At 70.0% G+C, this 110,538-nt stretch carries 109 protein-coding genes (1 of these 109 only partly in view); 60 read left to right on the plus strand and 49 right to left on the minus strand.

Annotated elements, in window-relative coordinates; translation table 11 throughout:
- From GXW71_RS13700 to GXW71_RS13725, 6 genes are all read left to right on the plus strand, one after another.
- On the plus strand, positions 1–590 hold a 590-nt coding region (locus tag GXW71_RS13700), incomplete at its 5' end, for a serpin family protein (protein ID WP_211853089.1).
- Positions 591–797: 207 nt separating this feature from the next.
- Positions 798–1,430, plus strand: a complete 633-nt coding sequence (locus GXW71_RS13705) for a hypothetical protein (protein ID WP_211853090.1) — start codon at positions 798–800, stop codon at positions 1,428–1,430.
- A gap of 61 nt (positions 1,431–1,491) precedes the next feature.
- A complete protein-coding gene (locus GXW71_RS13710) occupies positions 1,492–2,130 on the plus strand; it encodes a class I SAM-dependent methyltransferase (RefSeq protein ID WP_211853091.1) in 639 nt (212 codons plus the stop codon).
- A gap of 7 nt (positions 2,131–2,137) precedes the next feature.
- Positions 2,138–2,602 carry a hypothetical protein gene (locus GXW71_RS13715; protein WP_211853092.1) on the plus strand — a complete coding sequence of 155 codons (465 nt, stop codon included), beginning with the start codon at positions 2,138–2,140 and terminating at the stop codon, positions 2,600–2,602.
- A 58-nt stretch (positions 2,603–2,660) separates the two neighbouring features.
- Positions 2,661–3,749 carry a mandelate racemase/muconate lactonizing enzyme family protein gene (locus tag GXW71_RS13720; RefSeq protein ID WP_211853093.1) on the plus strand — a complete coding sequence of 363 codons (1,089 nt, stop codon included), beginning with the start codon at positions 2,661–2,663 and terminating at the stop codon, positions 3,747–3,749.
- Between the two features lie 70 nt (positions 3,750–3,819).
- Positions 3,820–4,524 carry an SDR family oxidoreductase gene (locus tag GXW71_RS13725; RefSeq protein WP_211853094.1) on the plus strand — a complete coding sequence of 235 codons (705 nt, stop codon included), beginning with the start codon at positions 3,820–3,822 and terminating at the stop codon, positions 4,522–4,524.
- Positions 4,525–4,585: 61 nt separating this feature from the next.
- Here the strand turns inward: GXW71_RS13725 and GXW71_RS13730 are convergent, their stop codons facing one another.
- The 3 genes from GXW71_RS13730 to GXW71_RS13740 all read right to left on the minus strand — a co-directional run bounded on the left by GXW71_RS13730 (position 4,586) and on the right by GXW71_RS13740 (position 6,451).
- Positions 4,586–4,894, minus strand: coding sequence for a hypothetical protein (locus GXW71_RS13730; RefSeq protein WP_211853095.1), 309 nt, complete (start codon positions 4,892–4,894; stop codon positions 4,586–4,588).
- A gap of 167 nt (positions 4,895–5,061) precedes the next feature.
- Positions 5,062–5,535, minus strand: a complete 474-nt coding sequence (locus GXW71_RS13735; RefSeq protein WP_211853096.1) for an SRPBCC family protein — start codon at positions 5,533–5,535, stop codon at positions 5,062–5,064.
- 34 nt (positions 5,536–5,569) lie between these two features.
- Positions 5,570–6,451, minus strand: coding sequence for an SDR family oxidoreductase (locus GXW71_RS13740; protein WP_211853097.1), 882 nt, complete (start codon positions 6,449–6,451; stop codon positions 5,570–5,572).
- Positions 6,452–6,551: 100 nt separating this feature from the next.
- On the opposite strand from GXW71_RS13740, the gene GXW71_RS13745 reads away from it, so the two are divergent.
- Positions 6,552–7,445: a LysR family transcriptional regulator gene (locus GXW71_RS13745; RefSeq protein WP_211853098.1), complete on the plus strand. Its 894-nt coding sequence runs from the start codon at positions 6,552–6,554 to the stop codon at positions 7,443–7,445.
- A 42-nt stretch (positions 7,446–7,487) separates the two neighbouring features.
- Here the strand turns inward: GXW71_RS13745 and GXW71_RS13750 are convergent, their stop codons facing one another.
- Together GXW71_RS13750 and GXW71_RS13755 are read right to left on the minus strand one after the other, a co-directional pair.
- On the minus strand, positions 7,488–8,303 hold the full coding sequence (locus GXW71_RS13750; protein WP_211853099.1) for an SRPBCC family protein: 816 nt from the start codon (positions 8,301–8,303) through the stop codon (positions 7,488–7,490).
- A gap of 2 nt (positions 8,304–8,305) precedes the next feature.
- The gene (locus GXW71_RS13755; protein ID WP_211853100.1) at positions 8,306–8,902 is read right to left on the minus strand and encodes a helix-turn-helix domain-containing protein; all 597 of its coding nucleotides are present in this window, start codon (positions 8,900–8,902) and stop codon (positions 8,306–8,308) included.
- A 124-nt stretch (positions 8,903–9,026) separates the two neighbouring features.
- Here GXW71_RS13755 and GXW71_RS13760 point away from each other — a divergent pair, with 124 nt between their 5' ends.
- The 6 genes from GXW71_RS13760 to GXW71_RS13785 all read left to right on the plus strand — a co-directional run bounded on the left by GXW71_RS13760 (position 9,027) and on the right by GXW71_RS13785 (position 15,379).
- Positions 9,027–9,290 (plus strand): hypothetical protein, encoded by a 264-nt coding sequence (locus GXW71_RS13760; RefSeq protein ID WP_211853101.1) that lies wholly within the window; start codon positions 9,027–9,029, stop codon positions 9,288–9,290.
- Complete coding sequence (locus GXW71_RS35445) at positions 9,287–10,210, plus strand: DUF7146 domain-containing protein (RefSeq protein WP_211853102.1); 924 nt, start codon at positions 9,287–9,289, stop codon at positions 10,208–10,210. The genes GXW71_RS13760 and GXW71_RS35445 overlap by 4 nt, the downstream gene beginning before the upstream one ends.
- The gene (locus GXW71_RS13770) at positions 10,207–11,604 is read left to right on the plus strand and encodes a phage/plasmid primase, P4 family (protein WP_211853103.1); all 1,398 of its coding nucleotides are present in this window, start codon (positions 10,207–10,209) and stop codon (positions 11,602–11,604) included. The genes GXW71_RS35445 and GXW71_RS13770 overlap by 4 nt, the downstream gene beginning before the upstream one ends.
- Positions 11,605–11,965: 361 nt before the next feature.
- On the plus strand, positions 11,966–13,021 hold the full coding sequence (locus GXW71_RS13775) for an ABC-three component system protein (RefSeq protein ID WP_211853104.1): 1,056 nt from the start codon (positions 11,966–11,968) through the stop codon (positions 13,019–13,021).
- Positions 13,014–13,511, plus strand: coding sequence for an ABC-three component system middle component 2 (locus tag GXW71_RS13780; protein WP_211853105.1), 498 nt, complete (start codon positions 13,014–13,016; stop codon positions 13,509–13,511). The genes GXW71_RS13775 and GXW71_RS13780 overlap by 8 nt, the downstream gene beginning before the upstream one ends.
- Entirely contained in the window at positions 13,508–15,379 is a 1,872-nt protein-coding gene (locus GXW71_RS13785) for an AAA family ATPase (RefSeq protein WP_211853106.1), read from the plus strand. Before GXW71_RS13780 ends, GXW71_RS13785 begins: the two co-directional genes overlap by 4 nt.
- Positions 15,380–15,538: 159 nt before the next feature.
- Here GXW71_RS13785 and GXW71_RS13790 read toward each other — a convergent pair whose 3' ends face one another.
- The 3 genes from GXW71_RS13790 to GXW71_RS13800 are packed head-to-tail and all read right to left on the minus strand — an operon-like array spanning position 15,539 to position 18,710.
- Positions 15,539–16,018 carry a MaoC family dehydratase gene (locus GXW71_RS13790; protein ID WP_211853107.1) on the minus strand — a complete coding sequence of 160 codons (480 nt, stop codon included), beginning with the start codon at positions 16,016–16,018 and terminating at the stop codon, positions 15,539–15,541.
- A 53-nt stretch (positions 16,019–16,071) separates the two neighbouring features.
- The gene (locus tag GXW71_RS13795; RefSeq protein ID WP_211853108.1) at positions 16,072–17,148 is read right to left on the minus strand and encodes an HlyD family secretion protein; all 1,077 of its coding nucleotides are present in this window, start codon (positions 17,146–17,148) and stop codon (positions 16,072–16,074) included.
- On the minus strand, positions 17,145–18,710 hold the full coding sequence (locus tag GXW71_RS13800) for an MFS transporter (protein WP_211853109.1): 1,566 nt from the start codon (positions 18,708–18,710) through the stop codon (positions 17,145–17,147). The genes GXW71_RS13795 and GXW71_RS13800 overlap by 4 nt, the downstream gene beginning before the upstream one ends.
- A 169-nt stretch (positions 18,711–18,879) precedes the next feature.
- On the opposite strand from GXW71_RS13800, the gene GXW71_RS13805 reads away from it, so the two are divergent.
- Both GXW71_RS13805 and GXW71_RS13810 read left to right on the plus strand, forming a co-directional pair.
- Positions 18,880–19,461 (plus strand): TetR/AcrR family transcriptional regulator, encoded by a 582-nt coding sequence (locus GXW71_RS13805; RefSeq protein WP_211853110.1) that lies wholly within the window; start codon positions 18,880–18,882, stop codon positions 19,459–19,461.
- Positions 19,462–19,496: 35 nt separating this feature from the next.
- A complete protein-coding gene (locus GXW71_RS13810) occupies positions 19,497–19,712 on the plus strand; it encodes a hypothetical protein (RefSeq protein ID WP_211853111.1) in 216 nt (71 codons plus the stop codon).
- 155 nt (positions 19,713–19,867) lie between these two features.
- On the opposite strand, the gene GXW71_RS13815 is transcribed toward GXW71_RS13810, so the two are convergent.
- Positions 19,868–20,473: a PIN domain-containing protein gene (locus GXW71_RS13815; protein ID WP_367617304.1), complete on the minus strand. Its 606-nt coding sequence runs from the start codon at positions 20,471–20,473 to the stop codon at positions 19,868–19,870.
- A 3-nt stretch (positions 20,474–20,476) separates the two neighbouring features.
- Positions 20,477–20,932, minus strand: a complete 456-nt coding sequence (locus GXW71_RS13820) for a helix-turn-helix domain-containing protein (RefSeq protein ID WP_211853112.1) — start codon at positions 20,930–20,932, stop codon at positions 20,477–20,479.
- A 69-nt stretch (positions 20,933–21,001) separates the two neighbouring features.
- Between GXW71_RS13820 and GXW71_RS13825 the strand changes: the two genes are divergently transcribed.
- The gene (locus GXW71_RS13825; RefSeq protein ID WP_211853113.1) at positions 21,002–21,208 is read left to right on the plus strand and encodes a hypothetical protein; all 207 of its coding nucleotides are present in this window, start codon (positions 21,002–21,004) and stop codon (positions 21,206–21,208) included.
- Positions 21,209–21,336: 128 nt separating this feature from the next.
- On the opposite strand, the gene GXW71_RS13830 is transcribed toward GXW71_RS13825, so the two are convergent.
- On the minus strand, positions 21,337–22,077 hold the full coding sequence (locus GXW71_RS13830; protein ID WP_211853114.1) for an SDR family NAD(P)-dependent oxidoreductase: 741 nt from the start codon (positions 22,075–22,077) through the stop codon (positions 21,337–21,339).
- A 44-nt stretch (positions 22,078–22,121) separates the two neighbouring features.
- A complete protein-coding gene (locus GXW71_RS13835) occupies positions 22,122–22,511 on the minus strand; it encodes a DoxX family protein (protein ID WP_211853115.1) in 390 nt (129 codons plus the stop codon).
- Between the two features lie 156 nt (positions 22,512–22,667).
- On the opposite strand from GXW71_RS13835, the gene GXW71_RS13840 reads away from it, so the two are divergent.
- Positions 22,668–23,051 carry a winged helix-turn-helix transcriptional regulator gene (locus tag GXW71_RS13840; protein ID WP_211853116.1) on the plus strand — a complete coding sequence of 128 codons (384 nt, stop codon included), beginning with the start codon at positions 22,668–22,670 and terminating at the stop codon, positions 23,049–23,051.
- 210 nt (positions 23,052–23,261) lie between these two features.
- Here GXW71_RS13840 and GXW71_RS35175 read toward each other — a convergent pair whose 3' ends face one another.
- On the minus strand, positions 23,262–23,390 hold the full coding sequence (locus GXW71_RS35175; protein WP_281417365.1) for a hypothetical protein: 129 nt from the start codon (positions 23,388–23,390) through the stop codon (positions 23,262–23,264).
- Between the two features lie 110 nt (positions 23,391–23,500).
- Here GXW71_RS35175 and GXW71_RS35180 point away from each other — a divergent pair, with 110 nt between their 5' ends.
- The gene (locus GXW71_RS35180) at positions 23,501–23,626 is read left to right on the plus strand and encodes a hypothetical protein (RefSeq protein WP_281417366.1); all 126 of its coding nucleotides are present in this window, start codon (positions 23,501–23,503) and stop codon (positions 23,624–23,626) included.
- A 5-nt stretch (positions 23,627–23,631) separates the two neighbouring features.
- Here GXW71_RS35180 and GXW71_RS13845 read toward each other — a convergent pair whose 3' ends face one another.
- On the minus strand, positions 23,632–24,513 hold the full coding sequence (locus tag GXW71_RS13845; RefSeq protein WP_246526553.1) for an AraC family transcriptional regulator: 882 nt from the start codon (positions 24,511–24,513) through the stop codon (positions 23,632–23,634).
- A 250-nt stretch (positions 24,514–24,763) separates the two neighbouring features.
- Here GXW71_RS13845 and GXW71_RS13850 point away from each other — a divergent pair, with 250 nt between their 5' ends.
- Entirely contained in the window at positions 24,764–25,339 is a 576-nt protein-coding gene (locus tag GXW71_RS13850) for a hypothetical protein (RefSeq protein WP_211853117.1), read from the plus strand.
- A gap of 145 nt (positions 25,340–25,484) precedes the next feature.
- On the opposite strand, the gene GXW71_RS13855 is transcribed toward GXW71_RS13850, so the two are convergent.
- The 3 genes from GXW71_RS13855 to GXW71_RS13865 all read right to left on the minus strand — a co-directional run bounded on the left by GXW71_RS13855 (position 25,485) and on the right by GXW71_RS13865 (position 28,226).
- Positions 25,485–26,423, minus strand: coding sequence for a 2-hydroxyacid dehydrogenase (locus GXW71_RS13855; protein ID WP_211853118.1), 939 nt, complete (start codon positions 26,421–26,423; stop codon positions 25,485–25,487).
- Positions 26,424–26,878: 455 nt separating this feature from the next.
- Positions 26,879–27,664, minus strand: a complete 786-nt coding sequence (locus GXW71_RS13860) for an alpha/beta fold hydrolase (protein WP_211853119.1) — start codon at positions 27,662–27,664, stop codon at positions 26,879–26,881.
- 136 nt (positions 27,665–27,800) lie between these two features.
- Positions 27,801–28,226: an organic hydroperoxide resistance protein gene (locus tag GXW71_RS13865; RefSeq protein WP_211853120.1), complete on the minus strand. Its 426-nt coding sequence runs from the start codon at positions 28,224–28,226 to the stop codon at positions 27,801–27,803.
- A 147-nt stretch (positions 28,227–28,373) separates the two neighbouring features.
- Here GXW71_RS13865 and GXW71_RS13870 point away from each other — a divergent pair, with 147 nt between their 5' ends.
- Entirely contained in the window at positions 28,374–28,853 is a 480-nt protein-coding gene (locus GXW71_RS13870; RefSeq protein WP_211853121.1) for a MarR family winged helix-turn-helix transcriptional regulator, read from the plus strand.
- 33 nt (positions 28,854–28,886) lie between these two features.
- Here the strand turns inward: GXW71_RS13870 and GXW71_RS13875 are convergent, their stop codons facing one another.
- Complete coding sequence (locus GXW71_RS13875) at positions 28,887–29,927, minus strand: threonine aldolase family protein (RefSeq protein WP_211853122.1); 1,041 nt, start codon at positions 29,925–29,927, stop codon at positions 28,887–28,889.
- 9 nt (positions 29,928–29,936) lie between these two features.
- Positions 29,937–30,983 (minus strand): amino acid ABC transporter substrate-binding protein, encoded by a 1,047-nt coding sequence (locus tag GXW71_RS13880; protein WP_211853123.1) that lies wholly within the window; start codon positions 30,981–30,983, stop codon positions 29,937–29,939.
- 119 nt (positions 30,984–31,102) lie between these two features.
- Here GXW71_RS13880 and GXW71_RS13885 point away from each other — a divergent pair, with 119 nt between their 5' ends.
- Positions 31,103–31,870: a GntR family transcriptional regulator gene (locus tag GXW71_RS13885; protein WP_211853124.1), complete on the plus strand. Its 768-nt coding sequence runs from the start codon at positions 31,103–31,105 to the stop codon at positions 31,868–31,870.
- A gap of 54 nt (positions 31,871–31,924) precedes the next feature.
- On the opposite strand, the gene GXW71_RS35450 is transcribed toward GXW71_RS13885, so the two are convergent.
- The 3 genes from GXW71_RS35450 to GXW71_RS13900 form a co-directional block, all read right to left on the minus strand.
- Positions 31,925–34,288, minus strand: a complete 2,364-nt coding sequence (locus tag GXW71_RS35450; RefSeq protein ID WP_211853125.1) for a patatin-like phospholipase family protein — start codon at positions 34,286–34,288, stop codon at positions 31,925–31,927.
- A gap of 88 nt (positions 34,289–34,376) precedes the next feature.
- Positions 34,377–34,745, minus strand: coding sequence for a DsrE family protein (locus GXW71_RS13895; RefSeq protein WP_211853126.1), 369 nt, complete (start codon positions 34,743–34,745; stop codon positions 34,377–34,379).
- Positions 34,746–34,850: 105 nt separating this feature from the next.
- Positions 34,851–35,810: an AraC family transcriptional regulator gene (locus GXW71_RS13900; protein ID WP_211853127.1), complete on the minus strand. Its 960-nt coding sequence runs from the start codon at positions 35,808–35,810 to the stop codon at positions 34,851–34,853.
- A gap of 220 nt (positions 35,811–36,030) precedes the next feature.
- On the opposite strand from GXW71_RS13900, the gene GXW71_RS13905 reads away from it, so the two are divergent.
- From GXW71_RS13905 to GXW71_RS13920, 4 genes are all read left to right on the plus strand, one after another.
- Positions 36,031–36,408, plus strand: a complete 378-nt coding sequence (locus GXW71_RS13905) for a VOC family protein (protein ID WP_211853128.1) — start codon at positions 36,031–36,033, stop codon at positions 36,406–36,408.
- 91 nt (positions 36,409–36,499) lie between these two features.
- On the plus strand, positions 36,500–37,585 hold the full coding sequence (locus tag GXW71_RS13910; protein WP_211853129.1) for an acyl-CoA dehydrogenase family protein: 1,086 nt from the start codon (positions 36,500–36,502) through the stop codon (positions 37,583–37,585).
- Complete coding sequence (locus GXW71_RS13915) at positions 37,582–38,346, plus strand: PIG-L deacetylase family protein (RefSeq protein ID WP_211853130.1); 765 nt, start codon at positions 37,582–37,584, stop codon at positions 38,344–38,346. The genes GXW71_RS13910 and GXW71_RS13915 overlap by 4 nt, the downstream gene beginning before the upstream one ends.
- Positions 38,343–38,930, plus strand: a complete 588-nt coding sequence (locus tag GXW71_RS13920; RefSeq protein ID WP_211853131.1) for an SAM-dependent methyltransferase — start codon at positions 38,343–38,345, stop codon at positions 38,928–38,930. Before GXW71_RS13915 ends, GXW71_RS13920 begins: the two co-directional genes overlap by 4 nt.
- Here the strand turns inward: GXW71_RS13920 and GXW71_RS13925 are convergent.
- On the minus strand, positions 38,833–39,984 hold the full coding sequence (locus GXW71_RS13925) for a glycosyltransferase (protein ID WP_211853132.1): 1,152 nt from the start codon (positions 39,982–39,984) through the stop codon (positions 38,833–38,835). The two genes, GXW71_RS13920 and GXW71_RS13925, sit on opposite strands and share 98 nt — an antisense overlap.
- A 124-nt stretch (positions 39,985–40,108) precedes the next feature.
- Here GXW71_RS13925 and GXW71_RS13930 point away from each other — a divergent pair, with 124 nt between their 5' ends.
- Positions 40,109–40,549, plus strand: coding sequence for an ester cyclase (locus GXW71_RS13930; protein ID WP_211853133.1), 441 nt, complete (start codon positions 40,109–40,111; stop codon positions 40,547–40,549).
- On the opposite strand, the gene GXW71_RS13935 is transcribed toward GXW71_RS13930, so the two are convergent.
- Positions 40,515–41,168, minus strand: coding sequence for a YopT-type cysteine protease domain-containing protein (locus tag GXW71_RS13935; protein WP_211853134.1), 654 nt, complete (start codon positions 41,166–41,168; stop codon positions 40,515–40,517). The genes GXW71_RS13930 and GXW71_RS13935 overlap by 35 nt on opposite strands.
- A 183-nt stretch (positions 41,169–41,351) precedes the next feature.
- Between GXW71_RS13935 and GXW71_RS13940 the strand changes: the two genes are divergently transcribed.
- The 4 genes from GXW71_RS13940 (at position 41,352) to GXW71_RS13955 (ending at position 47,037) form a co-directional block, all read left to right on the plus strand.
- On the plus strand, positions 41,352–42,578 hold the full coding sequence (locus tag GXW71_RS13940; protein WP_211853135.1) for a type VI secretion system contractile sheath domain-containing protein: 1,227 nt from the start codon (positions 41,352–41,354) through the stop codon (positions 42,576–42,578).
- A gap of 134 nt (positions 42,579–42,712) precedes the next feature.
- Positions 42,713–43,630: a LysR substrate-binding domain-containing protein gene (locus GXW71_RS13945; protein ID WP_246526554.1), complete on the plus strand. Its 918-nt coding sequence runs from the start codon at positions 42,713–42,715 to the stop codon at positions 43,628–43,630.
- A 91-nt stretch (positions 43,631–43,721) separates the two neighbouring features.
- On the plus strand, positions 43,722–45,428 hold the full coding sequence (ggt, locus tag GXW71_RS13950) for a gamma-glutamyltransferase (protein WP_246526555.1): 1,707 nt from the start codon (positions 43,722–43,724) through the stop codon (positions 45,426–45,428).
- Positions 45,429–45,456: 28 nt separating this feature from the next.
- Entirely contained in the window at positions 45,457–47,037 is a 1,581-nt protein-coding gene (locus GXW71_RS13955; protein ID WP_246526556.1) for an ABC transporter substrate-binding protein, read from the plus strand.
- Positions 47,038–47,263: 226 nt separating this feature from the next.
- Here the strand turns inward: GXW71_RS13955 and GXW71_RS13960 are convergent, their stop codons facing one another.
- Entirely contained in the window at positions 47,264–48,727 is a 1,464-nt protein-coding gene (locus tag GXW71_RS13960; protein ID WP_211853136.1) for a lyase family protein, read from the minus strand.
- 285 nt (positions 48,728–49,012) lie between these two features.
- The gene (locus GXW71_RS13965) at positions 49,013–49,885 is read right to left on the minus strand and encodes a hypothetical protein (RefSeq protein WP_211853137.1); all 873 of its coding nucleotides are present in this window, start codon (positions 49,883–49,885) and stop codon (positions 49,013–49,015) included.
- A 257-nt stretch (positions 49,886–50,142) separates the two neighbouring features.
- On the opposite strand from GXW71_RS13965, the gene GXW71_RS13970 reads away from it, so the two are divergent.
- The 8 genes from GXW71_RS13970 (at position 50,143) to GXW71_RS14005 (ending at position 60,103) form a co-directional block, all read left to right on the plus strand.
- The gene (locus tag GXW71_RS13970; RefSeq protein ID WP_211853138.1) at positions 50,143–51,735 is read left to right on the plus strand and encodes an ABC transporter substrate-binding protein; all 1,593 of its coding nucleotides are present in this window, start codon (positions 50,143–50,145) and stop codon (positions 51,733–51,735) included.
- Positions 51,732–52,508 carry an enoyl-CoA hydratase/isomerase family protein gene (locus GXW71_RS13975; protein ID WP_211853139.1) on the plus strand — a complete coding sequence of 259 codons (777 nt, stop codon included), beginning with the start codon at positions 51,732–51,734 and terminating at the stop codon, positions 52,506–52,508. The genes GXW71_RS13970 and GXW71_RS13975 overlap by 4 nt, the downstream gene beginning before the upstream one ends.
- 166 nt (positions 52,509–52,674) lie before the next feature.
- Positions 52,675–54,213, plus strand: coding sequence for an AMP-binding protein (locus tag GXW71_RS13980; RefSeq protein ID WP_211853140.1), 1,539 nt, complete (start codon positions 52,675–52,677; stop codon positions 54,211–54,213).
- Positions 54,214–54,218: 5 nt separating this feature from the next.
- Complete coding sequence (locus GXW71_RS13985) at positions 54,219–55,010, plus strand: IclR family transcriptional regulator (RefSeq protein WP_211853141.1); 792 nt, start codon at positions 54,219–54,221, stop codon at positions 55,008–55,010.
- 149 nt (positions 55,011–55,159) lie between these two features.
- On the plus strand, positions 55,160–56,677 hold the full coding sequence (amaB, locus tag GXW71_RS13990) for an L-piperidine-6-carboxylate dehydrogenase (protein WP_211853142.1): 1,518 nt from the start codon (positions 55,160–55,162) through the stop codon (positions 56,675–56,677).
- Entirely contained in the window at positions 56,667–58,250 is a 1,584-nt protein-coding gene (locus GXW71_RS13995) for an AMP-binding protein (RefSeq protein WP_211853143.1), read from the plus strand. The genes amaB and GXW71_RS13995 overlap by 11 nt, the downstream gene beginning before the upstream one ends.
- Positions 58,251–58,266: 16 nt before the next feature.
- On the plus strand, positions 58,267–59,265 hold the full coding sequence (locus GXW71_RS14000; RefSeq protein WP_211853144.1) for a tripartite tricarboxylate transporter substrate binding protein: 999 nt from the start codon (positions 58,267–58,269) through the stop codon (positions 59,263–59,265).
- 43 nt (positions 59,266–59,308) lie between these two features.
- On the plus strand, positions 59,309–60,103 hold the full coding sequence (locus GXW71_RS14005; protein WP_211853145.1) for an enoyl-CoA hydratase/isomerase family protein: 795 nt from the start codon (positions 59,309–59,311) through the stop codon (positions 60,101–60,103).
- On the opposite strand, the gene GXW71_RS14010 is transcribed toward GXW71_RS14005, so the two are convergent.
- Positions 60,072–61,022 (minus strand): dihydrodipicolinate synthase family protein, encoded by a 951-nt coding sequence (locus GXW71_RS14010; protein ID WP_246526557.1) that lies wholly within the window; start codon positions 61,020–61,022, stop codon positions 60,072–60,074. The two genes, GXW71_RS14005 and GXW71_RS14010, sit on opposite strands and share 32 nt — an antisense overlap.
- 44 nt (positions 61,023–61,066) lie before the next feature.
- Positions 61,067–61,690 (minus strand): FMN-binding negative transcriptional regulator, encoded by a 624-nt coding sequence (locus tag GXW71_RS14015; protein ID WP_211853146.1) that lies wholly within the window; start codon positions 61,688–61,690, stop codon positions 61,067–61,069.
- A gap of 89 nt (positions 61,691–61,779) precedes the next feature.
- Here GXW71_RS14015 and pdxR point away from each other — a divergent pair, with 89 nt between their 5' ends.
- The 5 genes from pdxR to GXW71_RS14040 all read left to right on the plus strand — a co-directional run bounded on the left by pdxR (position 61,780) and on the right by GXW71_RS14040 (position 67,161).
- Positions 61,780–63,267: a MocR-like pyridoxine biosynthesis transcription factor PdxR gene (pdxR, locus tag GXW71_RS14020; protein WP_211853147.1), complete on the plus strand. Its 1,488-nt coding sequence runs from the start codon at positions 61,780–61,782 to the stop codon at positions 63,265–63,267.
- 454 nt (positions 63,268–63,721) lie between these two features.
- Complete coding sequence (locus tag GXW71_RS14025) at positions 63,722–64,603, plus strand: Bug family tripartite tricarboxylate transporter substrate binding protein (protein ID WP_211853148.1); 882 nt, start codon at positions 63,722–63,724, stop codon at positions 64,601–64,603.
- A gap of 18 nt (positions 64,604–64,621) precedes the next feature.
- Complete coding sequence (locus tag GXW71_RS14030) at positions 64,622–65,806, plus strand: acyl-CoA dehydrogenase family protein (RefSeq protein ID WP_211853149.1); 1,185 nt, start codon at positions 64,622–64,624, stop codon at positions 65,804–65,806.
- A gap of 6 nt (positions 65,807–65,812) precedes the next feature.
- Positions 65,813–66,475 (plus strand): 3-oxoacid CoA-transferase subunit A, encoded by a 663-nt coding sequence (locus tag GXW71_RS14035; RefSeq protein ID WP_211853150.1) that lies wholly within the window; start codon positions 65,813–65,815, stop codon positions 66,473–66,475.
- Positions 66,472–67,161 carry a 3-oxoacid CoA-transferase subunit B gene (locus GXW71_RS14040; protein ID WP_211853151.1) on the plus strand — a complete coding sequence of 230 codons (690 nt, stop codon included), beginning with the start codon at positions 66,472–66,474 and terminating at the stop codon, positions 67,159–67,161. The genes GXW71_RS14035 and GXW71_RS14040 overlap by 4 nt, the downstream gene beginning before the upstream one ends.
- A 128-nt stretch (positions 67,162–67,289) precedes the next feature.
- On the opposite strand, the gene acuI is transcribed toward GXW71_RS14040, so the two are convergent.
- The gene (gene acuI / locus GXW71_RS14045; RefSeq protein WP_211853152.1) at positions 67,290–68,288 is read right to left on the minus strand and encodes an acrylyl-CoA reductase (NADPH); all 999 of its coding nucleotides are present in this window, start codon (positions 68,286–68,288) and stop codon (positions 67,290–67,292) included.
- 60 nt (positions 68,289–68,348) lie between these two features.
- A complete protein-coding gene (locus tag GXW71_RS14050; RefSeq protein ID WP_246526559.1) occupies positions 68,349–69,695 on the minus strand; it encodes a trans-sulfuration enzyme family protein in 1,347 nt (448 codons plus the stop codon).
- A gap of 213 nt (positions 69,696–69,908) precedes the next feature.
- Between GXW71_RS14050 and GXW71_RS14055 the strand changes: the two genes are divergently transcribed.
- On the plus strand, positions 69,909–70,241 hold the full coding sequence (locus GXW71_RS14055; RefSeq protein WP_211853153.1) for a cupin domain-containing protein: 333 nt from the start codon (positions 69,909–69,911) through the stop codon (positions 70,239–70,241).
- Positions 70,238–71,203 (plus strand): tripartite tricarboxylate transporter substrate-binding protein, encoded by a 966-nt coding sequence (locus GXW71_RS14060; protein ID WP_211853154.1) that lies wholly within the window; start codon positions 70,238–70,240, stop codon positions 71,201–71,203. Before GXW71_RS14055 ends, GXW71_RS14060 begins: the two co-directional genes overlap by 4 nt.
- A gap of 108 nt (positions 71,204–71,311) precedes the next feature.
- On the opposite strand, the gene GXW71_RS14065 is transcribed toward GXW71_RS14060, so the two are convergent.
- From GXW71_RS14065 to GXW71_RS14075, 3 genes are all read right to left on the minus strand, one after another.
- Positions 71,312–72,661, minus strand: coding sequence for an SLC13 family permease (locus GXW71_RS14065; RefSeq protein ID WP_211853155.1), 1,350 nt, complete (start codon positions 72,659–72,661; stop codon positions 71,312–71,314).
- A gap of 189 nt (positions 72,662–72,850) precedes the next feature.
- Positions 72,851–74,059, minus strand: a complete 1,209-nt coding sequence (locus tag GXW71_RS14070) for a CaiB/BaiF CoA transferase family protein (RefSeq protein WP_211853156.1) — start codon at positions 74,057–74,059, stop codon at positions 72,851–72,853.
- Positions 74,060–74,205: 146 nt separating this feature from the next.
- Positions 74,206–75,690 (minus strand): malonyl-CoA decarboxylase, encoded by a 1,485-nt coding sequence (locus GXW71_RS14075; protein WP_367617305.1) that lies wholly within the window; start codon positions 75,688–75,690, stop codon positions 74,206–74,208.
- Between the two features lie 340 nt (positions 75,691–76,030).
- On the opposite strand from GXW71_RS14075, the gene GXW71_RS14080 reads away from it, so the two are divergent.
- Positions 76,031–76,738, plus strand: a complete 708-nt coding sequence (locus tag GXW71_RS14080; protein WP_211853157.1) for a GntR family transcriptional regulator — start codon at positions 76,031–76,033, stop codon at positions 76,736–76,738.
- Between the two features lie 177 nt (positions 76,739–76,915).
- Here the strand turns inward: GXW71_RS14080 and GXW71_RS35455 are convergent, their stop codons facing one another.
- The 3 genes from GXW71_RS35455 to GXW71_RS14095 all read right to left on the minus strand — a co-directional run bounded on the left by GXW71_RS35455 (position 76,916) and on the right by GXW71_RS14095 (position 81,697).
- Positions 76,916–78,862: a diguanylate cyclase gene (locus GXW71_RS35455; protein WP_211853158.1), complete on the minus strand. Its 1,947-nt coding sequence runs from the start codon at positions 78,860–78,862 to the stop codon at positions 76,916–76,918.
- 133 nt (positions 78,863–78,995) lie between these two features.
- Positions 78,996–80,828, minus strand: a complete 1,833-nt coding sequence (locus tag GXW71_RS14090; protein ID WP_211853159.1) for a putative bifunctional diguanylate cyclase/phosphodiesterase — start codon at positions 80,826–80,828, stop codon at positions 78,996–78,998.
- Entirely contained in the window at positions 80,825–81,697 is an 873-nt protein-coding gene (locus GXW71_RS14095) for a substrate-binding domain-containing protein (protein ID WP_211853160.1), read from the minus strand. Before GXW71_RS14095 ends, GXW71_RS14090 begins: the two co-directional genes overlap by 4 nt.
- A gap of 308 nt (positions 81,698–82,005) precedes the next feature.
- Between GXW71_RS14095 and GXW71_RS14100 the strand changes: the two genes are divergently transcribed.
- From GXW71_RS14100 to GXW71_RS14110, 3 genes are all read left to right on the plus strand, one after another.
- Positions 82,006–83,691, plus strand: a complete 1,686-nt coding sequence (locus GXW71_RS14100; RefSeq protein ID WP_211853161.1) for a methyl-accepting chemotaxis protein — start codon at positions 82,006–82,008, stop codon at positions 83,689–83,691.
- A 176-nt stretch (positions 83,692–83,867) separates the two neighbouring features.
- Positions 83,868–84,245: a SpoIIAA family protein gene (locus GXW71_RS14105; protein ID WP_211853162.1), complete on the plus strand. Its 378-nt coding sequence runs from the start codon at positions 83,868–83,870 to the stop codon at positions 84,243–84,245.
- A gap of 309 nt (positions 84,246–84,554) precedes the next feature.
- Positions 84,555–86,222 (plus strand): sigma-70 family RNA polymerase sigma factor, encoded by a 1,668-nt coding sequence (locus GXW71_RS14110; RefSeq protein ID WP_211853163.1) that lies wholly within the window; start codon positions 84,555–84,557, stop codon positions 86,220–86,222.
- 83 nt (positions 86,223–86,305) lie between these two features.
- On the opposite strand, the gene GXW71_RS14115 is transcribed toward GXW71_RS14110, so the two are convergent.
- The 3 genes from GXW71_RS14115 to GXW71_RS14125 all read right to left on the minus strand — a co-directional run bounded on the left by GXW71_RS14115 (position 86,306) and on the right by GXW71_RS14125 (position 89,875).
- Complete coding sequence (locus GXW71_RS14115) at positions 86,306–86,998, minus strand: dienelactone hydrolase family protein (protein ID WP_246526560.1); 693 nt, start codon at positions 86,996–86,998, stop codon at positions 86,306–86,308.
- Positions 86,999–87,025: 27 nt separating this feature from the next.
- The gene (locus GXW71_RS14120) at positions 87,026–88,987 is read right to left on the minus strand and encodes an erythromycin esterase family protein (RefSeq protein ID WP_211853164.1); all 1,962 of its coding nucleotides are present in this window, start codon (positions 88,985–88,987) and stop codon (positions 87,026–87,028) included.
- 141 nt (positions 88,988–89,128) lie between these two features.
- Positions 89,129–89,875, minus strand: coding sequence for an SDR family NAD(P)-dependent oxidoreductase (locus tag GXW71_RS14125; RefSeq protein WP_211853165.1), 747 nt, complete (start codon positions 89,873–89,875; stop codon positions 89,129–89,131).
- Positions 89,876–89,991: 116 nt separating this feature from the next.
- On the opposite strand from GXW71_RS14125, the gene GXW71_RS14130 reads away from it, so the two are divergent.
- Positions 89,992–91,053: a dienelactone hydrolase family protein gene (locus GXW71_RS14130; RefSeq protein ID WP_246526561.1), complete on the plus strand. Its 1,062-nt coding sequence runs from the start codon at positions 89,992–89,994 to the stop codon at positions 91,051–91,053.
- 90 nt (positions 91,054–91,143) lie between these two features.
- The gene (locus tag GXW71_RS14135; RefSeq protein WP_211853166.1) at positions 91,144–92,274 is read left to right on the plus strand and encodes a Kelch repeat-containing protein; all 1,131 of its coding nucleotides are present in this window, start codon (positions 91,144–91,146) and stop codon (positions 92,272–92,274) included.
- A gap of 19 nt (positions 92,275–92,293) precedes the next feature.
- Here GXW71_RS14135 and GXW71_RS35185 read toward each other — a convergent pair whose 3' ends face one another.
- Positions 92,294–93,856, minus strand: a complete 1,563-nt coding sequence (locus tag GXW71_RS35185) for a helix-turn-helix domain-containing protein (RefSeq protein ID WP_211853167.1) — start codon at positions 93,854–93,856, stop codon at positions 92,294–92,296.
- Positions 93,857–93,979: 123 nt separating this feature from the next.
- On the opposite strand from GXW71_RS35185, the gene GXW71_RS14145 reads away from it, so the two are divergent.
- On the plus strand, positions 93,980–95,377 hold the full coding sequence (locus GXW71_RS14145; protein WP_211853168.1) for a vanadium-dependent haloperoxidase: 1,398 nt from the start codon (positions 93,980–93,982) through the stop codon (positions 95,375–95,377).
- A gap of 29 nt (positions 95,378–95,406) precedes the next feature.
- Here the strand turns inward: GXW71_RS14145 and GXW71_RS14150 are convergent, their stop codons facing one another.
- Positions 95,407–96,309 carry a dienelactone hydrolase family protein gene (locus GXW71_RS14150; protein WP_211853169.1) on the minus strand — a complete coding sequence of 301 codons (903 nt, stop codon included), beginning with the start codon at positions 96,307–96,309 and terminating at the stop codon, positions 95,407–95,409.
- A 144-nt stretch (positions 96,310–96,453) separates the two neighbouring features.
- Between GXW71_RS14150 and GXW71_RS14155 the strand changes: the two genes are divergently transcribed.
- Positions 96,454–97,443, plus strand: a complete 990-nt coding sequence (locus GXW71_RS14155) for a tripartite tricarboxylate transporter substrate-binding protein (protein WP_211853170.1) — start codon at positions 96,454–96,456, stop codon at positions 97,441–97,443.
- A 130-nt stretch (positions 97,444–97,573) separates the two neighbouring features.
- Here the strand turns inward: GXW71_RS14155 and GXW71_RS14160 are convergent, their stop codons facing one another.
- The gene (locus GXW71_RS14160; protein WP_211853171.1) at positions 97,574–97,948 is read right to left on the minus strand and encodes a hypothetical protein; all 375 of its coding nucleotides are present in this window, start codon (positions 97,946–97,948) and stop codon (positions 97,574–97,576) included.
- Between the two features lie 230 nt (positions 97,949–98,178).
- Here GXW71_RS14160 and GXW71_RS14165 point away from each other — a divergent pair, with 230 nt between their 5' ends.
- A complete protein-coding gene (locus GXW71_RS14165) occupies positions 98,179–98,712 on the plus strand; it encodes a hypothetical protein (protein WP_211853172.1) in 534 nt (177 codons plus the stop codon).
- Positions 98,713–98,830: 118 nt separating this feature from the next.
- Positions 98,831–99,391, plus strand: a complete 561-nt coding sequence (locus tag GXW71_RS14170; RefSeq protein WP_211853173.1) for a hypothetical protein — start codon at positions 98,831–98,833, stop codon at positions 99,389–99,391.
- A 5-nt stretch (positions 99,392–99,396) separates the two neighbouring features.
- On the opposite strand, the gene GXW71_RS14175 is transcribed toward GXW71_RS14170, so the two are convergent.
- The 6 genes from GXW71_RS14175 to GXW71_RS14200 form a co-directional block, all read right to left on the minus strand.
- Positions 99,397–99,753, minus strand: coding sequence for a hypothetical protein (locus GXW71_RS14175; RefSeq protein ID WP_211853174.1), 357 nt, complete (start codon positions 99,751–99,753; stop codon positions 99,397–99,399).
- Entirely contained in the window at positions 99,750–102,284 is a 2,535-nt protein-coding gene (locus tag GXW71_RS14180) for a cbb3-type cytochrome c oxidase subunit I (RefSeq protein WP_211853175.1), read from the minus strand. Before GXW71_RS14180 ends, GXW71_RS14175 begins: the two co-directional genes overlap by 4 nt.
- A complete protein-coding gene (locus GXW71_RS14185) occupies positions 102,281–103,243 on the minus strand; it encodes a cytochrome c oxidase subunit II (protein WP_211853176.1) in 963 nt (320 codons plus the stop codon). Before GXW71_RS14185 ends, GXW71_RS14180 begins: the two co-directional genes overlap by 4 nt.
- Positions 103,243–103,974 carry a cytochrome c oxidase assembly protein gene (locus tag GXW71_RS14190; protein WP_211853177.1) on the minus strand — a complete coding sequence of 244 codons (732 nt, stop codon included), beginning with the start codon at positions 103,972–103,974 and terminating at the stop codon, positions 103,243–103,245. Before GXW71_RS14190 ends, GXW71_RS14185 begins: the two co-directional genes overlap by 1 nt.
- Before the next feature lie 57 nt (positions 103,975–104,031).
- On the minus strand, positions 104,032–105,180 hold the full coding sequence (locus tag GXW71_RS14195; RefSeq protein WP_211853178.1) for a c-type cytochrome: 1,149 nt from the start codon (positions 105,178–105,180) through the stop codon (positions 104,032–104,034).
- Between the two features lie 101 nt (positions 105,181–105,281).
- Positions 105,282–105,836 (minus strand): DUF6496 domain-containing protein, encoded by a 555-nt coding sequence (locus tag GXW71_RS14200; protein WP_211853179.1) that lies wholly within the window; start codon positions 105,834–105,836, stop codon positions 105,282–105,284.
- Between the two features lie 11 nt (positions 105,837–105,847).
- On the opposite strand from GXW71_RS14200, the gene GXW71_RS14205 reads away from it, so the two are divergent.
- The 5 genes from GXW71_RS14205 (at position 105,848) to GXW71_RS14225 (ending at position 109,512) form a co-directional block, all read left to right on the plus strand.
- Entirely contained in the window at positions 105,848–106,087 is a 240-nt protein-coding gene (locus tag GXW71_RS14205; RefSeq protein WP_211853180.1) for a hypothetical protein, read from the plus strand.
- A 225-nt stretch (positions 106,088–106,312) separates the two neighbouring features.
- Positions 106,313–106,750 carry a DUF2171 domain-containing protein gene (locus tag GXW71_RS14210; protein ID WP_211853181.1) on the plus strand — a complete coding sequence of 146 codons (438 nt, stop codon included), beginning with the start codon at positions 106,313–106,315 and terminating at the stop codon, positions 106,748–106,750.
- A 202-nt stretch (positions 106,751–106,952) separates the two neighbouring features.
- Positions 106,953–107,906 carry an MDR/zinc-dependent alcohol dehydrogenase-like family protein gene (locus tag GXW71_RS14215; RefSeq protein ID WP_246526562.1) on the plus strand — a complete coding sequence of 318 codons (954 nt, stop codon included), beginning with the start codon at positions 106,953–106,955 and terminating at the stop codon, positions 107,904–107,906.
- Positions 107,906–108,904 (plus strand): Gfo/Idh/MocA family protein, encoded by a 999-nt coding sequence (locus tag GXW71_RS14220; protein WP_246526563.1) that lies wholly within the window; start codon positions 107,906–107,908, stop codon positions 108,902–108,904. The genes GXW71_RS14215 and GXW71_RS14220 overlap by 1 nt, the downstream gene beginning before the upstream one ends.
- A 44-nt stretch (positions 108,905–108,948) precedes the next feature.
- Positions 108,949–109,512, plus strand: a complete 564-nt coding sequence (locus tag GXW71_RS14225; protein WP_211853183.1) for an NUDIX domain-containing protein — start codon at positions 108,949–108,951, stop codon at positions 109,510–109,512.
- Between the two features lie 64 nt (positions 109,513–109,576).
- Here the strand turns inward: GXW71_RS14225 and GXW71_RS14230 are convergent, their stop codons facing one another.
- On the minus strand, positions 109,577–110,538 hold the 3' portion of the coding sequence (locus GXW71_RS14230) for a UDP-glucuronic acid decarboxylase family protein (RefSeq protein ID WP_211853184.1). 67 nt of this gene lie beyond the right edge of the window; only the last 962 of its 1,029 coding nucleotides appear in the window; its start codon lies off the right edge, out of view — the gene reads right to left on this strand; its stop codon occupies positions 109,577–109,579.

Here is a 110,538-nt window from a genome sequence, read left to right on the forward strand (position 1 = left end):
CCTTCGATCCCGCCGCCACCCGGACGGGGCCGTTCCGCCGCGCCGGCGGCGGCACCGCCGAGGCGCGCTTCATGACCGGCGTGGTGACCGCGCGCTTCGCGCGAGGGGAGGACATCCACGCCGTGCGCCTGCGCTACACGACGCGGGATTTCGAGCTGCTCCTGCTGGCGCCGCGGCCCGACGGCAACCCGTCCGCCGCCAGAACCCTGGTCGGCCAGGGCAAGATCCTGGAGACGCTCTCCGCCCTGCGCTTCGCGGAGGATCAGGTCGGCGTGACGCTGCCGACATTCGAAGCCAGCCATGGCGGCGACCTGCTCCCCGCGCTCCGGCGCATCACGCCGGCCTTCGACGCCAGCTACACCGGCATCACCGGGCGCGGCGTCCTGGTCAGCCAGGTGCGCCAGAAGGCCGTGCTCAAGGTGGATGAGCGAGGCACCGAAGCGGCCGCGGCGACGGCGATCATCGCGCAGCGGGGCATCTCGATGCGGCCGGTCTTCCACGCCGACGCCCCCTTCCTTGCCGTCGTGCTGCATGTCCCGACCGGGCTGCACATCGTCTCCGCCCTGATCAACCTGCCGCGGTCGGCGTGATGCGCCTCGCGCGCCGGCGCGTTGTCCGGCCGTTGAGGGTCACGACGCACCGGTAGCGCGCACTGTCACGCGGCGGCGCCGGCGGCCGCATCCTTGCCGGGCCGGACCATCACAACCCTGCGTGCCCGATCGCCCCGCCCATTGCCGTGCTTGCGAACGCGGCCAGATGGACCGCGGCCGCTTGGCCGCAAGGGACAGATATCGACGATGATCATCGAAGTGGACGTCAGGAAGTTCAATGTGGAGAAGCAGGCCGAGCCCTGGCTCTGCTGGGCGGCATCGGCGCGCGCCATCGCGCTGTATCACGGGCTGGCCGCGCCCGATCAGCAGGGCCTGGGCGCGATGTTCCCCGACAAGACCCAGGGCGCTTCGCCGAAGATGGTCCTCGAATCGAAGTTCGGCATGAAGGAGCATGTCCTCTGGCAGGAGGACCGGCATGCGGTCGATGATGCGGTGAACCGCAGCCGGGAACAGGATCTGCGCGACAACCTGCGCTACCACCTCAGCGCCAAATCGGGCCCCTTCCTCTGCGGCATCACCGAGCAGCAGGACACCGCCTGGCCGCTGACCGGGCGCAGCAAGCCCTATACCTACCGGCATGCGACGCTGCTCCACCGCTTCAACACCGATACCGACGAGGTCGGCATCGCCGATCCCGCGCGTTCCGACGAGCGGGGGCGCACCATCACCGTCGGGATACCCGAGCTGATCCGTGGCTTCCGCTACATCGAGAAGGCCGATCTCGGGCCCAATGCCGCGTCGCTGCTGCCGGCCGCGATCGGCGACATCAGCGTGCGCGCCTATCGCCTGTCCTGGTTCGAGGTCCAGAAGACGCCATAGGCGACAACGCCCCGATCGCAGATCCCTGCGCCCGTGCTAAAGCACGGCGCAGGAGACCGCCATGATCCGCACCGCGAACGCCGCGCGTTTCTGGGACCGCACCGCGCGCAAATACGCGGCCAGCGGGATCAGCGACATGGCGGGCTATGAGCGCACGCTGGCGCGCACGCGGCATCATCTCCGCGGCGACGAGACGGCGATCGAATTCGGATGCGGCACGGGGACGACGGCGCTCAAGCTCGCGCCCTTCCTCCGGCACATCCTGGCGACCGACATCTCCGGCGGCATGATCGCGATCGCGCGGGAAAGGGCCGCGGCGGCAGGCCACGCCAATGCCGCCTTCGAGGTGGCAACGCCCGATGCGGCGCCCTGGCCGGATGCCAGCTTCGACGTCGTGCTCGGCTTCAACCTCCTGCACCTGGTGGCCAACAGGGAAGCGGCCCTGCGTGGCATCCATCGGCTGTTGCAGCCGGGCGGGCTGTTCATCTCCAAGACGCCGTGCCTGAAGGAGATGAACCCGCTGGTGCGGATCGCCGTGCCCGTCATGCAGGTGATCGGCAAGGCGCCCTATGTGGCGTCCTTCTCCGTGGCCGAGCTGGAGCGCGCGATGGCGGCAGTGGGATTCGACATCATCGAACGCGCCTATCATGCTTCGCGCGGCCGGGACGCACGGCCGTTCCTCGTGGCCAGAAAGCGGTGATGGCGACATGACGATACGCGGTTGGGCGAGCTTCGCCTGGCAGGCCGATTACGGGCAGTTCTATCTCATCGACTGCGAGGATGCCGCCTTCCGGCCGCCGACGGAGCTCACGCCCGACATGGAGCGGCGCAGCCTCTTCGTCCCGCCCACGGGGATCGTGATCTATACCAATGACTGCCTGCAGCAGCAGGTCCGCATCCGCATCCATGGATCCGAGCCGGACCATGCGCCGGTGGAGCCGATGAGCGGCAAGCCATGGACGCGGATCGAGACGGTCGAAGCGCGCTTCCCTTCGCAGAAGTTCACGCTGTCGAGCCCGTCGATGCCCGACCCCTTGCCGTGTGGGCCCTTCTTCCTTCTCGATGCCGCCACGGTGACGGCGCGCATCAGCTGGATGGAATTCCAGGGCAGCCGGGATGACAGCGTGCCCGTCGAGCCCGACGTGATCGAGGTCACCTTCTGGCCGCGTTAGAGCGTGATGACTTGAAGCGGAATCGCCGAAAAGTCTGGCAGGAAGAGGAGGAACGCCCATGCCCGCCATCGCCCGCATCGAGGCCGGCCATTACCGCATCCCGCTGCCGGAGGTGCTGAGCGACAGCACCCATGGCGCCATCCCCGCCTTCGAGCTCATCACCTGCCGCGTCTTCGATGCCGAGGGTGCGGAGGGCATGGGCTACACCTACACCGTCGGGCGCAATGGCGGCGCCATCCGCCACATCCTGGCCGAGGAGATCGCGGAGATCGCCGCCGGCGCAGATGCCGACCTGACCGAGGCGCTGTGGCGCCGCGTCTGGTGGGCGCTGCATTACGGCGGCCGCGGCGGGCCGGCGGTGCTGGCGCAATCCGCCTTCGACATCGCGCTCTGGGACCTCAAGGCGAAGCGCGCGGGATGCGCGCTGTGGCGGCTGCTCGGCGGGCATGATCCGCGCGTGCCCTGCTATGCCGGGGGCATCGACCTCGACCTCTCCGTCGATGCGCTGCTGCGCCAGACCGAGGGCAACCTGGCGCGCGGCTTCCGCGCCATCAAGATGAAGGTCGGCCGTCCCCGGCTCGCGGAGGATGTGGAGAAGCTGAAGGCGATGCGCGCGCATCTCGGTCCGGGCTTCCCGCTGATGGTCGACGCCAACATGCGCTGGACGGCGGATGAGGCGATCCGCGCCGCCCGCGCCTTCGCCCCCTTCGATCCCTATTGGCTGGAAGAGCCGGTGGTGCCGGAGGATGTCGCGGGGCATGCGCGCGTGCTGCGGGAGGGTGGCCTGCCCGTGGCCTCCGGGGAGAACCTGCGCTCGCTCTGGGAATTCCAGGCGCTGATCGCGGCGGGCGGCGTCTCCTTCCCGGAGCCGGACGTGACCAATTGCGGCGGCGTGACCAGCTTCATGAAGGTGGCGCGGCTGGCGGAGGCCTTCCAGCTTCCGGTCACCAGCCATGGCGCGCACGACATCACCGTGCAGCTCCTGGCCGCCTGCCCGAACCGTTCCTTCCTGGAGGCGCATGGCTTCGGGCTGGAGCGCATCATCGCGGAGCCGCTGCGGATGGAGGAGGGCTGCGCCATCGCGCCGGACCGGCCGGGGCATGGCGTGGCCTTCGATTGGGACGCGCTGGCGGCACTCCGCGCCTGACCTTGGCCGATCGCGAACAGGGCCGATATCGAGGCGCAGCATCAGGCGCGCCGAAGGGGAGAGACAGTCGATGGCAGCGGAGAAGGTGGCGGTGGTGACCGCGGGTGGCAGCGGCATGGGGGCGGCGGCGGCGCGCCGGCTGGCGGCGGATGGCTTCCGCATCGCCATCCTTTCCTCCTCGGGCAAGGGCGAGGCGCTGGCCAAGGAGCTCGGCGGCCTCGGCATCACCGGCTCCAACCAGTCGCCGGAGGATCTCGAGCGCCTGTTCGATGCGGTGATGCGCCGCTGGGGCCGCGTCGATATCCTCGTCAACAGCGCCGGGCATGGGCCGCGGGCGCCGCTGCTCGACATCACCGACGCGCAATGGCATGCGGGCCTCGATGTCTACCTGATGAACGTGATCCGCCCGACCCGGCTGGTGACGCCGATCATGCAGGCGCAGAAGGGCGGCGCGATCATCAACATCTCGACCGCCTGGGCCTTCGAGCCGAGCCCGATGTTCCCGACCTCGGCGGTGTTCCGCGCCGGGCTCGCCGCCTTTACCAAGCTCTTCGCCGACACCTATGCGGCGGAGAACCTGCGCATGAACAACATCCTGCCGGGCTGGATCGACAGCCTGCCCGCGACCGAGGAGCGGCGGCGCAGCGTCCCCATGCAGCGCTACGGCACGGAGCAGGAGATCGCGGCGACCGTCGCCTTCCTCGCCTCGGAGGGTGCCGGCTACATCACCGGCCAGAACATCCGGGTCGATGGCGGGATGACCCGCGCGGTATGACGCCGCGCCGGGTCAGAGCCCGTTTGGAAATGGCGGCCCGCAGCTATTTTCAAACGGGCTCTCAGGTCGCGAGGCCGGAGAGATAGGGCTGCGCCGCGCGCAGCGCCGGCCCGCATTCCGGCACCTCCGCGCCGAGCACGGCGTCATAGCGCGTCAGGCCGGTCCAGAGCCGGAGCGCCGTCACCACGCCATGGACCGGGGCCTCGCTGTAGCGATCGGCGAGCGCCGGGCCGGCCGCCGCGATGCAGGTCGTGACCTGCTGGATGACCGCGGGCGGCGCCGCGAGCTGGCGCAGGCGCTCGGCGAGCTGCGCCTGCGCGGGTTCGACGACGAGCCAGGTGACGAGCGTGAAAAACAGGTCGCGGATCATGGCGGCTTCCCTTCCGGCACCGGTGTCGCCGCGATCCGACATCGCACAAGTGCCGGAAGGCTTGCGCCAGAGGGGCCCGGACCGGTCTCTCTCGGCGGTCATCTGGGCAGCGGCGCCATCGCCGTCAAGCAATGGCTGCGTGACCGCGCGGCGCCGCGCCCCCTGGATCAGAGCTTGCCCCCAGCGACCAGCTCCCGCGTGCGCCTCAGCGTTGACAGCAGCGCGGCCTTGTAGCCGTCGGCGCTGTCGAACTGGGCCTGCTCGGCCCGCTCCTCGGGACCGCCGGGCTCTTTCCCGCGCAGGCCGAGATAGCAGTAGAAGCGAAGCTGCAGATCGCCAGCCTCGTCTTCGTACAGCGCGTTGACGATCGCACCTTCGCGCGGACCAGTGGCCTGGAAGAAGGTGACCTTGGTCTCGGGCTCGAGGGTGATGATCTCGCGCAACTCGGCGCCGGCGATCGTGGCTTCGCGCACGAAATGGGTCGCGCTTTCCTCCACGACATCGCAGCGGGTGCAGAGGCCGGGCGGCAGGAACAGGCGGGCGTCGCGGGCCTTGAGCTCCAGGCCTGCCCAGACCTGCGCACGCGTCAGCCTGGTCTCGCCTTGCGGGTTCACGGGAATGGTGGCTGTCGAATAGATCATGGTCGTCATCCTTGCTGCGGGTGGTGTCCGGGGCTCAGGCCGATTGCGCGGCGGTCGCGGCGATCTGCGTCGCGAAGTCGCGGTAGGCGTGCAGCGGGCGGCCCAGGATCCTGGTCAGGCGCTCGACGTCGCCGGCTTCCGGGATCATGCCGTCGCCAACGTAGCGCTCGGCCATCAGGCGCATCTCATAGGCCATCCACTTCGGCATGATGTTGGCCAGGTTCTGTTCGAAGCCGGCGGGATCGTCGCCGCCATAGGTTACCGGGCGGCCCAGGACCTCGGACCAGATGGCCGCCGCGTCCGGGCCCGTCAGCGTCGCGGGGCCGACCAGGTTGATGGTTTCGATCGGCAGCTTGCCCGCTGCCTGATCGCGACGGATCAGCTCGATCGCCGCGACCTCCGCGATGTCGCGGGCATCGACCATGGCGATGCCCTTGCCGCCGATCGGCATGGGATAGACGCCGTGGTTCAAGATGACGTCCTTGATCATCAGCTCGTTGTCGATGAAGTAGGCCGGACGCAGGATGGTGGCGCTGAAGCCCATCTGTTCGATCATCCGCTCGGCGCCCAGCTTGACCGCGAAGTGCGGCACGTTCGCCCAGCGGTCGCTGTGGATCACCGACACGTAGACGACCCGCTCGACGCCTGACTCGCGGGCGACGTTCAGCGCGATGAGCGCCTGGGTGAATTCGTCGGCCGCCACCGCGTTGAGCAGGAACAAGGTGCGGACGCCGGTGAAGGCGGTGCGCAGCGCGTCGATGTCGAGCAGCTCGCCCTGCACGACCTGCACGCCGGCGGGGAAGCCGGCCTTCGCGGGATCGCGGGTGAGGACACGCACGGCGGCGCCGCGCGCGACGAGTTGCTGGACGACGTGGCGGCCGACACGGCCGGTGGCGCCGGTGACGAGGATGGTCATGAGGAAATCTCCGGGGTTCGAGTGACGCCCGGAAGATCAGTGATCCACATGGTGACCGATAGGCGCTATATCTGGACGCACCGTCTCACTGGTGGAACGCATGGACTTGCTCGCCCTCGCCGATTTCAACCTGGTCGCCCGGCATGGCGGGTTCGGCCGCGCTGCCCGCGCCGCGGCGCGCCCCAAGGCGACCCTGTCGCGCCGGGTCGCCGAGCTCGAGGCCAGCCTCGGCTTGCGCCTGTTCGAGCGCGGCGGACGGACGCTGAAGCTCAGCGAGGAAGGTCGGGCGCTCTCTGAGCGGACGGCCGCGCTGCTCACCGAGATCGACGAGACCGCGGCGGCGATCGCTTCCGGCGGGAGCACCCCGCGGGGGCGGCTGCGGATCAGCGCGCCCCTGCTGTTCTCGCAGGCCGCGATGGGCAAGCTGGCCGCCGGGTTCGCCATGCAATTCCCGGACGTCCGGCTCGAGGTGACGACGGAAGACCGGAGCGTCGACATGATCGAGGAGGGCTACGACCTCGCGATCCGCGTGAACCCGGACCCGGACGCGACGCTCGTCGGGCGCGCCTTTCTGCACGATCGCCTGGTGGTGGTGGCCAGCCCTGCCCTGGCGCGGCGGACGGACGGCTCAGCCGCGGCCGCCGTCGTGCGGGGGCCAGCGACAGGGCCGGAGGTCTGGAAAGTCTCGACCCCGACGGGCCGTTCGACCATCCCGGTGGAGCCCACCCTGAGCCTGTCGTCGATGATCATGGTGCGGGACGCGGTCCGGGCGGGCGCCGGCGCAGGGCGCCTGCCGGTGTCGCTGGTCAGCCAGGACCTGATGGCTGGCCGCCTGGTCAGTTGGGGCGATGTCGACGGGCCGGAGATCACGCTCTGGGCGCTCTACCCGTCGCGCCGCCTGCTGAGCGCCCGGGTCTCGGCTTTCCTTGAATATCTCAAGACTGCCTTCCCAACGGGAGCGCCGGACGAACTCGCCGCCTATGTCGGCGGGTGAGATGGCTCTGATGGGAAGACACCAAGCGCGAGGTTCTGACCACTAAGTCGGATCGGGCGCTGGTCCCGCCGGTGGAAACGCATGATCGAGCCAGTCCTGCCAAGCGTGGCGAATATCCTCGGCACGATCGGCGGCGGCGCCATAGAGATAGAACCGCACCGACAGCAGGACCTGTCCTGCCATGGGCATCGTGAAGAGATGCGCGATCGCGGGCGCGGGCTGGTCGAGGCGCAGGATCAGCCCCGGCCATTGCGGCGGATTGACGACCTCCACGACGCCGCGCAACGCGGGCGGGCCGGCGGATGTCGTGACGGTCTCGCCGGTCTTCGCCGCCGCCAGGCCGAGCGGCCGGACCAGCGCGTCCCACGCCTTCTCCTGCGCCTCGGCCGACATCGCCAGCAGTTGCACCAGCGCACTCGGCTCACCGTCGAAGTGCTGCAGATAGAGCCGCAGGATCTGGAAGAAGGAGAGCCAACCATGGCTGTGGCCTTCGAACTGATCGTCCCAGTCATCGGTGCTCGCGAACCAACTGTGCACGACGCGCACCGTGCAGGTGCCGCCGGCCTTCGCTTCGACCGTCCATTCGGTCGCGACCTTGCCCGGGCCGGGGCCGCCTTCGGATTCCGCGACGAAGCGCATGGGCGGCTCCCACGCCATGATCGTCGCGGCCGATTCCATGCCGGGCCCGAACTCCGATGCCGTGGTGCCGCCGACCCGGCCATCGAGCCTGGTCGGAACGAACCACGACGAAATCCCGGGCCCGGATGCGATCGCCTGCCACACCTGCTCGGGCGATCCGGGGACCTCGGTCTCCGCCTGCACGCTGCGGCGTCCTGACGGTTCCTTCTTGACGGGCATGATCACTCCTTCGCGCTGGCGGGCGTGGGAAGCGGGTGGGAGACGAGGACGAGGCGATGCGGCCGCCCGCCCGGCGCGGCCGCATCGTGGTAGCGGCCGACCAGCTCGGTGACGGCGCGCGTCAGGTCGCTGGTGAAGGCGGCGCGATCGGCCGGCGAGGCGAAGCGGATCTCCGTATCGAGTGCCAGGGTCGCGAGATGCTTGTCGGCCTGGCGCGCGCGTCGCCAGAGATCCCCGACCTCGCGCACGATCCGGGCGCCGAGCGCGATCAGGTAGCTCGCGGCGAGCCTGTCCCTGCTGCGCGCGGGATCGACGGCGGCCGGTCCCAGCGCTTCCGGCGAGACGACGAAGGACCGGGCGGAGGCGATGAAGAGGCGTTCCGTGAGGCCGCCCCAAAGCCGCTCCTCCGCGACCTCGATCAGCTTGCACGCCTCCAGCGCGCGCACGTGATAGTTCACCTTCTGCCGCGCGAGCCCCATGCGCGCTGCCAGCGCCGCTGCCGAGGCCGGCTCGGCGAGCTCCGCGAGCAGGCGGCTGCGGATCGGTTCCAGCGCGGTCGCGGCGGCACCCGCATCGCTGATGACTTCGACGTCGATCATGCCCGCAGGCTAGCTTGACAAATAAATTTGTCAATGCCCCCGGGCGGCCCGCGCAGTCGCGCCGCTTGACCCGCGGCTGCGTCCTCTGGACAGCCGTGGCACAGGCTGGCGAAGGCGCTGCGACATGCATGAAGGCGAACCGCTGCTGGTGCCGCTGCGGGAGGTGACGCGCCTGCTCGGGCTGCGATCGAACACCGTGCTCTATGCGCTGATGAAGAAGACCGATGCCGAGGGCCGGCCGCTGCTGCCGGCGGTGAAGCTCGGCAAGCTGACGATGGTCCCGATGGAGGGCCTGCGCGCCTTCATCGCGGCGCTGCCGCCGGCGCTGCCGGATGAGGCGGTGGCCGCACGCATGAACCGCATCCGCCGCGGGGAGCGCGGCGCGTGAGTGGCGGGGGCATCGCCGACATCAACGCCGCCCTCGTGCCCTGGATCGCGGATATCGCGCGCGACCTGGTCGGCGCGGCGCCGAGCGGACGAAGCCGGCAGAGCCTGCGCTTCCGCAGCCGCGGCTCACTCTCCGTCGCGATCGCCGGGCCGGAGCGCGGGCAGTGGTACGACCATGAGGCGGGGATCGGCGGCGATCCGCTCGGCCTCATCGCGCATCTCAGGCGCTGCACGATGCGCGATGCGCTCGACTGGGCGCGGCGCTGGAGCGGCGGCGCGGTGGCGCCGGCGGCAGTGGCCGCACCCCCTGCCCCGCCGGCCGCGCCCGATACCGCCGCACTGGCGCGCGCGCTGTGGCGGGAGGCGGCGCCGGCCGCGGGCACGATCGTGGAGGCCTATCTGCGCGGCCGCGGCCTCACGCTGCCGCAGGACGCGCCGCTCCGCTTCCATGGGCGCTGCCCGCGCGGGCGGGACCGGCTGCCCGCCATGCTGGCGCTGATGAGCGACCCCATGACCGCGGAGCCCTGCGGCGTGCACCGCACCTTCCTGACGCCGGATGGCGGCGGCAAGGCGCCGGGCCAGGCGAAGATGATGACCGGCCGCGCCGGCGTGATCCGGCTGGTGCCGGACGAGGAGGTGACTGTCGGACTCGGCATCGCGGAGGGGATGGAGACCTCGCTCGCGGTGATGCAGCGGCTCGACTGGCGGCCGGTCTGGGCGGCGGCGAGCGCGGGCGCCATCGCGCGTTTCCCGGTGCTGCCCGGCATCGAGGCGCTGACGATCTTCGCCGATCGGGATGGCGCGGGCATGGCGGCCGCGCAGGGCTGCGCCCGGCGCTGGTGCGCAGCGGGCACGGAGGTGCGGGTGCTGGCGCCGCCGGCCGGCGATTTCGACGAGCTGACGCGCGGGGGCGCGGCATGACCAGCGCCTATGTCTCCCCCGAGCAGCGGCTGCAGGCGGCGGGCGCGCGGCTGATCCCGCCGGATGACGGGCGCGCCTCCATCGCCGCTGCGGTGCCGCCGGAATTCTCCGACGATGCCTTGGCGCTGGCCTTCACCGCGCGCTACGCGGATGCGCTGCTGCATGTGCCGGATTGGGGCCAGTGGCTGCGCTGGGACGGGTGCCGCTGGGCGAAGGATGCGGTGCTGACCGTGTTCAACCTGGCGCGGCTGGTGTGCCGGGAACAGGCGGCGCGGGCGGGGCAGCGGCGCGGCGACCTCGCGATCGCCAGCGCGCAGAAGGTCGCCGCGGTGGAGCGCCTGGCGCGGAGCGACCCGCAGCATGCGCGGCGCTCCGATGATTTCGATGCGGACCCCTGGGTGCTGAACACGCCGGCCGGCGTGCTGGACCTGCGGAGCGGCGCCATGCGCGCGCATCGCCGCGGCGACCTGCTGACCAAGGTGACGGGTGCGGCGCCGGCTGGGGATTGCCCGCTGTGGCGCGGCTTCCTGCGGGAGGTGACGCAGGGGGATGACGCGCTCGCGGCGTATCTGCAGCGCTGGGCCGGCTACATCCTGACCGGGGAGACGCGGGAGCATGCCTTCCTGTTCGCCTGCGGCCCCGGCGGCAATGGCAAGAGCGTGCTGGTGAACACGCTGGCCGCCGCACTCGGCGATTACGCCGTCACGGCGCCGATGGAGACCTTCATGGCGAGCCCGACCGACCGGCACCCGACGGACGTCGCGGGGTTGCGCGGCGCGCGGCTGGTGGTGGCGCAGGAGACGGAGGCGGGGCGCGTGCTGGCGGAGGCGCGGATCAAGGCGCTGACCGGCGGCGACCGCATCAGCGCGCGCTTCATGCGCGGCGACTTCTTCGAATACACGCCGGCCTTCAAGCTGGTGATGGTCGGCAACCACCGCCCGGTGCTGCGCAACCCCGACGATGCGATGCGCCGCCGCCTGCACCTGCTGCCGCTGACCTGGCGCCCGCCGGCGCCCGACCCGGCGCTGCCGGAGAAGCTGCGCCAGGAGTTGCCGGGGATCCTCGCCTGGGCGGTGCAGGGGTGCCTGGCCTGGCAGCGCGAGGGCCTCGGCATGCCGCAGGCGGTGCGGGGAGCGACGGCCGATTACTTCCACGAGCAGGACCTGCTGGCGCAGTGGCTGGCCGAGCGCTGCGCGCCCCAGCGCGGGGCGCAGGCGCCGTCATCGGCGCTGTTCCGGGATTGGGAGGCGTGGACGAAGGCGCAGGGGGAGAGCGCGGGGACGCAGATGGCGTTCTCGGTGAAGCTGGAGAAGCACTACGCGAAGAAGAAGACGAACCAGGGCGTGGTCTTTGTCGACCTGCGCCTGCTGCCCTCAGAGACGGGTGTGTTCTGATGTCAGAACGGAAGTGCAGGCCTGTGCAGGGTTTTGCATTTCAAGCGTCCGCGCGCGTGTACGGTCTAAATGGAGAACCCTGCACAAGCCTGCACTGGCCTACAGTCAGCGAAGCCCGGCTCGCTGATCTGATGATCGGCGAACATGAGGTTCGTGTCCGAAGGACCATCTTACCGGTCATCTAAAACGGGACGAAGGCGTTTCCTATTCGAGGCCAGTGTGCGATATCTGGCCGAAAGGGGGAGTAGCGAGCGGTGGATATTACTGCGTTTCTTGATCATTGGCGCGCGGCAATGCAGTTGAGCGCCCTGTTCGCCCGTCAAAGCGTAGAATAATGAAACCACCGGCGCACTCGATTGTCGTGACGAAGAAGATGGGTGCTGCGGACCCGCTTGAGATCCGCACAGGCCCGACGATACCACCGATCGAGCGTCTCAAGCTCTTTTCTGCCTCCGACTGGGAGGGCTGCGTGGATGAGTGGGCCTCCAGCCTCCCAGGGTACGGGCTTGTTGAGCGTGCGGGAGGTGCGGGCGACATGGGCTGCGACATCGTCGCAACCGTTGACGCTTCCCAACCCAACGGCGCGTGGGACAACTACCAATGCAAACACTACGATCACCCACTTGCGCCGAGCGACATCTGGCTCGAGCTTGGGAAGCTTTGCTACTTCACACAGCAGGGCGCCTACAGTGTTCCCCGGCGTTACTACTTCGTGGCACCGCGTGGTGTTGGCACTAAGCTGATGCGCTTGTTGAAGAAGCCCGAAGAACTGCGGGCGGGGCTGATTGCCGTATGGTCTGACAAGTGCTCTGGCCATCTCACCGCAGGCTCCTCGATCCCGCTCACCGGCGCGCTCGCTGGCTATGTCAGCACGTTCGACTTCAGCAGGGTCGGGCACCTACCCCCGCTCAAGCTCATCGAAGGTCTGATGGCGACACCCTTCTTCGCTGTTCGGTTTGGCTTAGGCTTGCCTGCGCGCCCGGCCCCACCTTCGCCGCCAGCCGCGATTGACCCTGTCGAAAGTCGTTACGTCGCCCAGCTGCTCGGTGCCTATGGCGACAATCGAAACAAGCCTGTCGCCACTCTCGCGGATCTCGGACCGAAGCATCAGGCCCATTTCAAACGGGCACGCGAGAGCTTCTACTGCGCCGAAGCGCTCCACAGTTTCTCGCGCGACACGCTCCCCGACGGCGCCTTCGAAAACCTCCAGAACCAGATCTATGACGGCGTAGTTGATGTCGCTGAGGCCGATCATGCCTGTGGCCTCACGCGCGTCAATGCGACCACGCAACAAGCAACATCGCTCGCCCTAACCAGCTCGGCGCTTCTAGGGCGCGTTGAGATCGCAGACCGCCACGGCATCTGCCATCAGCTCGCCAACGACGATCGCCTGACCTGGGTTCCAGATCGTGGCTGAATCGGAACGCGTGGGAGCCCCTTTCAACAGCGCACTCGAAACCGGCGTGCGTGCCCTCTCGATTTTGGTCGAGGCTTATCCCTCGACCTACGATCTCCAAAGGCTGCTCTATTTCGATTACCTGGTCGTACACTCCCAGGATGCGGATGGTCCGGAGAGTCTGCATCCCAGCACACCGCTACGAAATGGAGAGTTGCTCGTTCGGCGAGGAATCATCGAAAGGGGACTGTTGCTGCTTATCAGCCGCCGGCTGGTGGAGCGTCGCCCCCATCCGACTGGCATACGCTACAGCGCTTCCGATGAAGCCGGCCCCTTCTTGGACTGCCTGCAAAGTCGCTACGCGTGTCTGTTGCGCGAGCGCGCGCAATGGGCCGTAGAGGTCTTCGGCCTTCTCAACGACGACGAGCTCAGGAGCTACTTCGACTCCCGTTTTGATCGTTGGACGCGCGAGTTTCAGGTCATCCAGCGGCCATCGGAGCGGCAGCTATGAGCGGGTTCCAACTTCGCGGGCTCCGTGTCACTGGTCCTGGCAAGGTCGACGCGGAGATCAAATTCGCTCCTGGGCTCAACGTCATTTCCGGACCTTCGGACACCGGCAAGTCCTACATCGTTGAGACGATCGACTTCATGCTCGGCAGTGCGACGTCACCGCGGCAGATTCCTGAAAGCCTCGGTTACGATCAGGCGCATCTGGCGATCAAAGCGCTGGATGGCCGCTGTTTCACACTAACCCGCGCGCTGCAGGGCGGGGATTTCCTCCTCGCTGATAGTGCCAATCCCGGTGCCGAGCCGACCAAACTCAGTGCGCGCCACTCGGCGACCGACGCGGACAATATCAGCACCTTTCTGCTTCGCCTGATCGACCTCGATCAAAAGCGCTTACGGAAGAATGCGAACAACGAGCTGCAGAATCTCAGCTTCCGCAATCTTGCTCCCCTCATCCTCGTCGACGAAGAGAGTATCATCAAGAAGAGCTCCCCCGTATTTACGGGGGAGGCCACGCAGCGCACCGTGCAAGCAAGTCTGTTTAAGCTGCTGCTGACCGGCGTTGACGACGGATCGCTCATCGCCGTGAAGAAGCGCACCATCGCCAAGGCCGAAATTGAGGCACAGATCGCGCTGCTCGACCAGTTGATCGTCGATTATGAGGATGACCTCAAGGCGCTCATCGCCGACCCTTCCGACCTGGCCGACCAAGAAGCGCGCCTTGAGGCAGCGATAGCCACTAGCGAGCAAGCGCTCTCCGTCGAGCGGTCGGCGTTCGAGGTACAAGCAGCAGCGCGTCGCGAGGCCTGGACTGCACGAGAGAGGATTGATCTGCGCCGGGCCGAGATCGAAGGGTTAAACGAACGCTTCGCCCTACTCGACCAGAGCTATGGCTCCGATCTGGAGCGGCTAGAGGCGGTCGCGGAGGCTGGCCAGTTCTTCGTTGCCTTGGCTGCGGGCCCTTGTCCCCTGTGCGGCGCGCCAGCAGGTGGTCACACCCACGAGGGCATTCCCCATGACGGCGACATCGAAAAGCTGCGGACCGCTTGCAAGGCTGAGATCGCCAAGATTCGTCAACTACGGCTCGAGCTTGCTGAGACAGTTGCCGACCTCACTGGCGAGTTGGCGGCACTTCAGGCGAACGCCGTGATCGCCCGTACCTCCTTCGACGCAGCCGACGCTCTTCTGCGCGAGACGCTAGCGCCAGCGCTTTCAGTGGCGCGTGCCGAGCATACCGAGCTACTTGAGACACGTGCCCAGGTGCGGGAAGCGCGATCACTGGTCGATCGCACTGAGGCTCTGCGTGGCCGGCGCGCCGAAGCCGAGGCCGCACTGGGCACCGCTGGGCGCGCGACCGACGAGCGGCCCGGACTTCCTGCTGCAAGCGTGAAGGCCTTCAGTGACAGCGTCGAGACATTGCTGACCGCGTGGCGTTTCCCCCATGAGAAGCCGGTGTATTTCGACGAGCGTGATCAGGACATGGTGCTAGGTAGTCGGCGGCGCGGCGACCAAGGCAAAGGGCTGCGCGCCCTCACCCATGCTGCCTTCACGCTCGGCCTGCAACTCGCCATCGCGACGCTCGGCCGTTCTTCGGTCGGCTTCGCTGTGCTCGACTCCCCACTCGTCACCTTTCGCGAAGCCGATCACGACGACGAACTCGCATCAGATCAGAAGGTAGCGGTGAAACAAGCCTTCTATAGCGATCTGGCAACACGCTTGGCAGCTTCGCAACTCATAGTGCTCGAGAACGAGGATCCAGAGCCCGCGCTGCGGCCGCGCATTGTGATGCATTTCTTCTCTAAGCAGCACACGCAAGGTCGCTACGGCTTCTTTCCCGTCACCGCCTCTCCCGCAAGGCGCACGCCTGTTTAATGGCCCACCACAGATCCTTGAGAACCACAGCGGCGGACGCGGTGCAGACCATGCGCCGCAGCGGACATAGTGGTTCATTTGCAGCGCCGCCGAAGAAGGCCGAGAAGGTGCCTACCGCGATGCCGAAGCCTTCTCCTCCCTCCACCGGGCTCAGAGCCGTCAGGCGCCCGGCCCCTGGACCGTCCCAGCCGCCGCCCGCCGCGGCACCAGCAGCCGCGCCGTCAGCACCTGCACGGCCTCATCCGCCTGGTTCAGCGTGGTCGTGCGCAGCGTCACCCAGCCGTCGGCGGGGCGGGAGCGGGAGGGCTGGACCGCCAGCACCTCGCATTCCACCCGCAGCCTGTCGCCCGGGCGGGTCGGCCGCGGCCAATTGATCTCCCCACCCGTGCCGATCACGCCCTGCGCGAAGGGCAGCGCCTCCGTCAGCAGCCGCATCGTCAGCGCCGCGGTGTGCCAGCCGCTGGCGGCGAGGCCACCGAATAGGCTGCCGCGCGCCGCCTCCTCATCCAGGTGGAAGGGCTGCGGGTCGTAGCGGGCGGCGAAAGCCTTGATCTCCTCCGCCTCGATCGGCACCGGCCCGGCGGCGAAGCGCATGCCCTCCGCCAGATCCTCCAGGAACAATCGCTGCTGGCTCGCCATGGCGGCCCTCCCCTCTCCTGCGGTGATGATCCTGCCCGTCCCAGCGGCCGGGGTCAGGTGCGCGGCGTCACCTGGCGCGCGCTGGGCGCATCGGGCGCGGCGGCACCGGTGACGCTGACGATGGCCGACAGGCCCGGCCGCAACCGCGCCAGCTCGGCCTCGCTGCCCCGCAGGTTGATCCTGACCGGCACGCGCTGCGCGATGCGGGTGAAATTGCCGGTCGCGTTGTCGGGCGGCAGCAGCGCGAATTGGGCGCCGCTCGCGGGGGAGACGCTGTCGACGGTGCCGGTGAAGCGGATGCCGGGCACGCCATCGACGGTGATGGTGGCGGCAGCACCGGGGGTGATGCCGGGAAGCTGCGTCTCCTTGAAGTTCGCGACGATCCAGATCTCGCGCGCCACCACGGCGATCAACTGCGTGCCGGGCCGCACATATTGGCCGAGCCGCACCTGCCGCTCCCCCACCCAGCCATCGACGGGCGCCCGCACCACCGTGCTCTCGAGGTCGATCTCCGCCAGGCGCAGCGCGGCCGCGGCGGCATCCCGATCGGCCTCGAGCTGCGGGCGCTGGCTGTCGAGGACAGCGAGCTGCCGGCGCGCGCCGGTCAGGTTGGCGCGCGCTTCGGCGACGCGGGCCTCGGCGCGTAGGCTTTCGGATTCCGCCTGGTCGCCGCGGGATTGCGAGGCCCAGCCATCCCGCGTGAGCTGGCGCTGGCGGGTGAAGTCGCGCTGCGCGCGATAAGCCTCGGCCTCGGCGCCCTGCAGCACCGCCGCCGCCTGCTCGATCGCGGCGCGCTGCAGCTCGAGCCGGGTCGCGAGGTTGTCGATCGCGGCGCGGCGCCCCTCCAGCGCGGCGGCGGCCTGCGCGACGCGGGCGCGGTAATCCGCGTCATCGATGCGGAACAGGATGTCGCCGGCCTGCACCGCCTGGTTGTCGCGCACGCCGAGCTCCGCGATGTAGCCGGCGACCTTGGGGCTGATCGGCGTCACCTCCCCGCGGACGAAGGCGTTGTCGGTCGTCGTGGCCTGGCCGAAGGGCAGGATGCCGCCCGGGTTCAGCGCCGTCGAGGCGGCAGCGAAGACGCTGCCGGCGACGAGCATGCCGCCGAGCGCCGCGGTGTAGAGCTTCATGGAAGGTCTCCTGTGACTGACGTGCGCCGCGGCAGCGGCTTGCTGGCGCCGATGGCGATGACCCCGAGCGCGCCGAGGATCAGCACGGCCCCGAGGACGAGGAAGGCGTCGTTGAAGGACAGCACCCAGGCTTCGCGGCGCACCGCGGCGGCCAGCAGCGCGACCGCCTGCCTGGCCGCGCCGGCGTCATCGACCAGGCGGCTGCCGAGGGCATTCGCCATGGCGGCGATCCGCTCCGCCGGTGCGGTGGCGTAGAGCGACACCGCTTCGGTGAGGAAGCTCGAATGGAATTTCTCGCGCTCGGTCGCGAAGTGGGAGACGAGCGCGACGCCGAGCGTGGTGCCGCCCGTCGTCGTCACGTTGAAGGCGATCGAGGCGGTCGGCAGGTCGGCCGGCTTGAGCGCGCCGGCGCCGACCAGGAGATCGGGGGCGAGGAACAGCAACTGCCCGGTGCCGAACAGCATCAGCGCCCAGCGGAACTGCTCGCCGGCCACGAGGCTGGTGCCATCCATCACCAGCGCCGCGCCGAGGCCGCAGAGCAGCAAGCCGCTGCCCATGACGATGCGGCTGTCGAGCCGGTGCAGCAGCCACCAGACCAGCGGCAAAGCGAGCGCCTGCGGCACCGCGGCCCAGAGCAGCAGCTCCGCGATCTGCAGCGGACGGTAGCCCTGGGTCAGCGCGAGGAATTGCGGAATGAGCCAGGTGCTCAGCGCGAAGCCGGCGCGAAAGACGAGGTTCAGCGTGATCGGCACGCCGAAGCGGCGGTTGAGCAGCAGCGCGGGCGCGATGACCGGCAGGGGCGAGAAGCGCGCGAGGAAGACGAAGCCTGCCGTGGCGCCGAGTGCGGCCGCCGCGGCCCAGGTGACGACCTCATTCTCGAACCAGAATCGGCGGGTGCCCTGGCTCAGCACCAGCATCAGCGCCGCGAGGCCGATCGAGAGCAGGGTCAGTGCCGCCCAGTCGGTCTTGAGCGCCGCGCGATTGACCGGCGGGCGCGGCAGCCAGGCGAATGCCGCCAGCGCCAGCACGCCGCCGATCCCCGCCTGGATCAGGAACAGGCTGCGCCAGCCGAAGGCATCCTGGACGAAGCCGGAGACGATCGGGCCGAGCGTCGTCGGGAACAGCAGCACGAAGGACAGCAGCACGAGGCCGAAGGCGAGGCGCGGCCCGCCCATGACCATGAAGACCGCGACGAAGGCGAGCGGCCCGAAGGACCCGGCGGCGAGGCCTTGCAGCGCGCGGAAGGTGAGCAGCAGCCAGAGCGGGCCGCCGCCGGCGCAGGCGAGCGCCATGGCGCCGAAGACCAGCGCATTCGCCGCGGCATAACGGCTGGGGCCGAGCGCCCGGATCAGCGTGCCGGAGGCGATGATCCCGGCGAAGCTCGCCATCGTATAGACGGTCGTGATCCAGGAGGCCTCGTCGGCCGAGAGGCCGGTGCCGCCCTGCACATCCGCGATATTGGCAGAGACGAATTGGGCCGAGAGGGTGACGAGGAAGGACCCCGCCAGGCCGGTCGCGAGGAACAGCACCCGCTCCCGCGTAAGGACCGCCGTGTCGCTCATGGTGATGCGCTGAAGCTGGGCATGGGGATCCCCCGAAGGCCTTGCCGCGGGCCCATGCCCGCTTTACATGATGAGTATCATATTATATGAGGACCATCAGATAAGTCTTTCGCGCATGCCTGCCCGGCGTTGTCCCGCTGGGCCGGCGAGCAAGGTGGGAGTGGGTTCCATGCGCTACGAAAAGGGGCATCGCGATGCGACGCGCGCCCGCATCATCGAGATCGCGTCCCGCCGCTTACGCAGGGACGGCGTGGAGGCGGTGGGCATCGCCAGCCTGATGGCGGAAGCCGGCCTGACGCATGGCGGCTTCTACGCGCATTTCGCGTCGAAGGAGGATCTGGTGCGCGCGGCGCTGGGCGATGCCATGCAGCGCGGCCAGGACCGGCTGGGCGAGGCCGCCGCGCAGGACGGGCTGGAGGGGATCATCCGCTACTATCTGCGGCCGCGGCACCGCGACGAGCCGGAGCGCGGCTGCGCCGCCGCGTCCCTGGCCGCCGAAGTCGCGCGGCATCCGGAGGCGACGCGATCGACCCTCGCCGATCCCGTGGAGGATCGCGTGGCACTGATCGCGGAATGCCTGCCCGCCGGCGATCCGGCGGAGCGGCGGCGACGGGCGATCGGCATCTTCGCGAGCCTGATGGGGACGCTGCAGCTCGCCCGGCTGGCGCCGGACCCGGCGCTGTCCGATGAGATCCTCGCCGGCGGCGCCGCGGCCGCGCGCGCGTTGGCGGGCGGTGCAGGCCAGGTATGATCCACCCCCGCCGGGGTTATGGAGGATAGGATCCGATGCTCACGCAGGCCGAGGCCAAGGCTGTCATCGTCGAGCGGTTCCGGGACTATCTGGGTGCGAACGGCGTGATCCGCGCGACGGCCATGGATGCGCAGATGTTCTGGGAGGAGCTGCTGCAGCGCGACCCGGGCTTCCGGTTCGCGGGCCAAGGCGAGCCCTGGCTGAAGGTCAGGTCGTGGCTTCTCGAAGCCGGGATGATCAAGGACCTCTGATGGCATCCGGGGGCGCGGCGGACAGCCCGGACGATGCCGCTCCGCAAGCGCCGATCAGCGGCGCGGCTTCGGCGGCGGAGGGCGTAGAGCGGCCCGATGCCCCGGCTCGGCAGCACGGCCCTCGCCGGGGTGATGGCATTCCCGCTTGCCGGATCTCACGGCTTGTCGCCGGCCGCGCCCTTCCCTGCACTGAACAGCAAGCGAAGCGCCTGGATGTGAGCTGCGGCCTGCGGCACGCCCGCCTTGCGGAGCGCCACCACATATTCCGGCAGATCCAGCGGAGGCGATCGGTAGTGCTCCAGATCGGCCGCCACCGCATCCGCGAAGGCGGCCGGATCGATGCTCTCGACATCGAGGAGGAATTCGTCGGGGTGAACGGCGTGCAGCCCGAAAGGCGCCAGGCTCGCAATCGGGAAGTCCTGGAGATTGAAGGTCACGATGCAGCTTGCCCGCCCCAGAATCGCCGCTGCCAGAACATGGCGATCATCAGGGTCGGGCAGGCTCAGCCCGGGGATGAGCGCCTCGTATCCGGTCACCAGCGCATCGAGAACCGCGGCATCCATCTGGCGCCTGGTCCTCTCCAGCGATGCCGGCGTCAGATCCGGCCTGTTCCTCACGAGGCTGCCGATCCACTCGTCATGGACGGCGTCACTCCATCGCGCGCGGAACATCTTGGTCTGCGCGAGATGCAGGATGAGGCTGCGAAGCCGGGCGCCATAGAAGACGTTCGCGTCGAAGAATGCCGTGAACGTCGAGATCACCGCCTATTCGAGCTCCAGCCGGCGCGCTTCGGCCGCCATATCGGCCAGCGCCTGCTTTCGCTTCTCCGTCGAGGTGCGCTCGAACTCGAGGAGATCCGCGAAGCGGATGCGCCGATGGCGCCCGACCATGCGATGCGGAATCTCGCCCTTGTCGACGAGGTTCACCAGGAATGGGCGCGACACGTTGAGATAGTCCGCGGCCTGCTGGGTCGTCAGCTCCGCCGTGTGCGGGATGATCGAGAATGGGCGGCGCGTCGCCATCGCCTCGAGAACGCTCAACACGATCTCGACCGCGCGCGCGGTCAGTGGAACCGCGACCTCGGGCGCCTCCCGCAGCACCAGCTGCGCGCCCTGACCAGCCTTCGCGATAGGGGCAAGGCTGGCGGCGCCGGCCTTCGCGATGGCCGCTTCCGCCTCGGTCGCGACGATGGGCTCGGCCTGGTCGAGCAGAGCAAGCATCTGGCCCTCCATAGTCCGGGGTTGCCGATCTATATACGCATTAAATGCAATAAACGCAATTAACGAATCATGCGGGTCTACGGAGGAACAGGGTACGAGCACGCGGCGGGCTTCAATGACGGCTACTACGTCCTCGCCTGGCCGGACGGGAAAATCACGGAACGGGTAGCCCGTCCCAGGACGACATTGGCATCCGCGATCCTGGAAGGCGACCCGGCGAAGGCCCCCAAGGTGGGCCGATCGATCGGCGAAGCGCTCCGCGATCTCCTGCCGTAGAGCTTGCCGGGACATCAGCGCTGGCGGCGAGTTCCCAGGAGGTCTCCGCGACGCCCTTCGCCTCCGCCGAGGCTGATCTGCGTCGCTACGGCCGCGGTCGCGATCCGCACGCGCCGCCCGGTCGCGGCTCAGCGCGCGCTGTCGATGATCGCGCCGCCATCGGGCGTGAGGCTGTAGCCCGTGAGGTACTGCGCATCCTTGCTCGCGAGGAACAGGACGACCGGCGCGATGTCCTCCTCCGGCGATCCGAAGCGCGCGAGCGCGTTGGGCGGCGGCGGAGCGTCGCCCGCGCCCCAGGTGTCCGCGATCGGCAGGAGGTTGTTCACGGTGATCCCGTCAGCGCCCCATTCGCGCGCGGCGACGCGCGTGAGGGCGCGGACCGCCTCCTTCGCCATGTCATAGGGGGCATAGCCCACCATGCCGAGGACACCGGCCATCGAGGCGAAGTTGATGATGCGCCCGGCTCCGCTGGCCTTGAGATGGGGATGGCAGGCCTGCATCATCCGTAGGTAAGCGATCGGCCCCATCGCGAAATTGCGCTGCAACTGCGCGACCGGGAGATCGATGACCGAGGACAGGACGGCGGACGGATCGAAGGCGTTGTTCACGAGGATGTCGATCCCCCCGAAGGCGGCCGCCACCCTGTCCACCGCCGCCGTGATCTGATCGGCATCGGCGATGTCGCAGACGACGCCGAGCGCGGTGCCGCCGGCGGCTTCGATGTCGGCCACCACGCGATCGACATTCGCGGGCGTGCGTGAAAGCACCGCCACCTTGGCACCTTCCGCCGCGAACAGCTTCGCGGTGGCGCGGCCGATGCCGCGGCCGGCGCCCGTGACAAGGGCGACCTTTCCCGTGAGTCGGTCCATCTTCATCTCCATTGGGTAAGGGTGTGTCGGCGGCTGTCGCCGCGTCAGAGCGCCGCCACCTGGGCGTAGGGCGAAGGCACGTCGCGCGCGGCGTTCTGCGTGGCGAAGGAAGCGGCCAGCAGCGCGAGGCCGAGTGCCGCCGGCAGGGCGCCGCCGGGCTTGCGCACACCGAGATGCGCGAGCGCCGAGAGCAGCAGGTGATAGAAGATGCCGGCATAGGCGAGGTCGCTGAGCGGCACGCTGACGCGCGACAGGATCGCGGCCACGCCCAGCACCTTCACGGCGGCGATGACGGGCACGAGGTAGGCGGGGTAGCCGAGGTCCGCGAGGGCCTGGCGAACCCAGCCCCCGCGCGTCACGTACAGCACAGCGGACACCAGATAGAGCAGCGACAATAATGCCGTGCTGATCCAGTACGCATAATTCGCGGCCATGTGGTCTTCCTGAGTTCTGTTCCGGCAGCGACATCCCGCGCCGTCTATTCTGTCGTCCGGCCTGCGGGTGCGCATTCTTCTGTGCACCGGCGGCGCGCACCGAAAATGTCGTCTAATATCGGCAGTCGCAAGTAGGATGAAAAACTTGCGGTTAGTATGGAAGACCAGACCATGAGTGGCGGCGAGATCAACATGCACGAGGAGATGCGCCGTGCCTTCGCGCTGCTCTCGGGCAAATGGAAGCTGGAGATCCTCTGGCTGCTCAATCAGCGGCTGCACCGCTTCGGGGAGCTGCGGAAGGCGATCCCCGGGATCACCCAGCACATGCTGACGGCGCAGCTCCGCGAGCTCGAGGCGGATGGGTTGGTGTCGCGCACCGTCTTCGCGGAAGTGCCGCCCCGGGTCGAGTACGCGATCACGCCGAAGGCCCGCGGGCTCGGGCCCACGATGGCAGCGCTGACGGCGTGGTGGAACGAACATGGGCGCAGCATCCCGCCCAAGCGGTCGCCCCCTCGCGGGCGCCAGGCCAGAGGCGGCTAGCCCGGAAATCTCACCAGCGACACCCGTGCTCGCTTGGTCTCGGCGGCGCCTGGCATTCCGCGGTGCTCGCCAAGACACCCTGTCTTGGCTCCGCGCCGCGAAACACCAGGCACCACCGATCCCGGCGCGATCATCGGACGCCCTGGTGAGATATCCGGGCTAGATCCAGGTCCGGCGGCCGGGAGTGCCGCCCGCCGGACCTGGCGCCGATCAGCGCGCGGCGCCCCCCGCCGTCCTGGCGGCGCGATCGATCACCTCGGCCACCGCCCGCGGCTGGGTCATGAAGACCGCGTAGCTGCCGGGAACCTCAGTGATCGCGGCGCCGATGCGGGTCGCCATCTTCTGCAGCATCCCCGGCGCGAAGGCCTTGTCCTGCGCGGCGATGACCGCCCAGCTCGGCTTGGTCCGCCACGCCGCGTGCTGCAGCCTGGTGCCGAAGCATGCTTGCCATGTACATCGGCGCGTTGATGGGTCCGAGCCTGACCGCCTGGATGGCCGCCCTCGGCATCGGCGCGGTGCCTTTTCTGCTGGCATGGGCGCTCGCGCGGCGAAGGCCGGCCGCGAAACCGGCGTGAGGGCGCTATGTCAGCGGCAGGAACAGGTCCGCGACAGCCTCATGCTCCGGCACCTCCGGGAAGAAGCTCAGCCGCTGGCAATAGATCGGGAAGTCTCGCGCTTCCTCACCGCTGGCCGGAAGCCAGTCGCGATAGAGGTAGAGCGCGGCGGGCTCCAGATTGTCGGTATTGCCGATGACGCGCAGCACCGCGCAGCGTCCGCCGGGGATCTCGCCGGTCTTGATCGGCTCGCCCTTCGCATCGATCGGCCGGTCGGTCCCGACACAGAGGTCTATGCTGTAATCAGCAGGCGAGGCAGGACGCCGCTCGGACCGCCAGACATTGAAGGTCGGGCTTGTCCTGGGGTGCAGGCCGGCCGCTTTGCGCCAGGCGATGAACCGCTGGATGGTGGCGCCAAGCGTCGCCGGGTCGCCCCGATGCTCCATGATCGCCACCCGCGTCGGAGGCACATCGCGAATCGTCACATCGTCAGCGGTAAAACTCTTCTGCACGAGCTTGCTCCTGGCGTTGTCGAGAGGCCCGAAGGCCGCAAGCCACGGTTCCCAGTCGGGAGACGTCCGGAACGCCGAAGGCGATTGCCCGAACCTCTGCCGAAAGGCGCGCGCGAAGGCATCCGGTGCGTCGTAGCCGGCATCCATCGCTATCTCCGTGACGCTTTGGGCGTCCCTGAACGCCAGCCGGTGCGAAGCGCGCTTCATACGGGCCAACTGGACATAGCGATGCACGGACAGCCCGAAGGTCGCCGTGAACTGCCGGTGGAAATGAAACTTCGACAAAGCCGCGACACGGCTCAGCGTTTCCAGGTCCAGATCGCTGTCGAGATGCCGGTCGATATGGTCCAGCACCCGCCGCATCCGGGCATGGTGGTTCTGCAGCGCCGCCTTCATCGCCCTTCCTCCGTGGCGGCACCAGCTAGCCGCTGATGGCCACGACCCGCTCGACCGATCTTGCGGTTTGGCATGGATCGGCCGGAAGCCCCTGCCGCGCGGAGGGATATGGCGGCGCTTGGCTCAGCAAGACCGCCCTGATTGTGATGCTACCATTACATTCCGTGAAGAAAATGACATGGCGTGTTCGTATACGCTCCTGCCTGCGCCGCCGCCATCGGGGCGGCAGGCGAGGAACAGGAGCGACAAAATGACGCTTTTGCAGACCTTCACCGCCTGTGGCAGCCAGACCTGGAACTGGGAGGCGAAGATCTATTACCCACTCGCCATGGCGGTCGGTGGCGTGAAGGAGATGGTGGAGAAAGTCGTGGTCGACGTCGGAGCCGGCGGTTCGATCAAGGAGCTCAATATCCTCGACCATGGCGGCGTCGCGAATGACGTCGGCTGGGTCCAGCTCGGTTCGGACGAACTGACGGAGACGGATATCGACAAGGGCGGCACGGAGCCGTGGCGCGCGCTGGCATCCCTCAAAGGCCTCTTCGCGGATGAAGGTTATCTGTTCTTCATGAACTGCGGAGCCGGGCAGTCGACGAAGATCCTCACCTGGGCGGCGAAGCTGACGGGCACACGGGTCTATGGCGGGACAGGGTTTGAGCACATGGCGGGCTTCAATGACGGCTACTACGTCCTCGCCTGGCCGGACGGGAAAGTCACGGAACGGGTCGCCCGCCCCAAGACGACACTGGTATCCGCGATCCTGGAAGGGCCGGTGAAGCCGCCGCCTGCCCGATCAATCGGCAGAGCGCTCGCCCCCCTCCTGCGGTAGAGCGGAGCCGGAGAGCTCCGCCCGCCGCAGCCGGCGTCCGATCTGGCGCGGGCGGGCGATGCTTCACGCGCTCAGGCGCGTGGCGCCTCGCCAGGCCGCGAACCCCGATGGCAGCGCCAGAGCCGCCATTGACCCACCATCCCCGTCAATACCCCATCGCCTTGTCGATTTCCTGCAGGAGACCGCCGCCGCCCTCGATGCTCCTGATGTTCGCCGCGATCTCGGTGCCAAGCTGCCGTACGGTCGGTCGCCGCGCGACATGCGGCATGACGGTCACTTTCGGATGCCGCCATAGCGGATTGTCCGACGGCAAGGGTTCAGGATGCAGCGCATCGAGCGCGGCGTAGGAGAGCTGACCAGAGTCGAGCGCGGCCAGCAGGTCAGCATTCACGACATGCCGACCGCGTCCGATATTGATGACCATCGCGCCCCTCGGCATCAGCGCGAATGTGCGGGCGCACAGGATGCCCTCGGTCTCGCGGGTCAACGGCAAGAGGCAGACCGCGATATCGGCCTGGCGCATGAATGGATCGAACTGGTCTGGGCCATGAAAGATCGGGATCTCCGCATCCGGCTTCGGGTTGCGCACCCAGGCTGATACGGGGAAGCCGAGCGATTGCAGCACCAACGCCGGCGCCTTCGCCATCAGCCCGAAGCCGAGAAAGCCGATACGACGCTCGCCCGGCCGAACAATGGGCCGGCGTAGCCACTCGCCCCTGGCCTGGGCCTGCTGATAGAGCGGCATCTCGCGGTGCAGGCGCAGCACGTGCATGATGACGTATTCCGTCATCATCGGATCGCCGTCCGCCGGCTCGATTTTGCCGAGCGGCGCCTTTGGCAATTTCGGATGGTTGATGAATGCCTCGACACCGGCCGAACGGCTGAACATCGCCTTGAGGTTCGGCAGCGGCGGGATCGCGTCGAAGTCAGGCCGCATGAAGGCCAGATACGTGATCTCGGACGTGTTCCCGAGATCGGGGAAGATGCGGATTTCCAACTCCGGGAGCAGTTCAGCGAGCGTGTCGCGCCAGCTCTGCGCACTGCCAACTTCTTCCGTATCCAGGCCGTAGATCAGCAGCGCCATGGCGGTCTCCTTCCCGAGGCGTGGGTCGTCGTGCGTGTCGCCGTTCCGGATGGACAAGACCTAGCAGGTCTCGGTGATCCCGCCGATCGCTGACGTCGCTATCCCAGGGGTCAGGTGACCCTACCGAATGGCGGATGGAACATCACCCGCTGGGCGCTTCCGCGAAGCCGCGAGAGCGGCCAGTTTCGCTCAAGGCATCAACCGGCACTCGGCGCGGCTCGGTGGCGCCCGATTTCTCTCACGTCTCCATGCCGCCGGGGTTCCCGGACGCGCTTCGGTCGGCCGCCAAGCGGTTCGTGAAAGAGTATCGCAGCCAACTGCGGACCTTCGGTGGCGGTCGAGGGCGACGCCTTTCGTTGGGTACCGGTCTTCTGGGACGACTGACGGGTTGCTGGGTCAGGGCGCGGACTCATGGCGTCAATGAGTCCACGCCCTGGAACCTGCCCTGGCGCCGATCAGCGCGCGGCGCCTCCCGCACCCTTGGCGGCACGGTCGATCACATCGGCCACCGCCCGGGGCTGGGTCAGGAAGACGACGTGGCTGCCCGCCACCTCCTCCGTCACCGCGCCGATGCGCTGCGCGGTGCGGCGCAGCAGCCGGGGATCGATCGCATTGTCTTGCGTCGCGACCACGGCCCAGCTCGGCTTGCTCCGCCACGCCGCCTGGGTGAGCTTCGTCGAGAAGATCGACATCGCGATCGGCACCTGCGAATCCCTGAGGAAGGCGGCATCGGCATCGCTGGTGTCGCCGGCGAAGCCGAGCTTGAACTTCTCCAGGTTCACGAAGCCGAAGCCATCCGCCTGCGGCTCGATGATGAAGTCCGGCGGGGCCGGGATCTCCGCGAACTGGTCGCCCGTCGACTCGCCCACATCCGGCGCCAGCGCCGAGACATAGACGAGACCCGCGACCTTCGGGTCATTGCCCGCTTCGGTGATGACGGTGCCGCCATAGGAGTGGCCGACCAGGATGGCCGGTCCGTCCTGACGGGCCAGCACCCGGCGCGTCGCCGCGACGTCGTCGGCGAGCGAGGTCAGCGGATTCTGGACGATGCTGACCCGGTAGCCGCGGGCGGTGAGCTGGTCATAGACGCCGCGCCAGCCGGAGCCGTCGGCGAAGGCGCCGTGCACCAGCACGACGTTGCGGACGGGCTGGCCGGCCGGCTGCGCCTGGGCGCTGGCGGCGCCGGCGATGGTCGCTGCCGCGGCGGCAGTGGCGAAGAGATCACGACGGGTGATGGTCATGGCGGGGATCCGTTCTGCGAGGGTGGAAAGGTCAGGTCTGAGCGAGGGATTTTTCGCCCCGGCCGTGTCGGCTGACGCAGCCGATGCTGGCGGCATCGGCGAGGAAGCCGGCGCGGCAGGGGCGGAAAAGACCCGCTCAGGCGGCCAGCGACAGGCGCACGTCGAGGCCGTTGCGGGTGGCGTGGGAATAGGGGCAGACGATGTGCGCCTGATCGACCAGCTCCCGCGCGAGGCCGGGCTCGACGCCGGGCAGCGCGATGGTCAACGCGACATCCAGGCCGAAGCCCTGGCCGTCATCGCGCTTGCCGATGCCGACCGCGGCGGTGACGGTGCTGTCATCGGCGATCTTCACCTTGCGCTGGCCGGCGACGAACTTCAGCGCGCCGAGGAAGCAGGCGGCATAGCCGGAGGCAAAGAGCTGCTCGGGGTTGTTGCCCGCGCCGCCGGGGCCGCCGAGCTCCTTCGGCGTGACCAGCGCCACGCTGAAGGCGCCGTCGGTGGTGGAAGCCTGACCGGTGCGGCCGCCGGTGGCGGTGGCTTCGGTGCGGTAGAGGACGTTCATGGGGCCGTTCCTTCGTGTCATCGGCGATAATGATTATCGCGATAAGTGTTTAGCTACCGCAGGATCGGTGGCCTGTCCAGTGATAATCTTTATCACGATACCTTTTGCCGCGATGGTGGTGCTATAGGGGAAGGGAAGGAGCTTGCCATGACCGAGGACGCGACGGGCCCCGTGCCCCTGGACGACCACCTCTGCTACGCGATCTATTCCGCGGGCATCGCCATCCAGCGCGTCTACAAGCCGCTGCTCGATGCGCTCGGGCTGACCTATCCGCAGTACCTCGTGCTCAACGTGCTCTGGCGGGAGGATGGGCAGACGGTCGGCGGCATCGCGGAGAGACTGGCGCTGGAATCGAGCACGCTGACGCCGCTACTGAAGCGGCTGGAGGCGGCTGGCCTGGTGCGCCGCACCCGCAATCCCCTGAATGAGCGGCAGGTCCTGGTGGCGCTGACGGAAGCGGGCCGCGCGCTGCGGTCCCGGGCCGGCTGCGTCGGGGAATCCCTGCTGGCGGCCTCGGGGCAGTCACCCGCGCAGCTCGGCGCGCTGAACCGGGAGGTCAGGGCGCTGCGCGACGCGATCTACCGCCATACCGGCGACTGGAACCTCGCGCCTCCGCCGGAGGGCTGACCCGCGCCGGCGCTTCCCGCCGCCGCGCCATGATCAGGCGATCGCCCGGCGCACGGCATCCACGGCCCGCGCCACGGCGGCGTCGCCGATGCGGGCGTGCAGGACGAAGCGCAGCGTCGCGGCATCGAGCGGCAGTGCCAGCACGCCCGCCTTCCCGAGCGCTTCCGCGACCTCCATGGCGGCGGTGCCCGGAGGCGTCGCGACCAGGACGATGTTCGTGTCGGGGGCCTCGCCCGCGAGTGGCCCAAGGGCATGCGAGAATCCGGCATGCAGGAGCCGGGCGCGGCGGTGGTCGTCGCCGAGCCGCCCAGCCCTGCCCGCCACGGCCTCGATCGCGCCGGCCGCGAGGAAGCCGACGGGCCGCCAGCTCGCCCCGAGTGTTGCCCGCACGGCGAGGGCCTCCCGGATGAAGTCCCGTGAGCCCAGGAGGAGCGACCCGGCGGGCGCGCCGAGCGCCTTGTTGAGGCTGAGGGAGAGGCTGTCCGCCGCCTCCGCGAGTGCGGCGAGGGTGAGCCCGGTCGCCGCCTCCGCGTTCCAGAGGCGCGAGCCGTCGATGTGCAGGCGCAGGCCTGCTTCCCTGCAGGTGCCGCCGATCTCCCTGACCCAATCACCGGGCGCGATGGTGCCGCCCGCGCGCATATGGGTGTTCTCGAGCCAGACGAGGCGGGCGGGCTGATCGCCGGGGCGCGCCGGGCCCGCGAGGGCGGCGCGGAGCGTCTCGGGCCGCAGGTGGCCCCTGGCCGCTTCGAGTTGCCGCACGGCCACGCCCGCGAGCCCGGCCGTGCTCGCGGCTTCGGGCCCCGCAACATGACTGCCGGCGGCGGTGAGGACGATGTCGCCCGGGCGGCACCAGAGACGGAGCGCGATCTGGTTCGCGAGGGTGCAGGTCGGGACGAAAAGCGCGTCCTCGAACCCCGCGAGCTCGGACACCATCCGCTCCAGCCGGGACTGGTGGGGGTCGTCGCGCAGGCCCATCTCCGGCGCTTCGCCCGCGGCGCGCAGCATCGCCGCCCGCGCGGCGGCGGGGATGCCGGCCATCAGGTCCGACCGGAAATCGGCGGCGCCCCCTGCCACGGCCACGCCTCAGCGCATCGGCGGGGCGTAGAGCAGGCCCCCATCGCGCCAGAGCCGGTTGGCCCCGCGCTCCAGCCCGAGCGGCGTGAGGTGCCGGTCATAGCTCTCGGCGTAGTTACCGACCTGGCGGATGATGTCGAAGGCCCAGCTCGGCCGCAGCCCGAGCATCGGCCCGAAATCGCCGGCGACGCCGAGCAGGCGCTGGACGGTCGGATTGTCGGAGGCCCGCATGGCTTCGGCATTGGCCGAGGTCACGCCATACTCCTCCGCCTCCACCATCGCCCAGATCGCCCAGCGGACGATGTCGCCCCAGCGGTCGTCGCCGTGCCGGACGACGGGCGAATAGGGCTCCTTCGAGATGATGTCGGGGAGGATGACGTGCTCGCCCGGGTCCGGGATGCCGGCGCGCAGCCTGGCGCCGAGCAGGCCGCGATCGCTCGTCAGCGCATCGCAGCGGCCCGTGGCATAGGCCTGCGCGGCATCGTCGCCGCGCTCGATGACGACGGGCGTGAAGCGCATGCGATGCTGGCGGAAGTAATCGGCGAGGTTCAGCTCGGTCGCGCTGCCGGGTGAGACGCAGATCGAGGCGCCGTCGAGGTCGCGCACCGACCGCGCGCCGGAGGAGCGGCGGACCATGAAGCCTTGGCCGTCATAGTAGTTGATCGCCGTGTAGTTCACGCCGAGCCCGGCATCGCGCCCGAAGGTCCAGGTCACCTCCATCGTGAGGACGTCGATCTCGCCGCTCTGGAGCGCGGGAAACCGGGTTTGCCCGGTCACCGGCCGGTAGCTGACCTTGCTGGCGTCGCCGAAGATCGCGGCGGCGAGCGCGCGGCAGATATCGACGTCGAGGCCGCGATAGACGCCGGCGCTGTCCGGCGCGGCGAAGCCCGGGATGCCCGTGTTGACGCCGCAGTTCAGCACGCCGCGCGCCTGCACGACCGCGAGGGTATTGGCCGCGGGCGGCGCGGGCGGCGTCTGCGCGCCGGACGTCCGCGGGGCGCCCGCGGCCAAGGCAAGGGCGAGACAGGACAGGAGCAGAGGGCGAGGGATGGGCATGGCGATCCTCCCGCCCGGCACCCAAAATCATATATGATTATGAGTCAAGATATATGAAACTTGCCGGGCAAGGACGCGCCCTTGCCGCGCGCCCGCCAGGATCGGACATCTAGTCGGCCATGACCCGCTCCGCTCCGACCAGCACGCGCCCGCGATCCGCCGCCCGGTCCCCCGCCGTTGAGATGGCGGAGGGCGATCCGCTGGGCGCGCTCGCCGCGCGGATCGGCCGTGGCGGCCAGCCCGCCCCGGCCTTCGCGACCGCCGTGCTGCGGCGCGCGATCATCATCGGCCTGCTGCGCGGGGGCGAGGCGATCCGCATCGATGCGGTGGCGCGGTCGCTCGGCATCAGCGCCATCCCGGTGCGCGAGGCGCTGAGGGAGATGGAGGCGTCCCGCCTCGTCAGCTTCGAGCGGAACCGGGGATTCGTCGTTGCCCCCGAGAGCACCCTCGAGCTGCGCGAATCCTTCGAGGCACGCCTGGCGCTGGAGCCGCTCGCGCTCCGCCTCGCGATGCCCGACCTCACGAGCCGCGACACGCGCAAGGCCAGGGCCGTGCTGGAAGGCTCCGATCGCGGCCTCGCCCTCGAGGAGCTCCATGCCTGGAACCTGGACTTCCACATGGCGCTCTACGCGCCCTGCGCGCGCCGGCACATCCTCGCCTTCATCGAGCTGGCCCATGTGGTCTCGCACCGCTACGTGCACGCGACCCTCGCCGCGCGGGGCGTCGTCGTGACCAACAACCAGGAGCACTGGGCGATGCTCGAAGCCTGCGAGCGCCGGGACACGACCGCGGCGCTCGCCGTCCTGGACATGCATCTGGCCGGCGCCGCGGAGCGTGTCATCGCGAATTACGAGAGGCTGGCCGAAGGCCGGCAGCCGCGCGCCTGATGATCTACGGGTGTTCGACGACACCTGCGGCAACCTGATCCAGATCGCGCAGCATCACTGAACGATGGCCGCAGCGCCGCGCTGGTTACCCGAGGCCGAAGGGTCGACGGATGGGCACGGCGGCAATGGCCTGTCAGCCGGCTGGGCCAGCGCCGCGGCGAGGCGCAGGGCGGAACGCTCCTCGCTCTCCATCTGCGCAAGCTGCGCTGCCATCGCGTTGCGCGCCTGCGGGGCCAGCATCCAGCCGAGCACGAAGGTGGTGGTCTCGTCCCGCCGGAGCTTGAAGCCGTCCAGCACGCAGCCATCCGCCGACCGGACCGCCGACAGGAACGCCTCGCGTGCACGCTGGGTGTTCGCCTGGCGCAACCGGTCGAGCGTCGCGACCGGGCCGGCCAGGGCGCCGATCACGCCGATATCGCGCGACCTGACCGGGGGCGGGATTGGCGGTGGTGATTCGGGGGGAACGGGATCATTCGTGATCACCACGGCGACAGGTTGTATCCGCTGCAGGATGCCGAGTTCGGTGGCGGCGCCCAGCAGCGCACGCAGGGCCTCCTGGGCCGAGGCACCACCCGAGTTGTCGGCATAGCCGCCATCCGCGATCAGATACTCATGCCCCGGCGCGCGCTCCACCGGCACACGGCCCGCCGGGCTGATGCCCGGGAAGCGCGCGCTCAGCAGCACCGCCGTGCTCAGGCGGACCTCGCGCTCGCCGAGCAGTGGCGCCAGGTCGCCCCGTTCGGGCGTGTCGTCGCCGAGCGTCACCGGCGCGAGGACCAGGCGGCGTCCGGTGTCCGCGTCCGTCGTGTTGAGCAGCAGCAGAGGCACCGCAAACCGCCGCCGCTCGCCGCGCCAGAGGGCGCCGAACGGCTCCTCGAAATGGCCGGCATGCGCCGCGCTTCGCCAGGCCTCTTCGAAGGAGACCTCATGCGATGCCGCGCGATCCGGCAGGAGCCTTGTCCTGGTGGCGCTGCGCGGCAGGTCGACCGTCAGCATCGCGGCGAGGGCCGGTCCGAGGAAATCCTGCCGCAGGACGTCTTCGGCGCAATCCGGCCAGACGCCGGCGGCGCATCTCTCGCGATCGGGAAGCCCATCCGCGGCCTGCGCCGCCTGGGCGGCGAAGACCGCCACCCCAAGGCTGCCGCCTGAGACGCCGCTGAGCGCGAAGCTTCGCCTGTAGAACTCCGGCGACATGGCCTGGATGCGCGCGAGGATGCCCGCCGTCCACCACGCGGACCGGATGCCGCCGCCATCGGCGGTCACGATGAACACGGGGTAGCGGCCCCGCGTGCGCGCTATGTCATCCGTCCGCGCGCGCAGCCATTCGAGCGCGTGCTCCCTGGCGGAGATCGCAGGCGTCGGTTCGGGCGGGACGAAGCGGACCGTGGCCGCGCCGAAAGGCCCCGTGAGCACGAGGATCGTGGTGAGGATCGCGGCGAAGCCGGCCAGGGTGGCGCCCAGCAACCGCCAGAGGAGGATGGCGAAGCCGAGCCAGGCGTTCAGCGACACTGCCGCCACGACATAGGTGCCGGCGGTCATGCCCCACCAACCGGGGTCGAGCGCCAGCAGGACGCCTCCGCAGAGGGCGATCGCCGTGCAGGCCCAGATCGCGGCGTGGCTCGGGACATAGGCCTTCAGCGGTTGGCCCCGTCTCAGCGCCTCGGCCGCCAGGAGCCCAAGGACCGAGGCGATGAACATCACCAGGATGGGCTGCGAAAGATCGAGGAGGAGGATACCGACGGACGCCAGCGCCAGGACCGACAGGATGATCTCGTAGGACCAGTCCACTCGCTTGCGTAAGAGCAAAGCGAAGAGGATCAGCAAGGATTGCCCGCTCAGGAAGCGGTACTCGATGAGCCACCGATGGAACAGGAAGACGGAGGCGATGGGCACGAGCTGCGCCAGGCCCAGCCAGGCCTGCTCGCCGTACAGCTTCGGTGCCGCCGCCGTTTGCCATTCGATCAGCGCCAGCGGCACGAATCCCGCCATCAGGCCGACCAGGCCCGGCACCACGCGAATGGTGTAGGCCTTCCAGCGCACCATGCCGGGTGCAGTGTCGAGCAGATCGTGCTTCGCGAAGCTGCGTATCGTCGCGGTCGTCCGGCGCGCCCCACGCCGTGGCGATGTCAGGAGCGTGTGCGCGGCCAGCATCGCGAAGACGACCGAGAAGGACTGGGCCAGCGCGGCGTGCAGGCCGGCGCCGCCGAAGGCCGATGCCGCGGCGGTTGCCGCGACCGCATCCCGCCCCTGCTCCGTGTCGGCGAGCAGGGCAAGCAGCGCGTAGGGCAGGAGAATGGGCCAGCAACTGGCGAGGGTCGTGGCGAGGCTCCACGCCGCCGGCGGCCAGCCCCGCGGCGGCGGCCGGGGGTCGGATTTCAGGGCCGGCGATGGCGGGGTTCGAGCAGCCTCGGTATTCACCGTGACAGCCTATACGATCGCGAGCCAGGCTCGATGCAAGGAATTGCAGCTCGCTCGCAGCGAGGTGGGGCGGGAGGATGCATCCCGCTCAGAAGGAGAGCGTCGCGGCACCTTCCTTGATCTCGGCATGCATGACGCTGGCGCCGGTGATGATGATGCCGTCGAGCAGGTCCGCCTGCTCATAGCCGCGCGACTGCACGCAGGGGGTGCAGGCCCAGACCACGCCGCCGCGGCTCTGGAAGCTTTCGATCAGCGCCAGAAGCGGCTCGAGCGGCGGGACATGCGTCATCCGCTGCCCGCGCCGGCGCACCAGGTCGATCGCCGCGCTGGTGAGGAAGATCGAGACCTTGAGCCCGGCGGTCAGCCCGCCATTGGCGATGGTGAAAGCGACCGAGGAAAGCTCGTGGTCGATCCCGTTGGTGACCAGGATCACCAGCTTGTCCGTTGCTGCAGCCATGATGCGGTCCTCCGATGTGATGGATGGCGTGCTGGGTATAGGGACCATGAGCGCAGCGCGTCTTTGGCCGGGCCGCCGCAAGGATTGATCGGAACGCCGGTGGGTTCAGTGGGTCGCGCCGGAGGCGCGCGCGCCCGCGCCGCGCCAGGCCGCCGGCGGGACGCCATGCGCCCGGCTGAAGGCGCGGGTGAAGGCGGCGACGGAGCCATAGCCGGTCTCCTGGGCGATGCGGGTGATCGGCTGGCCCTGCCGCAGGCGGTCGGCCGCCATGCTGAGCCGCCAGCGGCCGAGATAGCCCATCGGCGATTCCCCGATGAGCTTCGCGAAGCGCTCCGCGAAGGCCGAGCGGGAGAGCCCGGCCGCGCGCGCCAGCGCCGCCGCGGTCCAGGGATCGGCGGGCGTGCCATGCATCAGGGCGAGCGCGCGGCCGATGACCGGATCGCGCAGGCCGGCGAGCCATCCGCTCTGCCCGGGACCGAGGCTGCCGAGGTAGCGGCGCGCCGCTTCGAGGAACAGCAGTTCGGAGAGCCGCGACAGCATGGTCACGGAGCCGCCCCGCAGCTCCCGTGCTGCGAAGCGGAAGGAGCTCGCGATCCATTCGCCCGAGGCGCCGTCGCCCAGGCTGAAGGTTAGGACCCGCGGCAGGCTCGCGAGGAAGGGGCTGTCGCGCATGGCGCTGCCGAGGAAGCCGCAGAGCAGGCGCACGGGCTCGCCGCCGCCGCCATGGCTGATGCGGGCCAGGCCGTCATCGCCCGGCGGCTGCACCAGCCGGCCGGCATCGACCGGCGGGAGATCGAGCGTGCTGCCGAGCCGGTGCGCGTCATTGCGGGGCAGCAGCACGATATCGCCGGCTTCGAGGCGGACCGGCGGCTCGCCATCCACCTGCAGCCAGAAGCGTCCAGCGACCACGTAGTGGTAGGCGATGAGCTGCGCAGGCGGCGGCATCGGCGCGCAATCCTCCGGGCTCATCTGCGCGAGGATGCACCAGGGCGCGGTGAAGCTGGCGTCGAGGAAGACGCCGCCCGAAAGCCGCAGCGTGCGCAGCAGGTCGCTCAGCGGGTCCATGGGCGCGCCTCCCTCCGGTTCCGGCAGGCCGGGCGCAGGATTCCGCACCGCCGCCGCCAGGCCGCTCGCGGCGGTCATGTCATCGCCGCGGCCGGCGATTGGCTGTGACCCCCGGCACTAGGCGAAGCCGTACCGGGAAGAGCCGGGAGGGCACGACCGCAACTTCGCGGCGCCTTGCAGGTTGACGCCGAATAGCCCGGCCAATCCAGGAGGAGCGCGCATGATCCACCACGTCTCGGTCGGCACCAACGACGTCGGGCGCGCCCGGCGCTTCTACGACGCGGTGCTGCCGATCCTCGGCATCCTGCCGATGCGGCATGCCGACACCGGGCTCGACTATGGCAGCGGCCAGTTCCTGTTCAGCGTCGAGACACCGGTCGATGGTCGGCCGGCCACGGTCGGCAATGGCAGCCATGTGGCGTTCGCGGCGGGACGCCGTGCGATGGTCGACCAGTTCCATGCGGCAGCACTCGCCCATGGCGGCACCAGCGACGGCGCGCCGGGCTTGAGGCCCGAATACGACCCGAACTACTACGGCGCCTTCGTCCGTGACCCCGACGGCAACAAGATCGAGGCCGTCACCTATTCCGCGAAGTGACGGCGGAGGCCGCCGGCCCGGCGAACGGGTGGGAGGCGCCGAGGCATCTATTTTCGGCCTCGGTCGTTTCCCCCTGATCATGCCTGACCTCATGTCCAGCCCATGCGGATTCTCGCCGGCGTTGTTGCGGGAAGTGCTGCCTGCCATTGACCGGGAGGCGGCCGCCACCGACCAGGACGGTGCCTATCCAGCCGCGGGGGTCGCGGCGCTGCACCGGATCGGTCTTCTCGCTGCTCCGCTGCACGGCCTCGGCACCGCGCCGGAGGGGGCCGACGGCCTGGCTCTGGCGCTTCGGTTGATCGGCCGCGCGAGCTTGCCGCTGGGGCGGTTGTACGAGGGTCACGTCAATGCCCTTCGGCTTATCCTGCGGCATGGCACTCGCGACCAGATCGCGCTCGGCGCGGCGGACGCCCGGGACGGGCACCTGTTCGCGATCTGGAACACCGACGATGCCCGGGCGCCCGTACGCCTCGACGGCGAGGTGCTGTCGGGCAGGAAGGTGCTTTGCTCGGGGGCCGGATTCGTCCGCCGCGCCCTGATCACGGCCGAGGAGGAGCGCGGCGCCGGCCCCGTGTTGCTGCTCCTGCCCCTGCGGCCCGGCGAGGGAGCCGATCTCTCTGGATGGCAGCCGCTGGGAATGCGCGCGTCCGCATCCGGAGCGGTGGACTTCACGGGCATGCCGGCACCGCCCCAGCGCCGGATCGGAGCGCCTGGCGCCTATGCGCGCCAGCCGGACTTCACCGCCGGCGGCTGGCGCTTCGCGGCCGTCCAGTGCGGCGGGATCGAGGCCGTTCTCGAGGCGCTGAGGAGCCATCATCGACGAACCGGCCGGGGCAGCAATCCGCATCAGGCGGCCCGTCTCGGCCAGGCCGCCATCGCCGCCGAGGGAGCGCGGCTTTGGGTCCAGGCCGCCGCGCGGCGCGCCGAATCCGGCGCGCCCGACGCCGTCGCCTACACCAACCTCGCCCGCACAGCGGTCGAGCGCGCCGCGCTCGATGTCCTGGAGCTGGCCCAGCGCTCGATCGGCCTCGCGGGCTTCATGCGCGGCCATCCGCTGGAGCGGATCGCGCGCGATCTCTCGACCTATCTGCGGCAACCGGCTCCGGACGCGGCGCTCACCGAAGCCGGGTCGCATGTTCTCGACACCGCGGCCGAAGCCGGGGACCTGTGGGCATGAAGGCCGGTGCCTGGCTCGACCAAGCCCGGCGGCACCTGCCGATCGCGCCGACCCCGGCCGCGCTCCTGGCAGGGGCTGCGCCCGTGCTCGTCCTGGCGCCGCATCCTGACGACGAGACGCTCGGTTGCGGTGCGCTGATCGCCGCCTGCGCCGCTGAAGGCCGGGCCGTGCATGTGGTCATCGTCAGCGACGGTCGCGGCTCGCATCCAGGATCCCGCAGTCATCCGCCCGCCCGCCTGGTCGCGACCCGGGCCGAGGAGGCTCGCGAAGCGGTTGCCGTTCTGGGCCTCGACCCCGATCGCGATCTCACCTTTCTGGGCATCGACGATCGTGCGGTTCCCAGGCAAGGCCCGGGGCTGATGGCCGCCTGTGATGCGATCCGGCGCATCCTTCCGGCCCCGCCGGGGGTCGTCCTCGCACCATGGCGGCATGACCCGCACGGCGATCACGAGGCGACCGCCGAAATTGCGAGCGTTGTCGTGGGAGGATGGCCGGGCACCCTCCTGCTCTCCTACATCGTCTGGGGGTGGGCGTATGCGACGCCTCTTCCGGGCTTCGTACTGGACCAGGAACCGACCCTGGCGGACGCTCCCCGCGGCTGGCGTTTCGACGCCGGCCCGTGGCTTGCCGCGAAGCGTGACGCGATTGCCGCCCATCGCTCTCAAACATCCGGATTGATCGAGGACGTTCCCGACGGCTTCCGCCTGTCGGCCGAAGCGCTGGCATTGCAACTGCAGCCGACGGAGCTCTACCTGACATGAGCGTGGCCCCCGCCCGGTTCGAGGCTCTCTACGCGCGCAATCCCGATCCCTGGGGGTTCGAGACCAGCGACTACGAGCACCGCAAGTATGACCACACTCTTCGCGCGCTCCCGCGGGCGCGCTATCGGCATGGCCTCGAGGTCGGTTGCTCGATCGGCGTCCTGACTGCGTGTCTCGCCGGCCGTTGCGATGCGCTGACCGCGGTGGACGGCGCCGAAACCGCGCTGAACTCGGCGCGGCGACGCTGCGCAGAGATGCCGAGCGTCGATATCCGGGCCGCCTGGGTCCCCGGTGATTGGCCCGACACGGATGTACCCTACGACCTCTTCGTCCTTTCAGAGGTTCTGTACTATCTGGACCACGACGATATCGGGCGCCTGGTGGCGCGCATGGCGGCCAGCGCCGCGCCGATTGCGGATATCCTCGCGGTGCATTGGACGGGCGCGACCGATCATCCGCTGTCCGGCGATGCCGCCATCGCAGCCCTCATGACGGCGTTGGGACCAGCGGCCGCGCCCCTTCGCCAGGAGCGCCGCGCGCTCTATCGGCTCGATCTCTTCCGCCTCCGGTCAGAGAGGCGATGATCGATCGCGCCGCGTGGATTTCCTGGGGAAGGTCGCCCATCGGGAGCGGCCGCCGGCGGAGAAGCGGGGAAGCAGCCTGCAACGCATCCCAACCGATCTGGAAAGTCGGGGCCGATTGCGCCCGCCGCACGGCCGATGCGTTGACCCTGAGCGTGGCGGCGATGTCGCCGGCGGCAATGACGCCTTCCCGAAGGCCCCGAAAACGCCGGCGGCCCTGCAGGCGAAGCAAGGCATGTCTGGCGGGCTCCAGCGCCGGATCCGCGATGGCGGCACCAGCCAATCGGTCGTTCATCGTCTGCGCCATGCCACCATGCGCGCGACCGTCGAGCCTGCAGGAGACCGTCACCCGCGCCTCCGGCTCGTGGCGAAGGGTCAGCCCGGCGCGCTGCACGGCTGCGCACAATGCGCGGTCTTCCCCCGTCGCCACGCGCGGCAGCCCTCCGATGCGTTTCCACGCCTGGGCTGTGATCGCCACCGACGCACCGGAGTGCCAGTGATGCCGAGGCCAGGGGTCATGCGGTTCCGGATCGACGAGCGCTGCAAGCCGGTCCAGGAGGCGCCCATACGAGATCTCTCGTCGCAAGCACGTGCGCAGGCCCGGCGGAAGCGCCACAAATTCGACAGGGTCCAGATCGATCGCGCCGGCGACCGCATCGGCACCAGCACGGAATGCCGCCAGGTTGGCGCACAGCCAGTTCGGGCGTGCCGCGCCGTCGGCATCCGTGCTCAGCAGAATGCCGCCGCTGCGAGTTGCAAGAGCTGCGGCGTCCATCGCCGCAGCGCGCGCTCCCCCCGCATTCGCGTGCCCCTCTTGCAATTGGACGTCATCGACAAGGAGTCGGTACGGCAGTCCCGCCGCCATCATTCGCGCCACCTGCGACGTTCCGTCGGTACAATTGTTGGCCACCACGACCACCGTCACATCGGACCAGGAGAAGGATCTTGCCTTCTGGTCGGCGAGCGCGGTGAGGCAGCGCGGCAACCGCTCGGCCTCATCCCGGGCCGGGATGGCGATGGCGATGGCGGCGCCCGATCTGGTGTCAGGACAGAACATCCAACCTGGAACGTGGCGGCTCGGATCGAGGTTTCTGCGCTGATTTGCGCGGGCGCGCGCTCTCGGCGGCTGGCATCTTCTGCGGCTTCTGAGGCGCGGGAGCCGAGCAAGGGACCAGGCCGCCATGGCTGAACAGACACTCACCGCCATCTACCGGGACTACATCGCCTGCCTCAATGCGCGGGATTGGCCCAATCTCGGCCGCTTCGTCGCCGATGACGCGCGCCACAACGGCCGGCCGATCGGGCTCGCGGGCTATCGCGCGATGCTGGAGCGGGATGTCGAGGTGATCCCCGATCTCCGCTTCGACATCACGCTCCTGATCTGCGAACCGCCGCATGTCGCGAGTCGCCTGGCGTTCCACTGCACGCCCAGGGGCACCTTCCTCGGGCTGCCCGTGAATGGCAGGACCGTGCGCTTCAGCGAGAACGTCTTCTACGCATTCCGCATCGGGAAAATCGCCGAGGTGTGGTCGGTGATCGACAAACCCGCCATCGAAGCCCAGCTTCAGGAGCCCATGGGTGACCTGGTCAGCCCCAGCTCCGCGGCCAGACCCGGCAGGTGAGCCAGCCGCCATTGTATGTCGCGGTGTAGCCGGACTTGCCGGATTTCATGTAGTCGACGAGGAAGTTCTGAAAGACGTGGCTGTTCCAGAAGGTCTCGTCGGGAACCTTGAAGCGCCCGTAATTGGCATCGAACATGTGCCAGGTGTCATCGGCGTTCACGATGGCGAAGGCATGCGCCGCGCCATACTTGCTGCGCAGGCCGACGATGTAGCCGCCCTGCCCGCCCTTCGCCTTCGCGCCGCCCGCGTTGATGATGTTGTAGAGGCCGGACGCGCCGACGCCGCTCTCGGAGCGCTGCGCGTAGCCGTGCACCATCTTGAAGTCGAGATGCGCGAGTGCGGCCGTGATCGCCGGCCAGGGCTCGTCATGCGCCACAATCTCCCTGTCGAAGGTCTTCTGCACCTGCACGGCGAGCGGCATGTCGCTGACCGAGCGCACCTCGTAATTGCCGTCGCAGGCGTAGTCCTTGCCGTAGGTGAATTTCTTCAGCCAGAGCGCCGCCAGGCCGAAGCAGGTGCCATCGCCGACCGCGCCCGGCAGCAGCATCTGGTCCATCGCATATTCGCAGTACCCGTCATTCCAGGCGGGGACCGTGACCTTGTTCCAGAGCTGCCCCATCCCGCATCCTCCAGGCGTTCGGGACAGTCTGCGCGAAAGCGTTGCCATATCGCAAGCATTACGGCGGGCGCCGGCCGGGCTGGCCGGCAAGACGGATGTGTTATGATATCGGAACGGGAGCGCGGCGGGGGCAGGCCCTGCGCCTTCGCGCCACCCGGCGCTGAGCAGATGCGGAGAAGAGGCATGCCCGAGCCCATCCCCGGCGAGGAGAACCCGCTGGACCTGGTGATCGCCGCGACCGAAGCGGCGCGCCCCTCCCCGGGTGCCGCCGGCGGCGATCCCGCGGCGCTCGCGAAGGTCGAGCGCGCCATCGCGGCCCTGCAATCCGCCATCCTGGACCATCCGCGCTTCGTCGCGCTGGAGGCGGCCTGGCGATCCCTGCACCGCCTGGCCGCGGCGCAGGAGGCAGCGCCGGTGGTGGTGAAGCTGCTGCCGCTGACCAGGCGGGAGGTCATCCGCGACCAGCGCACCGCCGCGGACCCGAAGGAGAGCGAGCTCGCCGCGCTGCTTTGGGAGCAGGGCCTCGGCGGCGGGGAACCCTTCGGCCTGCTGCTCGCCGACATGGCATTCGATGGGGGCGGCGAGGATATCCAGGCGCTGCGGGGCCTGGCCGCGGCGGGGGAGGACGGCTTCGTGCCGGTGCTCGCCCATGCGTCGCCGGCGCTGCTCGATCTGGACGGCTGGCCAGCGCTGCCCGGCAAGCGGGACCTCGCCCGCGCGCATGAGGGGGCGGCCTATATCGCCTGGCGCGGCCTGCGGGAGAGCGGGGAGGCGCGCTTCCTGGCGCTGGTGGGGCCGCGCGTGCTGGCTTCCGCCGGCGAGGGCGCACCGCGCTGGACGGGCGGCGCCTGGGTGCCCGCCGCGCGCATCGCCGCGGCCTTCCGGCGCGAGGGCTGGGCCACCGGGATCGAGGGCTGGGAGGACGGCACGGAAGCCGGCCTGCCTTCGATCGACGGCATGCCCACCGAATGCGATCCCGGCGATCGGGACGCGGCGCTGACCGCCCTCGGCCTTGTCGCCCTGGTGCCGCGCGGCGCCGACCGTGCCGCCCTGCCGGCCGCGCCCAGCCTGCACCGGCCGCCGCGCTACCACGCGGCCGCGGCGACAGCCGATGCGGCGCTGGCCGCGCGGCTGCCCTGGGTGCTGGGCACCGGGCGTTTCCTGCAGGCGCTCGCGCTGCGCGCGGCGCATGAGCTGCACCGTGGGCGCGGCGCGCCGGCCGCAGCGCAGGCGCTGAACGCCTGGCTGCGGGATTTCTGCACGGAAGACGGGCCACTCGCCGAGGCGAGCGTCGAGCTGCCGCAGGCGCAGGGGCATCCGGGCGTGCATCTGCTGGCCGCACGGTTGCGGCCGCGCCTGCCCCAGGGCACGCCTGCAGCGGCGCACAGGATCATGCTGAACCTGCCGTGACGGGGTGAGCAAAAGGTCAGCCGGGTTCGGCGCCGCTCGGCTCGAGGCGCCAGGACGCGATACGGGAGCAAGCCTGTTTCCGGCCGCCCCCGCCTCAGCCAGTATCCTGGCCCGACGATAAGCAGGAGTTCTGGTTGGTCACCGCCCGCGCCGCCCGGCTGGAGCTGCGCCATCTCCGCTACTTCCTGGCGGTCGCGGAGGAGCTGAATTTCGGCCGCGCCGCGGAGCGCCTCGGCATCGCGCAGCCCGGGCTCAGCCAGCAGGTGCGGGCGCTGGAAGCGATCATCGGCACGGCCCTCTTTGACCGCAGCCGCCGCGCCGTGCGCCTGACCATGGCCGGCGAACTGCTGGCCGGCGAGGCGCGCGCCATCCTGGCGCGCACCGACGCCGTGCTGCTGGCGGCCCGCCGCGCCGGCCAGGGCGAGGTCGGGCGGCTCGCCATCGGCTATGTCGCCTCCGCCGCCTATACTGGCGTGCTGACCGCGATCCTCGGCCGCTTCCGGGAGGCGCATCCGGATGTGGCGATCGAGGTCACCGCAATGGCGATGCAGCAGCAGTTGGAGGCGATCGCCGCCGACCGGCTGGATGTCTGTTTCATCCGCCCGCCGGTCTCCCTGCCGCCCGGCGTCACCAGCTTCCCCGTGCTGCAGGAGCCGGTCGCCATCGTCCTGCCGGAGAGCCACCCCGAAGCCGCGCGCAAGGCGGTGCGCCTGGCCGCACTCGCCCGCGAGACCTTCATCACCCCCGAGCACGCGGCCGGCGTCAGCTTCCACCGCCACACCGTGCTCGCCTGCCAGGGCGCCGGCTTCCACCCGCGGCTCGGGCCGCAGGGCCGGGACTTCGTGACCATCGCGAGCCTGGTCGCGGTCGGGCTCGGCGTCGCGCTGGTGCCGCAGAGCCTGCGCTGCATCCGCCTGCCGGGCGTCGCCTATCGGCCGATGGAGGGTGCGGGCGTGACGGCGGAGATGGCGGTCGCGCATCGGCGCCGGGAAGCCTCCCCGGTGGTGCGCCGCTTCATAGCGCTGGCGCGGCAGTCCAGGCTGAGGGGGTAACGGCCCCCTTCCCAAATCAGACGTCCGGCTTATCGAAAAGGATGCCGGCGCCTATTGGACCCGCACCGCTTCGGCTTCAATACTCACGCCCATGCGAACCGATGATGGGCGCCCGCGCGCCGGGGCTTCCTTCGCCACCGAGAAGACGCCGGTCACCGCCGAAGGCGGCATGGCCGTCACCAACCACCCCCTCGCCTCCGCCGCCGCGCTCGAGATGATGGCGGCCGGCGGCAATGCGATCGATGCGACCGTGGCCGCGCTCTTCACCCTGACGGTGGTGGAGCCGATGATGGTCGGCTTCTTCGGCGGCGGCGTCGCGCTGATCCGCCTCGCCGACGGCACCGAGCTCGCGCTCGACGGCCTCGCGACCGCGCCCGAAGCGGCGCGGCCGGAAATGTACCGACCCGTCTCCGACACCTGGCCGGACTATATGGAGACCGAGGGCCGCGCCAATCGCGTCGGCGCGCTGGCGGTCGGCGTGCCCGGCACGTTGAAGACCTGGTGCGAGGCGCTGGAGCGCCACGGCACCCTGCCCTTGGAGGCGGTGCTGGAGCCGGCGATCCGCCACGCGTCGCGCGGCTTCCGCGTCACGCCCTATCTCGCCGCCTGCATCGCGGAGACGGCGGCGGACCTGGCCGATGATCCCGGCATGGCGGCGCTGTTCCTGCCGGGCGGCCAGCCGCTCGCGGAAGGCGCCCGGCTGACCATGCCGGATTATGCGCGGACGCTGCGCGAGATCGCGCAGCACGGGCCCGCCCATGTCTATGGCGGCGCGCTCGGCGCCCGCATCGTCGAGCATCTCCGTGCGCAGGGCTCGGCCATGGCGCTGGCGGATCTCGCTGGCTATCGCAGCGAGATCAGGGCGCCGGTGCGCGGCACCTATCGCGGCGTCACCTTGATCGGCCCGCCGCCGCCCTGCTCGGGCGGCGTGCATGTGCTGCAGATGCTGAACCTGATGGAAGGCTTCGACATCGGCGCTTCCGGCTTCGGCACCACCGCGACGCTGCACCTGGTGCTGGAGGCGCTGAAGATCGCGGCCGCCGACCGTCGCGCCGCGACCGCGGATCCCGCCTTCGTCGATGTCCCCGTGGCGCGGCTGATCTCGAAAGAATACGGGGACCTGCGCCGGCCGGAGATCGATCCGTCCCGCGCCCGCGATTTCGGCGCGCGCGTGCTGTCGAATGAATCCGCCAATACGACGCATGTCACCATCGCCGACCGGCACGGCAACATCGTCACTTCGACCCAGACCATCAACAGCCTGTTCGGCGCGCGCATCATGATCCCCGGCACCGGGATCATCCCGAACAACTACATGTTCCTCTTCGATCCGCATCCGGGGAATGCGCTGTCGCTCCAACCAGGCAAGCGCATCACCAGCGGCATCTCGGCCATGATCGGCTATCGCGGCGGCGCGCCGCTCTTCGCGGTCGGCCTGCCCGGCGCCCACCGCATCCCCTCGGCGGTCTTCCAGTTCGTCATGAACCTGATCGACCACGGCATGACGGTGCAGCAGGCGGTGGAGGCGCCGCGCGTCTTCACCCATGGCCCGGATGCCGAGGTCGAGCGCGGCATCCCCGCCGAGACGCATGATGCGCTCCGTGCCATGGGCCATCCGATCGTCGCCACCGACCATGTGGCGGGCGGCATGGGCGCCATCCTGTTCGACGGCAGCCGCATGACCGGCGCCGCCTGCTGGCGGGCCGACGGCACGCCGATGGGCTGGGGCGGCGGCCTCGCGCGGCAGGGCGTCTCCTTCTGGCCCGACCCGCGCCGCGGCCGCGCCGCATCACGCTGAAGCATCACGCTCAGGAGGAGAGACAGACATGCCCCTCATCAGCTCACGTCGCACCATTCTGCAGGCCGGCGTCGGACTGGCGACCACCACCCTCGCGGCGCCGCGTGCCGATGCGCAGGGGCGCCGCGTCATCAAGGCGGTGATGCATGCGCCGCTCGGCGTGCTCGATCCCTTCGCGACCACCGCCTATATCACCCGCAACCACGGCTACCTCGTCTACGACACGCTCTTCGCGATGGACAAGGCGAGCAAGCCGCAGCCGCAGATGGTGCGGGACTGGACGGTCTCGGACGATCGCCTGACCTATGCGTTCCGCCTGCGCCCCGGGCTGAAATTCCATGACGACGCGCCGGTGACCGCGGCCGATGCCGTTGCCTCGCTCCGGCGATGGGCGGCGCGCGACGTGATGGGCACGCGGCTGATGAATGTCACGGAGACGCTCGAAGCGATCGATGCGGAGCGCTTCCGCCTGGTGCTCAAGCGGCCCTATGGGTTGGTGCTGGAGACGCTGGCCAAGCCCGGCGGCCCGGTGCCCTTCGTGCTGCCGAAGCGAATCGCGGAGCTGCCGGCCGATCAGCGCATCACGGAGGCGGTCGGCTCCGGCCCCTTCCGCTTCGTCGCCGCCGAGCACCGGCCCGGCGACCGCGTGGTCTATGAGCGCTTCGCGGGCTATGTGCCGCGCGACGAGCCGGCGAGCGGCCTCGCCGGCGGCAAGCTTGCGAAGGTCGACCGCATCGAGTGGCTGGAGATCGCGGATTCGCAGACCGCGGTGAACGCGCTGCTCACCAACGAGATCCAGGTGCTGGAGAATGTGCCGCCGGACATGATGACGCTCGCCCGCCGCACGCGCGGCGTGGTGCTGAAGCCGCGCGGCCTCGGCAATTTCATGCTGATGCGCTTCAACAGCGCGCAGCAGCCCTTCGACAACCGCCTTGTGCGCCAGGCGGTGATGGCGGCGGTCAGGCAGAAGGATTATCTCGACGCGCAGATCGGCGATGACAGCCTGGCGCAGGAATGCAGCTCCGTCCTGAGCTGCGAATCTCCTTACGCCGCTGATGTCCCGGGGCCGCAGGGCAACCTGGAACGCGCCCGCGCCCTGCTGCGCGAAAGCGGCTATGCCGGCGAGAAGGTGATCATCCTGCATCCCGCCGACCTGCCTTCGGGCAGCGCGCTGGCGCCGGTGACGGAGCAGTTGCTGCGATCGATCGGCATGAACGTCCAGGTCGACACCATGGACTGGAATGGGCTGCTGGCACGGCGCGCCCGCAACGTGCCGGTGGAGCAGGGCGGCTGGAGCATCGCCTGGGGGCTCTGGAGCAATCTCGACCTGATGAACCCGATCGTGAACCTCAACCTCGATGGCCGCGGCGCGCGTGGCTATGTCGGCTGGGTCGAGGACGCCAGGCTGGAGGAGCTGCGCAACGCCTTCTCCTTCGAGACCGATCCGGCGCGGCAGCAGGCGATCGCGACCGAGCTACAGCGCCTGTCGAACGAGGAGGCCTATACCGTGCCGCTCGGCGGATCGAAGGTGGTGACCGGGCATCGCGACAATGTCCGGGGCGTGGTCGTCGACCTGGTCCTGGTCTTCTGGAACATGGAGCTGGCCTGATACCAACGGCCTCAATCGTTGGCACGATTGAGGCCCCCTCAAACGCGTCGTGCGAAGAGCACGCTGACGCGTGACGCGCAAACCTCCGGTTGCTTGGCGTCGTGCGAAGCACGCCTCCGGCGTGACGCCGGACTACCGGCGGGCCGCATTCGCGGCCTCGGACCGGTCAAGCGACCGGTCCGTTGGTATGGAGCAGAGGCGCGGCCGTACCACGGGCCTGCCTGCTTCAGGCCCCGTCGGCCAGCCGCGCGAAATCCACATCCAGCCCCGCCAGCGCGCTGTCGATCCGCTGGCGTCGCGCCTGGATCCACGCCGCCTGTTCGGCCAGGGTCTGGTGCGCCGCCGCCAGCATGCGCACCATCTCCGCCGGCTGCGGGCCGCCGGCGGTGGCGCGGTTGCGGATGATGGCCACGGGATCCAGCGCCGCGCGGAATTCCGCCTCGCTCATCGGCAATTCGCCGACGGGCAGGTTCATGGCCGCCAGCGTCGCGGCATAGATCCGCCGCGCCTCGGCATAGGGGAAGTCGCTGGGGCGGATGTCGTGCGCCTTGGCATGGCTGACGACGTCGGACGCGAAATGGTGCCCGACGCGGAACGGCAGCCTGTGGGCCCGCATCAGCACATCCGCCACTTCCTGGGAGGCCGTCCAGTCGCTGTTCAGCTCCTCCAGCGCACGCTCAGGGCTGATGACCAGGGCGATGAGGATGCGCTCCCAGCCGGCCAGCATCCGGGTCGCGCCGCTCAGCACGGCGACATTGTCGCGCACATCCTTGGCGTCGTTCATGCCGGGCGGGATGTTGTGCGCCTGGATGGCGCGGCCGATGCCGAGTGTCGCGACGCGCGAAGCCTCACCGCGCACATCGTTGAGCAGCCCCGGATTGCGCTTCTGCGGCATGGCGCTGGAGGCATAGGTATTGCCCCCGCCTTCCCGCAGCAGGATCCAGGGCCGCGGCTGCGCATACTGGACCATCACGTCCTGGATGAAGGCACCGGCATGCAGCGCGATGGCGGTGGCGAGCGCACCGAGTTCGACCGGGATCTCTGCGGCGGCGATCTGCGCGGCGTCATAGGCATTGTCCACCGTTGCGGCGAAGCCGAGATACCGGGCCATGCGGTCGCGGTTGAGTGGCCAACTGGTGCCGTTCAGCACCGTGGTGCCCATCGGCGACCGGTCGAGCCGGGCATAGAGCTCGCGCAACCGCGCCGCATCGCGTTCCAGCCCGGCGACATGGCCCAGCAGATAATGGCCATAGCTGTTGGGCTGGGCGGCGACGCCATTGGTGTAATTCGGCACGATGGTGCCGGCATGGGCCGCGGCCATCCGCACCATGGTCCCGGTGGTCCGGCGCAGTTGCCCGGCCAGGCGCAGCAATTCGTCGCGGAGGATCGCGGCGCGGACGGTGGCCAGCATGTCCTGGCTGGACCGGCCGGCATGCAGCAGCGTCGCCTCCACCCCCGCCGCTTCGATCAGCAGCGGCTCGAAGGTGATGACCAGGACGGGGCGCTGGCCACCCGGACGGTCGCCGGCCCGCAGCACCGCGCGCAGCCCGGCCGCGATGCGCGGGGCCAAGGCAGGGTCCAGCAGGCCTTCATCGGTATTGATGACCGTGCTGGCCTTGTTGATCGCCCCCAGCCAGAAGAATTCGTCACGGCCGGGGGTGAGCTCGGCCTGGGGATCGGCGGCGGACATCGGAAGGGCTCCGGGGCGGGCGCTGTCTTGCGCATGCTCGTTCGGCGTCGCCGCGTGGGGTCCATGCGGAGGCGCTCATGGCACGAGTGTCGGCGAAGCCGGCGTGAGCCTCAATAGGGCGCCTGAGAGGCTGTTTGGAAACGGTGGCGGAGGGCTGGCGAGGGATTTTTTTGTCCCTGGGGTGTTGGCTTCCTTGCCGATGCCGGTTGCATCGGCAAGGAAGCCGGCGCGGCAGGGGCGGAAAAGATCCGCCAAACCGACCCGCAGCCTTTTCCAAAAGGTCTCTCAGCCCGGAGCGCCGCAGCGCGCGCTGTAGCCGGCGACGGTCGGGAAGTCGCCCTCGCCCACGGTCGTCACGCTGAGCGTGCCGGCGGCGCCGCGATAGGTGTAGCCGCAGAAGCCCATGCCGGTGCCGGAGCAATCCTCCACCTCCGGCACGCCGCGCCGCACGAGATCGGCCACGCGCCCGTCCAGCCGCTCCCGCTCCGCGCGGCCGGGACTCACGGCGGGCGCCCAGCCGCTCCGTTGCAGCAGGCTCCGCGCCTCGTTGATCGGGCGGCCGTAGATGTTGGGGATGCTGGCGGCGCCGTCGCAGACCGCTTCCTGGGCCGCCAGCGGCTGCACGGTCACGCTGCCATCGGCGCCGATCCGCAGATCGGCCAGCGGCTGGTTGAGATAGTCGCCGTCCCAGATGCGCAACCCGTCCCGCTCGAGCGCCACCGCGCGGCCGATCGTCCGGGACGCGTTCGGCGGCGCATAGGCGACGGCAAGCAGCTCGGTGCCGCGGAAGATGCCGATATTGGCATCGCCGAGCAGGCAGGTGCCGCTGGTGCCGCGCTGGAAGGCGCCGACGAAGCTGACCGCCTGGTAAGGGCCGATCGCCACCTCCCCCGTCACGCCCCAGCCCGCGAGAGCGACCTCGCGGCCGGCCGGCGTGCGCGCCTCCTCCAACTGGTGCCCGCAGGCGGTGCGGCCCGGCCCCGCTGCGGAGGCGGGCGCGCGCGGCAGCCGCTGCAGCGGCGCGATGCGTACCGCCGCGACCGTCGACTGAAGGCGGAGCGTCCCCGCGGGCGCGCCGGTCGCGGCGCCCTGGCCGGCCGCCGGCGCGGCGAGGAAGGGAAGGGTCAGCAGCGCCGCCAGGGCGGGAATCCGGGTCATCGACGTCCAGTCGTCATGTGGCGAGATCGTTTCTCATGGGGAATTGCGACCGGCCGATCAACCGGCGCCGGGCCCATACGCGGTCACAACCGCGCAATGCGCCGGCACCCTGTGCGCCCGATCCGCCTTGCCCCACCAGGCGCGATGATCATTGACGCGCGGCGCGGGTGCGGTCCAAAATCAATATCAAATATTGCTATACGATAATTTGGACGCGGCCAATACGCCGCGGCCGAGGCATCACGGGAGCAGGGCCGATGCGCGCAGGGCATCTTGTCGGGCTGCTGGGAGCGGGGCTGGCGATGGGCCTCGCCGCTCCGCTGGCAGCGCGGCCTCTCCAGATCGGCCTCAGCGCGATGGTGACCTCGCTCGATCCCCATTTCTACAGCATCACGCCCAACAACTCGGCGGCCTTCCACGTCTTCGACCGCCTCGTGCATCGCGGACCCGAAGGCCGGCTGGAGCCGGGCCTCGCCCTCGCCTGGCAGCCGCTGTCGGAGACCACCTGGGAATTCCGGCTGCGGCCCGGCGTCACCTGGCATGACGGCCAGCCCTTCACCGCGGCGGATGCGGGTTTCAGCCTGGCGCGCGCCCGCCACGTCCCGAACAGTCTCGGCGGCTTCGAGAATCTGGTGCGGCCGATCACCGCGATCGAGATCATCGACCCGCTGACGCTGCGGCTCACGACCGCCACGCCCACGCCGACCCTGCCGAGCGACCTGTCCTTCATCGCGATCGTCTCCGCCCATCTCGGCCGCGACGCGACGACGGCCGACTACAATGCGGGCCGCGTCAACATCGGCACCGGCGCCTTCCGCTTCCTGCGCCATGTCCAGGGCGATCGCATCGTGATGGCGCGCAACGACGCTTGGTGGAACGGGCGCGCCGCCTGGGAGAGCGTCACGCTGCGCATGGTGCCCAATATCGGCGCGCGCATGGCGTCGCTGCTCGCGGGCGAGCTCGACCTGGTCGAAGCGCCGTCGGCGAGCGACCTGGCGCGCCTGCGGCAGCATGGCGACGTGCTGATCCACGCCGCGCCGGGCAGCCGCGTCGCCTACGTCAATCCGATCTTCGCGCCCGCGCCCAATGCGCCGGCGATCACCGACCGGCAAGGCCGGGCGATCGAGCCGACGCCGCTCGGCGACCGTCGGGTGCGCCAGGCGCTCTCGCTCGCGATCAACCGCCAGGCCATCGCCGATCGCCTGCTGCTCGGCACCGGCACGGCCACCGGACAATGGCTGCCGCCCGGGTCCTATTCCGCAGTGCCGGATCTCGACCCGCCGCGGTTCGACCCCGCCCGGGCGCGCGCCCTGCTGACGGAGGCCGGCTTCCCCGACGGTTTCCGGATGACGCTCACGACAGCCAATGACCGCACGCCCTATGCGGTGGAGATCACCCAGGCGATCGCGCAGATGTGGAGCCGCATCGGCGTGCAGGTGAGCGTCGAGGCGATCCCCTTCGCGGTCTATTCGGCGCGCGGCCAGCGGCAGCAGGTCTCGGCCTATTTCGGCAGCCTGAACAATCCCTCCATGGAAGCCGGGCTGCTGCTGCGCAACCTGCTGATGACGGTCAATCCGGAGGCCGGCACCGGCACCTTCAACTGGAGCCGCTATGCCAACCCCGCGCTCGACCGGCTGGCCGGGCGGGCCCTCGCCACCATGGACGGCGCGGCGCGCGAGGGGCTGCTCATCGAGGCCGCGCGCCTGGCGCTCGCGGATGTCGCCTTCATCCCGATCTACCAGTTCCAGAACCTCTGGGCATCGCGCCGGGGGATCACCTACCAGGCGCGCGCCGACGAGCTGACGCTCGGCGCCGACGCGCAGGATGCGAGCCGTCAGGACACCCAATGAACACCATCATCCTCGACCGACCGGAACCGCGGCTGGCGATCATCACCATGAACCGCCCGGCGAAGCGGAACGCCCTGGATGGCGAGGCCTGGCGGCAGCTCGGCGATGCCTTCCGCGCGCTCGGCGACGACGCGGCATTGCGGGCCATCATCCTGACCGGAGCCGGTGGCGCCTTCTGCGCGGGGGACGACATCGGCGCCTTCGCGGCGGTGCGCGACGACCCGCCGGCGCGGCAGGCCTATTGGGACCACATCATGGCCTGCTACGCCGCCGTCTCGGCCAGCCGCGTGCCGGTCATCGCAGCGGTCAGCGGGCCCTGCGTCGGCGGCGGCTGCACCCTGGCGCTCCGCTGCGACTTCCGCATCGCCGATGCCGCCGCGCGGTTCGGGGTGCCGCCGGCGAAGCTCGGTCTGGTCTATCCGCCGGAGAGCACGCAGCTCCTGCTGGCGGTCGCGGGCCCGTCGATGGCCAAGCGCCTGCTCTATACCGGCACGCTCATCGACGCGGAGCAGGCGCTGGCCTGCGGCCTCGCGGATGCGGTGGCGCCGGATGCGTTGGCCGCCGCCCGCGACTTCGCAGCACCCATGCTGGATGCGGCCCCCCTCTCGCTGGCCGCCGCGAAGCTCGCCTGCGACGCCGCGATGACCGGACGCATCGCGGAGGTGGCGAGCGCGGTGATGGCGCTCTCCGACCGCGCCGATGCCAGCGAGGATTACCGCGAGGGCGTCAGTGCCTTCGCCGGGAAGCGCAAGCCGGTCTTCAGGGGTCTTTGAGAGACCTTTTGGCAATGGCGGCGGGTCGGTCTGGCGGGTCTTTTCCGCCCCTGGCGCACCGGCTTCCTCGCCGATGCCACCGGCATCGGCTGCGTCAGCCGCCACGCCAGGGACGAAAAATCCCTCGCCATCCCTCCGCCACCGCCATTGCCAAAAGGTCTCCGAGATGCAGGGCTTCGACCACGCCCATGACAACGTCTACGCCGCCTTCGCCGCGCGCTTTCCCGCACCCGACCGGCTCTTCGTCGAAGCCGAGGATGGCCGCCGCCTCACCTATGGGGAGATCCCGGCGGCCACGGCGCGCATCGCCAACCTGCTGCGGCGTCTGGGCATCGGGCCGGGCGACCGCGTCGCGGGGCTGCTCGACAAGTCACCGGAAGCGCTGCTGCTCTATCTCGGCTGCTGCCGCGCCGGTGCGGTCTACCTTCCGATCCATGTCGAGCTGACGCCGCCCGAGGTCGACCACATCCTCCTGGACGCGGAGCCGCGCCTGCTGGTCTGCCGGCCCGCCTGGGCGGAGCGGCTGCGCGGCTGGGCGGCGGCTTCGCCGGTGCGCCACCTGCTGACGCTGGACGGGGCGGGCGCGGGCGGCCTGACCGAGGCGCTGTCCGGAGAGGCGCCGGAGGCCCCGGTCGCCGCGGCCGGGTCCACGGCGCCGAACGCCATCGTCTACACCTCCGGGACCACCGGCAAGCCGAAGGGCGCGATCCTCTCCAACGGCCTCGTCGCCTGGAATGCGATGGCGCTCGCCGAAGCCTGGGGCATGACGCGGGAGGACGTGCTGCTGCATGCGAACCCGATGGCCTTCGGGCTGTTCGGGACCACGACGCCGGTGCTCGCCGCCGGCGCGGCCATGCGCCTGCTGCCGAAGTTCGAGACGGAGGCGGTGCTGCGCGCGCTGCCCGGGGCGACGATGTTCGCGGGCGTGCCGACCTATTACGCGCGGCTTCTCGCGCATCCCGGCTTCTCGCGGCAGAGCTGCCGGACGATGCGGCTGTTCCTGACCGGCTCCGCGCCGATGCGCGCCGACCTGTTCGAGGCCTTCCGCGCCCGCACCGGGCATGCGCTGCTCGATCGCTACGGCATGACGGAGGCGCTGATCATCGCCTCCATGCCGCTCGACGCGCCGCGCCGCCCGGATGCGTCCGGCCTGCCGCTGCCCGGATCCGCGCTGCGCCTGGTGGACGAGGCCGGCGCGGCCGTGCCGCCCGGCGCCGTGGGCGCCATCGAGCTGCGCCAGCCCTTTCCGTTCTCTGGCTATTGGCGCGCGCCGGAGAAGACGACGGCCGCCTTCCGCGCGGATGGCTGGTTCATCACCGGCGATTTCGGCCGGGTCGACCCGGACGGCTATCTCTGCGTGCTCGGCCGCGGCACCGAGCTGATCATCACCGGCGGCTTCAACGTCTACCCGAAGGAGGTCGAGGCCAGCCTGAACGCGATGCCGGGCATCGCGGAGGCCGCGGTGTTCGGCGTGCCGCACCCGGATTTCGGCGAGGCGGTGGTGGCCGCGATCCAACTGGAACCGGATGCGCCGCCTTTCTCGGAGGCGGCGGTCAGGCTACTGCTCACCGGGGAGCTTGCGCGCTACAAGGTCCCGAAGCGCATACAGGTGGTTCCGGAGATGCCGCGCAATACCTTGGGCAAGATACGCAAGACGCTTCTGCAGCAACGCTTCTCGGACCTCTTCGCGCCGGAGCATCCATAGCGCCGATGGCACGGGAAAAGACTGCGTCGCAGCAGACATCGGAGGATGTGGATCCCCGGCTCTTCGTCGCGTCCATCGAGAAGGCGATGGCCGTGCTGGAGCTGTTCGAGAGCGAGAGGCAGGACCTTTCCCTCACCGAGATCATGGCGCGCGCGGGGATCGGCCGCAGCGCGGTGCAGCGCTTCGTCTACACGCTGCACCGGCTCGGCTATCTCAGCCGCGATCCCGCGACCAAGCGCTTCGCGCTGGGCGCCAAGGTGCTGGGGCTGCACCGCGGCTATGTCGGCGGGCGGTCGGCCCTGCAGCGGGCCCGCCACGTGTTGCGGGAGCTGAACGCCACGACCGGCGAATGCGTCTCCTGGACCGAATTGCTGGAGACCGAGATCGTCGTCGTCGAGAACTGGCCGAGCGCCCATGTCACCGCGGTGATCCTGGCGCCCGGCATGCGGTTCGAGGCGATCTCGGCCTCCTCCGGCCAGGTGCTGCTGGCGCATGCGCCGGCCGAGGTGGTGGCGCATGCCTTCGCCGCCGCCACGCCGCGGGCCCGTGAGAGATTGGGCGCCAGGACCCTTCCCGAGTTCGGCGCGATCCTCGACCGGGTCCGAAGCCAGGGCTATGCGCTGACCACCAAGGCCTTCGACCAGGACAGCATATCGCTGTCCGCGCCGGTCCTGGATCCGGGAGGGCGCGCGGTGGGCGCGGTGAACCTCTCGGTCCTGACCAACCGCTTCGACCGGCGCCAGGCGGAGGACGCCCTGGTGCCCGCGCTGATCAAGGCGGCGCGCGCGAGCCGGTAGACCACCGGACATCCGATTCGGATTCCCGTTGACAGGCGGGTGCGCGCGACGCTCAATTCTATTTCCAATATCTAATATTGGATAACAATATTCGTCGGCTGCCCCTGCCCGTGTGGCGCGGGGCGGCACCGAGGACGCAGGAACCAGAGATGACCGAGCTGCCATCGCCCGCCGCCGAAGCGGCCGCATTGCTGGATCGGCTCGGCGTGCCCCGGGCGGCCTGGACCGGCGGCGACCTCATTGCGACGTCGCCCATCACCGGGGAGGTCATCGGGCGCCCCTTCGCCGCGACGCCTGCAGCCGCCGCGGCGGCGATCGCCACGGCCGAGGCCGCGTTCCGCGCCTGGCGGAAGGTACCGGCGCCGCGGCGCGGCGAGTTCGTCCGGCTGCTCGGCGAGGAGTTGCGCGCGGCCAAGGCCGAGCTCGGCCGCCTCGTCACGCTGGAGGCCGGCAAGATCCTCTCCGAAGGGCTCGGCGAGGTGCAGGAGATGATCGACATCTGCGACTTCGCGGTCGGCCTGTCGCGCCAGCTCTACGGGCTCACCATCGCGACCGAGCGCGCCCGCCACCGCATGATGGAGAGTTGGCACCCGGCCGGCGTCGTGGGCGTCATCAGCGCCTTCAACTTCCCGGTCGCCGTCTGGGCCTGGAACGCGGCCCTGGCCTTCGTCTGCGGCGATGCCGTGGTGTGGAAGCCCTCGGAGAAGACGCCCCTGACCGCGCTGGCCGTGCAGGCCCTGGTCGGGCGCGCGGCGGCGCGCTTCGGCGCGGTGCCGGAGGGGCTTTCGGCGCTGCTTCTCGGTGGGCGGGAGGTGGGCTCGGTCCTGGTGGACAGCCCCGCCATCCCCGTGCTCTCGGCCACCGGATCCACCGCCATGGGCCGCGCCGTGGCATCACGCGTCGCCGCCCGCTTCGGCCGCGCCATCCTGGAGCTCGGCGGCAACAACGGCGCCATCGTCGCGCCCTCCGCCGATCTCGACCTGGTGGTGCGCGCCACGGCCTTCGCGGCGATGGGCACGGCGGGCCAGCGCTGCACGACGCTGCGCCGGCTGATCGTGCACGAAGCGGTGGCCGATGCGCTGCTCGATCGCCTGCGGCACGCCTATCGGAGCGTCGCGATCGGCGATCCGCGCCGGCCCGGCACGCTGGTCGGCCCGCTGATCGACGCGGCCGCGGGTGCCGCGATGACGGCGGCGCTGGCCGCCGCCCGCGCCGATGGCGGCGTCGTCACCGGCGGCGAGGCGGTGGCGGGACCGGGCGGCACCTATCGCCGCCCGGCGCTGGCCGAAATGCCCGCGCAGACGGCGATTGTCCGGCAGGAGACCTTCGCGCCGATCCTGCATGTGATGCGCTACCGCGCCTTCGAGGATGCGATCGCCATCCACAACGGCGTGCCGCAGGGCCTCTCCTCCTCGATCTTCACCAACGACCTGCGGGAGGCGGAGCTCTTCCTCTCCGCGCAGGGATCGGATTGCGGCATCGCGAACGTCAATATCGGCCCTTCCGGCGCCGAGATCGGCGGTGCCTTCGGCGGCGAGAAGGAGACCGGCGGCGGGCGCGAAAGCGGCTCCGACGCCTGGAAGGCCTATATGCGGCGCGCCACCAACACGGTGAACTACGGCCGCGACCTGCCGCTCGCGCAGGGGGTCAGCTTCGATGTCGCCTGACGCGGCGGTGGCGATGCCGCCGATCGGCCCCTTGACGCTGCGGCAGGTGATGGATGCGCAGGCGCTGGCCGAGCCGGAGCGCATCTTCTGCGCCCATGACGGGCAGGCGATCTCCTTCGGCGCGCTGGATGCGGCCGTGAACCGCATCGCCAACGGGTTGCTGGCAGAGGGCCTGCGGCCCGGCGATCGCGTCGCGCTGATGCTGCCGGGCCATCCCGACCACATCGCCTGCATCCTGGCGCTGGCGAAGCTGGGCCTGGTGCGCGTGCCGGTGAACACCGGCCTGCAGGGCGCTTCGCTGGCCTATCCCTTCGACGCCTTCGCGGTGGAGGCGCTGATCGCCGACCGCGCCTATGCGGATGCGCTGGCGCCGGTGCTGGCCGAACGGAGGCTGCGCGCGGTGTTCTGGCGCGGCGGCGGGGACGGGCCGAGCTTCGAGGCGCTCCTCGCCCATCCCGATGCCGGGCCGCCGCCCGTCGCGCCGGGGGCGGACGACATCCTGGCCATCACGCCGAGCTCGGGCACCACGGGCGCGCCCAAAGGCGTGCTCAAATCCGACCGCACCCTGCGTGCCGGCCCGATGGCGATCCTCCGCCTCACCGAGGCGCGACCCGGGGACACGCTGCTGTTCTGGGAAGCGCTGCATCACGGCGCCGGCGTCGCCGTCGTGATCGCCGCCATCCTGGGTCGGCTGCGGCTCGGCATGGTCGACCGCTTCAGCGCATCGCGCTTCTGGCAGCAGGCCAGGGAGAGTGGCGCGACCCGGGTGCACTATCTCGGCAGCGTGCTGCCGATGGTGCTGCGCCAGCCGGAGCGGCCCGACGACCGCGATCACGGCGTGCGCATGGCCTGGGGCGGCGGATGCCCGCCGGAGATCTGGCGCGCGGTCGAGCAGCGCTTCGGGGTCGAGATCCGTGAGGGCTATGGCCTGTCCGAGCTGATCACCTTCTGCACGCTGAACCTGACCGGCAAGCCGGGCTCCATCGGGCGACCGCTGTCCTGGTACGAGGCGATGGTCGCGGATCCCGAGGGCCGGCCGCTGCCGCCCGGCGAGGCGGGCGAGCTCTGCTTCCGCGCGAAAGAGGCCGGGCTGCACTTCCTGGGCTATTTCCGCAACGGGCCGGCGACCGCGGAGGCGATGCGCGACGGCTGGTTCCGCACCGGCGACCTGGCGCGGCAGGACGAGGAGGGCGACCTGTTCTTCGTCGGTCGGGCCAAGGATTCCATTCGTCGCCGGGGCATCAACGTCTCCGCCTGGGAGGTCGAGCGCGTCCTGCTGGAGCACCCCGCCATCGAGGAGGTGGCGTTGATCGGCGTGCCGAGCGAACTCGGCGAGGACGAGATCAAGATCTTCGTCCGCCGCGCCGCGGGCGCCACGCTCGACGCGGCCTCGCTGCTGCGCTGGTGCGCGCCGCGCCTGCCGCGCTTCCAACTGCCGCGCTACGTGGCCTTCGTAGCGGACTTCCCGCGCACGCCGACCCAGCGGATCCGGAAGCTGGAGCTGCCGCGCGACACCGCGGGCTGCTGGGACCTGGAGGCGGCGGCCGAGCCCGGCCGCCCACACATGGGATGAAAAGGGGGTCATCGGCATGATGCGCTTCGCAGTCCCGGCGATGCGCCGGCGGCACATCCTGCGCGCGGGTGCGGCGATGCTGGCGGCGGGATCGGCGGCAGGCCGCGCGGCCGCGCAGGGCTTCCCGACCCAGCCGATCCGCCTGGTGGTGCCCTTCGCGGCGGGCGGTGCGGTGGACCTGGTCGGCCGCCTGGTCGGGCAGGGCATGGCCGCCGGGCTCGGCCAGCCCGTCGTGGTGGAGAACCGCACCGGCGCCTCGGGCGCCATCGGCGCGCAATCCGTCGCGCGCGCCCCGGCGGATGGCCACACCCTGCTCATGGCGCCGATCACCAGCTTCGCGATGCTGGCGGGCCTGCCGGGCAACAACCTCAACCTCGACCTGCTGCGCGACTTCGCGCCCATCGGCACCGTGGGCGCGGTGCCCATCGTGCTGGTCGCCGCGAACCGGCTGCAGGTCGAGAGCGTCGGCGCCCTGGTCGCGCTGGCGCGCCGCCGGCCGGCGGCGCTGAGCTACGCCTCGGCCGGCAATGGTTCCACCGAGCATCTCGCGGCGGAGCTGTTCGCGCAGCAGGCGGGCATCTCCCTGTTGCACGTGCCCTATCGCGGTGGGGCGCCGGCGCTGGCGGATGTGCTCGGGGGGCAGGTGGACCTGATGTTCGCGACGCTGCCCAATACGCTGCAGAATGGCGGCGCGCTGAAAATCCTCGCCATCGCGACGGCGGCGCGCAGCGGCGCGGTGCCGGAGGTGCCGACGGCCGCCGAAGCCGGCTTCGCGGATTTCGCCGTCTCCTCCATCTACGGCCTGCTCGCGCCGGCCGGCACCCCGGCGGCGGTGGTCGACCGGCTCAACCGCGCCATGCAGGCGGCGGTGGCGCAGCCCGAGCTACGTGCCCGCTTGCAGCAGCAGGGGGTCGAGGCGGCGCCGACCGGCGCGGACACGACCCGGCAGCAGCTCGCGAGCGAGGTCGCGCGATGGGCCGGGGTGATCCGTGACGCCCGGATCAGCCTGCAGTGACTGCCGCGACCTCTGTCCTTGAACGACCCGAAGGAGCAATGCGATGACACTGGTGATCGATGCCGAAGCCGCGCGCGAGGCGGAGGCGCATGTCCTGTCCGAGATGGTGGGCACCACCCAGCTCATCACCTTGAACCGGCCCGAGCGGCTCAATGCCTGGGACGCCCCGATGCGGGCGCGGCTCCTGGCGCTGCTGCAGCGGGCCAATGCGCATCCGGAGATCGGCGCCGTGGTGCTGACCGGCGCCGGCGAGCGCGCCTTCTGCGCGGGCCAGGACCTGAACGAGGGGAAGACCTTCGACGGCCTCCGCGCGGAGCTCTGGATCGAGGAATGGCGGCTCCTCTACAGCACCATCCGGCGGTTCGAGAAGCCGCTGGTCGTGGCGCTGAACGGGCTCGCGGCGGGCTCGGCCTTCCAGGTCGCGCTGCTCTGCGACGTGCGCGTCGGCCATGACGGCTCGCAGATGGGGCAGCCGGAGATCAATTCCGGCATCGTCAGCGCGACCGGCTTCTGGATCATGCGCGAGATGCTTGGGCTGTCGCGCGCGACCGAGATGATCCTGACCGGCCGCATGGCCGCCGCGGAGGAGGCGCACCGGCTTGGCCTGATCCATCACCTGGTGCCGGCGTCCGCGCTGCGCGGCAAGGCGCTGGAGATCGCGGCCGACCTCGCGGGCAAGCCGCGCCTGGCCTTCAAGCTGAACAAGCAGCGCTTCTGCGCGGCGACCCAGGCCGGCTTCGACGAGACCTTCGAGGCGGCGCGGCTGATCCATCGCCACGCCTTCGATGCCGGCGAGCCGCAGCGCGTCATGGAAAGCTTCCTGACGAAGCAGCGGTAAGCGCGCCGCCGGGTCGGGCATCGGCATTGAGCTTCTCCAGTGCCGCGGCCACGCGCTCATAGGCGGCGGAAGGCAGCGGCAGGATCGGCCGTGGCGGCGCCGTAGGGCAGAGGCCCAGGATGTCGGCGGCGGCGTACATCACCCGCAGGCTGCTCAGCTCCTGGAAGAGCTCCCACAAGCCCTGGAACCGTGCGTCCCAGCGCGCCACCGTGGCCGTGTCGCCTGCCTGCGCGGCGCGCAGGAGCTGCAGGCTGGGCACCGGCAGCAGCCCGCCGACGACGCTGTACCAGGCATCCCCTCCAGCCAGGACGGCGTCAGCAGCGCGCCAGTCGCCGCTGTAGCCGACGGCGAAGCTGTGGGGGACCTTGGTGCGGAGCGCCTCATGCCGTGCCCGCGCCTCCGGGGGCGGGGGCGCCGGGTTCTTCACGGCGGCGATGCCGGGAAGCTTCGCCAGCCGGGCCAGCAGGTCATCGCTGAAGGTGAAGTGGGTCGTGGCCGGGTTGTTGTAGATGCAGAGGGGCAGCGTCGTCGCCTCCGCGACCGCGGCGAAGTGCTGGTAGACTTCCTCCTCGGTCAGCGGTGTGTAGGACACCGGCGCCAGCAGCAGGCCATCCGCGCCTGCCGCCGCCGCGTCACGCGCCAGATCCTGCGCATCATCCGTCCTCAGCGCGCCGATGCCGACGATGAGCGGAACCTGCCCGCCGAGGCAGCCTGCAGCAGCCTCGATCGCGCGCCGCCGCTCGGGACGGGTGAGATAGGCGTAAGTGCCGGTGCTGCCGAGCAGGCCGATCGAATCCACCTTCGCCGCGGCCAAGCGCTGCACCAGGCGCGCGAGTCCCTCGGTGTCGACGCGGCCATGCGGATCGGCGGGCGTGATGGGAAAGGCGGAGAGGCCACGGAACATCGGTGCGGCGGACATGGTTTGGCTCCTCGGGGCGGTCGGATCGTGCAGCGTGGTCGGGGTCAGGTCGGGATCAAGGCTGCCACGGCGCGGTCGGAAGCGCGCTCGCTCGCGGCGAGCCCGGCGGCCACGCCCGCCCGATCGGCGGCGCTCCGGTTCTGGCTCACCTTGCGCTTGCCCTCGAGCCGCGTGATCGGCAGGCGCAGGCCCACGATCCCACGGAGTTGCGCCCGGACGAAGTCCGCGGGCGCATCCGTGACGGCCCAGGGCTCGGCGCGAGGCTGCTCATGCAGATCGGTCAGCCGCGACACGACCGCGAGGAGGCGGTCCGCATCCTCGAAGAACTCAGGCGGGCCGTAGGCGTGGACCGCGATGTAGTTCCAGGTGGGCACCACCTTCTGGTGCTCCTGCTTGGACGGATACCAGGAGGGGCTGACATAGGCATCCGGCCCCATGAGCAGCGCCATGGCCTCACCGGTCGCCCGCAGTCTCCATTGCGGATTGGCTCGGGCGAGGTGGCCGTAGAGCGTGCCGTAGGGTCCCTCCTCCGCCGCCAGGAACAGCGGCAGCGGCGTGGCGATCAGGCCCTCGGCCGTGGCGGTGACGAGGGTCGCCAGGCGGGTCTCCCGCATCGTCCTGTGCAGGGCCGCGAGGTCATCCTCGCGGAAGGCTGGGGGAACATACATCAGCGCGGCTCCTTGAAGCGCTGGACGCTGCTCCATGACTGGTTCAAAAGGAACGTCCGGTTTGCAACAAAATCACAGGGCCAGTTTCCATGGCACCGGACGCGCCCGCACCGTCCCGAATTGGCCAGCGCATCTGCGATGCCATCAAGGCGCAGATCGCCTCCGGTCGCCTTGGCCCGGGTGCCCGGCTTCCCTCGACACGCGCCCTGGCGGCGGAATGGGGCGTCTCGCGGACGACGGTGACCGCCGCCTATGAGCAACTCATCGCGGAAGGTTACCTCGAGACCCGGCAAGGTGCCCGAACCCAGGTCGCGCGGGGCCTTGGCTGCGTGGCGGCAAGGCAGGACGCGGCCGCGCCATCGGAGGTCTCCAACCGATTGTCGGCCTACGGACAGCGGCTGGAGGCTTTCGATCTGCCAGCGGTTCCGGATCGCGGCCTGAGGGTTGCGGACTTCCGCTACGGCGACCTCGCCGCGGCCGACTTCCCCAAGCTCGCCTGGAAGAAGGCAGTGGGTGCCGCCCTGCTGCGCCGGCATGGACGCCTGCGCTACGGCGACCCCAGCGGCTCGTCCGCACTTCGGGTCGCCCTGCAAGGCTACCTGTGGCGGGCGCGTGGGCTTCGCTGTGAGCCGGACCAGATCATTGTGGTGAACGGCTCGCAGCAGGGCCTCGACCTCTGCGCGCGGCTGATGCTCGATCCGCATGACCGGGTGCTCATGGAGAACCCCGGCTACCTCCTCGCGCGGCAGGTCTTTCTGGCATACGGAGCCGAGGTGGTTCCTGTCGCCGTGGACCGGGAGGGAATGCGGACAGAAGGGCTGCCCGCGGCGCGGCTGGCCTACACCACGCCGTCGCACCAGTTTCCCCTTGGCAGCGTCCTGTCCGCCGGACGCCGGCGGGAGCTTCTCGGCTGGGCGGAGCGCAGCGGCGCCTATGTGATCGAGGACGACTACGACAGCGAGTACCGCTACGACATCGCCCCGATCCCACCGCTGCGGGCCCTGGATGGTGCCGGACGGGTCATTTATCTCGGCACGATCTCGAAGACGCTCTCGCCGACACTGCGCCTCGGTTACCTCGTCGTCCCACCGGCGCTGTCCATGGCTTTCGTGAAGACCAAGCGGCTAACCGACCGCCATTCACCCAGCCTGGAACAGGAAGCCCTGGCGGAGCTTATCGAGAGCGGTGCCTATGAGCGGCATGTCCGCCGCGTCCGCCGCCGCAATGGCGAGCGGCGCGCAGCGCTGCTGACGGCGCTGTCCGACACCGTCAGCGACGCGGTGACGGTGGTCGGCGCCGATGCCGGGCTGCATGTCGTCGCCTGGCTGAACCGGCTGCCACGATCGGCCGAGGCCGAATTCATCGCGCACGCGCATGCGGCTGGCCTCGGCCTGTATCCCATAGAGCCCCTGTATGCCTTCGATCCCGCCGTCGGCCCGCCCGACAGTGCAGGCCTCGTGATGGGGTATGCGGGTCTGGATGAGCCGACCATCAGACGCGGCGTGCGAAGGCTCGGTGAGCTTCTTGAGAAGTTCGGATGCCCGCCCGCCGACCGGGATCCGCTGCGCGCAGCGTAAACTGGCGCGCACCGCCGGAGCACGGTGGATGTCAGCCGGCGGCGTCCATGGCGGTTTGCTCACGATAACCGCGCATAACCACCGACCGCATCGGGACGCATCACCCCGGATCGGCCGCGCTGCGCCGACTGGTCCAGCGCTATTGCCGGAAACTGGCACTGTCGCCGGCACCTGCCCCGGACGACCGTTGGACGCATCGGCGGGATGCAAGGGCGCGCACCAGCGCTGCTTCGCACGGCGCGGCAGCGCCGGGCAACTCGCTCGGCTGCGCTCCGGTACACGCCAGGCTGCACGGCAAGACAGCGCGAGGAAGCGCTGCGGTGACTTCGTCCCATCACGGTGCAGAGGATCGATCATGCAGCAGCTCCTTCGCAGGCGGAGTTTCGTTGCCGCCCTTCCCGCGACTCTCGCCGCGCGGGCGGCGGCAGCCCAGGACGCGTATCCCACGCGCCCTGTGAAGCTGGTCGTCGGTTTCCCGCCCGGCGGTCCAACAGACGTCATCGGGCGCATGATCGCCAGCAACCTGATGGCGGAACTCGGCCCGCCCGTCGTGATCGAGAATTTGGGTGGCGCGGGCGGCACCATCGCCGCGGCCTATGTCGCAAGGAGCGCCGCGGATGGATACACACTCCTGGTCAGCGTCGAATCCTCGCAGACCCGCGCGAGGGCTCTGTACCCCGCCATCCGCTACGACCAAGTCGGAAGCTTCACCTTCCTTCGGAAGCTCGCGAAGCAGCGCAACCTGCTGGTGACCAACCCGAACCTGCCTGTCGCATCCGTGGCCGATCTCATCGCCTATGCAAAGGCACGGCCGGGGCAGCTCAGCTTCGGCGGCACGGTCGGCGCGACATCCCATGTCGGAGGCACGATCTTCAATCGCCTCAATGACATCGACATGACCTTCATCAGCTACGCGGGCGGCAACCAGCCCGTGACAGACCTGATGACCGGGACGATTCAGGTCGGCTTCTTCACGGAATCGACGGTGGCCGAGTTGGTGAGGAACGGCAGGATCAGGGCTCTGGCCGTGACGGCGCTGGAGCGCTCACCCGCTTTCCCAGACCTGCCGACCGTCCAGGAAGCGGGTGGCGGACGGCTCGACATATCCCCCTGGTTCGGCCTGGTGGGGCCTGCAGGCCTGCCTGCCCCGGTGGTGCGGCGGCTCTTCGAGGCTGCCGAGAGGATCAGCCGAAAAGAGGCGTTCAGGGCGCAGATCGAAACCATCGGCGCATCGCCGATCAGGGACTCCAACCCGGAGACATTCAGAAGTGAGGTCGAGGAGGAGATCCGCTTCTGGTCGGGCTGGGCCGAGCAACATCGTGCGCAGCTGCCATAGCCGCCCGGATCCGCTGACATGCCCTTCTTCAGTCAATACGACGAGCAACTGACGCCCGCGGAGATGGAACTGGTCGGACGCGCCCGGCGGTTCTGCGCAGGGGCGTTCTCCGCTGCCATCCACGAGGCCTATCTCCGCGGCGAGCCCTTCGCACGGGAATGGATCACCGAATGGGCCGCGCTGGGCATGCTCGGCCTGCAGGCGAAGGCCGAGCATGGCGGCCATGAAGCTTCCTTCCTGTGCAAGATCCGTGTCGCGCAGGAGATGGCGCGACATGGCTTCGCCGCCGCCTTCTGCCTGAACAACCTTCAGGGTCAGGTCACACGCATTTCGCTGCATGGTTCCGACGAGCAGCGGCGACACGTTCTGGAGCCCCTGCGATCGGGAGCGATCCTCGCGGCGCCCGCCATGACCGAGCCGAGTGGTGGCAGCGACCTCGGCTCGCTCGCCACGACAGCAAGGCGGGTCGATGGCGGATGGTCGATCAGCGGCACCAAGTCATGGGTCACCAATGGCACCATCGTCGATGGCATCACCCTGCTCGCCCGAATGGACGAGGGTGGCGAGCTGGCGACCTTCTTCGTGTCTCTCGGCGGCGGCGATTCCGTCGGGTGTCATGAGATCCTGCTGCCAGGGGCACGCTCATTCCGCCTCGCTGCACTGGAGCTGCGTGACCATTTCGTCCCGGACTGGGCCCTCCTGAGCAGGCCGGGAGAGGCGCTCCGCGCGGCGATGGAAGCGGTCAACGCGGCGCGCGTGCATGTGGCTGCCATGGCGGTCGCCAGCCTCCATGCCGCGCTGTGCGAAGCGACGCGCTACTGCTCCTCACGCCAGACCTTCGGCAAGCCGCTGCTGGCGCATCAGGGCCTGCAATGGGAGCTGGCGGAGGTCTCGATCCGCCTGGAGGCCGCGCACGCCCTCGTCTTCAGGGCGGCGCAACTCGTGAACAGCCGGCTGCCGGCCGTGACTGCTGCGGCGCAGTGCAAGAAGTTCGCGGTCGACACGGCCATCTGGGGCATCGGCCAGTGCATCCGCACGATGGGGGCGATCGGCGCCAGCGGCACCCAGCGGCTCAGCATGCAGCTCGCGGAGGTGCGCCTTGCCGCCTTCGGTGACGGCACCAACGAGATCATGCTCGACAGGATCGGACGGAGCCTGGCGAAGGACTACGCCGACCCGGTCGGGTCCGAACACCGGAGTTAGACGCCAATGAGGAATGTCGTCGTCGGGACAGAAGCGGCGGCGGTCGCCGGATTGCGCGATGGGCACGTCGTCATGGTGGGTGGCTTCGGTGGCGCCGGCTTGCCACGGAGCATCATCAAGGCCGTGGCCGAGCTGGGTGTACGCGATCTCACGGTCATCTCGAACAATGCCGGGGCCGGGGGCGACGACCTCTCGCTGTGGTTCCGGCAACGGATGGTCCGCAAGATCATCTGCTCCTATCCACGGAGCGCCAAGGACTTCACGCTGCAGTACCGGGCCGGGACGGTCGAGCTCGAACTCCTCCCCCAAGGAACGCTCGTCGAGCGTATCAGGGCGGGAGGCGCTGGCCTCGGCGGCTTTCTCAGCCCCGTCGGCGTCGGCACCGTCTTCGAGCGCGGCAAGGAGAAGATCACGGTCGGCGGCCGCGACTTCCTTCTCGAGCTGCCGCTCCGCGCGGACTTCGCCTTGGTCAAGGGAAGGACGGCGGACACGCTTGGCAACGTCACCTACAACAAGGCGGCACGGAACCACTGCGCCGTCATGGCGACGGCGGCGGACATCGTCACCGTCGAAGTGGACCGGATCGTGGAGGCCGGAGGCCTGGATCCGGAAAGCATCGTCACGCCTTGCATCTTCGTTGACCGTGTCTTCGCGAGGGCAGTCGCATGAATCCGCTCAACCGCCAGGCGCTTGCCCGCCTGGTCGCATCGCAGCTGCCGCGGGACAGCTTCGTCAATCTCGGCATCGGGGCGCCCACGCAGATCGCCGATTTCGTGGCGCCCGATGCGGGCGTGATCCTGCACAGCGAGAACGGGATCCTGAACATGGGCCCCGCGCCCAGGGCAGGCGAGGAAGATCCGGATCTCATCAATGCCGGAAAGTCGCCGGTCACGCTGGCACTGGGCGGAGCCTTCTTCGACTCATCGCTCGCCTTCGCGATGATGCGCGGCGGGCATATCGACGTCGCCGTCCTCGGGGCGTTCCAGGTTTCCCGGCGTGGCGACCTCGCCAATTGGACGACCGGCAAGGACGATGGGGAGCCGCCCGGGGTGGGCGGCGCCATCGACCTCGCTGTCGGTGCCAAGGCGATCTGGGTGATGATGGACCACGTCGCGCGCGATGGCGCGCCGCGGATCGTGTCCGACTGCACGCTGCCGCTCACGGCCACAAACGTCGTCTCTCGCGTGTTCACCAGCCTCGCCATCATCGAGGTGACAGAGGGCGGCCTACTCGTCTCCGCCATGCTGGAAGGGGCGGAGTTCGACCATGTCCAGGCGGCGACCGGAGCTCCACTCCGCCTCGCGGAGCGCGTCGGCATGATCACGGCGGATGGTACGCTGATCGGCCGAAGCTAGAGCGTGATGACTTGAGGCGGAATCGCCGAAAGTCTGAATCACGCGATCAAACAAAGTGCTGGAGCGTGATGCGTGAGCACTTGCGAACGCATCACGCTCTAGGATGCCGCCAGCGGGACCGGCCGTGGCTATTCCCCATCAAGCTCCGGCGCCACGGGAACGACGATGCGTCCGCGCACCTGCCCTGCCAGCAGACGGTCGGCGGTCGCTATGGCATCCGCCAGGGCGACCTCCTCCGTCAGCTCCGCGAAATGGTGGACATCGAGATCGCGCGCCAGGCGCCCCCAGGCTTCCAGCCGCTCCGCCTTCGGACACATCACGCTGTCGATGCCCGCCAGTGTGATCCCACGCAGGATGAATGGCGCCACAGTGATGGGCAGTGCCATGCCACCGGCAAGTCCGCAGGCGGCCACCACACCGCGGTAGCGCATGGCCGCGCAGACATTCGCCAGCACCTGTCCACCCACGACATCGACCGCGCCTGCCCAGCGCTCCCGGGCCAGCGGCTTTCCCGGTTCGACGAGGGCCGCCCGGTCCATCACCTCGCGGGCTCCAAGACGGGTCAGATACTCAGCTTCCGCCGGCCGGCCGGTGGCGGCCACCACGCTGTAGCCAAGCTTCGATAGGATGGCGACGGCGACGCTGCCGACGCCGCCCGCCGCACCCGTGACCAGGACCTCTCCCGCGCCGGGGTAAACGCCGTGCCGCTCGAGCGCCAACACGCAGAGCATGGCAGTGTAGCCCGCAGTCCCGATCGTCGCGGCCTGGCGCATCGTGAAAGGCGCCTGCAGCGGCACCAGCCATTCGCCCTTCACGCGGGCCCTGGCCGCCAGGCCGCCCCAATGCGTCTCGCCCACGCCCCAGCCGTTCAGCACGACCCGATCCCCGGGCTTCCAGTCCGGGTTCTCGGATGCTTCGACGACACCGGCGAAGTCGATGCCGGGCACCATGGGGAAGTTGCGCACCACGGGGCCTTTGCCGGTGATGGCGAGCGCATCCTTGTAGTTCAGCGTCGAATAGGCCACGCGAATTGTCACGTCGCCGGATGGCAACTGCGCGTCGTCGATCCCAGTGAGGCGGGCGTGGGAAGTGCCCGCTGACTTCTCGATAAGAATGGCGTCGTACATCGTCAGCTCCAGGCTGGAAGGGAGATGCGTGTCCGATGGCGCAACCATGCGGACCAAGTGTCAGAGGCTGGCCAGGGCCTGGCGAAGATCCTCGATCAGATCGCCGGCATCCTCCAGACCGACGGACAGGCGGATCAGGTCGTCTCCGACGCCCTCGGCGAGGTGCGCTTCCGGACGGATCGCCCGCCGGGCCCGGTTCAGGCTGGCCGGATGCATGATGAGCGATTCGGCATCGCCCAGGCTCACGGCGCGGCCGAACAGCGAAAGCCGGTCCATGAACCGCCGCGCGCCGTCGAACCCTGCATGCAGTCCGAGCGCCAGCATGCCCGACCCCGCCGACATCTGCCGGACGGCGATGGCGTGGTCCCGGTGCGAGGCCAATTGCGGGTAGCTCACCCAGCGCACGGCCGGATGTGCCTCCAGCATCGTGGCGATGGCCAGCGCGTTGCGCCCGTGCCGCTCCATGCGCAGCGGCAGGGTCTTCAGTCCCCGCAGGACCAGCGCGGCTGTCATAGGCGACATCGTCGCCCCGGTGAGATAGCGCAGCCCATGATCGTGCAACCGGGCGATGGTCCCGGCACGGCCGAGCACGGCGCCGCCCAGCACGTCGCCATGACCGCTGATGTATTTCGTGAGCGAATGCACGACGAGATCGGCCCCATGCTCGATCGGCCGTTGGAGGGCTGGGGACGCGAAGGTGCTGTCCACCGCGACGGGAATCCCCAAGGCATGAGCCCGGTTGGCGATCGCCGCGATATCGAGCACCGCGCTGAGCGGGTTCACTGGTGTCTCGAAGTAGACGAGCTTGGTCCGGCCGGTGGCCACCCTGTCGAGATTGGCCGGATCCGCGAGGTCGACCGGAATGACCTTGATACCGAACCGCGGAAGCCCGGTTTCGGTCAGCGCGACCGTGTTCGCGTAGAGCGTCCGGTGCACCACCACCTCGTCACCCTGCGACAGCAGCGACAGCATGAGCGTGCCGATGGCAGCCATACCGGTGGAGACCACAAGGCACGCCTCGGCGCCTTCGAGGTTCGCCAGCCGTGCTTCCAGGATGGCAGTCGTCGGATTGTACTCGCGCGCATAGAGCACGCCGCCGCGCGCCGCCGCCTCGTCGTTCTCGGCGACGCTGCCGAAGGCATAGGTCGAGGTGAAGTAGACCGGCGGGGCGACCGCGCCATGGTGATCGGCCGGGTCGTAGGCATGATGGATGGCGCGGGTCGCGAAACCGAACTGGCGGCCTGCGTGCCGATGATCTGCCTCAGTTGCCCCGGACGCGGTGTGCGGCATGGTCGTCACTGGACCTCCCTGCGCAGCTGGCCGACGAAACTGGCCTTCAGCTCCACTGTGCCAATCCCACTGTCTTAGGGACGAACCCGCCAGATCGACACGGCCGGTTCTCGCCAATTTCGGCGGACCAGTTTGGCCGACCCGGCACCGGCACGGGCGCTGCGGCCACGACCGGCTTCCTAGCGACCCAGGCCAAGGGAGCTGCTCGTGGCGGGAACTGGCTTCTACTTGGCGCAGCATCGCAACGGCACTTGCGTGTTTTCGATTAACATAAGGCGCCCTCCCGATGGCACGCTCGGCGCTCCCAGATCTGGCCCGAGGTGTTGACGCATGGCGAAGGCCCCACCCTATCTCGTGAAGCTGGTCGAGCCTGTGATGATCGGTGCGGACGTCAGCGTGCGTCGTTTCATTCTCGCGCCGGGGGACGCAATTCCCTGGCACCGCCACAGCACGACCGACGATCTGTGCGTGCTGCTCTCTGGGACGCTATGTGTGCAGACACGGGAGCCGGACGGCGAGCACCTGCTCAGGCCCGGTGACACGCACCATACGACGGCCGGTACCCCGCACCGGCTCTCGAATATCAGCGGAGAGGATTGCGGCTTCCTGCTGATCCAAGGTGTCGGAACGCGGGACTTCGTCAAACTCGAGGTGACGGCGTGATCGCTCGCCGTGGCCTGCTCGCCTTACCGGCCCTGTTGGCGGCAGCGGCGGCCGGTGCGCAACCCTGGGCGCCCAGTCGGCCGATCCGCTTTGTGCTGCCGCTCGCGGCTGGCGGCAGCCTGGATGCCCTGGCACGTTTGATTGCTGCACATCTCACACCGGTCCTGCGCCAACCTGTCGTCGTGGAGCCGCGGCCAGGGGCGGGCGGGAATCTTGCCTTCGAATACGTCGCCCGCGCTGCCGCCGACGGACACACAATTCTGGTCGGTTGGGACTCGCTGGTCATCAACCCCCCTTTGTATCGGCGCGTCAATTACGATCCGGTCACCGACTTCAACCCGATAATACAAACAGTCGCTGCACCGCAGGTGCTTGTCGTTCGGGCGGATGGCGCCGGCGATCTGTCGTCGCTCATCGCTGCCGCAAAGGCCGCGCGACCCGCATTGAGCTGGGCGTCGCCAGGAAACGGCAGCATCGGCCATATGACAGGGGAACTCTTCCGCCGCGACGCTGAACTTCCGGATTTTGAGCACGTCCCATACCGGGGTGCTGCGCCCGCAGCGACGGATTTGCTCGCTGGCGTGGTGAGCGCCCTATGGGTGAGTCTCCCTGCCGTCACGGAACATGTCAGAGAGGGCCGCTTCCGCGCTCTTGTGGTCACCGGCGCCCGCCGTTCTGCTGTGCTGCCTTCTGTTCCAACAGCAATCGAGGTCGGGCAGACCGCCCTTGAGATTGTCTCGTGGCAAGGATTATTGGCACCCGCCGGCACACCGGCCGCTGCGGTGGAAACGCTGAATTCCGAGGTCAACAAGGCTCTCAACAGCGACAACATCAGTCGTTGGATTGCTGCACAGGGATCGGAGCGAATTGGGGGCGATCCGGGTGTACTAGCGGCTCAGATCAGAGCGGATGTACGTCGCTGGGCGGAGGTGGTTCACCGCACGGGCGCTCGGCCGGACTGACGCAGAGCCGGGTTGCTGCATATCGGGAATCGTGAGCGACCGTTGGGATGGCACTCACGCCTGACATCGCCGCGCAGGAGTCCGGTGACACGATGGAGAGCGCTCAGCTCAGAGCCAGCCCGGCACGACAAGAAGCAGCCATGCCAGCGCGGGCCCGGCCACGACGATCAGGATGCTGTAGAGAAGGAACCGCTTGTAGATGCTGTCGCGCTGCTCCTCCGGCGCATTGGCCACCACCAGCGCTCCGTTGGTGGAGAACGGGCTGACATCGACAATGGTGGAGGCGATGGCGAGGGCCGCGATCATCCCCGCGGTCCCTATCTGGCCCTGCTGCAGGAAGGGTACGGCGAGAGGGATCGTCGCGCCGAGGACGGCGACCGAGGACGCAAAGGCCGAAACCACACCGCCGATGTAGCAGAGCAGCAATGCCGCCAGCAGCGGCGCGCCGATACCGGAAACCCCCTGTCCGAGCGCATCGATCGCTCCCGAGCGCTGCAGCACGGCGATGTAGGTGATGACGCCACCGACCAGGAGCACCGTCGACCAGCTGATCTTGTCGACGGCGCTCTTCTGCTCCTGGGGTGAGATGAGGGCCAGCAGTACCGCGACCACCATGGCAACCAGGCCGACATTGAGACTGAAGGCAAGCGCCCCGATGGCCAGGGCAGCCAGGCCGCAAAGCGTCACCATCTGCGTCAGTGTGACGCGGTATTCCGACGCGGTGGTCCTTGGTGCCCGGCTCGCGAGCTGCGCAGCCGGGCTCGTGCCATGTCCCTCGATCTGCAGCCGCCTGGCAACCTCAGGGGTGCTCATCTCCGCCTCGGGCGAAGCCGGTGCGATCTCGGGGCGGCGTCGCAGCAGCTCCACGCCGCCGAAGGCGAAGAACACACCGATGGCGATGAGGAGGTTGAAGCCGAGGCTGGCAAGGAACAGCGCGGTCTCGTCACCCGGCAAGCCGGAGCGCGCGACGATCTGGTTCGTGATGCCGCCGTAGATGCTGATCGGGGAAAAGCCGCCACCCTGCGCCCCGTGGATGACCAGCAGGCCGATCATCAGCGGGCTGATCCGGTACTGGCGGGCGAACTGGAGTGCGACCGGCGCGAGGATGGCCACCGCCGCGGGGCTGACCGCGCCGACCGCGGTCAGCAAAGCGGCCATGGCGAACATCACCCAGGGGATCGCGGCGATGTGCCCGCGCACCGCGCGAACCGCGTGATGAACCAGGAGGTCGATCGTGCCGTTCTTCTGGGCGATGGCGAAGAGGTAGGTGATTCCGACGAGGGTGATGAAGAGGTCACCCGGAAATCCGGCGATGATCTGCTCGGCACCCATGCCGAGGAAGACCGTGCCGATGAGGAAGGCGAGGGCGAAGGCCACCGCCCCCATGTTGATGGGCAGCGCCGTCGCGACGACGAACATGAGCACGAGGCCCAGGATGGCTGCGATCTGCGGCGACATGGCTCAATGCCTCGAAGCGACAGAGCGATATGGGCGCGAGGTGGGCTTCATTGGCGTTTCCTCCTGACGTGCGTTGGCGTTGCGGGCCGTGCCTGCCGGCCGGCGCCACAGGCTTTGCCTGAGTGAGCTGCGTGCCGCTCGCCCGCCGCCATCAAGTCGAGGGCAGCGAGGACGGGCCCGCGCGCCGCATCAGATGATCTCTTTGATGCGCAAGGCGGCGAGCTCCGCATCCGTCATCCCGATCGTCTCGCGCAGAACGATATGGGTGTGTTCGCCAAGGGCGGGTGGCGGCAGGCGGTACTGCGGCGGCGTTCCTGAAAGCCGCACGGGATTGGCGATCACCTGGATGATCTCGCCGCTGGCGTGCCGCATCTGCACCACGCAGTTGCGCGCTTTGATCTGTGCGTCGGCGAAGACCTGATCCAGCGTGTTGATCGGGCCGCAACCGATCTTCAGCGCCTCCAGCTGCTCGATCCACTCCGCGGTCGTCAGCGAGCGCATCACCGGCGTCAACGTGTCGGTCACGAGCTGCCGGTTCTCGACACGCCGCGCATTGGTGGCGAAGCGCTCGTCCGAGAGCAGCGCCTCCTGGCCGAAGCTCCTGCAGAAGCGCTCGAAAGTGGGGTCGTTCCCGATCGCCAGGATGATGTAGCCATCCTTCGTGGGGAATTCCTGATAGGGGGCAATGTTGGGGTGCTGATTGCCCAGGCGCTGCGGGTCCTCGCCGGTCGCCAGATAGTTCATCGCCTGGTTCCCGAGCCAGGCGACATGGGCATCCAGCATGCCGATGTCGATGCGCTGGACTTCGCCGGTGGCGTTGCGGTGGTTCAGTGCCGCCAGCACGCCGATGCAGCCATAGAGGCCCGCGAAGAGGTCGGCGATGGGCACGCCGACCTTCTGCGGCGGGCCATCCGACTCTCCGGTCAGGGACATGATGCCGCCCATGGCCTGGACCAGCGCGTCGTAGCCCGGGCGCGGCGCGTAGGGGCCGGTCTGCCCGAAGCCGGTGATGGAGCAGTAGATCAGCCGCGGGTATTTCTGCCGGAGCTGCTCCCAGGCGAGGCCGTATTTGGCCAGAGCGCCGACCTTGAAATTCTCGACCAGGATGTCGCAGCCACCGTCCAGCAGCCGATGGATGATCGCCTGGCCCTCGGGCTTCGCGATGTCCAGGGTGACCGACTTCTTGTTGCGGTTGGCGCCCAGGAAGTAGGCGCTCTCCCTGGTCCTGGGCCAGAAGGGCGGCGCGAAAGCCCGGGTGTCATCGCCGGCGTCCGGCCGCTCGATCTTGATCACCTCGGCACCGAGGTCACCGAGCATCTGCGTGCAGGTCGGCCCTGCCAGCACGCGGGTGAGATCGAGCACGCGCACGCCCGTCAGCGCACCTTTCGGTTGCGTCATCCGCTTTCTCCCTGTGAACAAGTCGATGAAGCCGTAGGCGAGCGTGATGACTTGAGGCGGAATCGCCGAAAAGTCTGAATCACGCGATCAAACAAAGGGCTAGAGCATGATGCGTGAGCGCAAGCGAACGCATCATGCTCTAGCGTTCAGCCGCCCCGGATGCGGGCAAGGCGGCGCTTCGGTGACGGCGATGTCGGCACCGGCGCGGGCAGCGACAGCAGCGCATCCACCTGCGGCGAGCGTGCGACCAGGCCGCTATGCACGAAGGCCTCGTGGTTCGCCTCGATGGCGTCGGGGTCGTAGAGGTAGTTCACCATGACGCCAAAGGACTCCCTGAGACCTCGGGATGACACGTCACCCAGCCAGTTCACGCGTTCCAGCCGCGCGCCATTGCCCAGGTGGAAACGGGCGACCGGATCGATGGCGCCGATGCCCTTGTTCGGCCGCGTCAGATATTCGGCGCAGAGCCGCAGGAGGGGAGCCTTGAGCAGCTCGGCGCGCGCCGTGTCGCGCCACCAATCCGCGCCTTCGGTGATGGCGCGGAACGCCTCGACTGCTCCGGCCTTCTCATCCCCCGCCGTCGCGATCAGCTGCGCGGCCTCTTCCTCGGGGAATGCCGGGTTGGCCGCGTCCCCACCCGAGGCGGCAAGGCGCCGTTCGAGCCAGCGCCGGAAGCCCGGAACCGGCGACAATGTCGAGAACCGGACGAGCTGCGGCAGCTCCAGCTTCAGTTCCTCGACGACCTGCTTGATGAGGAAGTTGCCGAAGGAGATGCCTCGCAGTCCGTCCTGGCAATTGGAGATCGAGTAGAAGATGGCGGTGTCGGCCTGTGACGGGTCGCCCGCGGGGTCATCGCGCGACAGCAAGGGCTGCACCGCGGATGCCAGCCCCTGCACCAGCGCCACCTCCACGAAGATCAAGGGTTCTCCGGGCAGTGCCGGGTGGAAGAAGCCGAAGCAGCGGCGATCGGCGGCGAGCCTGCGGCGCAGATCGTCCCATCCCTGGATTTCGTGCACCGCCTCATAGGCGATCAGTTTCTCGAGCGCCGCGGCGGGCGTCTGCCAGTCGATACGCCGCAGATCGAGGAAGCCACGGTTGAACCAGGAGCCCAGGAGATGGCGCAGATCCGCGTCGAGCGGCTGCAACTCGGTCGATTGCCTGAGCATGCCGAGAAGCTCTTTGCGCATGGCGACCAGGGCGGCGGTGCCGCCGGGCGCCATGTTCATGCGCCGAAACAGCTCCTGGCGAGGCGGTTCGGCCGCCGAAGCGAGCTGCATGGCATGCTCGGGCGTGGGCTCTGCGAGATACGCTTCCGCGGCGCTGCGCAGTGCCCGCTCCGCAGGCCCGAACCGGTCGGCCAGGAAGCGATAGAACGCTGTCCGGTCATCGGGATCGAGGCCGCGCAGCGACGCGTGCAGCTCTCGCGCCACCGCCGCGCCGGAGGCTTCGCCACGCTCGGAGAGCAAGGCTTCGGCGAGGCGCATGGCGCGATCGAGCGGCGGTGCCGAGGCCTCCGGCACCTGCGCATAGGCCCTCCCCCGGTCGGCGATGCTGGACCACAACCGCTCCAGCCAGGAGCGAGCTTCCGGCAGCGCGGTGGCGACGGTCTGAAGGCGGGTATTGGGGGGCACGCCACTCTCCCTATAAGGTCACGCGTTATGCGAAACCGTCAGTTTCCGGCCGTTTATTATTCTGAAAAGCTTGTATGAGTCTGGAATGTATAATAGCAAGTATCTCAGCCTGACGTTTCCGCGATCCACGCTCCGGCGGCGTGCGATGCCGGTGCTCGGGAGAGCCTGCGCTGCAGGCGTCGCCGGTCGCTGTCTCGCGCGACCGCGCTGCTGATAGGATGGCCCGCCCCTGCCTCCCGCCGCGCAACTGGGCCGGCGAGGCACAGTCCTGGGTCGCCGCAGAAGAGAAGGAAACGCCGTGCCGCCAAGGCGCCACAACGAAGAAGAGGGCAAGCTGGTGATGCTGGCCTCGGCGGCGACGGCAGCGTCACCGACCCTTTCCGAATCCATCCGTGTCAGGCTCGCCGACGAGATCACCTCCGGCGAACTGGCGCCAGGCGCCGAAATCGACGAGCTGCGCGTCGCCGAGCGCTTCGGTGTCTCGCGGACGCCGGTTCGGGAAGCGCTGCGCGACCTGGCCGCGGTTGGCCTGGTCGACATAGAGCCGCGTCGCGGCGTGCGGGTCGCGACCCTTACCGCGGACCGTCTCGGTGAGATGTTCGAGGTCATGGCCGAGACCGAGGCGATGTGCGCCAGGCTCGCGACCTACCGCATGACCGCCGTGGAGCGGCTTGCGCTGCAAGCCCTGCACCTCCGATCGCTCGAGGCTGTCGAGCGAGGCGATGTCGACAGCTACGACGCGCTCAACCGGGACTTCCACTCCGCACTGTATCGTGGAACCCACAATGCCTTCCTCGCCGACCATGCCGCCGCGCTTCGGTTGCGGATCGCGCCCTTCCGCCGGGCGCAGTTCCGGGGCAGGCAGCGGCTCGCGCGCTCATACGAGGAGCATGAGTTCCTGATGCAGCAGATACTGCGTGGGGACGGCGAAGAGGTTGCCCGCCTGATGCGCGCCCACATGATGACCGCCAGCGCGACCCTGTTGGACTACCTGGGAGAAGGCGCGATCAACGCCCCGCCGAAAGCGGGATCGCCGCCACCTCCGTAGAATGGCGCCCCGATGCGGGTGGGCGCCCTACGACCTCTGCCTTCGAAGGGCGGCGCTTCCGGAATCCGCAAGGAGGAGGCGCTGCCTGCGTGACCGGCCATCGCGACCCCGTGCGGGGCGTGGTCGTCGACCTGGCCCTGGTCTTCTGGAACATGGAGCTGGCCTGAGCCACCCGACTCAGCGCCAGGTGATGGCATCCTCGGCGCCGGTTGCGGCGATGCGGTTGCGGCCCATCCGCTTGGCATCGTAGAGGCTGTGGTCGGCCTGCTGGATCAAGGCTTCCCGGACCGCCGCCACCGCATCGGCCTGCGGCACCGCCGCGGCCAGGCCGATGCTCACCGTCACCACCGCGTGGCCAGGGCCGGCGCCGCGATGGGGAATGGCCAGCGCCTCCACCGCGGCGCGGACCGTCTCCGCCCGCCGCGCGGCGTCGCGCAGCAACAGGCCGGGCAGCAGCAGGATGAACTCCTCCCCGCCATAGCGGGCCGCCAGGTCCAGCGGATGGATGGCGGAGGCGGCGATCGCGGACGCGACGCGGCGGAGGCAGGCATCGCCCTCGGGATGCCCGTATTCATCATTGTACGGCTTGAAGTGATCGACATCGATCAGGAGGATCGCGACCGGCAGCCCGCGCCCGGCGCAGCGATGCAGCTCGCGCTCAAAACCCGCATCGAAGGCGCGGCGATTGGCGAGGCCGGTCAGCGGATCCTCGGTAGCGACCCGCGCGAGCTCCGCCTCCAGCCGCTTGCGCTCGGTGATGTCGCGCGCAATGGCGACGACGCCATCCGGCAGCCCCGTCGCGGGATCGCGCACCGACCGCACCATGGCTTCGAGCCAGATCCAGCGGCCATCGCTGTGGCGGATGCGATAGACGGAAGTCGCTTCCTCCAGCGCCCCATCATAGACCGGGCGTAGTGTCTCGATCATCTGCTGCCGGTCATCCGGATGCGTGACGTCGCGCGGTGCATTGCCGATCAACGCGGAGGGCTCCTGCCCCAGGATCCGGCGGCAGGCGGGGGAGATGTAGCGCCGCGTCCGGTCGGGGCCGATGCGCGAGACCATGTCGCCGCTGTTCTCGGCCAGCATCCGGAATTCGTCGCTGTTGCGCCGCGCCTCCAGCTCCGCCGTGCGGCGCCGGGCCACCTCGCGCTGCAGCAGCAGGATGGGCGTGAGGAGTGCGGCGAGCAGGCCGAGCATCGTCAGGCCCGTGGTGATGGCATGGGCGCGCCACTCGGCCTCGATATCAGCCGACTCGCGCGTCACGCTGACCAGCAGCGGCTGCGCGCCCACCCAGGCGAAGGCACCCAGCAGATGGTCTTCCGCCGGCGCGCGCAGGGCGAAGGCGTCATTCGGCTTCCAGGCCGCCTCGGCGATGATCTCGGCCATGGCCTCGTCATGCTGGCGGGTGATGGCGCCGGAGGCGACGCTGAGCAGGCGGAGGCCGTCCTGGCGATGCAGGCCCAGGGTGAAGCCGCCTTCCACGCCCTGCAGATGGACTTCGAGCCGCCGCTGGATGCGGCCGAGATCGAGCAGGGCGACGACCGCGCCCGCGAAGCTGTCATCCGCCTGCGCCAGGTGCCGGCTGAGCGCCACGACCGGCTGGCCATCGGGGCCTGGGAACGGGGCGCTGATGTAGAGACCGCCCCAGCTCCGGTCGCGGTGCACGCGGACGTAATCCATCGCCGCCTGGTCCGGCGGCAGGCCTGCATCCGCGCGCGACGCGAGCGCGATGCGTCCTTCGGCGTCGACGAGGAAAATCAGCCTGACATGCGCCTGGGCGACGGCGCGGTCGAAGAGGAAAGCGCGCCGCAGGGCCGGCGGCATGGCCGCGATCTCGGCCGAGGCCCGTCGTTCCGCGGCGAGCTGCAGCGTGGCATCGAGCTGCCCGACGGTCTCGCCGACCTCCTGGCCGATCAGCTGGCTGAGCTGCCGTGCCTGGTCCGATGCCTGCTGCCAGCTTCGCTGGCGGCTGCCGAGCAGATCATCCGCCGCCATCGCGCCGAAGATGCCGGCAGCTACCAGGCAGATGGCCGTCAGCCGGCCCACCCGCCCCAGCAAGCCCTTCCAGGCCTGAGCAACGCGGCGCGCGGGATCGGGCTTCGCGGCAGGCATGCGTGTCGTCACCCGGGTTTCCGATGGGGCGCGGCGGTGGAAGGTTTCCACAGACTAGACGGAATTCGGCAACGGCGTCTTACCGCCGTGCCGGCGCCCCGGGAACCGTTGGCGGCGCGTCAACCGGGCCCGGATCGGCGCGCGGTCACGACCGCGTCTCCACCGCAGCCCTCCGTGCGAAGAAGGCATCGATCTGGTCGGCCGGCATCGGCCTGCCGATGTGATAGCCCTGGATCTCCTCGCAGCCTTGCTCGCGCAGCAGCGCCTCCTCAAGGGCGTCCTCCACGCCTTCGGCATTGGAGCGGATGCCGAGCGAATGGCAGAGCGCGACCACCGCGCTGACGATCGCCGCCGCATCGCCGCCCTTCGCCAGCTCATGCACGAAGGACCTGTCGATCTTGATCTTGTCGAAGCGGAACTTCAGGAGATAGCCGAGGCTCGAATAGCCGGTGCCGAAATCGTCCATCGCCAGCGAGACGCCGAGCGTCCGCAGCCTGCCGAGGGTGACGAGCGTCTCATCCGTGTCGGTCAACAGGATGCCTTCGGTCACCTCCAGCTCCAGGCGCCCCGGCTCGAGCCCGGACGCCAGCAAGGCCTGCTGCACGCGTTCCACGAAAGCCGCCTCACGGAACTGGACGGGAGAGACATTCACCGCGACCCGCAATCCCGGCGGCCACGTCGCAGCCTGCCGGCAGGCTTCGCGCAGCACCCAGTCCCCGATCGGGATGATGAGCCCGGTCTCCTCGGTAAGCGGGATGAACGCCTCCGGCAGGATGATGCCGCGCACCGCGTGGTGCCACCGTATCAGCGCCTCCGCACCGACGACACAGTCCCCGGCCAGGGAGAATTGCGGCTGGTACTGCAGCGTGAACGCCCCCGTCCTGAGCGCCGCGCGCAGGTCGGCCTGCATCGCCTTCCTCTCGCGGAGCCGCGCGTGCATCGCCGCCTCGAAGAAGCGGTAGGTGCCGCGGCCCTCGCCCTTGGAGCGGTAGAGCGCGACGTCGGCTTCCTGCTGCAGAGCGTTCACATCGGAAGCGGTGGCGTCGCCCCCGCGCATCGCGATGCCGACGCTTGCGCCGATGACGGCCTGATGGCCATCGAGGTCGTAGGGGATGGAGAGCTCCTCGATCAGCCGCTGCGCGAGGGCTTCCGCATCGCCGGGTTGCCGGGTGCCGCTCTGGATGATCGCGAACTCGTCGCCGCCGAGCCGCGCCAGCGTGTCCGTCTCGCGGACCGTCGCGGCGAGGCGCGCCGCCACGACCTGCAGCAGGCGGTCGCCCGCTGCATGGCCGAGGCTATCGTTGATTTCCTTGAACTGATCGAGGTCGAGATAGAGCACGGCGACGGCGCCACCCTCGCGCCTTGCGCGCGAGAGCGCCTGGCCCAGCCGGTCGCGGAACAGCAGCCGGTTGGGCAGCCCGGTCAGCGCGTCATGGGTGGCGAGATGCGCGGCGCGGGACAGGGACCGCTGCAGCAGCCTGAGCGGCAGCAGCCGCAGGCCGACGAAGGCGACGACCGCGAGGAGGAGAGCGAGAGCGCCGACCTGCGCCGTCTCCAGCAGGGTCTCCCGGAGCGGATGCGTGACCTCGACACGGCCGACCTGCCGCCCGGCATCGAGCACCGGGGCGCTGGCGGTGATCTCCGGACCGGGCTGCCGCCGCTGCAGGACGAGCTCTGTGACGACGACGCCATCCATGGTCAGGACGCGCCGGCGGCCCTTCTCGGCGCCGATCGACAGCAGGCCCTGCAGCCGGTGCTCCTGGTATTCCCAGAGACCGGGCGTCCGGCTGGCGAGCGCGGAGACCTCCGCCGCCGCGAGGGTCGCCTCGGCATTCACCGTCGCGAATTCGCGGTGCCAGGCGCTCCAGAAGTGGACGGCGGGCAGGGTCAGCGCGATCGCGATGGAAATCGCCGCCGCCAGGCCCGTGACGAAGCGAACGAGCCTGGGGCCCGGCATGCCTGGGCGGTCGCCGGTCATCCCCGGGCCTCACCCGTCGGTACATGGCCACAGCCGGCGAGCACGGCGCCGGCGGCCGGACCCGACACGAAGTCCGCGAAGGCCCGCGCCTCGGCCGGGGTCCGGCTGCTGGTGACGATGTGCAGGCTGCGCACCAGGCGCCAACGCTCCAACTCGGCGAGCGCCGCGTCCGGGCCGATGCCATCAAGGGCGAAGGGCACCAGCCTGCGCCGCTCCGACAGCATCTGGCCGAGTGCCAGAAGCCCGAAGGAGCCGCGCACGGTTTCGATCGCGTCGGCATTGTCCTGGTCGCTCGCGGCGGTGATCAGGCCAGGCCGGCGCATCGCAAGGTCGATCGCCCGCGCCATCGCCGGCGAGAGGCCGCCGAGGGCTGCCCAGTCCGCCTCCGTCGGCGGCCGGCGGATCAGGCGGACCGGCGTTCCATCCGGCCATTCCGTCATCTCGCCGGCATAGATCTGCGCCACATCGTCGCAGGACAGGTCGCGGCGGCCGATATCGGAACCGGTTGCGAAGACGAGCGGCGTGCGCGCGTATTCCCGTTCCTGCAGCCCCGCTGCGCGTTCGCCCGCCGTCAGGGTCCGGGCGGTGACGGCCAGGTCGATGACACTCGCCTGCAGGGCGCGGAGGCCACCGCTCGTGCCGAGGCTCGGCAGCACGCTGATCTCGATACCCGGCGCGATGTCGCGAAAGGCGGTGGCGAGCAGGTGCAGGGCGCCGAGGGCGCTGCCGGTGCCGCCGACGCGGATGGGGGCCGCAGCACGGACCGGGCGCAGCGCCGCGAAGCCCAGCAGGATCCCCGCCAGGACGGAACGCCTGGCGAGGCGGTGCCGGCTCTGCACGGCCTGGGGCGACGGCAGAGACGAAGCCATTGCTTTCCAGCCTTGGGATTCTGCGCGCATGGGGGCCTCCGGCACCGCGCATCACGCGCGTAGCGCCGCCGCCATAAAGCCGCCGCTGCGTAAAAAACTCCTGAACCGCCGGGATGCCGCGCCGGCATCGGCCGGGCGTCGCGGTGAACGCCGATGCCGGCGACCACCTGTGCAGCGCAGCATGCGCGACATGCGATTGCGTCGCAGAGTGAGAACCTTTCACTTAACTACGGGATTCACATCTTAGCAAGGGCGGCTCGCTAAGCCTGACGCATGCATCGCTGAAGCATTCATCGAAGGTGGGTTCCATGGCTCTCCGTGCTGGCTGGTCGGTCAAGGGTCGTCTCTGGGCAACCTTCGCCGCGCTTCTCCTCACCCTGGCCGCGGTCGGCGGGATCTCGATGATGGAGACGCGGCGCATCATCAATCTGGCCGATGACATCGGCACGCATGCGCTGCCCAGCGTGAAGTTCCTGGGGCGCTTCAGCGAAAGCATCGAGGCCCATCGGCGGCTGCGCCTGACCCTGCTGGCGGCGGATGAGCAGGAGCGGCAGCGCGCCTTGCCGCGTGCGCCCCAGATGCTGGCGCGCGCCGAGGCGCAATGGGTCGCCTACCAGCCACTCATTCTCAGCCCGGAAGAGCGTGGGCTTGCGGAGGCGATCGCCGCGGCCTGGGCCGCCTATCGCCGCGCGGACGACGAGTATGGCGCGCTCTACGGCGCAGGCCGGGCGGAGCAGGCGGCGCGCTTCTTCGCCGCGACGCTGAATCCCGCCGGCATCGCGTTGCGCAATGCCATCGGCCGGGCGCAGGACCTTAGCGAGGCGACTGCGGAGCGAGATCTGAGCGAGATCCGCGCCGCGGAGCGGCAATCGGCCTGGCTGCTCGGCGCGGTGACCCTCTTCGGGCTCGGCCTCGGCTGTGGCGCCGGCTTCTGGCTGAACCGCTCCGTCACCTCCCGCGTGATCGGCATGGCCGGCGTCATGCGCCAGTTGGCCAAGCGCGACTATGCCTTCGCCCTGCCCGATGCCACACGGAGCGACGAGATCGGCGACCTCGCGCGCGGCATCGAGGAATGCCGCACCGGGTTGCAGGAGGCGGATCGCCTCGCCGCCGCCCAGGCTGCCGAGCAGCAGGCCAAGGCCGCCCGCGCCGAGCGCGTCAACACACTGGTACAAGGCTTCGAGGCCGAAACCGCCGGCGTGCTCCGCGCCGTCGCCGCTGCCGCCACCGAGCTCGACACCACCGCCCAGGAGATGGGCAGCGCCGCCGAGCGCGGGACGGACAAGGCGACCTCCGTCGCCGCCGCCTCCGAGCAGGCCAGCGGCAATGTCCAGACCGTGGCCGCCGCCACCGAAGAGCTCACCGCCTCGATCGCCGAGGTGGCGCGCCAGGTGCAGACCAGCGCCGAGGTCGCGCAGCGCGCCAGCGAGCATGCGCGGGCCACCGACGACACCGTCCGGGCGCTGGCCGGCAGTGCGGCGCGCATTGGCGATGTGGTGAAGCTGATCGGGGAGATCGCCGGCCAGACCAACCTGCTCGCGCTCAACGCGACGATCGAGGCGGCGCGCGCCGGCGACGCCGGCAAGGGCTTCGCGGTCGTGGCGTCGGAGGTGAAGCAGCTCGCGGCGCAGACCGCCAAGGCGACCACCGAGATCGGCGCCCAGATCGCGCAGATGCAGGCCGACACCAACTTGGCGGTGGCGGCGATCAGCAGCATCGCCAGCACCATCGGGACCTTGACCACGACCACCATGCAGGTAGCGGCGGTGGCCGAGCAGCAGGCGGCCGCGACGCAGGAGATCGGCCGCGCGGTCGCCGAGGCGGCGAGCGGCACCCAGGAAGTCTCCCGCCACACGGTCGGGCTGCGCGAGGATGCGGAGAATACCGGTGCCACCGCCGGCCAACTCCGCACCGCCTCCGGCGAGCTCGCCCGGCAGGCCGAGACCCTGCGCGGTCGGGTCGACGGCTTCCTCGGTGATATCCGCGCCGCCTGACGACGGTCACTCGGCCCTTCTGCCTAGCGAGCAGGCGTCCCAGCGCAATCGCGCCGGCGACGAACCGATCCGCTCCGGCGCGGGATGCCGGATCTCTTGATCTGTCGCATCGGCAACCGGGGCATGGAGGCCGATGTTGACCGATGACCTTCCACTAACCGCGCAGGAGGAAAGTCATGATCGAGATCTTGCCCGCGCCCGACCATGTCTTCGCAGCACGCATGGCCGGTACGCTGACCGGCGAGGACTTCGACCGCATGGCCAGTGAGATCGAGGCGAAGCTCAAGCGTCACGACCGCATCGGCGTTTTCGTGGACGCGACCGGCTTCGATGACATGACCGGCGAGGCGGCCGCCAAGGATCTCAGCTACAGCTTCGGCAAGCTCCGCGACTGGCACCGCTTCCCGCGCGAGGCGGTGGTCACCGACAAGCAGTGGATGCGCAGCCTGATCACTCTCGTCGACCCGCTCATTCCGCAGGTCGAGGTCCGGTCCTTCACACCGGCGGAACGCGGGCAGGCCCTGGCCTGGGCGTCCGACGTGCAGCCCCACTGATCGAGCGGCGCTCCGCGAGGCTTGAAGAGCAAGGATCGTCTTCCCAATTGGCTGGTGCGGCGGCGCCAGAGATGGCGCACGCAGGCGGGCCGGGGCTTCGGCCCGGGTCGGAGCGCGTCATCGCGGAAAGCTGGTCCGCGCGGCCCGCGCTTCCCATATGAGTGCAGTGCGCTGCGACGGCGCGCCTTCCCACAGGCCAGATCCGCCCTTCGTGCTCGTTCGCGGGCCCGCGGCCGTGAGGCCGTGAGGCCGTGGCAGGCGTCCGGCGCTGACGGCGGCGGCGGCAGGCCGCGCAGGAGTTCATTGAGAATGGATGGTTCTTTCAGAGGTGACATGCCGGGCGTGGCGGTGCTCGAGCGCGTGCCGAGCCGGCGCCCGGCGACGGCGGCCGAGGATATCCTGACCCGCACCCCGGGCGCCGAGCCGCTTGTCCGGGAAGAGGCCGAGGACGCGCAGGAGGCGCGGCGGGAAGGCGCGGAGCCGGAGCATGCGGCGCCGCCGCCCGTCGCGCCGGGCAGCGGAAACCTGGGCGCGGCCATACTCGGCCGGAGCACGGATCCCGAGCACCTCTTCCTGCGCGAAGTGTCCCGCACCGCCCTGCTCTCGCGCGAGGAGGAAGTGGTCCTCGCCCAACGCATCGAGGCAGGGCGCGAGGCCATGCTCCTCGCCATCAGCGAGAGCCCGACCACGCTCGCGATGATCACCGCCTGGCGCGAGGCGATCGCGGAGGGCCGCCTGCCGTTGCGCGAAATCACCGAGTTCGAGACGCCTACGGCGGCCTCCGACAGCGAGGAGGAGATGGAGGGCGAGCCGGCGGCCGCCACACCCGGGCAGCAGCCCAGGTCCGAAGCCCTTGCCGGCTTCGATGCCGTCATCGCGGCGGGCCTGCCATCCGGGGCGGACGACAGGCGCCGCATCGCGGCCCTGATCGGCACGCTGCGGCTGCGGCCCGATCGCCTGGACGCGCTCGCCGGATGCCTCCGCGATGCCCATCGCCGCCTGACGGCGCTGGATGGGCGCGCGCTCCGCCTCGCGCAGGCGGCGGGCGTGGCGCGGGAGGACTTCCTGCGCCACTGGACCGGCGCCGCGGAAGCTGCCGAGCGCCTCGTGCGCCGGCTGCCGAAGCCATCGGCGCGGGACCTCGTCGCGATCCGCGCTGATATCGCCGGGCTGGAGCGCCAGGTCGGGCTCGCGGCGGCCGGGATCCGGCGCATCCACGCCGAGATGATGCGTGGCGAGCGCGAGATGCAGCGCGCCAAGGAGGCGCTGACGCGGGCCAACCTGCGTCTCGTCGTGCATATCGCGCGGCGCTACCGCAACCGCGGGCTGATGGTGAACGACCTGATCCAGGAGGGGAATATCGGCCTGATGCGTGCCGTCGAGAAGTTCGACTGGCGCAGGGGCTTCAAATTCGCGACCTATGCGACCTGGTGGGTGCGGCAGTCCATCAGCCGTGCGATCATTGACCAGGCGCGCACCATCCGCGTCCCCGTGCACATGACGGAGACGGTGACGAAGATCGCGCGCGCCAGCCGGAGCCTGGCGCAACAGACCGGCCGTGAGCCGACGCCCGAGGAGCTGGCCGCGCGCCTCGGGATGCCGCTCGACAAGGTGCAGGCCGTGCGGCGGCTCGCGCACGAGCCGGTCAGCCTCGATACGCCGATCGGCGAGGACGAGGATGCGCGGCTTGGCGACCTGATCGAGGACCGGAACGCCGTGCAGCCCTTCGAGGCGACGGCGAAGGCGGACATGCGGGCCGCCACGATGCAGGTCCTGTCCGGCCTGTCCCCGCGCGAGGAGCGCATCCTGCGCATGCGCTTCGGCATCGGCACGGATCGCGACCACACGCTGGAAGAGGTTGGGCGGACCTTCAGCGTGACGCGCGAGCGGATCCGCCAGATCGAGGCCAAGGCGCTGCAGAAGCTGAAGAAGGAAGCGAACCGGCGCGCGCTGCGCAGCTTTCTCGCCAGCGAGTAGAGCGTGATGACCAAAGCCTGAATCACGCGATAGAACAAAGTGCCGGGAGCATGAAGCGCGAGCGCATGTCGCGCGCGCCGGTCTCAGTCCTCGCCGGCCAGGTGGCGCAGAAGCCAGCGCGCGGCGAGATCCGCGACGTCGTCCAGCGCGCCAGGCTCCTGGAAGAGATGCGTCGCGCCGGAGATGATCGCGATCTCCTTCTCGCAGCGAAGCGCCGTCAGCGCGGTGCGGTTGAGCGCGATCACCTCCCGGTCCGCGCCACCCACGATAAGCAATGTCGGCGCCTCGACACGCGGCAGCGCCGGCCCGGCGAGATCCGGGCGCCCGCCGCGCGAGACGACAGCGCGGACCTGCCTCCGCTCGGCCGCGGCCGCCAGCGCCGCGCCGGCCCCGGTACTGGCGCCGAAATAGCCAAGGCGCAGCCTGGATGTGTCCTGCAGCCCGGATGTGTCCTGTCGCTCCTGCAGCCAGTCGGTGGTGCGGACGAGGCGATCGGCGAGGAGGACGATGTTGAAGCGGAACTGCGCCGTGATCTCATCGATCCGCTCCTCCTCCGGCGTCAGCAGATCGACGAGCAGGGTGGCGAGTCCGGCATCGTTCAGCCGCCTGGCGACATAGCGGTTGCGAGGGCTGTGCCGGCTGCTGCCGCTGCCATGCGCAAACAGCACGAGCCCGCGGGCATCCGCGGGCAGCGACAGATTGCCTTCGAGCACGGCCGGGCCCAGCGGGACCTTCACGTCATGCTCATTCATGGGCATGGTCGCGACTGGGCTCATCTTCGCCTCCGCACAGGCTCGCTGTCCCTACAGGCCGAAGGGGTAGGTTTCGGCGAGCTCGCCCGAATCCCATTCCGATGTGCGCTCCAGCGGCTCCACCGCGCGGGTTTCGTCGAAATGCAGCACCGCGTCGAACTGCCCGGCGAGGTCGGCGTGGAAGTAATGGCTGAGCCGCTCGGTCTCGGGCCGGTAGATGACGCCGATGGCCCGCTCCAGCAGCCGCTGGGGAAAGGCTTCGCCGTCACCGCGCAGATCGAGGTGGAAGCGGTCGGGACCGACCGCGTGGAGCAGCGCCTCGTGGCTTTGCGCGAGCGCCGGGCGCACGGTCTTGCGCTCCGCCCGGCCGCCCCAGTGCGACGCGGCCGTGACGGTGCCGTGGTGGGTCGTGAAGCCGATGAGGAAGGCCTCACGCCCATGTTTCTCGCGGATGAGCTGGCCGAGATTGATCTCGCCGCGCTGGGCCCGGTCCGTCGCCCTGGCATCGCCCAGATGGGAGTTGTGCGCCCAGACCACCAGCTTCGCCGGATCGGCCCGATGGCCGAGATGCGCGAGGAGTGCCTCGAAACTCTCCGCCATGTGCCGGTCGCGCAGGTTCCAGGTCGATTCCGGCGCCAGGAACATGGCGCGGTAATAGGCCTCGGCGCTCTTCACCAGACGGGCATTCTGCTGGGCGGCGAAGAGCTCGTCCTGGGCGAGACCCGAATCCCGCTCCTGGCCCGCCGCAGGACGGCGCTTCAGCATCTCCACGAGCTGCGCCACCACCGCATCCCGGCAGGATTGCTCGACCTCGGCGCCGGCGATGAAGCCGTAGCTCTGCGGGTCCGGCCCGAAATGGTCGAAGCAGGCATAGCGCCGGCGCGCGGCCTCGGCGGCAGCCGGGTCGACCCCTTCAAGGTACTGAAGCACGGCCTTCATCGCGCCATGCAGGCTGTAGAGGTCGAGACCGTAGAAGCCAGCCCTGGGCCGGCCCTCGCCGCGCGCAGCGTTGTGGCGGCGCAGCCATTCGACGAAGTCGACGACCACCTGGTTCCGCCACATCCAGGTCGGGAAACGGCGAAAATCCATGAGCGCCGCCCCGGCGTCGAGATCTTCACCGGCGCCCTGGACGTAGCGATTGACCCGGTAGGCATCCGGCCAGTCGGCCTCGACCGCCACCGCCGCAAAGCCCTTCTCCTCGATCAGGCGCCGGGTGATCCGGGCCCGCTCCTCATAGAATTCATGCGTGCCGTGCGAGGCTTCGCCGAGGAGGACGAAGCGCGCCTCCCCGATCGCCTCCAGCAGCTCGTCGTAATCCTGCGCACCGCCCGAGAGCGGCGTGATGCGCCGACGCGGCGGGCCATCCGCCGCCTCCCGCGCGCCGGCAAGGAGGTCACGGACCTCGTCATCCTCGGTCTGGGAGAAGTCCCGATACCAGCGTCCGACGGCGAGGAGCGGCTGCGGCGTCGTTGCGCAGGCCACCTCATCGGCCTCGGCCCGCATCGCCTCGCAGGTGTCGGGGCTGCCGACCGGGACCGCAGCGAGGATGCGCGCCGGCCGCAGCGCCCGGATCGCCCGGATCGCGGCTCGCATAGTGGCGCCGGTGGCCAGGCCATCATCGATCAGGATGACGATGCGTCCGCTCACCGGCAGCGCCGGTCGGCCGTCGCGATAGAGCTGCTCGCGCCGCGCCAGCTCCTGCACCTCCCGCGCGGCGACGGCATCGACGACATGGGCCGGCAACGCGAGCTCGTCCAGGATGTCCTGGTTCAGCACGCGCATGCCGCCGCTCGCGATCGCGCCCATCGCCAGCTCCTCATAGCCGGGGACGCCGAGCTTGCGCACGACGAAGACGTCGAGCGGCGCCTTGAGCGCGCGCGCCACCTCATAGGCGACGGGCACGCCGCCGCGCGGCAGGGCCAGCACGACGACGTCGTCGCGCCCGGCGTGATGGAGGAGCTGGCCGGCGAGGTGCCGGCCGGCCTCACGGCGGTCCGGAAAGACGATGGCCATGGTTCCCCGCCAACGCGCCGCCGCCGCCGCCGTTTCCCCATGGCGCGCCGGTCGCAAGGAACTGAACGCACAACTGAGATGCTCAGAACGCCGGCTGCCGCCGCGATGCTCAGAACGCCGGCTGCCGCCGCGGTTCCGAGGTCAGGACGCGGGAATCCAGTTGTAGAGCGCGAGGCCGCCATCGACGGCGACCGTCGTGCCCGTGACGTAACGTGAGAAGCGATCGCTCAGCAGCGCCACCGCCATGCCCGCGATATCCTCGGGCGTGCCCGCGCGCCCCAGCGGGATCTTCTTCTCGAGCGCCGCGACATCCGCCGCGAAGCCGCCGCCCGGGATGGCGCCGGGCGCGATGGCGTTGACGCGGATGCCATCGCCCCCGAGCGCCCGGGCAAGCTCCTTCACCAGCATGGTCTGCCCTGCCTTCGTCGCGCTGTAATGCGGCAGGTTGCGCGGCGAATGGGCGTGCAGCGAGGTGATGAAGAGCATGCGCCCATTCACGCCCCGCGCCTTCATATGCACGCCCGCCGCCTGCCCGAGCACGAAGCCCGCGCGCAGGCCGACATTGACCATGGCATCCCATTCCGCTTCGGTCACCGCCAGCATGGTCTGCTCCTCCCGCCGGCGGGGCGAGGCGCTGTGCACCAGGATGGAGACGGTGCCGAGCGCCCGCTCCGCCTCCACGAAAAGCGCGCGTGCCGCGGCGGGATCGGTGAGGTCGGCCGCGATGAATGCCGCGCCGAGCTCCTGCGCCAGCGCCTGCCCCGCATCACCAGAGACATCGCTGAGCAGGAGCCGCGCCCCCTCCCCGGCCAGGGCGCGCGCAATGCCGCGCCCGATCCCGGAGGCGGCGCCCGTCACCAGCGCCGTGTCGCCATCGAGCAGACCCATGCTGTCCTCCCCGCCCTTGCCCACGGGATCGCAGCACCGCGACAGCGCCGGCGGCAAGGGGCGATGCTCGCACGCCTGTGTGTGACGATAGGCGCCGCAACGCCTAGGCTTGGTGGATGCGCCTCGAAGGGGACGGCATGCGGCGGACGCGCAACCTGATGCTGGCCAGTCTGGTCCTGCTCGGCCTGCTCTGCGGCGGGCCCAGGGCCGATGCCTGGCAGCTCGCGGATCCATGGCCCGCCGATGCCGCCACCACGACGATCCGCGGCACGCCCGTCACTTTCCCGAGCAGCAGCCCCTTCACGCCGCGCGACGCGTCCGCGGCGGCGCCGGCGACCGCGATCGGCACGCTGTACCTGCCGTCCGGCATCGGCCGGGATGCGCCGCCGCATTCCGTGCCGGCCGTCATCATGCTCCACGGCGCCGGCGGTGTGCTCACGGCGCGCGAGCACAGTTATGGCCGCCAGTTCGCGGCGATGGGCGCCGCCGCGCTGGTCGTCGATGTCTTCGCAGCGCGCAGGGAGCGCGGCATCGGCTTCACCGAACGCCTGCTCGAGATCACCGAGAGCATGGCGATGGCCGATGCCTATGCCGGCCTCCGTTTCCTGCTGCTACGGCCGGAGATCGACCCGGACCGCATCGCGCTGATCGGCTTCTCCTATGGCGCGATGGCGACGATGTACGCGCTCTCGGCGCGGGTCGCGGCGCTGATGGCGCCGGGGGGCGAACGCTTCGCGGCGCATGCCGCCTTCTATGGCCCCTGCATCGCGGATTTCGCCGATCCCCGCACCACCGGCGCGCCGCTCCTGATGCTCTACGGCACCGGCGATGCGCTGATCGACCCCGGGCGCTGCGAGGCCTTCGCCGCGGAAGCACGCCGCGGCGGCTCCGCGGTCGAGGTCATCGCCTATGCCGATGCGCTGCACCAATGGGATGGCGGGCAGCCGCGGCGCCTGATCGGGCGGCTGCTGAACGGCTGCCGCCTGCGCGTGGAGGAGGATGGCGGCGTGCAGGACCTGCGTAGCGGGCTGCCGATGTCCGGCCCGCTGCTGCGGCGCGCGATCCTGGCGCTCTGCGTCACGGACGAGCCCTACATGATCGGCGCGGACGCCGTGGTGCGCGCGCGTTCGAACCGCGACCTCGGCCGTTTCCTGGACCGCGTCTTCGCGCCGCGCTGAGCAGAGCTGCAACGGACCGTAACACGGCCCGGCTTGCTGCACCTCGACAGCCCCGCATAGGCTGCGCGCGGGCAACAGGGATCCCGTCCGATGAACCGCCGCCACCTCCTCGGCGCCAGCACTGCCTTGCTCGCGGCGCCGGCCATCGCCCAGACCCAGCCGCATCAGCACCAGCATCCGGCCTTGCCGCCGATGCAGCCCTCCCCGCAGCCCTATGCGAACATCACCCAGGGCGGCGCGGCGCATCACATCACGCCGGAGCAGGCAGCGCAGCGCGTCACCGATAGCCCCGCACCCGCGGGACCGCTGGGCCGCTGGATGGCGCGGGCCGACATGCCGATCCCGCGCAGCGAGATGGCCTGGGCGACGGCCTGGGCCGGGCGCATGCATGTGATCGGCGGCTATGGCGAGGGCCGCTTCAATCAGGCCTACCACACGGTCTACGACCCCGGTGCCGACCGCTGGTTCAACGCGGCGCCGCTGCCGCGCGGCGCCAACCATGTCGCGGTCGCGGCCGATGCCGGACGCGTCTACGCGCTCGGCGGCTTCATCGAGCAGAACCGGCGCTGCGACGACCTCGCCTTCGCCTATGACGTGGCGGGCGATCGCTGGAGCGAGATCGCGCGCCTGCCGCGCGGGCGCGCCGCCTCCGCCGCCGTGGTGCTGGGCGGCAAGGTGCACCTGATCGGCGGCGCGACCGATCCCGCCGACGAACGCGCCAGCATCGGCTGGCACGAGGTCTATGACCCCGCGGCCGACCGCTGGGAGCGCCGCCGCCCGTTGCCCGGCGCCCGCGACCATGTCGGCTGCGTCGCGCATAATGGCCTGATCCATGTCGTCGGCGGGCGCTTCAACACCTTCCAGTACAACACGGACCTGCACCACGTGTACCTGCCGGACCGCGACACCTGGGAAGTGCGGGCGCCGCTACCCACCACGCGCTCGGGCCATGGCATGGTGGTCTATCGCGACCGCTTTTTCTGCATGGGCGGCGAGGGCGGCATCATCGAACGCGGCGTATCGCGCGATGCCAAGGTGTTCGGCCAGATGGAGAGCTACGACCCGGCCACGGACACCTGGCAGAAGCACGCGCCGATGCCGACGCCGCGCCATGCGGTGGCCGCGACCGCGATCGGCGACTGGGTCTATGTGGCGGGCGGCGGCGCCGTGCTGGGCGGCATGGTGCAATCTGCGATCCATGAGGCCTTCACGCTCGGGTAGATCCCGATGGCTTGCGGCGTCAGCGCGGCAGCCCGGCGCGGGCCAGCCCGTCGAGCAGGCGGTGCTTCGCCTCCGGCTGCAGCGCGTCCGCACGCTCGCACAGCCCGAGGGTCAGGTCCGGAAAGGCACGCCTGAGCGACGCCAGGGAACGCTCTGCCTGCTGGCCTGCGCCGGCATGCATCGCGGCTGCGGTCAGGAAGCGGTTTGGCCAGGCCCGGAAGGGCTGCTGATCCAAGGCGCGGGCCAGGACGCGCGCGGCGCGCGGATAATTGCCGAGGACGAATTCCGCGATCCCGAGCTGGATCATCGCCATGTTGCCTTCGTTCCCGGCCGGCCAGGCCCGCAACAGGCGCCGGAAGGTCGCAGCCGCCGCCCGTGCCTCGCCGCGAAAGACCTGGATGACGCCCAGGCGCCGCCAGGCCTCGGGCTGCTCCGGATCGAGGGCCAGCGCGCGCGTGACCAGGAACCCGGCCTCCCGCAGGTCGCCGGCGAGCGACATCACGCCGGCCGCCAAGGTCAGCACCTCGGGATCGTCCTCGGCGAGCGCCAGGGCGCGGCGCGCATGCTCGATGGCCCCTTCGCGGCGGCCGGCGGGGTCCGGCGTGAAGCCGTGGTTGGCGGTCACGGCGTAGCCGAAGCCGGCCAGCGCATTGGCGCGCGCATGCGCGGGGTCCCGGTGCAGGGCTTCCCCCAGCAGGTCGAGCGCCACGCGGGTCAGGGCCGGATCCTGCGTCAGCATCGCCGGGCGGGCGCGCAGGACGAGCGTCTCGACATCCGCGTGGCGGCGCGGTGTGCGGCGCGCCCGCTCCATCTGCTCCGCCGCGACCGCAGCACCGACGGCACGTGCGGCGCGGTCGGCCCAGGCCAGGCTGGCGGCGCGCTGCGGCAGCGCCTCGCGGATCGTCGCGACCACCGCGCCGCGCGCCGGATCGACCACCGACAGCACGACGCAATCCGCCTCCACCCGCCCGTCCAGCCGGAGCGCGCGCGCCATGTCCGGCGCCGGGCCGGGCTCAGGGCTGGCCAGCACCAGGTCCCGCACGCGCCCAAGCGCGATCGTCAGATCATCGGTCAGGCGCCGGGCGCGTGCTGCCTCCGCGGAGTTGGCGGGCAACAGCGCGCGCAGCAGGATCGGCGTGCCGAAGCGGGGTGCCGCGGCCGGTGCCGCCCGGCGGGCCGCGCGCAGGGTCGCCGAGGGTGCTTCCCCGAAGGCACGGGCATAGGCGATGGCGAAGCGGCCGGGATGGTCGAAGCCGTGGCGCAGCGCCACGTCCAGCACCGAGCGCGCCTCGCCCGCGGTGAGCACCTCCCGCGCCGCGGCCAGCCGGAGCCGCAGAACCGCCGCCTGCGGCGTGACGCCCAGCACGCGGGCGAAGTGGCGTTGCAGGCTCCGCGGCGAGACGCCCGCGGCGGCTGCGAGATGGGAGAGGTCCGGCGCGGCGGCGGCGTCCTGCGCCAAGGCGGCCTTCGCGGCGTCCATCGCCTGCCGCACGCAGCGCTCCCGTCCGAGCGGCGCGCGCGCAGCATCCGGCCCCTCCTGAGCCGCAGCGATACCGGTGCCTGCCTGCCAGCGCCCGCGCATGCACGCATCGTCGCGCAATGACGCTGACGGGTCCAGGACAGGTTGTCGCAATCCGGACAGAGCGACTCCCGCAGACCGTCTTCCATGCCGTCCCGGAAGACGCCCTTGGGAAGGAGCCCACCGATGCGCCGTCGCCCCCTGCTGCTCGCAGCGCTGCCCGCGACCGCCGCCCTCACCCTGCCCGCCGCCGATGCCCCGGCATCCGAGGTCATCGCGCCGCGCGGGCCCGTCGAGCCCGGCGCCGGCACCTGGCGGAGCTGGGTGATCGCCTCGGGCAGCGCGTTCCGCCTGCCGCCGCCGCCGAATGCGGACGCGTCCGGCGACGAGATCGCGCAACTGAAGGCGCTGGCCGGGCGGCGCGATGCCGCGGCCCTCGAGCGCATCGGCTACTGGGACACCGGCGCGCCGTCCTACCGCTGGAACCAGATCCTGACCGAGGCGCTGGTGCGGAACGGGACGCCCGCGAACCTGGCCTACCGACACCTGAGCGTGCTGCACATCGCGATCCATGACGCGATGATCGCGGCCTGGGACAGCAAGCACGCGCATGGCCGGCCGCAGCCAAGCGCGCTGGATCCCGACCTGCAGACGGCGATCCCGAACCCACCGAGCCCGTCCTATCCTGCCGAACATGCCGTCGCCGCCGGCGCCGCGGGCGCGGTGCTCGGCACTCTCTTCCCGCAGCGCAGCGATGCCTTCCGCGCCCTGGCCGAAGAGGCCGCGGCGTCCCGCCTGCTGGCCGGCGTCGCCTATCCCAGCGATGTCGCGGCCGGCCTCGCGCTCGGCCGGCAGGTGGCGGCGAAAGTGATCGAGCACGCGGCCGCCGATCGCTCCGCCGAGCCCTGGACCGGCACGGTCCCCGCCGGACCCGGCCTCTGGCGCGGCACCAACCCTGCCATGCCGCAGGCGGCGACCTGGCGGGGTTGGGTGCTGGAGCGCCCGGACGAGTTCCGCCCGCCGCCGCCGAGCGCTCCTGATTCAGCCGAGCGGCGGGCCGAGCTGGCCGAGCTCCGCGACTACCGCCGCACGCCGAAGAGCAATGCGGATGCCGGCTTCTGGGAATATGCGGTCGGCGGCTTGCGGCAATACCAGTTCTGGGGCGGGCAACTCGCGCGGCTGACGCTTGAGCATCGCCTGGATGCCAATGCACCGCGCATCGCGCGCGCCTTCGCGCTGACCTATGCGGCGCTGCATGACACTGGCGTCGCCTGCTGGGATGCCAAATACGCCTATTGGACGATCCGGCCCTTCCAGCTCGATCCGGAGCTGCGGACCGTCTTCCCCAGCCCGAACCACCCGAGCTATCCGGCCGCGCATGCCTGCTACTCCGTGGCGGCCGCGACAATGCTCGGCCACCTCTTTCCGCGCGACGCCGAAGCCATGGCGGCGCTCGCGACGGATGCGGCGGAGTCGCGCATCTGGGCTGGCATTCACTATCGCAGCGACATCGTGGTTGGCGCCGAGCTGGCGCGGGCGGTGGCCGGCAAGGTCATCGATCGGGCGCGAGCCGACGGGGCCTGAGAGATCGTTTGAAAGCAGCGACGGGCCGGTCAGGCGAGGCTGCGACGGAAGAAAGCGAGCGTCCGGTCCCAGGCGAGCTTCGCCGCCGCCTCGTCGTAGCGCGGCGTCGAGTTGTTGTGGAAGCCGTGCTGGGTGCCCGGATAGATGTGCGTCTCATAGGCCGTGCCATTGGCCTTCAGCGCCGCTTCATAGCCCGGCCACATCGCGTTGATGCGCGCATCGTGCTCGGCATAGTGGACCAGCAGCGGCGCCCGGATGGTAGCGACCGCGGCGGTATCGGGTGCTGCGCCATAGAAGGGCACTGCCGCCTTCAACTCGGTGCCGAGGGCGCAGGCGAGGGCATTGGTCGTGCTGCCGCCCCAGCAGAAGCCGGTGATGCCGAGGCTGCCGGTCGAGAGCGCATGGGCCTTCACGAAGCGCGCGCCGTTCAGCATGTCGGCGCGCAGCTTGCCCTGGTCGAGCCGTGCCTGGAGGTCGCGGCCGTCATCATCATTGCCCGGATAGCCGCCGACCGGCGAGAGCCCATCGGGGGCGAGCGCCAGGAAGCCCTCCGCCGCGAGGCGCCGCGCCACATCCTCGATATAGGGGTTCAGGCCGCGGTTCTCGTGGATGACGAGCACCGCCGGGAAGGGCCCCGCGCCGCTCGGCTGCACGAGATAGCCGCGCATGCTGCCGGAGGTGCCGCCGGGCGAGTCGTAATTGACATAGCGCGCGCGGATCCGTGGATCGGTGAAGGATATGGTCTGCGCCACCGCGTAGCGCGGCAGCAGCGCCTGGGCCATGGCCAGGCCGCCGGCGATCAGCGCCGCCTGCTGGAGGAAGCCGCGGCGGTCGAGCCGGCCGTGGCAATATTCGTCGTAGAGGTCGAAGACGCGCTGGTCGATCTCGGCCTGGGTCAGGCGCGGATAGGCAATGTCCTGGGTGTCCGGCATCGGGCGTCCCTCCCTCGCTGCACGCACCAGTCTAGCCGGTCGCGGCATCTGCGGCAGGACCTGTTTCCGGTTGGAGGGGCTGCCGTACCCCTTTGCAACGGCCCCGAAAACCTTGACCCTCGCGGGAAACGCAGGAGACGAAGGATGTTGAGGAATGCTCGCCGCGGCCTGGTCGCGGCCGCGCTGGCCATGGGCTGCGCGGGGGTCGCGGCCGCGCAGGAGGCGCCGGCCGCCTTCCCGCTGCGCCCCATCACCATGGTCGTCGGTTTCGCGCCCGGGGGGCCGGCCGATGTCATCGCCCGCCTCATCGCGCCCAGCCTCGGCGCCGATCTCGGCCAGACGGTCGTGGTGGAGAACGCCTCCGGCGCCGGTGGTTCGATCGGCCAGGGCCGCGTCGCCGCCACGCGCCCGGACGGCCACACGATCCTGTTCGGCAGCCTGGCGCAGGCCACAATCCCGACACTGCACCGCAATCCCGGCTTCGACCCGACGGCGCTGCAGGCGATCGGCATGGTGAATGAGGTGCCGATGGCGATCATCGCGCGCCGCGACTTTCCCGCGGCGAACCTCGTGGAGTTCGCGGCCGCCGTGCGCCGCGACGGGCGGCGCTTCAACCTCGGCAATGCCGGCGTCGGCTCGACCAGCCATCTGTGCAGCCTGCTGCTGGTCTCCGCGATCGGCACGCCGGTGACGCTGGTTCCCTATCGCGGCAATGCGCCTGTCATGAACGACCTGATGGCCGGCACGCTCGACATGGGCTGCGACCAGACGACGAACAACGCCGAGCAGATCCGGGCCGGTGCGATCCGCGCCTATGCGATCAGCACGCCGGCGCGCGCCGCCGCGCTGCCGGACGTGCCGACGACGGAGGAGGCGGGGCTGCCGGCGATGCGCATGTCCGGCTGGAACATGCTCTTCGCCCGCGCCGGCACGCCGGGGCCGGTCGTCGAGCGGCTGAACCGCGCGCTGCTGGCGGTGCTGCGGGATGAGACCGTGTCGCGGCGCATGGTCGAGCTCGGCAGCATGCCGGCCGCCGGGGACCGCACCACGCCGGAGGGCGCACAGGCCTTCTGGCGTGCCGAGACCGCGCGCTGGAAGCCGCTGATCGAGGCGGCGGGACAGGTCGTTGACTGAGCGCGGCGGCGCCTCAGCCGCCCGCTTGCGGCTTCCAGCCGTTTGCTGCGTTTCCATACCGGTCCGCAGCGATGTCGGGACGAGGCGCCGGCAGAGGTTCCGATGGCGAAGGCCTTCTCGGCGGAGCCTTTCAGGCGGTGGTCCTGCCGGCATCAGCGTCGGGGAGCCCGATGCATTCGCAGGAAATGCCGATAATGCGGTTCCGGTGGAAGACCGTGCAGTAGCCGCCCCCTTCGGTTCCGCTGACCACTTCACAGCCGAGGTTCGTCGCGACGCAACCCCAACCGGCTGGATCCGACCGGAATTTCCTGATGTCGATGGCCTTCCCGGCAGACATCATGATGTTTTTGTATTCATCGGCGCTGAGCGGCGTCAGCACCCTTTCGCCATTCCATTCGATGATCCGGAACCCGAATGGCGACACGATTTTCGGTGAATTTTCGACCTTCGCGACAATTTCGAGCAGCGCGCCGATGACCACGCCTTCTTCGTTCGTTTTCGGCATCGTGACGTCCCCCGCTTGGCCCAGCCACAGGCGGCCGGCCGGGCGATGAACCTTCGCGGGCAGCCAGGGTTGCACTTGCCCGGACCCGGCGGTCTGCACCGTGGCCGAGCGACATGGGGCCGCTTCCGCACACGACCCGGTGAACCGATGAAACCGCGCGGGAGGGTGGGGCGATAAGGAAGCGTTGGCGCGTGTCGCGCGGATGCCGAGCCCCTGGAGGCACCACCGGGATGATGAGTTCCGACGCCAAGTACCGCGATCGCCTGGATAAGCTTGCCGATGAGTTGCAGCGCGCCCGTGAAGCGCAGCAGAGAATGCCGCCGGGCCCGGCTCGCGTGAGGAGAGCGCGGCAGTTGCTCGCGCTCGAACGGCAGCAGGACACCGTCCGCCGCACCCTCGGGATGCCGCCGTGCCGGGAGCGGGCGGAGCAGGTTGCGGCCGACGAGCTTGCGCGCGCCCAGGCCGCCCTCGCCGATGCCGCCCGGGCCCGGATGGAGCGGCGGCGCCTGACGCCCACCCGGAGGCTGCGCCGGCTGCTGTCGTGGCGTCGCGGGCGGGGCCGGCGTTCTGGCGCTCGTCCTGCCGTGGGCGCGGATGCGCCCTCGCCGGGAAGGAGGATGATGACGCGCTTCATCCTGGGCTGGATCACCATCACCCTCATCGGGATGGCGACCTATGCCGGCCTGGTTTCTGAAGCGACCTGGTCCCTCGGTACGTTCGTCGAGATCGCCGAGGCCCCTCCAGTTCCGGCAAGCGCCGATTGAACGCGCCACCCGCCGATCCCTGATCGGGCTTTCGTCCTGGACGGATCCGAGGCGCGCAACCTGCCATCCCACGGCGCGTTCTTCCTGACAGCTCGCGCCGGAAAGGCAGGAGGACGCCATGCCGAAAGCAACCGATCGCCCGCTCGGCGCCGGCGCTGGACAGGAGCCGGCAGCACCCTCGGCAACCGCTCCGCAAATCTGTGGCGAATTCCACGACAAGGAGCAGCTCGACACGGCCCTGTCCCGGCTGGAAGGGTCCCACTTCCAGCGCGCGGACCTCTCCGTGCGCTATGCCGGACATGCCGAGCCTGGGCGGCCGGACTCCACCGCGGAAGAACCGATGCGTGGTGACGAGGCGCGCAACCTGCGGCAGCTCGGCGCCGGCGTCGCGACGGCCGCGGTCGCCATGGCCGCCGCGGGCGGCGTCGTGGCGAGCGGGGGCACGCTGCTGCCCGCGGTTGCCGCGGCGGCGGCATCGGGCGGTGCGACGCTCGCGGCGATCGAAGCCGTCGGCATCGCGCGCGCGCCGGATGGCGAGACCGCCATGCACCGAGAGGCGGAGCATGGCGCAGGCGTGGTGCTGCTGGTCCATGCTGACACGCCCGAGAAGCGCCAGCAGGCGCGCGAGATCCTGCAGAGCTGCGGCGCGGTCCGGGTCTGGGAGGTGGCGGAGGCCTAGAGACCTCAGCCACATGGCCCGACCAGCAGGACCGCGGCACCTTCCCAAGTGACGGCAAGCGCCGCCAGGAGTGTGGTGGCGAGGGTGAGCCGTGCCAGGAAGTGCCGCACGCCCGCGCCGTCGCGCACGCGCGGCCGGCGCCGGGCGCGCATCCCGATGCCGAGGAGAAGCAGGAGCGCCAACGCCGTCGCGGCGAGGATCAGCACGGGAATGATGGGCTGGCCGAACAGCCTGTGCCCCGCCAGCCCACGCCCGCAGGCGATGGCGTTCGCGAGATAGATCGCCCCGAAATGCAAGGCCCACACGATCAGCCCGGCCGTGGCGCCGATGAGGGGGGCAAGGCCTGCTGCGCGCCCGCTCACGCCCAGAGCCCGCGCGGGAAGAGGTGGGTGAGCGCCATGCCGGCCAGGGCCTGGACCGCGGTGTAGGACCAGAACAGGCGGACATTGTCGAAGGTCAGGCGTCGGACGGGATCGATCAGGCCGGCGCCGATACGCGCGACCAAGTAGAGCGTCATGACCGTCGCGGCCGCCGCATGCAGCCCCTGCCAGAACTGATTGGCATAGATGGCGGCGCCGAAGCTATGGGCGGTGGGCCGCAGCCCGGCCCGCCACAAGGCGAGTAGGTCGGCCCCGAGGCCGAGCAGCAGCAACACGAGCGCCGCCAGCACGGCGAGGATCATCAATCCGGAATGTCCGCGGCGCAGCAATGGCTCGGCCAGCCGCATCGCGCCCCCGCTCGCCGCGACGAGCACGGCCGCGAGCGCGGGCGCCGCCGGGTCCGGCAGCGCGGTACCCGCGGGCGGCCAGGCCGCGTCCCCGCCCACCAGCCAGAGATAGCCATGGGTGAAGGCGAGGCAGGCGAAGATGACGCCATCCACGATCAGCAGCACGGCCATCGCCCATTGGCCGACCGCCTCGCGCCCTGTGACATAGACGGGCAGGCGCAGCCCGCCGCCGATATCCACCTGGTCACGGATCGGGCCGAGATCGGTGCCGGTCCAAAGCCAATGGAGCATCGCCGCCACCGCCACGGCGCCGAAGGCAGCCGCCAGCCAGACCAGTTCGACGGTGAGGGAAAGGAAGAACCCCGCGGTGCCGATCGCAGCGATCACATGCGCCCAGCCGGGGCCCGGGATGATCGCCACATATTGCGGCTCCGCCTCGAGCGGGCTGGTGACCAGGGTTTCGCGCCGGCCCGTCGCGGTGCCAGGCAGGAAATGCTGCCCCTGCCGGACCTGCTCCGGCAGCGCGGGATCATCCCAGAGCGGCTCCAGGCTGGAGACCCGCGGGATGCTGCGTGCCGCGTAGCTGCCCTGCGGCAGCCATTCCAGCGTGCCGGCGCCGTCGGGATTGACGCCGGCATGGTTCGTCACGCGGAAGTTCCGGATCAAATCCCAGACGATGACGGCGATGCCGGCTGCTGCGATGACCGCGCCCGCGGTCGAAAGCTGGTTCCAGAGATCGAGGCCCATGCCCGCCGGATAGGTGTAGATGCGCCGCGGCATGCCCATCAGTCCGCTGATGTGCATCGGGAAGAAGGTCAGGTTGATGCCGAGGAACAGCAGCCAGAAAGCGGTGGTGCCGAGCCGCTTCGACAGCGGCCTGCCGGCGGGCAGCGGCGCCCAATAGTAAAGGGCGGCGATCAGCGGAAAGACCATGCCGCCGATCAGCACGTAGTGCAGATGGGCCACGATGAAATGGGTGTCGTGCGCCTGCCAGTCGAAGGGCACGACCGCCACCATCACGCCGGTCAGCCCGCCCAGCACGAAGATGAAGAGGAAGCCGAGGATGAACAGCATCGGCACCTCGGCACGCGGCCGGCCGAGCGCGATGGTGCCGATCCAGGCGAAGACCTGGATGCCGGTCGGCACCGCGACCGCGAAGGAGGCGGCCGAGAAGAAGGAGAGCGAGAGCGGCGGGATGCCCGTGGCGTACATGTGGTGGACCCAGAGCCCGAAGCTCAGGAACCCCGTTCCGACCAGCGCCATCGCGACCAGGCCGTAGCCGAGCAGCCGCGCCCGAACCATCGTCGGCAGGATCATCGAGACCATGCCGGCCGCGGGCAGGAAGATGATGTAGACCTCGGGGTGGCCGAAGAACCAGAAGAGGTGCTGCCAGAGCAGCGGGTCGCCGCCGCGCTCGGCGCGGAAGAAGGGCCAGTCGAAGGCGCGCTCCAGCTCCAGCAGGATGGTGCCCCAGATCACCGCCGGGAAGGCGAAGACGATCATCCCCGCGAAGACCAGCATCGCCCAGGCGAAGATCGGCATGCGCGCCAGCGTCATCCCCGGCGCGCGGTTGCGCAGGATGCCGATGATGATCTCGATGGCGCCGGCGATCGCCGAGATCTCGATGAAGCCGATGCCGAGCAGCCAGAAATCGGCGTTGACGCCGGGCGAGTACTGCTTGCTGGTCAGCGGCGGGTTCATGAACCAGCCGCCATCCGGCGCCGCGCCGTAGAAGATCGAAGAGAAGAAGACGAGGCCGCCGATCGCGTAGGCCCAGTAGGCGAAGGCGGAGAGGCGCGGGAAGGGCAGATCGCGCGCCGCCAGCATCGCGGGCAGCAGATAGACGCCCATCGCCTCCATCGCCGGCACGGCGAAGAGGAACATCATCACCGTGCCGTGGGTGGTGAAGAGCTGGTTGTAGAGATCGTGGCCGATCAGGTCGTTCCCCGCGACCGAGAGCTGGACCCGCATCAGCAGCGCCAGCAGGCCGGCCAGCACGAAGAACAGCAGCGCGGTGCCGAGGTAGAGCACGCCGATCCAGGCATTGTTGACCTCGGTCGGGAAGCGCCAGCCGCGCGGCCCTTCCCAGGCGCGCTCCAGCGCCGCCAGCTCGCCATCCGGCCGCGGCAGCGGATTGGGCAGCGGACCCGCCGACGGACCGCTCACCGCAGGCTCCCCAGCCAGGCCGCGAGCGCCTGCAGATCCGCCGGCGCCAGCACCGCGCCGAAGCCGGGCATGGCACTCGCCGGCTTGATCGCCTGCGGGTCCGCGATCCAGGCACGCAGCGCGTCGCGGTGATTGGGCAGGGTGCCGGCGGCCAGGCTGAGCCGGGCGCCGATCCGGGTCAGGTCAGGTCCGTTGCGGCCGCTCCATTCGGTGCCGCGCAACGCGTGGCAGGCGCCGCAGCCGGCGCTGGCGAAGGCGCGCCGGCCTTGCGCCAGCAGCGGGTCCTCCGGCGCCGGCACCGCTGTGCGCTGGCGCTCGATCCACGTCGCGAATCCCGCTTCCGTCGTCGCTACCGCAAAGAGCGCCATGCGCGTGTGCTGCGCACCGCAGAACTCCGCGCATTGCCCGCGCATCACGCCGGGCCGATCGGCCGTGAAGCGCAGCCGGTTCAGATGCCCTGGGATCATGTCCCGCTTGCCGTGCAGCGCCGGGATCCAGAGGCTGTGGAGGACGTCCGTGCTGGTCAGCAGCAGCTCCACCGGACGCCCGACGGGGATATGGATCTCGTTCGCGGTGACCACGTCGTGGTCCGGGTAGCGCACCTCCCACCAGAATTGCCGACCGGTGACCTCGATGCGCAGCGGGTCCGCGCTGCGTCCGCCGAGGGCATCGGCCAGACCGAGCGTGTGGATGAGCAGCGCGCTGAGCAGCAGGGTGGGCAGGACGGCGCCGCCCGCCAGGATGGCACCGCGCGAGCCGAGCCGGCGCCGCAGGCGGGCGCCGCCGCGAAAGGCGAGCAGCAACAGCAGCATGGTGAGCAGGAAGATCGCCGCGCCACCGATGATGAGCAGCCAGCTCAGCCCGGCGATCCCAGCCGCCTCCGGCCCCATCGGCGCGAGGGCGGATTGCTGCCCCGAGCAGGCGGCGAGCGGCAGCGCCAGGAGGGCGGCGGGCCGCATCAGGCCCGCGCCCGCCGCAGCGCGATGCCGAGCCCGGCGACGCAGAGGGCCGCGAAGACCAGCCCGCCCGGCACCCACATCAGCAGGCCGCCGAGTTGCTGATCCTCGAGCGGGCTGAGCCCCCAGGGCGCCGTCACGCCCGGCGCATGCACGGCGAGGAAGAGCGGCCGTGGCGCCAGAGTGAGCAGCGCGCCGAGCAGCCCCATCTGCACCGCCGTCGCGAGCGCCGCGAGGGCCGCGGCATCCGGCCGCACCGACGCGCGGAACCCGAGCGCCGCCCAGAGCCAGAGCGCGGTCCCGAACAGCGAGGCGTGCATCGCCCAATAGATCGAATCGCGCGCGAAGCTCGCGGCATAGGGACCCGGCAGGTGCCAGGCCCAGAGCGCCAGCGCAAACAAGGCCGCCGGCGCGGCGAGATTTGGGGCTCGCTGCCGATCCGGGCCGATCATGCCGAAGGCGATGAGCGGTGCCGCGACCAGGATCAGCAGCAGGTGCTGCGCGACCCGCGCCGAGAACAATGCGACCGAGAGGTTGCAGAGGGGCGAGACCAAGGCGAGGACAAGCACTGCCCAGCCGAGTGCGGACGCAGCCTGCCGCCGGGCGCCGGCATCGCGCAGCCGCGGCATCGCCAGTCCCCCCATAACGAGCAGGGTGGCGATCAGCACCGGATCCGGGTTCCAGGCGACGCCGCCCGGGACGGGCGGTGTTCCGCAATAGGGGATCTCGGGCATCGGCACGCTCCTCTCCGGGAGGGCAACCGATGTGCTGCCGTTCGGGTTGCGCGCGCCTCAACGCGCCCCGGCCGGCTGGGCGGCATACCAGAGCGCCACCGCCCGGACCTCGTCCGGGCGCAGGGGCCAGAGCGACGGCCGCGCCGGCAGCCTCTCCCGATGCACGCCGAGCGCCCGGGCCATGATGCCGGCACGCGGCCCTTCCGCCTCCGGCCCGCGCACGCCGGTCATGAACAGGGTGAGCTGGGTCGCGATATAGCCGGCCTGCTGCCCGGAGAGGCGCGGATACAGGAGGTTCGGCGCGCCCGGTCCCGGGCCATGGCAGGTCGCGCAGGCGGCGACGCCCCGATCGGGCAGCCCGTCGCGGGCGATCCGGCCGCCGAGGGCCAGGTCCTCCTCCGCCACCTCCGGCGGGTTCGGGACGGTCGGCTGCTGACCGGCGTAATGCGCGGCCAGCAGCCGGATCTGCATGGGATCAAGCGCCGCCGCCACCGGCTGCATGACCCCACTCGGCCGGGTGCTGCGGGCATAGGCTTCCAGCGCCGCGGCCAGGTACTCGGCGGACTGGCCTTGCAGCCGCGGGAAGGCGCCGTCCCCGCCGCCGTCCCGGCCATGGCAGCGCGCGCAGGCCGCCAGGCCATTCCCCGTCGGGCCGGTCAGCAGCAGGAGGCGAAGCTCCTCATCCGCACGGGCAACCGCCGCCTCGGTCTCGCCGAGGGCGAGGCGGCGATACGCCGCCGCGTCCATGCCCGGCAGCCGCAGCAGGAAGGCGACGACATCCCAGACCTCATCCGCGCGCTGCGGCGCCGGCCAGGCCGGCATGCCCGTGTATTTGATGCCGTGCCGGACGATCCAGAAGAGCTGGGCGGGCGTCCATTCCCCGATCTGGGGCCCGAGATCGGGCGGCTCGGGCAGCATGCCGCGGCTGACCGGGCTGCGCGCCTCCCCGGGCGCTCCGTGGCAGGGCGCGCAGCCGCCATGGTAGTGCCCTGCTCCCCGGCGGATCATCATGGGATCGTCGAGCGGGGGTGCCGCGATGCCGCGCGCCTGCGTCGCGACCGACTGGCGCAAGGCGAAGTCGAGGAAGGTGCTGAAGAAGGGATAGTGCCCGCTGGTCGCCGCGACGCTGTAGACACCCGACCAGGCGAACAGCGCTGCCGCTGCCAGCGCCGTGCCGACGAGGCCGAGGATCAGCCGCCAATGCATCCGGAGATGCAGGACGAGATCGCCGGCATTCTCCCGGAAGGCCGCCAGCGTCCGGCGCAGCCAATCGCGCCCGCGAAGGCGCCAGCCGCGCCGTTCCGCCGTCAGTGGTGCAGCGCTCGCTCGAGCTGAGCCTTCGACATGGTCGAGCGGCCCTGCAGGTTCCGGCGCTTCGCTTCCGCGTAGAGCTGCTGCTTCGTCCTGCCGGCCGCGCCGCGTGCCGCGCCCTTGCGCGCGGTGGCGCGCCGCATGGTGCGGTCCTGTGCGCGCTTGCCTTCCTTCTCCGCCTCCGCGGTCTGGCCCCTGCGCTCCTTCGCCTTGGTCCTGCGCAGGGCCTCCTTGTTCTTCGCGCGGCTCTCCTGCCGGGTGGCGCCGGCTTCGTGCAGCGCGACCGCGATCGCCTGCTTGCGGCTCTTCACCTTGGGCCCGGATCCGCGGATCCGGAGTTCGCCATGCTTGAACTCATGCATGACGCGCCCGACGGTTTCCTTCTGCGGCCTCGATTGCTGTGCCATGGAGGGGCTCCGTTTCTCCTTCACTGTCAACGCTTTGGCGCCGGCCTGGTTTCGGCCCTGGATCGCCGCAACGGCCGCGCTGTTCACTTGGGTGGAGGCATCGGAACCTGCCCCACCCCCGCCCGTTATCCCGGGATCCAGCACGGGAGGGAGCGATGACCCGTTCGAAGCACGCCGACAGCCTGCTCAGCCGCGCCGCCAGAAAGAACCTGGCGCAGGGCGAAGCCGGGGAGCTCGGGCGCGACCCCGGCATCAACACCTCCAAGGGTGTCTTCGGCCGCGGCACCGATCCGCGGGTCCTGCAGGCCGACAGCACGGATGAGGGTGACATCCTGAGCGACACCACGCGTGAGGGCGCGGTCGATCCCGGGCAGCGCGGCCGCACCAACAAATAGGGGCGCGATCATGGAGCAGCCGAACCAGTCACCATCCAGATCGGTGGCACCGTCCATACCGGCAGCTACCGCGTGGATGGAAACCGCGTGACGGTGACCGCCGACGCCTATGGCAGCACGGAAGCAGCCCGCATCGACGAAGCGGATCCGCATGATCTCGCGCAGGTCCTGCTGCGCGAGATGGTCCGCCGCAAGGAAGACCTCTGAACCGGAGGAGAACAGCAGATGACCAATGCAGCGCGCATGGAGAGAGGCGAGATTCAGGAGCACATGCCGGTGGTCGGCAGCGATGGGCGCCCCTTCGGCACCGTCGACCGGATCGCGGGCGCCTACATCAAGCTCAGCAAATCCGACCCGCTGGCCGAGGGCGAGCATCGCTACCTGCCGCGTAGCACCGTGGCCGGACTGGATGGCGGTCTGGTGAGGCTGTCGATGCCGGCGAGGCAGGCGTGGCAGGCGACGCTCACCGAGGCGGAGATGGAGCAGCGGCTGACCCTGGATGCCGCCGAGAGAGCCGATCTGGGCGTGGAGCCGGATACCCGGCCGCATGGCAGCCGCGCCCATGCCCATGGTGGCCCCAAGGGTCAGCGGCAGCACGGGACCAGCGGGCAGGCGCCCGGGCCGGGCGGGCGGCTTTCCTTCGGCGCGAAGAACATCGGCTGAGGCTTTGTCAGCGGGCGGCGGGCGTGACGCCCGGAGATGGCCGCCGCACCTCCCTCAGGCTGCCGATCTTCAGGCTGCCGATGCCGGACCAGCGGCCTGCAACGCTGCTGCTTCCGCTGCGTTCGCTGCGGCAGTGAGGGAGAGTCGAAGTGCGGGATGAACATTCCGACGGCCTGCCGGGCCCGTGGCCATGAGCGGGCGCATGCGGGCCGCGGTAGTCGTCGGCCCGAACCAGTTCCGGGTGGATCACGTCCCGATTCCCGAACCCGGGACAGGGCAGGTGCGCCTGCGGCTGGAAGGCTGCGGCGTCTGTGCCTCGAACCTGACGCCTTGGGCCGGCCCGGAATGGATGCGGTTCCCGACCGCGCCCGGCGAGCTCGGGCATGAGGCCTGGGGCGTGGTCGACGCCCTGGGCGAGGGCGTCCAGGGGATCGCGGTCGGCGATCGCGTGGCGGCCCTCACCTACAGGGGCTATGCGGAGTACGACCTGGCGGACGCCAACGCGGTATTGCGGCTGCCGGATGCACTGGCCGGCCAGCCTTTCCCGGGCGAGCCGCTCGGATGCGCCATGAACATCCTCGATCGCTGCGGCATCGCGGCGGGGCACACGGTTGCGATCATCGGCATCGGATTCCTCGGCGCGATCCTGACCCGGCTCGCCACGGATGCCGGGGCGCGCGTGATCGCCATCTCGCGCCGGGAATTCGCATGCGACCTGGCCCGCAGCATGGGCGCCGCGGCGACGATCCGGATGGATGACCACAGCCGCGTCATCGAACAGGTGAAGGCGCAGACCGACGGCGCCCTGTGTAGCCACGTCATCGAAGCGGTGGGCAAGCAATGGCCGCTCGATCTCGCGGCGGAGCTGACGCGCGAGCGCGGCAGGCTGATCGTCGCCGGCTACCATCAGGACGGCCCGCGGCAGGTGAACATGTGGCTCTGGAACTGGCGCGGGCTCGATGTCATCAACGCCCATGAGCGTGACCCGGCGTGCTACATGCAGGGCATGCGGCAGGCGGTCGCGGCAGTCGGCTCCGGCCGCCTCGACCCGACGCCGCTCTATACGCATCGCTTTCCGCTGGAGCGGCTGGACGAGGCGCTCGATGCGACGCGCGATCGGCCGGACGGCTTCCTGAAGGCCCTGGTGACCTTCTGATGGCCGCTGCCGCGATGCGCCCGCGCCTCGGCTTCCTCGGTGTCGGCTGGATCGGCCGGCACCGTATGCAGGCGATCCTGGAGACGGGCGCCGCCGACGCCGCGGCAATCCTCGATCCCTCCTCCGAAGCCGTTGAAGCGGCGTTGCGCCTCGCGCCCCGGGCGCGGCGGGTCGCAGATTTCAACGCACTGCTCGACCTGGATCTGGATGGCGTGGTGATCGCCTCGCCCAGTGCCGCGCATGCCGAGCAGTCCATCGCGGCGCTGCGGCGCGGCGCGGCGGTGTTCTGCCAGAAACCGCTCGGCCGCGACGCGGCCGAGGTCGGGGCGGTGCTGGATGCGGCGCGGCGCGCGGACCGGTTGCTCGGCGTCGACCTGTCCTACCGCTTCACCGCCGCCATGCGCTCCATCCGCGGCCTGGTCGAGGCGGGCGAGCTCGGCCGCATCTATGCGGTGGACCTCCTGTTCCACAATGCCTATGGGCCCGACAAGCCATGGTTCTACGATCCCGCTTTGTCGGGTGGCGGTTGCGTGATGGATCTCGGCGTGCATCTGGTGGATCTGGCGCTCTGGACCCTCGGCTTTCCGAAGGTCGTCGATGTGTCCGCGAGCCTGCTGGCCGGAGGCGCGCCGCTGGGGCCGCGGCCGGATCGGGTAGAGGACTATGCCAGCGCGATGATGACGCTGGCGGGCGGCGCGACGCTGCGCATGGCTTGTTCGTGGAAGCTGCAGGCGGGATGCGACGCGGTCATCTCCGCAGCCTTCCACGGTACCGAGGGCGGCGCCGCGTTGCGCAACATCGGTGGGTCCTTCTACGACTTCGTCGCAGAGCGCTATCGCGGCACCGCCAGCGAAACCCTGGTGACGCCGCCGGATGCCTGGGGGGGCAGGGCGGCGGCGGACTGGGCAACCCGCCTCGCCACCGGCGCCGGCTTCGATGCCGCCGCCGCGGAGCATCTGGCAGTGGCCCAGGTGCTGGACCGCATCTACGGGCGCTGAGCCGCGCCTCAGGCGATCGATGCTAATCTTGTGGGGGAGTTGAATTGGCCGAAATCCTGTCCACCGAAGTGGCTTACAGCCGCTGGTCGACGATGATACTCGCGACGATCCGCCTACCCGACGGGCAAGTGACGAAGCGCGACATCGAGGACCACGGCGAGGCGGCGATGGTGCTCCCCTATGATCCGGAGCGCCGCGTTGCGCTGGTGATCCGCCAATTCCGCACGCCCGTCCATTTTGTCACGGGTGAGGGCATGGTGCTGGAAGCCACTGCCGGGCGCCTGGACGGGGAGGAACCGGAGGCCTGCGCACGGCGCGAGGCCATGGAAGAGGCGGGCGTGCGGCTCGCAATCCTGGAGCCGGTGGCATGCACCTGGTCGATGCCGGCACTTTCGACGGAGCGCATTTCCCTGTTCCTTGCTCCATACGCGGCCGCGGACCGCATGGCAGAAGGTGGCGGCCTCGCCGAGGAGCATGAGGAGATCTCCGTGGCCGAGATGCCGTTGCAGCAGCTTGCCGCAATGGCCGATGCGGGCACACCGATGGACCTTAAGCTTTTCGCGCTGATACAGACGCTGCGAATACGGCGGCCACAGCTTTTTGCCTGAAGCATGATCGCGCAATTTGCGCGTTCGGTTGGCCCACCTCGGCGGCTGAAGGCCCAGCCACGCCTCAGGCCAGGCGCAGGCTCGCACTATCCGGCGCCGGCGCCGCTGGCATCGGAAGTGTGAGGTCCTTCTCCGCGGCGAACCAGCGGATCGTCGCGGGCAGGCCGGTTTCGAGGGCGATGCGCGGCGACCAATTCAGCAATTGCTGGGCGCGGGTGATATCCGGCCGCCGGCGACGAGGATCGTCCTGCGGCAGCGTCTGGTTGGTCACGCGCGACGAAGAACCGGTCAGCGCCAACACGCGCGCCACCAGGTCGAGGACCCGGATCTCGGACGGATTGCCGAGATTGACGGCGCCCGGCGGCTCCTTCTCCAACGCCATCAGCCGCACCAAGCCATCCACCAGATCATCGACGTAGCAGAAGGAACGCGTCTGGCTGCCATCGCCGTAGATGGTGATGTCGTCGCCGGCGAGCGCCTGGCTGATGACGTTGGACACCACGCGCCCGTCATCGGCGCGCATGCGCGGACCATAGGTGTTGAAGATGCGCGCGACCCGGACCTGGGCCCGGCCGGCACGGCCGAAATCGAAGGCGAGCGTCTCCGCAGCACGCTTGCCTTCGTCGTAGCAGGCGCGGGGGCCCGTCGGGTTGACATTGCCCCAATAGTCCTCCTGCTGCGGATGGACATCGGGGTCGCCATAGATCTCGCTGGTCGACGCCAGCAGGAAACGCGCGCCGGCATCCTCGGCAAGGCGCAGCAGGTTCCGCGTGCCGAGGACGTTGGTGAGCATCGTGTGCTCCGGATCGGCCTGGTAATGGGGCGGCGATGCCGCGCAGGCCAGGTTGAAGATGGCGCCACCGCGCAGCCGGGACGGTGTGAGATGCGCAGTGAGCGGCTCACTGATATCCGCCTTGATGAAGTCAAAGCGAGGTTCGCGCTCGAGGTGGCGAAGATTCTGAAGCCGGCCGGTCAGGAGATTGTCGATACAAAGAACCTCGGCGCCCTCGGAGAGCAGCAGGTCAC

Source organism: Plastoroseomonas hellenica (assembly GCF_018129085.1).
GTDB lineage: Bacteria > Pseudomonadota > Alphaproteobacteria > Acetobacterales > Acetobacteraceae > Plastoroseomonas > Plastoroseomonas hellenica.

Bases quoted from the DNA above. Each gene is read 5' to 3' on its own strand.
- GXW71_RS14210 (WP_211853181.1), top strand. From the start codon at position 106,313: ATGACCAATGCAGCGCGCATGGAGAGAGGCGAGATTCAGGAGCACATG.
- GXW71_RS13805 (WP_211853110.1), top strand. From the start codon at position 18,880: ATGCGCTACGAAAAGGGGCATCGCGATGCGACGCGCGCCCGCATCATC.
- GXW71_RS13995 (WP_211853143.1), top strand. From the start codon at position 56,667: ATGTCGCCTGACGCGGCGGTGGCGATGCCGCCGATCGGCCCCTTGACG.
- GXW71_RS13930 (WP_211853133.1), top strand. From the start codon at position 40,109: ATGGCTGAACAGACACTCACCGCCATCTACCGGGACTACATCGCCTGC.
- GXW71_RS13935 (WP_211853134.1), bottom strand. From the start codon at position 41,168: ATGGGGCAGCTCTGGAACAAGGTCACGGTCCCCGCCTGGAATGACGGG.
- GXW71_RS14160 (WP_211853171.1), bottom strand. From the start codon at position 97,948: ATGCCGAAAACGAACGAAGAAGGCGTGGTCATCGGCGCGCTGCTCGAA.
- GXW71_RS14145 (WP_211853168.1), top strand. From the start codon at position 93,980: ATGCGCCGTCGCCCCCTGCTGCTCGCAGCGCTGCCCGCGACCGCCGCC.
- GXW71_RS13910 (WP_211853129.1), top strand. From the start codon at position 36,500: ATGTCCAGCCCATGCGGATTCTCGCCGGCGTTGTTGCGGGAAGTGCTG.
- GXW71_RS14090 (WP_211853159.1), bottom strand. From the start codon at position 80,828: ATGACCGGCGACCGCCCAGGCATGCCGGGCCCCAGGCTCGTTCGCTTC.
- GXW71_RS13885 (WP_211853124.1), top strand. From the start codon at position 31,103: ATGACCCGCTCCGCTCCGACCAGCACGCGCCCGCGATCCGCCGCCCGG.
- GXW71_RS13800 (WP_211853109.1), bottom strand. From the start codon at position 18,710: ATGAGCGACACGGCGGTCCTTACGCGGGAGCGGGTGCTGTTCCTCGCG.
- GXW71_RS14215 (WP_246526562.1), top strand. From the start codon at position 106,953: ATGCGGGCCGCGGTAGTCGTCGGCCCGAACCAGTTCCGGGTGGATCAC.
- GXW71_RS14030 (WP_211853149.1), top strand. From the start codon at position 64,622: ATGCCCTTCTTCAGTCAATACGACGAGCAACTGACGCCCGCGGAGATG.
- GXW71_RS14205 (WP_211853180.1), top strand. From the start codon at position 105,848: ATGACCCGTTCGAAGCACGCCGACAGCCTGCTCAGCCGCGCCGCCAGA.
- GXW71_RS13925 (WP_211853132.1), bottom strand. From the start codon at position 39,984: ATGTTCTGTCCTGACACCAGATCGGGCGCCGCCATCGCCATCGCCATC.
- GXW71_RS13940 (WP_211853135.1), top strand. From the start codon at position 41,352: ATGCCCGAGCCCATCCCCGGCGAGGAGAACCCGCTGGACCTGGTGATC.
- GXW71_RS13750 (WP_211853099.1), bottom strand. From the start codon at position 8,303: ATGCCCGTCAAGAAGGAACCGTCAGGACGCCGCAGCGTGCAGGCGGAG.
- GXW71_RS13880 (WP_211853123.1), bottom strand. From the start codon at position 30,983: ATGCCCATCCCTCGCCCTCTGCTCCTGTCCTGTCTCGCCCTTGCCTTG.
- GXW71_RS14170 (WP_211853173.1), top strand. From the start codon at position 98,831: ATGCCGAAAGCAACCGATCGCCCGCTCGGCGCCGGCGCTGGACAGGAG.
- GXW71_RS13985 (WP_211853141.1), top strand. From the start codon at position 54,219: ATGGCACGGGAAAAGACTGCGTCGCAGCAGACATCGGAGGATGTGGAT.
- GXW71_RS13770 (WP_211853103.1), top strand. From the start codon at position 10,207: ATGACCAGCGCCTATGTCTCCCCCGAGCAGCGGCTGCAGGCGGCGGGC.
- GXW71_RS14095 (WP_211853160.1), bottom strand. From the start codon at position 81,697: ATGGCTTCGTCTCTGCCGTCGCCCCAGGCCGTGCAGAGCCGGCACCGC.
- GXW71_RS14155 (WP_211853170.1), top strand. From the start codon at position 96,454: ATGTTGAGGAATGCTCGCCGCGGCCTGGTCGCGGCCGCGCTGGCCATG.
- GXW71_RS14035 (WP_211853150.1), top strand. From the start codon at position 65,813: ATGAGGAATGTCGTCGTCGGGACAGAAGCGGCGGCGGTCGCCGGATTG.
- GXW71_RS13810 (WP_211853111.1), top strand. From the start codon at position 19,497: ATGCTCACGCAGGCCGAGGCCAAGGCTGTCATCGTCGAGCGGTTCCGG.
- amaB (WP_211853142.1), top strand. From the start codon at position 55,160: ATGACCGAGCTGCCATCGCCCGCCGCCGAAGCGGCCGCATTGCTGGAT.
- pdxR (WP_211853147.1), top strand. From the start codon at position 61,780: ATGGCACCGGACGCGCCCGCACCGTCCCGAATTGGCCAGCGCATCTGC.
- GXW71_RS13915 (WP_211853130.1), top strand. From the start codon at position 37,582: ATGAAGGCCGGTGCCTGGCTCGACCAAGCCCGGCGGCACCTGCCGATC.
- GXW71_RS13825 (WP_211853113.1), top strand. From the start codon at position 21,002: ATGCGGGTCTACGGAGGAACAGGGTACGAGCACGCGGCGGGCTTCAAT.
- GXW71_RS13840 (WP_211853116.1), top strand. From the start codon at position 22,668: ATGGAAGACCAGACCATGAGTGGCGGCGAGATCAACATGCACGAGGAG.
- GXW71_RS14105 (WP_211853162.1), top strand. From the start codon at position 83,868: ATGATCGAGATCTTGCCCGCGCCCGACCATGTCTTCGCAGCACGCATG.
- GXW71_RS14010 (WP_246526557.1), bottom strand. From the start codon at position 61,022: ATGTCCGCCGCACCGATGTTCCGTGGCCTCTCCGCCTTTCCCATCACG.
- GXW71_RS14100 (WP_211853161.1), top strand. From the start codon at position 82,006: ATGGCTCTCCGTGCTGGCTGGTCGGTCAAGGGTCGTCTCTGGGCAACC.
- GXW71_RS14065 (WP_211853155.1), bottom strand. From the start codon at position 72,661: ATGTCGCCGCAGATCGCAGCCATCCTGGGCCTCGTGCTCATGTTCGTC.
- GXW71_RS35180 (WP_281417366.1), top strand. From the start codon at position 23,501: ATGTACATCGGCGCGTTGATGGGTCCGAGCCTGACCGCCTGGATGGCC.
- GXW71_RS13970 (WP_211853138.1), top strand. From the start codon at position 50,143: ATGCGCGCAGGGCATCTTGTCGGGCTGCTGGGAGCGGGGCTGGCGATG.
- GXW71_RS13860 (WP_211853119.1), bottom strand. From the start codon at position 27,664: ATGACCATCACCCGTCGTGATCTCTTCGCCACTGCCGCCGCGGCAGCG.
- GXW71_RS13955 (WP_246526556.1), top strand. From the start codon at position 45,457: ATGCCCCTCATCAGCTCACGTCGCACCATTCTGCAGGCCGGCGTCGGA.
- GXW71_RS14150 (WP_211853169.1), bottom strand. From the start codon at position 96,309: ATGCCGGACACCCAGGACATTGCCTATCCGCGCCTGACCCAGGCCGAG.
- GXW71_RS13760 (WP_211853101.1), top strand. From the start codon at position 9,027: ATGCATGAAGGCGAACCGCTGCTGGTGCCGCTGCGGGAGGTGACGCGC.
- GXW71_RS14015 (WP_211853146.1), bottom strand. From the start codon at position 61,690: ATGTATGTTCCCCCAGCCTTCCGCGAGGATGACCTCGCGGCCCTGCAC.
- GXW71_RS13790 (WP_211853107.1), bottom strand. From the start codon at position 16,018: ATGGCGAGCCAGCAGCGATTGTTCCTGGAGGATCTGGCGGAGGGCATG.
- GXW71_RS13705 (WP_211853090.1), top strand. From the start codon at position 798: ATGATCATCGAAGTGGACGTCAGGAAGTTCAATGTGGAGAAGCAGGCC.
- GXW71_RS13720 (WP_211853093.1), top strand. From the start codon at position 2,661: ATGCCCGCCATCGCCCGCATCGAGGCCGGCCATTACCGCATCCCGCTG.
- GXW71_RS14125 (WP_211853165.1), bottom strand. From the start codon at position 89,875: ATGGGTCTGCTCGATGGCGACACGGCGCTGGTGACGGGCGCCGCCTCC.
- GXW71_RS13755 (WP_211853100.1), bottom strand. From the start codon at position 8,902: ATGATCGACGTCGAAGTCATCAGCGATGCGGGTGCCGCCGCGACCGCG.
- GXW71_RS13870 (WP_211853121.1), top strand. From the start codon at position 28,374: ATGACCGAGGACGCGACGGGCCCCGTGCCCCTGGACGACCACCTCTGC.
- acuI (WP_211853152.1), bottom strand. From the start codon at position 68,288: ATGTACGACGCCATTCTTATCGAGAAGTCAGCGGGCACTTCCCACGCC.
- GXW71_RS13975 (WP_211853139.1), top strand. From the start codon at position 51,732: ATGAACACCATCATCCTCGACCGACCGGAACCGCGGCTGGCGATCATC.
- GXW71_RS14110 (WP_211853163.1), top strand. From the start codon at position 84,555: ATGGATGGTTCTTTCAGAGGTGACATGCCGGGCGTGGCGGTGCTCGAG.
- GXW71_RS13735 (WP_211853096.1), bottom strand. From the start codon at position 5,535: ATGATCTATTCGACAGCCACCATTCCCGTGAACCCGCAAGGCGAGACC.
- GXW71_RS14195 (WP_211853178.1), bottom strand. From the start codon at position 105,180: ATGCATTGGCGGCTGATCCTCGGCCTCGTCGGCACGGCGCTGGCAGCG.
- GXW71_RS13855 (WP_211853118.1), bottom strand. From the start codon at position 26,423: ATGGCGCTGCTGATCTACGGCCTGGATACGGAAGAAGTTGGCAGTGCG.
- GXW71_RS13900 (WP_211853127.1), bottom strand. From the start codon at position 35,810: ATGGACCCGCTGAGCGACCTGCTGCGCACGCTGCGGCTTTCGGGCGGC.
- GXW71_RS14115 (WP_246526560.1), bottom strand. From the start codon at position 86,998: ATGAGCCCAGTCGCGACCATGCCCATGAATGAGCATGACGTGAAGGTC.
- GXW71_RS13745 (WP_211853098.1), top strand. From the start codon at position 6,552: ATGGACTTGCTCGCCCTCGCCGATTTCAACCTGGTCGCCCGGCATGGC.
- GXW71_RS13820 (WP_211853112.1), bottom strand. From the start codon at position 20,932: ATGCTTGCTCTGCTCGACCAGGCCGAGCCCATCGTCGCGACCGAGGCG.
- GXW71_RS13920 (WP_211853131.1), top strand. From the start codon at position 38,343: ATGAGCGTGGCCCCCGCCCGGTTCGAGGCTCTCTACGCGCGCAATCCC.
- GXW71_RS13895 (WP_211853126.1), bottom strand. From the start codon at position 34,745: ATGGCTGCAGCAACGGACAAGCTGGTGATCCTGGTCACCAACGGGATC.
- ggt (WP_246526555.1), top strand. From the start codon at position 43,722: ATGCGAACCGATGATGGGCGCCCGCGCGCCGGGGCTTCCTTCGCCACC.
- GXW71_RS13905 (WP_211853128.1), top strand. From the start codon at position 36,031: ATGATCCACCACGTCTCGGTCGGCACCAACGACGTCGGGCGCGCCCGG.
- GXW71_RS14080 (WP_211853157.1), top strand. From the start codon at position 76,031: ATGCTGGCCTCGGCGGCGACGGCAGCGTCACCGACCCTTTCCGAATCC.
- GXW71_RS13785 (WP_211853106.1), top strand. From the start codon at position 13,508: ATGAGCGGGTTCCAACTTCGCGGGCTCCGTGTCACTGGTCCTGGCAAG.
- GXW71_RS13830 (WP_211853114.1), bottom strand. From the start codon at position 22,077: ATGGACCGACTCACGGGAAAGGTCGCCCTTGTCACGGGCGCCGGCCGC.
- GXW71_RS14120 (WP_211853164.1), bottom strand. From the start codon at position 88,987: ATGGCCATCGTCTTTCCGGACCGCCGTGAGGCCGGCCGGCACCTCGCC.
- GXW71_RS13965 (WP_211853137.1), bottom strand. From the start codon at position 49,885: ATGACCCGGATTCCCGCCCTGGCGGCGCTGCTGACCCTTCCCTTCCTC.
- GXW71_RS14165 (WP_211853172.1), top strand. From the start codon at position 98,179: ATGATGAGTTCCGACGCCAAGTACCGCGATCGCCTGGATAAGCTTGCC.
- GXW71_RS13725 (WP_211853094.1), top strand. From the start codon at position 3,820: ATGGCAGCGGAGAAGGTGGCGGTGGTGACCGCGGGTGGCAGCGGCATG.
- GXW71_RS13960 (WP_211853136.1), bottom strand. From the start codon at position 48,727: ATGTCCGCCGCCGATCCCCAGGCCGAGCTCACCCCCGGCCGTGACGAA.
- GXW71_RS14000 (WP_211853144.1), top strand. From the start codon at position 58,267: ATGATGCGCTTCGCAGTCCCGGCGATGCGCCGGCGGCACATCCTGCGC.
- GXW71_RS14055 (WP_211853153.1), top strand. From the start codon at position 69,909: ATGGCGAAGGCCCCACCCTATCTCGTGAAGCTGGTCGAGCCTGTGATG.
- GXW71_RS13715 (WP_211853092.1), top strand. From the start codon at position 2,138: ATGACGATACGCGGTTGGGCGAGCTTCGCCTGGCAGGCCGATTACGGG.
- GXW71_RS35185 (WP_211853167.1), bottom strand. From the start codon at position 93,856: ATGCGCGGGCGCTGGCAGGCAGGCACCGGTATCGCTGCGGCTCAGGAG.
- GXW71_RS13740 (WP_211853097.1), bottom strand. From the start codon at position 6,451: ATGACCATCCTCGTCACCGGCGCCACCGGCCGTGTCGGCCGCCACGTC.
- GXW71_RS14135 (WP_211853166.1), top strand. From the start codon at position 91,144: ATGAACCGCCGCCACCTCCTCGGCGCCAGCACTGCCTTGCTCGCGGCG.
- GXW71_RS13850 (WP_211853117.1), top strand. From the start codon at position 24,764: ATGACGCTTTTGCAGACCTTCACCGCCTGTGGCAGCCAGACCTGGAAC.
- GXW71_RS13710 (WP_211853091.1), top strand. From the start codon at position 1,492: ATGATCCGCACCGCGAACGCCGCGCGTTTCTGGGACCGCACCGCGCGC.
- GXW71_RS14070 (WP_211853156.1), bottom strand. From the start codon at position 74,059: ATGACGCAACCGAAAGGTGCGCTGACGGGCGTGCGCGTGCTCGATCTC.
- GXW71_RS13835 (WP_211853115.1), bottom strand. From the start codon at position 22,511: ATGGCCGCGAATTATGCGTACTGGATCAGCACGGCATTATTGTCGCTG.
- GXW71_RS13980 (WP_211853140.1), top strand. From the start codon at position 52,675: ATGCAGGGCTTCGACCACGCCCATGACAACGTCTACGCCGCCTTCGCC.
- GXW71_RS13865 (WP_211853120.1), bottom strand. From the start codon at position 28,226: ATGAACGTCCTCTACCGCACCGAAGCCACCGCCACCGGCGGCCGCACC.
- GXW71_RS35175 (WP_281417365.1), bottom strand. From the start codon at position 23,390: ATGGCGACCCGCATCGGCGCCGCGATCACTGAGGTTCCCGGCAGCTAC.
- GXW71_RS13845 (WP_246526553.1), bottom strand. From the start codon at position 24,513: ATGAAGGCGGCGCTGCAGAACCACCATGCCCGGATGCGGCGGGTGCTG.
- GXW71_RS14040 (WP_211853151.1), top strand. From the start codon at position 66,472: ATGAATCCGCTCAACCGCCAGGCGCTTGCCCGCCTGGTCGCATCGCAG.
- GXW71_RS13795 (WP_211853108.1), bottom strand. From the start codon at position 17,148: ATGAAGCTCTACACCGCGGCGCTCGGCGGCATGCTCGTCGCCGGCAGC.
- GXW71_RS14005 (WP_211853145.1), top strand. From the start codon at position 59,309: ATGACACTGGTGATCGATGCCGAAGCCGCGCGCGAGGCGGAGGCGCAT.
- GXW71_RS14190 (WP_211853177.1), bottom strand. From the start codon at position 103,974: ATGCCCGAGATCCCCTATTGCGGAACACCGCCCGTCCCGGGCGGCGTC.
- GXW71_RS14185 (WP_211853176.1), bottom strand. From the start codon at position 103,243: ATGCGGCCCGCCGCCCTCCTGGCGCTGCCGCTCGCCGCCTGCTCGGGG.
- GXW71_RS14130 (WP_246526561.1), top strand. From the start codon at position 89,992: ATGCGCCTCGAAGGGGACGGCATGCGGCGGACGCGCAACCTGATGCTG.
- GXW71_RS14220 (WP_246526563.1), top strand. From the start codon at position 107,906: ATGGCCGCTGCCGCGATGCGCCCGCGCCTCGGCTTCCTCGGTGTCGGC.
- GXW71_RS13730 (WP_211853095.1), bottom strand. From the start codon at position 4,894: ATGATCCGCGACCTGTTTTTCACGCTCGTCACCTGGCTCGTCGTCGAA.